This is a genomic window from Lysinibacillus sp. C5.1 (genome assembly GCF_016350185.1).
Taxonomy (GTDB): domain Bacteria; phylum Bacillota; class Bacilli; order Bacillales_A; family Planococcaceae; genus Lysinibacillus; species Lysinibacillus sphaericus.
This window is the reverse complement of record NZ_CP066226.1, coordinates 185,514-300,856: the sequence shown is the minus strand read 5'-3', so window position 1 is coordinate 300,856 and position 115,343 is coordinate 185,514. Positions and strand designations below refer to the sequence as shown.

Genomic DNA, 115,343 nt, shown 5'->3' with positions numbered 1-115,343 from the left:
TTCCACTAAAGTGCCTATTAACTTCGCTCCACGTTCCACTAGCTCTAAATGAACATTTGGATATTGCTGATGAAACTTACGAGCAATTTCTGGGAAAAACAACGTGCCTATCAGTGGTGGAATACCTAATTTTATAGTTCCTGTTTTAATATTTAACAAGTCATCTAGCAATATATGCAAATCATGGACTGAGCGCATAATTTTTTGTCCTTGCTTATATACAATATGTCCTGCATCCGTTAACTCTACATGTCGTGTGGACCGATTCAATAACTCGACGTGAAGATTATCCTCTAATTTTTTTATGCTCTTACTTAATGAGGGCTGGGATACAAAGGACTCACTTGCTGCTTTTGTAAAACTTCCATATTCCACCACATCCATAAATGCCTTTAAATCACGTAATTCCATTTAATGACCCCTTATTTATTCTTATTTGTTATAAAAAAAGTTCTAAAAGTGTTTATTAGTAATAAATTCTACTCCTTATCTTTTAATCCTTCTTGCAAAACGTAACGGGAATAAATTCAAGAATGATAAGGTTTTCTTATATGTTCGATAATATTTAAATAGCTAATTTCAGAAGAGCTGTTCCAATTCTTTATTTCTATTTTACGTTTCATTTACTGTCTTTCATACCATTTTTATCTTTATTTACAAGCCACCCTATGTAATATTAGGAATAAGGGATGGTAGAAATAAAAGGGGGTTTACTAGATTGAAAACGTTAACAAAACTATCGAATGCTATTATGGAAAAGTATTTGCCTGACCCATACATATTTGTCACTATACTCACAGTACTAGTGTTATTATTAGGGGTCACACTAACAGATTCCTCTCCATTAGATATGGTTACTTACTGGGGAGACGGCTTTTGGGAGTTATTATCCTTTACTATGCAAATGGTCATTGTTTTAGCTGCTGGACATATTTTAGCGAATAGCCCTGTCTTTAAAAAAGGCTTATCAGCAGTCGCTAGTAAAATTAAAACGCCAAGCATGGCAATTATAATTGTGACATTTATTTCATTAATTGCTTGCTGGATTAACTGGGGATTCGGACTAGTCATAGGGGCACTTTTTGCAAAAGAAATTGCACGTCATGTTAAAAAAGTGGACTATCGTTTATTAATTGCCAGTGCTTATTCAGGATTTGTTATTTGGCACGGAGGTTTAGCAGGTTCCGTTCCATTATCAATTGCAACGGAGGGGCATCCTTTTGCAAATATTATGGGTGTAATCCCAACAGACGTTACACTTTTCTCTACATACAACTTATTTATTGTCATTGTCATTGTTCTGACATTGCCATTATTTAACCGTTGGATGATGCCAAAGGAAGAGGATGTCGTAGAAATTGAACCTTCTTTATTAATTGAGGAAAAAATAGAGCTGCCAAAAGCTGAAAATCATTTTGCAAGCCGTTCAGAGCGCAGCTACATTCTAACAATATTAATTGGTCTTATCGGTGTTATTTATTTAATTCAGCATTTTATTACAAAAGGCTTTGTTTTAAATTTAAATGTTGTAAATACGATTTTTATTGTACTGGGAATTATTTTTCATGGTACACCGCAGCGTTTTCTTGCCGCTGCACAAGATGCAATTAAAACAACAACAGGTATAGTATTCCAATTCCCTTTTTACGCCGGTATTATGGGGATGATGACCGCTTCTGGCTTAGCGGCGGTATTTTCTGAATGGTTTGTCAACATTTCAAACGACCATACTTTCTATTTATTCACATTTTTCTCTGCGGGGCTTGTCAACTTTTTTGTACCTTCTGGCGGTGGCCAATGGACGGTTCAAGCACCCATTATGTTAGATGCTGCAACGACTCTAGGTGCGGATTATGCCAAAACGGCTATGGCTATCGCTTGGGGAGATGCTTGGACAAATATGATTCAGCCATTTTGGGCCCTCCCAGCACTCGCAATTGCAGGTTTAAAGGCAAAAGATATTATGGGATTCTGTTTATTTATCCTGATCTTTACAGGAATTATCATTAGTATCGGACTGTACTTCTTCTAGTTACTATTGAATTTTTTAAAACCTCACAAAGAGCGTTAATACCGTTCTTGTGGGGTTTTTTGGTTTAGTTTAAGACCTAAGTAACCATTTTATTTTTTATAATGTCGATATATTAGACTAGTTGAGAGTTTTTTGAGAGTTTCATTTCCTATAATCAAATAAGAAATTTGTCATAATTTATCAAAGATTGGAGATAGCACAGATGTTGAAGCAATTGCTTGAAAATCGTACCGTTAATTTGGATTATATGGGTTTCTCATTTCAGCACCACGTATATGAACTACAAAATTGTGTAGAAGTATTAGGAATTGAAGCGAAGTGGCTACAAGTTGAAAATAATCAAATTGCAGTGGCTTATATGGACGATAATAGTATTTTTATAAAAAGTATGCACTACGGGAAAACAATGATGAAGTTAACAGATGGTATTCATGAAGCAAATGTACATCTATCTGTTTTACCTTCAGGAGAGATAAATGTAGAAGTTAAGCCTTACATAGGAAATGCTAATATTGTATCTGTTTATTTCCGAGCAATTTTAGCAGATACTGCAATTGCCATTGATTTAAAAGGGGCACTCAAAAATTTCCTCATTGCTAATCGGTTTATGAACGATGGGGACAGTATTTTGGAAGTACACTATCAATCCATGCATCCCAATGTCTTAAAAGATTCTTATGCAGGTAATTTTGTATTAGGTTGTCATCCTATGGGAGGTTCCATTACAAATTGTAATGAATATGCTTTGGCTAATCGCATAGCCAATTTAAAATTTACAAAAATCGTTATTTTACAAGATGGCGCACACAAAATTATTGCCTTAAAAATGTTATTATCTTTCGTCATTAGCAATCGAATTTTCGTTAATAATGAGCTATCAATGGACTCTCATCTGCCGTTGTTTTAATTATGCTTTCGGATGGGCTTAATTGCTTCTGTTAGGATGTTCATTATTACTGTTAAAAAGACAAATAGTCTTCAGCGACGTGTAGCTGTCAATTGCAGCATGTACAGAAAATGATTTGCGTGCAGGCCCTCTCTTTATACAGAGGGAACGTCATTATAGCTACACCTATGTTCTATCAAATTATATAAAAAGGAATTTTTTTGATGCTGATTTTTTTAATACTGTTTTGTGTCGTAATCATAGGAAGCTATTTGATACGGAAAATGCTGCATATTAGAAAGTGCCGAAAGGAAAAGAAAAAGGTTATGGAGGAACGGCTTAAGCACCTTATTTTTACGAACACTAAGCAGCCACAAAAATAATTTTAACGTACTTTGTTATAAGCAAATATTTTTAAATACGAGCTATACTTTTTATTTCATTTCTCATTAGTTTAGTGTTAAACTATCTATTGTTATTTAAATGAAGTTATATTGAATATGATTTATTTTTATCTGTCAATATTCTGTTTATCACTCATTCTAGGAGGAGTTATGTATGAAACGTGTGGAAAATAAAGTAGCGCTTGTTACTGGCGGCGCGTCAGGCATCGGTTTATCCGCAGCAACTTTGTTAGCGAAAGAAGGAGCAAAAGTTGTTATTGCTGATTTTAATATTGAAGGAGCAAAAGAAGTTGCAGCTTCTTTAGTAAAAGAAGGTTATGAAGCATCCGCAGTGTTCTTAGATGCAGGCGATGCGCAATCTATTGAAGATGCAGTAGAGTTTACGGTTGCACAATACGGTACTATTACCGTTCTATTTAATAATGTTGGTTTAACAAACTTACAAAAAGATTTAGATGTTGTAAATATCGATTTAGATGAGTGGGATCGTCTAGTAAATGTAAACTTAAAATCAGTTTTACTAGGTAGCCGCTTCGCTATTCCTCATATGCAAAAAGCTGGTGGTGGTTCTATCATTAACACAGCTTCTATGGGCGCATTTGCAAGTGACCAAATACGTACAGCTTATGGTACGACAAAAGCTGGCGTCGTTCACTTAACTAAATACATTGCCACTCAATACGGTAAAGATAAAATCCGTTGTAATGCGATAGCACCAGGGTTAATTTTAACACCTGCAGCTAAAAACAACTTACCACAGGATTTACTAGATATTTTCACAAAATACAACGCCCTACCATACAATGGTGAAGCTGATGATATCGGCTACGCAGTAGTGTATTTAGCATCTGACGAATCGAAATTTATGACTGGTCAAACACTTCAAATCGAAGGTGGCCATTACATGGCAAATCCAACTATTGCAGATACAAATATTTGGGCTGCAAATCTACAAAAATAATTACCTTTTTAACTGATTGAACTAGCATAAAATTGCTATTCGTGTTCAAATTTATCGATATTTATATCCTTGTTGTCTCAGGCTGTAGATCCATTCCGAAATCCGGAATTGTCTACAGCCTGTTTTAATTGTTTGAGTGCCTGACACCTAACCCTTTTCTAAGGCTAATTTAATGCCGAAGCCAATTAAAACGGTTCCTGTTAGGCCTGCGATTACTGCCTTTGTCATAGGCTTCTTCATAAAAGCACTAATTTTATCTAATAAATAGACATAGAAAACAAACCATAAAGCGGTTAAAGCAGTATAAATAAGCCCCATTAGTAGAAATGGAAAAAATGTACTGTTAGAACCGTCTACAAATTGCGGTAAGAACGTTAAAAAAAAGACTGCTACTTTTGGATTTGTAACATTGGTTAAGAAGCCTTGTTTAAAGCAAGATTGATGCGCATATTTGTTGTCAATTTGCGTTTCTTCATCGACAACGGATGACTGCACGGGCATCTTTTTTAACGTCCATAACGTCTTGGCACCTAAGTAACATAAATACACTGCTCCGACGTATTTTAAAATCGCAAATAGATAGGCTGATTTTACAATTATCGCTGATAGACCAATAACCGCCGCTAATGTATGAATAAATAATCCACAGCAAGAGCCTATAATCGTTTGTAAGCCTCCTCTTTTATTGATTGTTAATGTATTTTTTGTCGCAATAGCTGTATCAGGTCCAGGCAAAATAATTAACAAAATACACATCAGTAAAAACATCGGTATATTTTCCATGCTAACTCCCCCCATTCGTCTGAAAATTATAAAAATAATTCTATCATACGTAATCTGCTTGAAAAAGGGGCGGACTTCAAAATCTGTTACATTCTAATTAATTGACATATAACCATTAGGTGTTATATATTCATAACACCTAATGGTTATATTTTTAAAATAGAGGAGACTATATGATGTCAGAGCAACTGCAAAATATTGTGAAAACTGTTACGTTCAACGCGCCAATCGAGAAGGTTTGGGACACTGTTACAGATGCTAAAAAACTAGGTTCTTGGTTTATGCCCAATGATTTTAAACCAATAGAAGGGCATGCATTTACACTCCAATCACCCTTTGGCCCATCGCCCTGTAAAGTTGAAAAAGTAGATGCACCACATTTTGTCCGTTTTGCATGGGATACTGATGGGTGGTTTGTTACATTTGAGTTAAAACAATCTGGAGAGCAAACAGTATTTACATTAACTCATGGTGGCTGGAAAGAAGCATCTCATCTAATTCCAAAAGCAAACATGCCTGCTGACGCTGTTCGTCAAAATATGGACAATGGTTGGTCGATGCTTGTTGGCAAAAAATTAAAAGAGACTGTGGAAACTGCATGACGCAGCTTGCAAACAAGGTTGATGTTTTTCAAGCAATTGCTGACCCGACAAGACGTCATGTACTACAACTATTAGCATCAAGCGATAAACCCATTACACTAATTGCTGACCACTTTACAATTAGTAGAACTGCTGTCGTCAAGCATCTGCACGTTTTAGAACAAGCCGAGCTAGTATCCGCCCAAAAGAAAGGGCGCGAAAAAATTTACACGTTACACACTGATCGGTTAAAAGAGATTGAAGACTGGTTACAATATTTTGACTTGTTTTGGAATAATAAATTGGCGCAGTTGCAACATATTATTGATAACGACGAATAGCGCAAAACTTAAGCCGCTGGGACAAAAGAGAAAAGGTGTTAGATTGATGGCAGTCAATCTAACACCTTTTTTGCTGCACCGTTGTTGTCCGCTTCGGCGGTGCTTTCCGCTCAGCACAGTAAGCCGTAACCCTCGCTAACGCGCAAAAATGCCAACGTCTTACGCTGTGTGCGTTCTGAGCAGGAGTCACCCCTTCGCTACCAACAACTAGTGAACCCTTCTAATTTTTTTATTGCAAAAGCAAGAATAGATAAGGTCTCCATATAGCAATACCTTTCCTCTGTTCCTTAAACTTTTTTAGTTAAGTCCCAGCCTCTTACATGTTTTTATCTCATATAAAATAATCCACCATTCACAATTTCAATTTTAATTTTTGCATCATATTGTTCTTCTAATGCTTTTTTCTCAACCTCATAACACTCCGGCTTTTCCTCTACATCTTCATAAAAGTAGTCTAAAACACGCTGGTCTCGTTGCCATCTCTTTTTTGCTTGTTCAGCCCATGTATGGTCATCCTGTTGAATAATTGCATCGATTGCTTTATCCAAGCGCTGAAGTGCACGTTCTGGCTTAATAATATGTTGTACATAAAATGCGTTTTCAGACTGTGTGCTGTCCCAATCGATGCTATCTATTGCTTCATGGAAATTATTATTTATCGTTCCTGTCAGTAAGTTAATACCAAAAGAGTACAGCATTTCTTTCGTTCGATCGCAACAATACGACACTTTATAATTTACGCCAAGCCATGGGGTAAGCAATACTTGCCCTATCTCTGCATCCACTTTTTGAAACATTTGAACAAAGGCTCCAAGCTCTCTTGTTGCTTGAAATATTTGATTGAGCCTGGGTGAGCCAAAATGGACAACTTCCCCGATTACCTTTCCTGACATTGCATTTTGCTCTGTAATAAAGGTAACTTGTGCAGGGTTAGGTTCGCCATTGGTTGCTTCTACATATTGCCAGTAAAAAGGGCGGTTCATAATTCTTTTATCCATAGCAATCGTTAATTGTACTGTTAAATAATGCTCATCCTCAAAGACCATATCACATTCATTTTCTAAGAAAAATTGTCGTAAATAATTATGAACTTGTTGTGGATACATGCCCTCTCCCCTTACAATAATTTCATTCACTTAGGCTTTCATTCCCGCCGAAAATGAAGTACATCTTGGACATTCAAACTTCATTAGCAACAATGCACTTCTACCAAAGCAAATTTAGACTGTTTTTTTGAAATTCGTTAAAATGGCATCTAGGTCGCCAACTACCTTTTCAAACACATCAATTTTTGTATGCAGCAATGCTAAAATATCTATTTCAATCGTATCTTCTACTGCAAGATTATAAATATGAACGTCATGTTCTTGACCTAGACGATGCACACGACCTATGCGTTGTTCCAGCTTCATTGGATTCCAAGGCAAATCATAATTAATTACGTGATGACAAAATTGAAGGTTAATCCCCTCTCCCCCTGCCTCAGTTGCAATCAGCACTTGCGCTTTTTCCTTAAATACGTGTTTCATGTAATCCCGCTTGTTTTTATTGAACTTACCATTAAATAAAACACTCGTAATACCGTGTGAGTGTAAATACCACTGCAAGTAAATTTGCGTTGCACGATACTCTGTAAAAATAATGACTTTATCTTTCGCTTGTTCAATAATCTCAAGCGTTTTTTGGGCCTTCGAGTTGATTTCTAACGCCATAACTTTTGCTAGAATTTCTTCTAACGCTTCACGTTCAGCACTGTTTTCAAGCATTTTAGATAATGTAAGTGCAGTCGCCTCTTTACTGCTGCACATTTCCTTTTGCAACGTAATTAATGAAAAGGAGGCTGTAGATGTTAGCGTACCAAGCAGGTGATACACTTCCATTTCTTCAGGGCTAAAGTGAATTGGCACAATTTGAACACGTCTATTGGTCCACTCAATGCCTGTATCCTCTCTTCGATTTCTTACCATCACTTGATTGACTAATTCTTCTAAATAGTCATCATGCTGTAAATCGTGCTTGCTTGCAGAAAATGCAGACTGGAACGTTTCATAATTACCAAGATGACCTGGTTTTAGTAGCGAAATAAGATAATAAAGTTCAAAAACATCATTTTGAATAGGAGTTGCCGTTAGTAATAAGCAAAACTTCTTCTTTAATCCTTGTACGAAATCGTATATTTGTGTTTTATGATTTTTTAATTTATGCGCCTCGTCAATAATAATCATGTCATAATCTTGCGCATAAATAAGTTCTTTATGTGGGCTTTTTTTGGCGGTATCCATGCTCATAATAACAATATCGTAACGCTCAATTGGGCAATTTTTTTTATACGCCATTGCGGGAATGTGGAATTTTTGATTCAATTCTTCTATCCATTGGTTAATCAGAGATGCTGGTGCTAAAATTAAAGCCTTTTTTACAAGCCCTCGTATCAAATATTCCTTTAAAATAAGACCTGCTTCAATCGTTTTACCAAGTCCCACCTCGTCTGCTAATATCGCTTTCCCATTCATACGTTCAATAACGGTTTGCGCTGCTTCTAATTGATGGGCAAGTGGTGTTAGTTTGGGCAAAAATTTAGGTGCTTGTAAACCAGTAAATTCCGGAATTAAATTCATTTTCACAATTTCATAGTTCATTTTGTACAAAGTCCAACTATGCCATTTTTCAGCATTATTTAGCCTATTTAAAAAGCCTTCTTGCCAATCGGACGACCTCTCCACTATCATGATCATCACCTCATGCTATTATTTCTAAATTAGGTTGTCCAAAAAAGAAAAAGCTATGACCATTATTTATAGGAATATCTCAGTAAGTAAGACAATCTTTTAATCGAATAAAACCAACCCTATTTTCTAGTCTTCGTAAAAAATACATATTTCCTTTGATTTTTAGTTCTATTTTCAAATTTTTCGAAATAAATTTACATTTATAGGATTAATTAATATTATTTAGTAGAAATAAGCACACAACTTTTCACTAGATTTTAGTAATTGCTTTAGAAGACGGAAATTTTTGCTAGAATAACAAAAATACAAATGTTGAGGAGAGGGTTCCATGTCAACTAATAGTCTTTATCAAAAAAATTATTTTAATCGTTTAGGTGAATTCGCTAACCTTTCACCTGAATCGTTTCATGCCTTTGTTAAATTCGATACACTCGCTTTAAAGGAAGGGAAATTATCAGCTAAATTAAAAGAGTTAATCGCCATTGCTGTGGCTCATACGACAGGTTGTCCCTATTGCATTGAATTGCATATTACACAGGCTAAACAAAAAAATGCTTCAAAAGAAGAGGCTAGTGAAGCTATTATGATTGCTACCGCACTCAAGGCGGGTTCTGCTCTAGCCCACGGGGTCAATGCCTTAAACGCCTATGATGGCAATACGGATGAGGAACTATATAAAGAACAGTATTTTTTACGAATTAAAGAATTTTCTACTCTACATTCTAGCGCCTTTAACGCTTTTATTGACTTTGATACAAAAACAATGAAGGACGGGCTATTAACAGGATATGAAAAAGAACTCATTGCTATTGCTGTTGCCCATACTACAGGCTGCCCTTATTGCATTTCTCTACATGTCCAAGCAGCAAAAAAATTAGGCGTTTCCAAAGAGGAAATTGCTGAGTCTATTGTGGTTGCTACTGCATTAAAGGCGGGTTCTGCTTTAGCCCATGGTGTCAATGCCTTAAACGCCTACGATCAAGTAGCCCTTCTTACGTAAAATATTTAGACTGTTTGTTAAAAGAGCAAGGGTGTTAGATTGACCGCAATCAATCTAACACTTTTTTTGCGGTAATCGTTATTATTCGCTAAGGTAACGCGCTTATAAATTCAATGTTTTTTATTAAATGTACGCTTTAAATACTTTTTGTTACACTATTGGAAAAAGAGGTTACTATGAAAAGAAAAAAAATCTTTATTCTACATGAAATTTACGGTGTAAATGATTTTATAAAAGATCAAGGACAAACATATAGTGATTCAAATACAAACGTAGAATGTATTTCTCTGTATTCCAACGGCAAAGTATTTTCATATAGTCAGGAAAAGGAAGCTTATCAATATTTCACGCAAGAAATCGGCTTTGATCGCCCACTTGAACGACTAACGCTTCTTCTATTGGAAGCAAAAGTACAATATGATGAAGTGGTTTTAATCGGATTTAGCGTCGGTGCAACATTGGCATGGAGGCTCTCTAACTTACCAATTCATCGTATTATTTGTATTTACGGCTCAAGAATACGTCAATACTTAGACGTCCATCCTACATGTCCAACATTGGTCATTTTACCTAGTCATGAAAAAAGCTTTGATGTGAATGAATTGAAAAAGGCAATAGAGCGATTGCCGTTTGTACAAACTGCTCAATTAAGTGGGAAGCATGGCTTTATGGACTACAACAATTCAAACTATTGCGACAATAGTTATTTACAGGCGCAATCTGTCATTCATTATTTTTTACATAAGGAACAGCTATAAGGAGTGCTTAGCATGAACCAAAATAAATATATTGAAATCGAACCTTATATTGAATCAGGAAATATTATTTATCCAAGCTTTCAATTTCCACTGCAACCAGACTGTATTATTGGCATTTATACTGACGTTGCTAAAATCAAGCCCTTAATGGAATGGTTTTTAAAACAACCTAATTGTTATACTTGTTTGCGAGAAAGTGCTTTATATGAGCGCCTGACAGTGATGGAGTATATTCAATTTTGTTTGAAGCTTTATACAATTCCCTTGCACAATAAAGACGAAATTTTAAAGCTTTTAACACTTACCGAACACAAAAACAAAAAAATCAATAAACTTCAAAACGGTGAAAAGCAACGTTTAAAACTGCTTCATACATATCTTAATTCAGCACAAATTCAAGTAATCGAGGAACCATTTCAAAATCTAGATGAATTTTCAAAGCATAGCGTACAACAATTACTTGCCGCTCTACAAAAAAAAGAAAAAACCATTATTTTACTTTCAAATAATTTGGAAGACTTGATTATTTCGAGTGGCGAAATATATAGATTAGATGCATTAGGTTTACATGCACTGGATGTAAAAGAGGATGAAATTGAAACAGTTTCCACACCAATCGACAATGCACCTATCCGCTTTGATAAAATCCCAACAAAGAAAAATGACAAAATCATTTTATTTAACCCACCAGAAATAGATTATATTGAAAGTGTGGAAGGCGTTGTAAGCGTATATGTTGCAAATGAAGCCTATCCTTGCACACTATCTCTTAATGACTTAGAACAGAAATTGACACCATTCGGCTTTTTTAGAAGTCATCGTTCTTATATCGTTAACCTCCAAAAGGTGCGTGAAATCATTACTTGGACCCGCAATAGCTACAGTCTTGCGTTAAATTGCAATGAAAAAACGGTTGTCCCTTTGTCGAAAAATAAACTTGCGGATTTAAAAGAAATACTCGGAATATAGTAGATTTCCCAGGAAATAAACGACTCCTGTCAGCTTAATATTTCTCCCTTGAAGGTCATTTTTCCGCCTTTCACCTGTAATTTAATGTCTACTTCTCCATCACACTGTAAAGTTAGGTTAACAACAACCACAGGAGGTTTACACATGGAGACAGTTATTGATGTACAACATTTAAATAAGGTGTTTAATAGGGAAACTGCCTTACAGGATGTTTCTTTCACGATTAAAAAGGGTGAAATATTCGGTTTTCTTGGCCCAAGTGGCTCGGGCAAAACGACGACTATTAAAATTTTAACTGCACAAACAGAAAAAACTGCAGGTGACGTTTCATTATTTAATCGCCCTGTTAGTGAAATGAAGAGCAGTCAAAATCGTCAACGCTTTGGCATTTTAACTGATAATAGTGGACTGTATACGAGACTTTCAATCGAGGAGAATTTATTACTCTATAGTAGTTTATATCAATTGCCAACTTCAGCAGTAAAAGATGCATTAGATTTTGTGAACCTTTATGCAGAACGTAAAAAGAAAATAAGTCAACTTTCTAAAGGGATGATACAGCGTGTGACATTAGCTCGTGCTATTATGCACAAGCCTGAATTATTATTTTTAGATGAGCCAACTTCAGCACTTGACCCTGTCAATACGCAACATATTTACAATGGTTTACGCAAGCTAAATGAGCTCGGGACAACAATCTTTTTAACAACACATGATATGAGTGAAGCAGAAATACTTTGTGATCGAGTTGCCTTTTTACATCAAGGTAAAATACGTGCGATTGGTTCACCAAAGCAATTAAAAAAAGAATTTGGAGATGAAACCATTACGGTCGAATTAACAAATGGTCACTACGAAACGATTCAAAATGGCGAACAGGATGCACAAAAACTATATGATTGGATGCAATCGAATGCAGTTGCACGTCTATACACAAACGAGCCAACTTTAGGAGATATTTTTATGCAAATAACAGGGAGTGATTTAATATGAACATGTCATTTACACGTATTCAAGCAATTTTTATGAAAGACTACAAGGAATTCTCACGAAATTATGCAGTATCTGTTATGGTTTTTTTACCCCTTATATTAGCGTTTGCTTACAACAAGATTGGCACGAGCAGTATTGATGCATACTTTTTACCAATCAACTTAGTATTCGCAGTTGTAACTGCCTATGTACAATGTTGTTTAATAGCTGAAGAAAAAGAAAAAAATACGCTTCGAAATTTAATGCTATCCCCTGCTTCACTGGCAGATATTTTAATAGGAAAAAGCTTGTTCGTCTTTATAGTTACCGTTGTTGTAGTTAGTTTGGCCATTTTCCTTGTTGGTTATGAGCCTGCCAATCTTTTAATCCTAGCAATTGCCCTATTGCTCTCTACCGTATTCTATATTGCTTTAGGAACATTATGTGGATTATTTGCCAAAACGATTATGGAAGCATCCATCATCGTGATGCCCGTGATGTTTATTTTCTCCTTCGGACCGTTTGCCCTATCACTGGCTTCTGCCTACCCAATTTTAGAATTGGCGAAATGGCTACCAAGCTCACAGCTAGTGCTATTAGCAGAAGCTTTAGAAGGTCCCTACACAATGATGGATTGTATTATTCCAATCGTTACGATTACCGTTTGGTCGTTGTTAACATGGGGAATCACAGGATTTATTTATAAAAAATTAAATTAGGTGTCAGGCACTCAAACAATTTAAGTGCCAGGCACCCAAACAATTTCACTTACTTAAAGTAATTGTTGTTCAAGTTGTTCGATTTCTTGTAATGTATCTGCATACCAAATACCAATAAATCGCGATGCTACTTTATTTTCAAAATAATCCCCATCATAAAAGGATAGTGGCACTAGAACACCTTGTTTAATACATTGCTCGATCGTTTGAAAAAATGATGCATTCTCCTCTACACCTTTTGATGCGTAGGAAGCAAATTTATTAACCGGTTTGCCTAACGCTTCATGAAACATAAGCATAGATGTCGAGCCGTTTTGACGGAAGTTTAAATCAATCGCTTGCACATCTCCTGCTTCTGTTACGATTAAATCAAATCCCGCAACACCCACAAAGCCTTCTGCTACTCCACGCTCCATTATATGGCGTCCTACTTCAATCACTTTTTCTGGTACTTTCTCTACAATAACATTTCCTTCATAAATGCCATTGTCATCTGTCATTTGTTTAGAAGCACCCAAATATTGTATACCAAGCGCTTCTGAATAGACGAACTGGCAACTATAATTATCCTTTGCTTGCAATAACTCTTCAATAATAATACTTTCTGTCCCATTCATTCGGAATTGACGTAAACCTTCTGTGAGCTCATCCTGATTCTGGCAAATAATAACACCGTATCCACCAGAAGTGGGCGAATCATCTCCAGGCTTAAGTACAACAGGTGGCTTCCAATTTTTCATTGCATCCGATAATTTATACAGCTCAATGTTTAATCGGCTTGGCACGTATTTACTGTCAATTAAATGATCAATGTAAGCTTTCGTATTAAGCTCATTAAATTTTGCTGCATCCATCCAATAACAATTTCGATTCATATCTTCTGCATCATGTAAATACTGACAAACAATCGTTTTTCCTTCCGCACACCATGCATCCAATTGTGCTAAATATTCTTCTTGCGTTTCATACGTATACGGTTGCTCTATCCAAGCTAAACCAGCTACTTCGTGTAGCTTTTTAGCTTTTGCTGTTTGTGTTGCACGGTGCACTAAAACAGGAATATCTGCAATAGCTACTTCCCTTGAGGTTAATGCATCTAGTTTATGACAATCATCCATCATCCATGGATTATCGCTATATGGTGTACGAGGTGTATAAACAGCATTGTCACCATATATTTGTCGCAATGTTAATTTTGGCTTCAACATACTAGTCCCCCACTTTTCAAAAATAGATTTTAAATAATCTACCCTTGAATAACTAAAACCACACTTTTTTTGACAAAAACTAGATTATTAGACTACTAATCATCCATTTTTTTACTGATTTTTAATAAGTAAGAGGAAGAGTTAATGTATTTTGAAGTTACTCCATTTCTAACAATATTTCTAAGTGTGCCTTTACTTTTGGCCATTCTTGTAATGTAATACTATACATCACTGTGTGCCGCGTTGAGCCATCTTTACGAATCATATGATTGCGTAGAACCCCCTCTTTTGTAGCTCCTATACGTTCGATTGCCTTTTGTGAACGTAAATTGTCATGATCTGTTTTAATTTGAACTCGTTGTAGACCAAGTACTTCAAAACAATAGGTAAGCAATAAATATTTACAATTCGTATTGACCGCAGTACGCCAAAATGAAGGAGTAAGCCAAGTAGCCCCTATTTCTAACCGTTGATGCTTGCTATCAATATCCATAAAACGAGTTGAGCCGATAATTTGTCCTGATAACTTATCCACAATGACAAATGGATACTCCTTCATGAGGCTTTTGTTAGACAATGCATTTTCCACAAAGTTATGCACATCACTTTCATCCTCAATCGTTGTGGACATATACGACCAAATCTCTGGATAACTGCCTGCAGCCAATAGCGCTGGACTATCCTCTCTCACTAAAGGTCTTAATAATACAACGTTATTTTCTACCATGTTAAATTTCATTGTCCTTCACTCCTTTTTTCATTATTAAACAGGATTTTTGATATGATGAATATAACCAATTTTCAAAATTCTAACCATACCAAGGAGCTGTGAAATGAAATGGAACTAGCTATCTCCTTTATCGGAAATAAGCCTAAATATGCACAGATTTATGAAAACATTAAACATGCTATTCTTTCGAAAAAGCTTCTAGCCCATGAACAATTGCCTTCCAAACGAAAGCTTGCAACAACATTACATGTTAGCGTTCATACAATAAAAGAAGCCTATGAGCAACTGCTTGCAGAAGGTTATATTTATAGTAAAGAACGCTCAGGCTACTACATTGCGCAATTGGAGTTTGAATGGCTCCAACCATTACAAACAGAAAAATCCGCTTCATTGCCTATGACCGAACAATCAGTAACCTATGATTTTAGTAATGGTCATGTGGATAAAGACACGTTCCCCTTCTCCATTTTCCATAAGTTAATGAAACAGCATTTTACTATTAACAGTTTATCAACAAGCCCATGGCAGGGAGAAGCAGCTTTACGACAGGAAATTGCCAAGTATGTTGGACGCTCCAGAGGTATTCAATGCGATCCATCACAAGTATTTGTCTATAGTGGTACACAAAGCCAACTGCAAGCATTATGTCATTACTTTGGTCCACAAACGCATGTTGGCTTAGAGGAACCTGGGTTTAAACGTGTGAGGGCTACGCTACAGCAATGTGGTTTACCCATCTATCCGATTACTGTGGATAACTTAGGCGTAACGGTACCCCAAAAGGCTATTCACATGTTATACACAACGCCAGCTCATCAGTTTCCACTGGGGATGGTTATGTCGGCTGAACGACGTGTAGCACTATTACAATGGGCGAACTTAAACGAGGCATTTATTATAGAGGATGATTATGATGGAGAATTTCGTTATAAAGGGCTTCCGATTCCCTCCCTAGCAAATATGGATCAACTACAGCGGATCATTTATTTTGGGACATTTTCAAAAACATTACTGCCGTCTCTCCGGATTAGTTATATGATTTTGCCTCAATCACTCATTGCATCATTTTCTAGTTTTTATCAGGAACAAAAGTCCGTTGTGTCAAAAGTAGACCAGCTTGTACTAGCTGATTTTCTTGGACAAGGGCTATTTGACAAACATTTAGCTAAAATGCGTACGATTTATCGAAAAAAACAGCAAACGCTACTAGCAGCTATTGCTAATCATTTCTCCAATGAATTTAAAGTTATAGGCGAACACGCTGGTCTACATATTATTGTGAAACTACCAAAAAGATTATCGGAACAAGATGCTCTTCATCTTGCTCATACAGTAGGCGTTAATGTTTATCCTTGTTCGACTTCATTTCAATCCCCTCCTGAACATGCGATGATAATTATTGGCTATGGAGGATTGTCACTAGAACAAATTGAAGAAGGTATTTCCTTACTTGCTTCTGTATGGCATGCCTCTTAATCATTATTCATTAATGTTTATGCATGTACTTGAAACTTTTTAAACTAAATAACGTATTCTAACTAAATGCATTCACAAGGGGAGTAGATAAATGGAGAATCGAGAGCAATTAATCAACTATTTACAAGAAATTGAAGCGTGGGAGAAAGACCAAAAAGGACTATGGTTTTGGGAGAGATTAGGGCGCATTCCATTTAAAATTTTAGATAAGATGACCCCTGCCTTTATTCAACAAAAACTAGCTTTACTTGTCGATGAGCTAGGAAGTTATATTCAATCTGGTGGAAAATATTTAATTAATGAACAAATGATGATTCAAAAAATCCGTAATCAGTCTTCGAATCCTAATATATTTGCAATCTCTGATATCGGGAATATTCCTTTAGAGGAGATGATTGCTCTTAGTGACAAGCTTCAAAAAGAACGCGTGAAATTAGCAACAGTACAAGGTGCTTCGACTGGTTTTGGTGGTATTTTCACATTGGCGATTGATATTCCTTTTATATTAGGAATGGCTTTAAAAACATTGCAAGAAATAGCCATTATTCATGGCTACGATCCGAATGATAAAATGGAACGTATTTTCATTGTGAAATGTCTACAATTTACGTCAGCGGATATTGTGGGTAAAGAAGCTATTTTAGAAGAGCTGTCCTCCATGCACGACAACAAAAACGCATCAGAAACGATGATTTCACAGCTACAAGGTTGGCAGGAAGTATTTTTCACGTACCGCGATCAAATGGGCTGGAAAAAGCTCTTCCAAATGGTACCGATTGCAGGCATGATTTTCGGAGCATACGCTAATAAAGGCATGATGCAGGATGTTGCGGAGACAGGCATCATGCTATATCGAAAAAGAAGAATATACGAAAAACTAAATTAGTGCCAGCTAAATGGGTGCCAGTCACCCAAACAATTCTTACACAATTTTAATTAGGATTTTTCCTTGATGTTGACGGCTTTCCATAAAGGTATGTGCCTTTTCCATATCCTCTAAAGCAAACTCTGCTGCTATAGGCACTTGGAAACTTTCATTCTGTATTAATGAAAATATTTCTGGAGCTACTTGTTGCAATAATTCCGGCTTTAAAGCACGCGTCGTTCCTAAGCTAAAGCCTTTTACATTGCGGCAACTACTATGTAAGTCAGCTGTTTTTATTTGACCCACCTGACCGCTACTGTTACCAAATTGCACAAGTGTACCATATGGAGCTAAGCAACGGAAACTTTCTTCGGTAATGGCTCCTGCAATCGAATCAAAGACAACATCGACACCAAGACCATCCGTATAGTCATTCACTTTGGCACTAAAGTTTTCATATGTCAGAACATGATGTGCACCTAGCTCATAGGCAATGGCAGCTTTTTCTTTAGTGCTAACAGTACCTATTATTTTCTTCACTCCACGCCTTTTTGCCATTTGAATAAGCATCGTTCCGACTCCACCTGATGCAGCATGAATTAAAATACTATCGTCTGTACCTAGTTGTGTAATTTGATGTGTTAACATATAAGATAAAAATAAAACAGTCGGTATAGCAGCTACCTTTTTAAGAGATACGTCATTTGGAATGCGAAACACTAGCTGTTCATTTGCGACGACACATTGCGCATATGCACCATTTTTTGGGAAAGCAATCACTTTGTCTCCCTTTTGAAAACCACTGCTATCATCAAAAACCTCTTCTATAACACCCGCAACATCTAATCCAAGGATCATTGGAAAATTCGCTTTCGCTTTATTGCCCGTTCTATTTTTGATATCCGCAAAATTAACACTTGTATAGGACGCCCGTATTAGCACTTCCCCTTTGGAAATCGCTGGTTTTGGACAATCCACAAAAGTTAATACGGAGGGTGGTCCAAAAGCATTTATTGTAACAGCCTTCATCATTATCCCCCTTCCTGTTATAGTAAAATTATAACTTACTTTACATAAAAGAGTTACCATTTTTCAAACCAATAGGAGGAATGATGATGAAGGCTAGAAAAGATATTTATAACGGCTCTGCTTACAATTTTTTTAATATGAATAGTGACAAAATTTGTTTTATGTTCTGTGGTACAGGCTACAACTATGACAAACCCTTACTACATTACGCTACTTCTTTGATGCTTGACTTCGGTTATGATATTGTCCAAGTATGTTATACATTTGAGCAACAGTTGTTCAACAAGCCGCCAAACGTTATTTCTGAAAAAGTTTTTAACACTGTGGATTCTATTGTGACCTATTATTTACAAACAAAAGCTTACAAAGAAGTTGTTTACATTGGAAAATCGCTAGGAACCATGCCAATTATTGATTTTTATATGCAACAGGAAACCGTTGTACCTTCTCGTTATATACTATTTACACCACTGCTAGCCTTGGAACATACTATGCAAAATTTAATCCATCGACATTCCTTTTTAGCTATAGGAACAGCTGACCCTCACTTCACAGCGGAAAGACTAAATCGACTAACTTCTCATCAGCTTACTATTGTAGAAGATGCAAACCATTCACTTGAAATAGCAAACAATACATTAGAGTCGATTAATACCTGTCACACTATACTAAACGATCTCAACATTTTTCTTCAAAACGGTAGTTCTTTCTAAAGAACGCCAGATGCGTAAAAGGCCTAAGAGGTCGTGAATAAATGCTGTTAAAGCATATTAAGACTGCAGTGTTAAAACACCGTCTTCCATGCGGTACACTCGGTCACAGTAAGTTAACATACGCTCATCATGCGTTACCATGATAGCCGCCTTTTTACGCTTTTTAACCTCATTAGAAATTAGCTGCACAACTTCGAAAGCACGCTTAGAATCTAAACTAGCTGTTGGTTCATCTGCTAAAATCACACTTGAATCATTCATAAAAGCTCGGGCTATTGCTACACGCTGACGCTCTCCCCCAGATAGCTCATTTGGGAATTTTTTAAGCTTTTTTTCTAGTCCTAAATCTGCCAACAATTGCTTTGCAAACTGCTGATCAGTACTTGATACTTTACCTGCCATTTTTTTTACTAGCAGTAGTTGATCTAGTACATTTAAATAAGGAATTAGGTTAGATGTTTGTAAAATAAACCCTATTTCATTTAGACGGAATTTAGCAAGTTCTTTCTCCTTTAGCGTCTCAATTTTTTTACCATTGACGATGACACTACCTGAAGAGGGCTGTAACAAGGCTCCAACTGCCGATAATAATGTACTTTTGCCTGAACCCGATGGACCAATAATGGCTACTATTTCACCTGCATCTACTTCCATTGACACATTGTTAAGAGCTGTAATTGTTGAACTGCCTTCGTCATAGGTTTTTGTCATATTTCTCACTTCTAAACGTTTCATCTACTCCACTCTCCCTAATGCTGTTAATGGATCTACTTTAGATACTTGGCGAACACATACAAATGAACTTAACACACTGATTAATAAAAGTGCGAAACCGTAAAGTACAACAAGGGTAGGGTCTAAATTAAATGGCATGTCTTCCGGGAAAACTAGTGCTGTTAAATATGTAAGCACTACGCCTACTAAAATACCTACTAAAGAAATGACAAACACTTGGGAAACAATTGCCTTTGTGATAAAACTATTTTTTGCACCAATGGCTTTCATTACACCAAATTGTTGTGTCTTTTGAATCGTTAAAACATAAAAGAAGACCGCGATGACAAACGCAGAAATAGCAACGAGAAACACTAACATCATGACAATCGTCCCGTTTTCTTCCATATATCCTGGCATTCCATTAATTGCCTGACTTTTCGTTGCGGTTTCGATGCCCCCGATTTTTTCACTAAAATTCTCTGCATCTAAGTTAGGTGCCTGTATCGCTATCGCATTTACTACATCTTCAATGCCGTTATTGGCACCTGGTGCAGCAAATTGATAGGCTCTCCATTGTTCTACTGTGCTGAATAGTACTGGTAAATGGTTATATGTTTCGTTTTCAACAAAGCCGACAATTTTTAATACAATTGTGGAACTGTCCACTTTGATTTGGTCACCAATTGCATAGCCTTTGTCTTGTAACGTTTTATTGGCTAAAACGCCATTTTGAATGTTTTTATCTAACTTCTTACCTTCTATTACTTTGGGTTCGATAAACGACCCAGGTTCAATCCCTAGAAGTGCAATATCTGTTTTTTCATCGATACCCTTCTTAGAAACAGCCGCCATTGCAGAACCAAATAGTGCACTATCTTCTACTTTACTTTGTGCATCAATCTTTTCTTTTAAAGATGCGGAAATTAAAGATTTACTAAATTTTGAACCTGAACCCTCCTCGTATACTACATAATGCGCATCTAGATTTTTGATAGAAGCTGCACTTAATGTCGAAAGTCCATTTCCAAGCCCTGACAAAATAAACGTTAACCATGCTATTAATACAATAATCATTGTAATCATTGAGTAGCGTAACTTTGCATGTTTAATTTCTTTTAAAGCTAAAAACATCGATCGTTTCCTCCTATTATCTTTATAAGTTACACATGTGTCACTTTTAAATAAAAAAGTACACATACGCAACTAGTATTATACTCATTAGTTACACATGTGTCACTTATTTTTACCTCTCACACCGTTTAAAATTAATAGTTTCGTAAAGTTAAAAAACTGTACTTCATCCATTTGACTATGATTTGGAATATTAATACTCTGAAAAATAAATCCAAGGACAAGATCATTAGGAATATCAGCATCCACAAACCCTTCTTTTTTTCCTTGTTGGACGATACGCATTAAAGGTCCATACATATTAAAATGCATCGCTGACAGCTTTTCTTTTTTTTCTTGCATGTGAGGTTTATTGGTTGTTGAAATAATTTCAGCAATACCTAATAGTAAATGTAAATCCTTTGAACGAAAAATACTATGCAATAACTCGTCTAATTGGTCAAGATAAGATAACTCCGCAGGAATTGATAATAAATCTTTTACACTTTTATCCATCTCATGTAACATAAAATCCATCAGTAGTTCATCTTTATTTGTATAGTATTTATAAATGGCAGCTCTTGAAACTTCTAATGATTCAGCTAGTCGAGCAATCGTAAATCCTTCATAGCCAACAGCTAATACCAATTTTTTCGATTCCAAGAATAAATCGAGCGTACTAAACTTACGATCGCGGCCCATATATTCCTCACTCCCTACACGAATTGTTGGATACTTTTAGCATACGCTACAATTAAATAGTTCACAATAATTACGGTACTTTCTATTAGTGAAATAAACACTAGAAAATAACTGCACAAAACTAAAACACCCCGTTAAATGTTAGTTTTCATATTAACATCCACGGGGCATTTTATTTAGTTATGATTAAAAATTAGTATGCTAAGCCGAATAATGCTTTAATGTGTGTCAGATAGCGAATGTTAGACGCTTCTTTCATAAGTGTTGCAGGTAGACCTTTAAGTTGTGTGTTGCTAGCACCAATAGTCGCAACTGCATCTTTACGTCCTAAGCTTGCAAGTGTACCAGAGTTAACTGCAGAGAATGTTTTCATCTCTTGGTTTTTGTATTGTGCAAATAAATTGTATCCTGCACATTCACCCATTTGCCAAGCAACTTGTGCAGTTGGCGCATAAAGTGGACGTCCGCCGTCAGCTGGTAATGCCACAGAAGCATCTCCGATTACAAATACATCTTCGTGTGATGTAGATTGTAGGAATTCGTTGATTGTTGCTTTGCCACGGTCAGCAGCAAGGCCTGATTCAGCAACGATTGGAAGTGCAGCTACACCACCAGTCCAGATGAATGTATTGGCAACGATTGACTCACGGTCTTTAAGTGAAATAACGTTACCATCAACACCCGTTACTGGAGTACCTGTGATAAATTCTACACCGCGTTTTGTTAAGCTTTCCGTTGCACGTTCAATTAGTACATCTGGAAGTACTGGTAAGATTTTAGGACCAGCTTCAACTAGCTTAATTTTAAGATCTGCAAAGTTTACACCGTGTTGTGCTGCGATTTTTGGGAAGTTGTCCACGATTTCACCAACAAGCTCAACACCTGTTAAACCGCCACCGCCAATAACGATTGTTGCATCTGCTTCATCTTTAGATTGTGCATATGCTTTAATACGATCTTCAATGTGACGGTTAATTTTGTTTGCATCGTTAACAGATTTAAGTACCATTGAATTTTCTTCTAATCCTGGGATACCGAAGAAACCAGTTTGACTACCTAAAGAAACAACTAATGTATCGTAAGATAAAGTGTAACCAGTATCTAGGTCAACCTTTTTAGTATCTACATTAAATTTCGTTACTTTAGCGATTTGTAAATCAATATCTAAACCTTTAAAGATTTTTTTAAGCGGTAGCGCTACTGCACCTTCTGCAATAGTACCACCAGCTAAACGGTGAAGTTCAGTGATGATTTGGTGCGTTGGGAATTGGTTTACTACTGTAATTTTAGCTTCATCAGCTGATAAATACTTACGCGCTGTTAATGCAGTTAATACACCTGCGTAACCAGCACCTAAGATGACGATTTCTTTTGACATGATTAATTAATCCTCCGTCCTTACGAATTGAATATATCTCGAACTTTATTTTGATTTACGTTCAGCGTTAACTTGTAAAAATGCATTAACAAAACGGAAAACATTTTGAACTTGTGGGTCTTTTAACATTTTCACAAGACCAAATAAACCGATGACTTCTTGGCTTTCAGAAGCGCGATCTTTTGCTTCAATAGCTGTAGCTGCAAGTTGTTTAGCCGATCCTACTACTGGTCCAGCCATTTCTGTTACAGCACCAACAGTATCACTTTTTAACACTTCGTCGGTTGCAACTGCTTGCGCAAACTCATATGATTTAGTTAATAACGTCATCATTTCAGTTAGCTTTGGTAATTGTTCAACTAAAGTTGTTAGAGATTCTTGCACCTCAGGCTTTAATAGTTGGTCTAGTACATCTAATTGTTCTTGACTCACAGTTAATTGTTCAGACTGTGCTTGGTTATTCGTTTCTGACATTTTGAACTCTCCTTTGCCGTCACTAATACTATTTTTTTATATTGCCTCCATGTAAAAAAGACCATTAAGCGATCTTCTTAACAGTCGTTACAGCGGATATCTTACATTCACCAGTCACAAGGGCTGGAAAGCGAATTTCATGATTTGTTACATATTTTCCATTTTGCACAAAGCGCATCACAATTCCATCCTTATCTTATCTTGGTGACATTACATCATCCATTATAAGACTGTTTGCGCATTATTTCAATCAACTATGGCACAATCTTTGAAAAATAGTTTAATGGTAAACTATTTTTAGCAGTCTGTACTCTTTTTCTGTTCTTTTTGGAAGAAAAATCAATGTTAACCATGCGATAAAACAACTCAAACGCCATAAATTATGTTATTAGCTACAATTTTTCTCACTTTTCGATGGATAACCAAAAGAAAGCAATAATTTCTTTTGACGCCAAAGATACTGTGTCAAAAAGCCTTTTTCCTTCACCATCTTTAAAGTAGCCCACTGACATTAGCGCCATAAACGTATGGGCAAAAAATTCTGCGTTCCCTTTGCGAATTGTCCCTTTTTCCATTTCACTTTGCATCGCTCGCTCAATCGTTTTATACATCTCATTTTCAGAAGCATGTACTTCTTTCAATTGCGTTTGTGATAGATTGATGGTCGCCTCTCGCATAAAGTTCTTCATATCAATATCAACAGTTGCTGATAAATGGACTTCAATCAGTTGCTCTAATCGATCTCTAAATGGAATCGGTTGCTCTAAAATTCGTTCAATATGATGTCTAATTCTATGCATCATTTCAACTAAGGCCGATGTATATAAATCCCCTTTAGTTGGGTAGTAGTAATAGATAGTGGCTTTTGTAACATTACAGGCTTTGGCAACATCATCCATGGACACGTTTTTGTAGCCATCCTTAATAAACAGCATGGTCGCTGTTTCTAAGACAATATCTTTTGTAGGTTTAGCCTTGTCATCATGGCGAGGTCTTCCTAGAACACGCGGTGATTGTTTCAACAAGATCGCCTCCTTATAATGTGTAGTACTAAACATATTATAACATATCAATACTTCTGTATTGATTAATTAACCTTCTAGTATATATAATTAGTGTACATTACATGAAACGGAGGTTTTCTAATGAAAAAACATCCACTTGAGCAATGGGGCTCAATGGTAGCCAGTAAAAAAGGGCGTTTTCTTGCACTTGGATGCTGGATATTACTTGTTCTCGTCCTTTCGTTTGCTTGGCCGCAAATTAATAGCATCGAAAGTGAAACGGGTAAAAACTTGCCTGACACCGAAATGTCCGAGCAAGCAGCAGCCATTATTGCTGAAGAATTTCCAAATGATGCAGGTACACCTTTATTACTCGTTTGGCATAGAGAAAGCGGCCTAACACCAGCTGATTTTGGAGCTATCCAAAAGGTTTATGCAGAGCTAAATAGCAACCCTTTAGAGCATCAAACATTAGTTCCACCATACGATAAAATGCCACCACAGGCTTTATCAGCATCTGCATCTGACAACGGTTCTACAATTGTCACACCTGTTTTCTTTGAAAAAGATGTTGCCACTGATGTTTTACAAGAAAGTCTAGATACATTATCAAAAACAATGGATTCAAACAATGTTCAACTGGATCAAGATTTATCAAGCGACGCACTACATGTTCGCTATTCTGGACCAGTCGGTATTGCAACGGATGCTGTTAGCTTATTTTCACAAGCTGATGTAAAACTAATGATTGCAACCGTACTGCTTGTATTAGTGTTATTAATTTTAATTTATCGTTCGCCATTACTTGCCATTATTCCTTTAATTGTTGTAGGGCTTGCCTATGGTGTTATTAGTCCAACACTCGGTTTCTTTGCAGAGCAAGGATGGATTGACAAAGATTCACAAGCTGTATCCATCATGACGGTTTTATTATTTGGTGCTGGTACGGACTATTGCTTATTTTTAATTTCAAAATACCGTGAAATTTTACTTGATGTTGAAGATAAAGCGACAGCGATGAAGCTCGCTGTAAAAGAGTCGGGTGGCGCTATTATGATGAGTGCGCTTACCGTTGTTATTGGTTTAGCTACACTTAGTCTTGCCCATTATGGCTCATTCCAACGCTTCGCAGTGCCATTTAGCTTTGGCGTATTGGTAATGGGCATTGCTGCGCTAGTTGTTTTACCAGCAATCCTTGTGATTATAGGGCGAGTAGCCTTTTTCCCATTCACGCCACGTACAGAAGAAATGGCAAAAGCAAAGGGCAAAAAACAGCACAAACCTTCTCATAAAGTGAGTCATAAAATTGGACATTTTGTAACGCATAAGCCATGGATTGTTATTGCAGTCACTGTCTTGCTCCTTGGTGGCTTAGCGGCCTTTGTACCACGCATTCAATATACTTTCGACTTATTATCTTCTTTCCCAGAAGATATGCCATCACGTGAAGGCTTTACTTTAATAGAAGAGAATTTTTCACCTGGCGAGTTGGCACCTGTTCAGCTAGTAATTGATACGCAAGGCTCGGATGTTAATTTACAACAACAGCTTACAAAAATTCCATATATCGATAACGTGTCTGATGTACAAATTGGTACGAAAAATAATTCGATACAATTGTATGAATTATCATTGAATGCCAATCCGTATGCACAAGAGTCTTTAGAGCATATTCCGGAATTGAAAGCTGAAGTTGTTAAACTTCTTAAAGATTCTGGTATAAAAGATGCTGACTCACACGTATGGCTTGGCGGGGAAACAGCAAGCCAATATGATACAAAGCAAATTACCGAGCGCGATGAATCTGTTATCATGCCGACAATGATTGCTTTAATCGCATTATTATTATTTGTTTATTTACGTTCAGTAACAGCAACTGTTTATCTGCTTGCTACAGTTATTATTTCTTACTTTGGTGCGCTTGGTGCGGGCTGGCTTATTTTGCACCATGTCATGGGTGCAGAGGCAATTTCAGGCTCTATTCCGCTATATGCCTTTGTATTTTTAGTTGCACTTGGCGAGGATTATAATATTTTCATGATTTCTGAGATTTGGAAGAAACGAAAAACGAAGGACCATTTAACAGCGGTAGAAGAAGGCGTTGTGCATACAGGTAGTGTTATAACATCCGCAGGACTCATTTTAGCAGGTACGTTCGCGGTGCTTGCTACATTACCAATTCAAGTCCTTGTACAGTTCGGTGTTGTAACAGCAATCGGTATATTACTGGATACGTTTATTGTACGACCTTTACTTGTACCTGCCATTACAACGGTGCTCGGCAAATATGCATTCTGGCCAGGAGCGCTCTTTAAAAAAGGTCATTAAATGGTGACAGGCACTCAAACAATTTAGCATTTAAAATCCCACCGACAGTTTGATCGGTGGGATTTCTTTGTCTATCTTAATTTGTTGGTTTTTTTAAATCCATCGTAGCTGCTGCACTTTCAACTTTTACACGTTTTAAGAAGAACGCTAGTATTAGTGCTAGTACCGTCACAAAAGCAGCGATTAAGAAAGAATGTGTAATGCCGTCTAGTAAAGCTGTTTGCATAATTTGCTCTTTCATTTGTTGCATTTGCTCCGCTGTTGGTGCAACACCAGATTGAGCTGCATGTGCTTTAGCCTCTGCAATTAAATCTTCTGCTGTTGATTTTGTACGGTTATTCATAAATGTAACTAATACCGCACTACCAATAGCTCCAGCTACTTGTTGCAAAGTATTATTAATAGCTGTACCATGTGGATTCATCATCTGTGGTAATTGGTTTAAACCATTTGTCATAATTGGCATCATAACCATCGACATACCAAACATCCGAATTGTATACATCGATACGATAAATGTATAACTAGAATCCATCGCTAATTTCGTTAAGCCGAAAGTAGCCATTGTTGTTATTGTTAGACCGATTATCGCTAATATACGCGGTCCAAATTTATCGAAAAGTTTACCAGTAATCGGAGACATAATCCCCATTGCAAGGGCACCAGGAAGCATCATTAAACCTGCTTCGAATGGTTCAATCCCACGAATTGATTGTACATACGCAGGGGTTAAAATCATCCCCGAGAACATCGCCATTGAAACGATTACGGAAATCGCAGAGCTTAATGCAAACATAGGATATTTGTAAATACGTAATTCTAATAAAGGCTGATCCATACGTAGTTGTTTAAAGATGAAGATAATTAAAGCAGCAAACCCCACTATAATCGTACCGTATACCCAAGGACTCGACCATCCTTTGTCACCTGCCGTACTGAAACCGTATAAAATTCCACCAAACGCTACTGTTGATAATAATACAGAAGGAACATCTAAGTGTACTTCACGTGTTTCCATTACATTGTCTAATTTCCAAATACCAAATAGTAGACTAATAATGGCAAATGGTATAATCATTTGGAACAACATACGCCAATCATGATGTTCAACGATATAACCAGATAATGTCGGACCTATTGCTGGTGCAGCGATCATAACTAAACCGAAAATACCCATTGCCGCTCCACGTTTTTCTTTTGGGAAGCTAGTTAGCATGACGTTCATTAATAATGGTGACATACTAGCAGCCCCTGCCGCTTGCACCATACGCCCTGCCAATAACATGCCAAAGTTTGGAGCAAAGCCAGCCATAATTGTACCTATCGTAAAGATAGACATTGCCGTAATAAATAAATGTCTATTTTTAAAGCGCGTCACAAAGAATGCTGATGCAGGTACTAAAATACCGCTGACCAGCATATATCCAGTTGCAAGCCATTGTACCTTTGCATACGTAATACCAAAATCTTTCATGATTGTTGGCAACGCAACATTTAACAATGTGTTGTTAAGAAAAGCAACAAAAGCACCCACGAACAAAATAGCAATCATGCCATAAGGGGGCTTTTTCATTGTTAAGTCATTATTCATTTATATCCCTCTATTCTCTCTTGTTGTTTACGATAAAACTTATTTTATACTCGCAGTCTACTTTTTTCAAGAATTAAGATTAATAAATTTCAAAACGTTGATATAACAGCGTTTACATTGTAGAATACTAGTATAATAACTTTAAAAAGGTGAGGTCATGAATAAAAGAAAAAGACAAATAATTACTGCAGCTCGGGAACTTTTTATAGAAAAAGGATTTTTAGATACGTCCATTAACGATATTATTAGTGCAGCCAAAGTTTCAAAGGGCACTTTTTATAATCATTTTGTTTCTAAAAATGAATGTTTAATTGCCATTTTAGATGAGGGGCGTGAGGAGGCTAGTAATCGTCGACACGAGCTTCTTTATGGAAAGGATCCCACTGATTTAGAAATATTAACACAGCAAGTGGCAGTGTTGATGCATGTCAATCGTGAGCATAATCTCGTACAAATTTTCGAATCGATTTTCCATTCACGGGATAGTGAACTTAAAAAAATCCTTTTGAATTATCACTTACAAGAATTAGAATGGCTTGCCAATCGACTTGTCCAAGTTTTTGGTGAAGAAATTAGACCGATGAGCTATGAATGTGCCGTACAAACATTGGGGATGGTGAACCTTTCCTTACGTGCAGTCCTAATAGCGGACTACAAATATATAAACCGCGAAGCCATTGTACGAGTAGCATTACGCAATATAAGTGTCATTATACCTACTATGCTTGAATCCAATGAAGTCCTTATAAGTGCTGAAATGTTTAATGCAATACAAAACGTAATTAATTATCAACAAGTAAGTAAAGATGTCGTCATTGACCAATTAGCAGGCTTTACTAAGGGGCTGTCAGAAGATGACACGCTTGAAGGTTTTGAATATGCAACATTTCTTTTAGAGGAATTGCAGCAACAAAAACCAAAACTCTTTATTATTGAATCCTTGCTCACCCCTTTCAGAAAAGCATTCGTTGGAACGGAACATGCTGCTGAAGCACGTGATATTGCCAATAGTCTATGGCGCTATGTAAAAATGCAACAACCATCAGAGCAATGTAAAAAGTAATCAAAAACCCCCGATTAGCAATGCTAATCGGGGGCTTTAGTGGTGCCAGTCACCCAAACAATTTTAACGATTTACTTTACGGTCTTTCGGGCCTACCCAGAAGCCAATTATAATACTTAAAGCAACCACTAGAAACGGTGCATAAAAAATAATAAATTGATTCACTGTAAAACCTCCTATACGTGATGATTCCGTTTACCACAAGCATAATCACGATCAAATACAAACCATTTCATCACTAAATAAAGTGAAGGTATGAGTAAAACAAGACCACCAATAAAGGCAATGACCAATGCTATGGCCATCGATTCATTTGTAAAACTATCATGAACCGATAAATATGGGTACAACAAGTAAGGATAATGAGAAATGCCATAGCCGAAAAAGGCGAAGCCAAACTGTACGACCAATAATATAACGGCTAGCCCATATTTTTTCTTAACGCCTAAAAGGATTAGAGTCATGATAAAAAGAACACCTGACATGGCGAATAGCCACCATAAATTCAGCATATTTTCATAGTGTGCAGGATTGTGCCCCTTTAATTCCACCATAATCCCGATAACACTTGCAACAAGTGGAATTGACCAGCCAAGTGCATATTTTCTCATTAAATCGGAAGCGTGTTCATCGTTCGCTCTTTTACCGTACCAAGTTAAAAATACTGCGGAAATATACAGAACCGCTACAACACTTAACAACACGATTGACCAAGTTAAAGGACTAGTAAAAAGTTTCGCAATTTCCAAATGAGGCTGATCCTTTACCATTGTTACGAATCCACCCTCGGAAATCGTCAATACAATGGAAAGGGAAGCTGGGATAAATAAACCAGTGACACCGTACATTAGCTTATAGCCAATGTGTCCACTTTTTGCACTATAAGATTCAAATGCATAATAACTGCCCCGAATTGCAATTAAAATTAGAGAAATACTTACGGGTACTAGCAAAATTGTGCCATAATAGTAAGCTGATTGCGGAAAGAAACCAACAATACCTACAAAGAAAAAAACTAAGAAAACATTTGTAATTTCCCACACTGGTGATAAATAGCGTTTTATCACTTGTGATAAAATATGATCTTTCCCAATCATGACACTATAGGCATTAAAAAAGCCTGCCCCAAAGTCAATAGATGCAACGATGACATAACCAAAGAGAAATAACCATAGTACAGAAATGCCCAAAACTTCTAAGCTCATGGTTCTTCACAACCTTCAACTAATTTATGTTCTGCAAGTTCACGTTCAATTGGATTGTCACGGAACATCCGAATAAGCGCTATGATACTACCAATTGCTAAAACGATATATAAGCCCGCAAATAGAATTAACATCGTATCTACTTGCCCACTAGTAGTCGCACCTTCCGATGTTTTCATGTACCCTCTTAAAATCCATGGTTGTCGCCCTACTTCTGCTAACCACCAGCCCGCTTCTATTGCAATAAGTGCAAGTGGACCACCTGCAACAATTACTCTTTTAAATAGTTTAGACGAAACAAATTGCCAATTTCGCCATTTACCCAGAACATAAACAGCTGCCACTACAATTAATAACGTGCCAATCATCACCATTACATCGAATAAATAGTGAATATAGAGTGGTGGTTGTTCATCTTTCGGAAATTGATCAAGCCCCGTCACTTCTGCAAACGGATTATTATGCGCTAATACACTTAAAGCATAAGGTATTTTAATAGCGTATTTTATGTCTTCTCCATCCAATACACCAAATAAAACAAGGGAAGCGTCTTCTTCCGTTTCAAAATGCCATTCTGCTGCTGCTAATTTTTCAGGTTGATATTCCGCTAAATATTTGCCTGAAAAGTCTCCTACTACAAGTGCTGCCAGTGAAAAGACTAACCCTAATTTCATTAGTAAATACAGCGCTTTTTTATGATATACGTGCGCAGACCCTCGTAGCATGCGATAGGCAGCAATGGAAGCTAATAAAAAAGCTGCCGTCATATAAGATGTTACTAAAACGTGCGCTACCTTTGTCGGCATTGCCGGATTAAACATGGCTAGTACGGGCTGAATATTGATTAGCTCCCCATCCACAATATCAAATCCTTGTGGTGCATTCATAAAGGCATTCACGATTGTAATAAATACTGCTGACATAGAGGCACCAATGGCTACTGGTACTAATAATAGTAAATGTCTCTTCGGATTTTTGAAGCGATCCCATGTATACAAATACAACCCTAAAAAAATGGCTTCAACGAAAAACGCGAACGTTTCCATAAATAGTGGTAGAGCAATAATTTGACCAGCTAATTCCATAAAGTTTGGCCATAATAAAGAAAGTTGCAAGCCAATTGCAGTTCCTGTCACAACGCCAATTGCTACTGTAATAACAAATCCACGTGCCCAACGTCGAGCGAGTAATAAATAATGCTCATCATTATTTTTAATCCCAACCCATTGAGCGATCATAATCATCAGCGGTATACCAACACCAATTGTTGCATAAATAATATGGAAAGATAATGTTAATTCGGTTAAGGCACGGCTCCAAAATACAGCTGAATCATTCATATTTATACATCTCCTAGCTACTAAATATTCTCCCGACAAATGACATCAACATTATCACAGCTATTACAAAACTAATAATGATTAACTTTTTTTCTTGGGATTTATATGCAATACGATTTTGTTGTTTATTTACCACACGAATCAACCCATTGATTCCTCATAAAATTGCATCTCCTTTTTCTTCTATGCCACCAGTATAAGCAACCCAACTTTTTAGAAATATAGGGGTTTTCCACTATAAAAAAACGACATTGACAACTTTGTGAATAGCATGACACTTTCTATTTACATAAAAAAAGATCACTCCAAAAACGAGTAATCTTCTTCATTCATATTTTGTTTGTGGCATTAACTAATGAACAGTCCCACCCCAAATAATTAAAAAACCGCTAAGAAGCATGAGCCTCTAGCGGTTTTTTAATGGTTAGCTTGTATGATTAAACATTGTTAGCATAAGGGCAATTTTTCAAGAAATTTTAATTCAAAGATAGTACCATTATTATCAGAATGAACGCATATTGTTCCATTATGCAAATCAATCAGTTGTTTCGTAATGGCTAAGCCAAGACCTGTGCCCGTTGCATCATCTGTTGTATTTGTACCACGATAATAGCGTTCAAAAAGATTGTCTAATTCATCTTGTGGAATACCTGGACCTTGGTCTGTAATCGTTAGCTTAATGCCTTTTTCTATATTTTGAGCCTCTACAAGAACCTTCGTACCTTCTGGTGTGTATTTTTTAGCATTGGTAATTAAATTATCTAAGATGCGCTTTAATAAAAGCTCATCTGCTTCAAGCATTACGTCCCCATATACTTTGATTGATACTTGCTCATCTGCAAATTGGAGTAACCATGTGGCAAGTGCTAATGATACTTTCTCGAGCTGGATTGCTTTATTCTTTAATTGATAAGAATACGTTAAATCTTGTATAAGTAAATCCATATAGTTGGCTTTTTCACGCATTGTATTCGCAAATATTCGCATCTCTTCTTTCGTCCATTCATACTCTTCGGAAGCAAGCATTGTAGAATACCCATAAATCGAGCTTAATGGTGTCTTTAAATCATGCGACAAACCCGTTATCCATTCCTCTCGTAGTTGCTCGGATTGCTGAATTTGTCTTTCGTTGGAAGCAAGACGTTCAGATAAATGATTAAGCGATTCATCAACAGGTTGGAATAACTTAAATTTCCTTTTCAATTTACCTGTCTTTTGATGATGGATTTTATTATCACTTACTTCCCTATAATCGAACTGCGTTAGTCGTTCAATACGAGAGATTACATATACAAGGGGCCGTACAAATTGACGTGAAATGCTCATGGATAACAAAATAATTCCTACCAACAAAATACTATGCCCGCCAAAAAATATAGACACAAATAAAATCATTGCTTTATTAAAAGGCTCTTCAAATGGCTTATAGGAGGGGTTTGGCATACGTACTATTAGCGTTGAACCATCTTCTAATGACGTACTTTGCCTAAGCTCGGCTTGCTCAAAAATATCATATTTTTCATCTAGCAACTGCGGCTTATGCAATTTCTTATAATGCTCCCCGATTACCTTTACACGATTCCAACGCTCATTATAAATTTCAATCGCAATCTGATTAGCTTGTAAGCGTTCGAGTAGCTCCGAAGGGAATTCTTTCTTTTCACGAATCACCTGCAAGACCTCATTGAACATAGGCTGCAAAGGCGATGTAGGTAAAAACAACAAATAGTATTTGGGTATTTCCCACGTATGCATGCCTGGACGTTTAAGCGCCATAATTTCACGGTCCGTCATGCTACACAGCTCACAACTATCCCCTGTATAATCGACAATTTCCATGGCATTGTTCAATAAATATAACTGCCCTACATTTTCCTCTGCGCGTTTTTCTAAGAAATCGGCTATTTTTACGGATTTACCATTTTTCACAATTGCATTATCTTCGATTTCAAAAGAACTCATCGTATGGATGTTATCACCGACTCGTTCATTTATAAAAAGTCCAAAAACCACTAAACTAATAATGAAGCCCAAAATGATAAGTAAATAAAATATGATAAAGTAGGATACAAAACGCAGTGATAATTTCCCTGCCGGCTTCATACTTGATCATCTCCAACTAATTTATAGCCAATCCCTCTCACCGTAATAATGCAAGTTGGTTTACCAGGATTCCTTTCTATTTTTTCACGTAACTTGCGAATATGAACCATTACTGTATTATCGTCAAATAAAAAATCGCCCCACACACGTTCATAAATTTGTTCTTTCGATAATACTTGCCCCTCGTTTTCACATAAATACTTCAATAAGTAAAATAAACGACCGCTAATCAATTCCTTTTTTCCGTCTACAGTTATTTCTGCTGCATCTATATCAAAAGTAAAACGGCTACATGTGTAAACGTGACTTCCAGATACATTCTTTTGCTTCATATATCGAGTAAATTGGACTTTTACCCTTGCTACTAGCTCAAGCGGATTAAACGGTTTCGTAATATAATCGTCTGCGCCATTCATAAACCCTCGAAGTTTATCTGCATCACTGCTCTTGGCTGTTAAAAAAAATAGCGGTGCATCACTTTGCTTTCGAATAACTTCCGCCAAATCAAGCCCACTACCGTCTGGTAGCATAATATCTAATAAGTAAAAATCAAAAACATTTTGCTCGATCGCTTTTTTCCCATCTTCTATCGTCGTGCATAACGTAATATTTACAAAACCTTCTTTTCTTAAAATAATTTCAATCATTTCCGCAATGGCACGTTCATCCTCTAACACAAATATCGCCGCTTCTTGCACCTTGTCACCTACTTTTAAGATTACTTTAAGGTAGTCGTTAATTCACGATAAGCTTTCCCAACTACACTATATATAAGTTAACCAATAAAGGAGTTAAAAGGCAATGACAGCACATCGTGTACGCTTCATCGATGCAATGCGTGGATTTAGTTTATTTGGTATTTTAATGGCCAACTTGCTCATTTTTCAGTATGGAATGTATGGCAAAGAAAAGTTAGGTGATCTTTCCTTTCTTGATACAGGAGCTTTATATTTTGTAAAAATATTTATCGAAGGCTCATTTATGCCGATTTTCACTATATTATTCGGCTATTCCCTTATTAAAATGATACAGTCCGTTCGCAATAAAAAAGGCAAAAGTCGCTGGTCTATTTTACGTAGAGCGATAGGATTAATCGTTTTAGGCGGACTTCATGCAACATTTTTATGGGAAGGTGACATTTTACTGTTTTATGGATTTATTACATTATTTTTAATTCCATTTATAAATCGCAAACCAAAAACATTAGTTATTTGGGCTAGCGTATTGTTTGTATTAACAACCGCTTTAACTTATGGTTCAGATGAAATATCAGCAAAAGATGACAAAGAAATGGCCGTATATATTGATAAAGCAAATACTACCTATGCAAATGGCAGCTATCAAGAAATTTTCGACTTTCGATTAAACGTCATGCCTCCTGACATAGATGACCCAGTTATGATTTATATAATGATTTTATTTGCACCGTTATTTTTTGCACCATTATTTCTTTTAGGTATGGGGCTAGCGAAAAATCATGCATTTGAAAATATGCAAGATGAAAAGAAATGGTATATCCTCGGCTCATTATTTGTTCCAATAGGCATCACTTGTAAAAGCATTAGTTTTATCGATAGCCCATTTTCTTCTATGTTGCTCGTAGGTGGCTCAATGGTGTTAGCAGTTGGTTATATTTGTTTGGCCGCTCTACTATTTCATTTCCGACCTATTCAACGTCTGTCTATCGCTTTTGAAAGTGTGGGGAAATTATCGCTTACCAATTATTTATTACAAACGGTGATTTGTACGACCGTGTTTTACGGTTATGGACTAGGTTTATTTGGCAAATTGGGCGTTTTTGGCGGCGTTATTTTGGGAATTGCAGTATATAGTTTGCAATGCATTTTAAGCATTGTTTATTTAAAGAAATTTAAACGAGGCCCATTTGAAGCGTTGTTACGTATGTGGACAAATTGGTCTTGGACTGGACGCATTAAACAGAAAGGGAGTATGTCCTATGAATAGTGAAACGAAAGAAGATTTCTCAGACACTTGGTGGTTTCTTGGCATTTGTGCAACAGCAACTGTAGTCTTAACAATTTTTGCATTTTAAGCGTCATTATTTTCTTGGGAACTACCGTAAAATAAATAAATAAATACATGGCATCACACCTGCTAGATTTGTCATTCGTGTTCATACGTCCCCTGCTGTATACTTGATACATACAAACAGCTTAGGGGGCGTTTTAGTGCTTCAGCGAATAATTATTACAGGCTATAAACCACATGAGCTTGGCATTTTCAATGATAAACATCCTGGTATCTCCATTATCAAAAAAGCTTTAGAAAATCGCTTGAGAAATCTTTTAGATGAAGGTTTAGAATGGGTCATTATCAGCGGACAACAAGGTGTTGAAACATGGAGCGTAGAGGTTGTCTTAACATTAAAAGAGGAATTTCCTGACTTAAAATATGCAGTTATCACACCATTTTTAGAGCAAGAAAAAAATTGGCAAGAAATGAAACAAGAAAAATATTTGTCACTAGTAGCACAGGCAGACTTTGTAACGAGTGTCACGAAAAAGCCGTATGAGGCTCCTTGGCAGTTTACAGAGAAGGACAAGTTTATTATTCAAAATTCGGACGGTTTGTTACTTGTTTATGATGAAGAAAACGAGGGCTCTCCGAAGTATATCAAGCACTTGGCAGAAAAATATATGGAAACCCACGACTATACGCTTCTAACCATTAATTCCTATGATCTTCAAGTAATCGCAGAGGAAATGCAACAGCAAGATTGGTAGATTACCCTATCCCTCCCCTACAAGTTACATTTCTTCATTCTTCACTATAGATAAATATTGATATAATTTTCTGACAATTTTATAATAGAGAGAATAGTTAGGAATCTTGAAAGGAGCTGTTGACATTTGAATAGAAAAATCGAAATGACCCTTGAGTCTTCACCAGTGAATGTCTCACACGATACGTATCGCCGAGAGTGCCAGTATACGCGAGGAATTCATATTGAGGAACAGGAGTTTAAAGCCATTTTAAACTCGATGTGCCACGATTCGCGCCTATATTTTGATTTTCACAATCCACGTAAAGAGGTGAAAAAGGGAACTTATTTAAATGGACACTCCGGTTTAGCACGAAATATTTATGATTACTATAAAATTCATTACAACATTGAAGTAACTGACATTATAAACGGCAAAGACTTTTATGTAAAAATTATTTAACTGGGTGCCAGTCACTCAAACAATTCTCAAACAATTATCCTGAAAAACAAAAACTACACCATTACTTGTCTAGCAAGTTAGGTGTAGTTTTTAGTTTGCCAATTAATATCTTATTTCCACAATCCGTTTTGCACCATTTTTTCTTTATTACGGAAAGCAACTAAGACAGAAACAATATTCATGATTAACATAATTACAATAATATATAATACAGCTGTGTAGCTTCCTGTGAAATCAAAAATATAGCCATACGCTGGAAGTGCAATAATTCCCGCTACTGCCAAACCGATTGAAACTGTCGAATAGATTTGACTGTAATTTTTATTACCAAATAAAGCAGAAGTAATAGCAGGCGCTAATGTTCCTATACAAGCTGTGACAAATCCGAAAAGACCAACAGCTACAACGATCGCAATTGTACTTTCAACAAAGAAGAGCAATAAAATCATAGACACTAAACCAATAGACATGGCGATAACAGTCGTATTTTTAGCACCAATTTTATCAATTAAATAACCGAAAATAATTGACCCTAACAGTACACCAACCATTAAAGCAGCCATCACATTACCAGTAAACTTCACACTAAATCCTTGATTTACAAGGTATGTTGGAATATGGATTGAAAAACTTGCTATTGATGTAATAATGAAGAAGAACAGAATTAACAATGAAAATGACAACGATTTTTTAGCATCCGCAAACGAAATTCCCGTATTGCTAGTATCCGTTTCTACTTTCTTCTCTACATTGTTATTGTCCACTGCACCATAAGGTAATAGCCCTTTTTCTTGTGGTGATTTTCTTAAAAATAGCATAATTGTTGGAACGATAATAATAATCGCTGCAACACCTACAATAATATATGCACTTCTCCAACCTTGAGTGGCAATTAAGTTACCAATTAAAGGTTGTGTAAACGCCCCGATTAAACCACCAGAAGCAGTAATAATACCTAATGCTAGTCCACTACGTTGTTTAAACCATTGATTGACTAAAACAGGTCCTGCCAATACTGTAATTAATACGCCACCAACAGCTAATGGCATTGCAAGGATATACCATCCCCATACAGAGCTCATCATACCGAATAAAGCAAATGCACCCGCTTGTAAAATAATTGCAATGCTAAGTAACATACGTGTATCATACTTCGCCATTAACTTCCCGCCAATCGGTAAAAATACCATTGTAACGATAGATGAAATACTTAGATATAACGTTAAATTACCCAGACCTACACCAATGTCTTCAGATACTGGTGATAGGAATAGTCCTGCCGAACTGTTTAATCCTGACTTTGCTAAACCAACTGAAATACATAAACCTAGTAATACTAGCCATGCAAAGTGAAGCCTTTTCTTATTAGCACTCATTTCTCTATTTCTCCTTTTATATAAACGACTTTATTTTACACAAAACGTCAAATTTCGCCATTTGGATACCAATTGGCACATATGCAATGATTGAAAAGATATTTTGTTATATATTTGCATTACTTAACTTGTCCATTAGCTTAAGCTATTGCACATGGTTCAAGTAAGAACTACTTCATAAAAAGAATGAACGGCTTCCTTGTTTAAAGAACAAATGCAGAGGAATCCTTGTACATAGATTGTCTCCAAAAAGCTACTACTTTCTTTTTATTAAGTCTGCGGTAGCTTACTTGTCATAATTCTGCAAGCGAATTCGCAGTTGACCATTTATCCTCTAAAACCGCGCTGTATTAGACTTTATCCTGCTTTCTTGCCACATAATCACCTCCAATAAATGTGAAACTTTTGTGACCTGCAATTTATTTTAACATTAAACTGTTTAATATTAAATTAATTAATTTCACAGAAAATTTATTTATTGAACGAGAAATACTTGCCATAACATTTTCTCTCTAATTGAAAATTTATTTTTGCAATTTCAATATTGATTACGTAGGTAGTTCTAACTAACATCGGTAAAAATTGAAAATAATTCTTTACTACTTCCAGTTAAAATAACTATAATCAATCTTAATAACTAGTTTAAAGGTAAACAATCCCCTTAATTAGTGATTAATTACTATTTAAAAATAATAAATTAAACAGGAGGTCTTCAGTGCAATATGATTGAGCAATTAAAATTAATGGACTTGAAAAATAAAAACAAGCTGATGCTTTTCACTTATTTAGCTTCGACAATTTTAGGTTTACTCGGTACATTATCTTTAAAACCGGATTTTTGGATTATCTTTTTCTATAGTGTTCAAATAATTTTTTATCCTTTGTTATACATAGTCATTAATCGATATAAAAAAGAGTATGTCTTCCCCTACTTGATAGTAATCATTATGAATATCTTTAATATTAGTTTAGTCATGATTTATGGTGGGGAATTATCCACTGCTCTTTCTATTTTTTTCTTTGCTATCTTCTCTGCTGTTCAATTTAATGCCAAAATATTTAGCATCGGCTATAGTTTAGGATTTATAACGCTTGGTTTAATTTATCTCTTCCCTAAACCTGAATTTGCTAGTGAAAAAATGACTTCTTTTGTTGTCATTTATTTGTTTATTGGATTTCTGTTAACAATCTTAATACGTATGAATCAAAATCAATTTAAAAAGTTACAAGCTTATAGTGAAATCGCAGAAGCTGATGCAAAAACAAAAGAAGAACATAAACTTCATTTAGAACGGGAAATCGCTATTATTGCTGAAAGCATTAGTAAAATTAACGAAAAAGTTCAATTTGGTTTAAGATCGCAAGAGGAAATTCAACTAGCCATGAATGAAGTTTCATCAGGGAGTATGTTACAAAGTGAGCAAATATCTAAAATAGCGGACAGTGCACAAAGTAACTTAGCAGCAATCCATTCTATGAATGACATAACAGTTCGTTTAATAGATGACTCTATTCAATCTAGCAACTTAGCGGTTGAAGGACAAAATAAAATAAATCATCTTACAACAGAGATGAATAGTCTGCAAAATGTGATAACCAACTTAAGTGAAAACTTTAAAACTTTAACGGAAAAAATTGAAGAAACAAATCAGTTTGCCAATGATATTCAACAAATAACAGAACAGACAAATTTATTGGCATTAAATGCTTCTATTGAGGCGGCTCGTGCTGGGGATGCTGGAAAAGGATTCTCTGTTGTGGCGCAAGAAATACGAAATTTAGCGGATTTAACGAATAATCTTACTGTCAAAATCAGTGAAAATTTAACGGATGTCAATACAACGAATAAATTAGCACAGGTGAACATGACAAAAAGTAGCGACACATTGCATCAAAGTGTCGAATCTACAAAGTTAGTTAATTCAAACTTTATTCAATTAAGCAATATTTTACATTCATTAAAAATAAAATTTAATGAATTTGAGCATTTATCAAATGAAGTAGCTGTGAACAGCAAAAATGTTGACTCGTCGACAAATGATTTTGCTGCCATTATTGAGGAAGCCACTGCCACCTTACAACAAATGAATGCATCAATTGAAAACATCACAGCTGACAACCATATTATTGCAAAGTACATTGATGACACAGCCAAAAGCACTGAAAACATAAAAAATACTTATTGACTGTACAAAAGAGAAAAAGTGCTAGATTGACTTCAATCAATCTAACACTTTTTTGCTATGTTTGTTATGTTCGAAACTTATTTTTACAAGCCTATAAGTCCGAAACTTGTGCACTAACCGCTTTATTATTATACATTTCTGTATCCAACTCTTTCGTTACACGTGCTGTGGTAACACCTGCTGTCATTGACCCACTTACATTTAGAGCCGTACGCCCCATGTCGATTAATGGCTCAATTGAAATCAAAATACCGGCAAGTGCAACCGGTAGGTGAAGCGCTGATAGCACAAGGATAGCTGCAAATGTTGCACCACCACCAACACCTGCTACACCGAACGAACTTATTGCTACCACTGCAATAACTGTAATGATAAATACAGGATCAAGTGGATTAATGCCGACAGTTGGTGCAATCATAATTGCAAGCATTGCAGGATATACACCAGCGCAACCGTTTTGACCAATTGATAAACCAAATGAACCTGCGAAGTTTGCTATCCCCTCTGGTACACCAAGTCTACCAGTTTGCGTTTTAATATTCATAGGTAAAGTCCCCGCACTTGAACGTGAAGTGAAGGCAAATAACAGTGTTTCAAGTGATTTTTTTAAATACGTAAACGGATTTAGACCGCTTAATGAAATAATTAGTAAATGAACAAGGAACATAATAATTAACGCAACGTAAGAAGCAATAACGAATTTACCTAAGTTGTAAATTGCCCCAAAATCAGATGTTGCGACCGTGCGTGCCATAATGGCTAAAATACCATATGGTGTTAAGCGTAAAACAATTGTTACAACACCCATTACTAATGCATGCACTGCATCAATGCCTTTTTTAATGGTTGCAGCCATCTCACTATCTTTACGTGCGACACGTAAATAAGCAAAACCTAAAAATGCTGCAAATATAACAACTGCAATTGTAGATGTTGAACGAGCACCTGTTAAATCAAGGAATGGATTCGCTGGGAATAATTCTATAATTTGCGTTGGTAAATCAGGTGCAGTCATGCCCGTTGTCTTTTCTTCTATATATGCCCCACGCTCTGTTTCAGCGTCGCCTTGCATAATTTGAGTAGCATCTAAATCAAATATTGTAGCCGAAAGAATCCCTACTGCGGCTGATACTGCTGTAGTACCGATTAAAATTGCTAAAATTAAAGCGGCCATTTTGCCAAAATTTTTGCCAATTGTCATTTTCGTAAAGGCAATCAAAATAGAAATAAATACTAGAGGCATTGCCACCATTTGTAACAGTTTCACATAACCCGTACCAATAATGTTGTACCAAGATGTTGTCTTGGTTAAAACTTCTGAGTCAATACCGTAAAACAATTGCAGCCCTAGACCTAGTGCGATACCTAAACCTAGACCAGCAAAAACACGATTTGAGAATTTCACGTGTTTTTTATTCATAATAACTAAAATTCCAACGCAGGCAAGTAACAGTGCTACGTTCAGAATGACTTGTAAAGTTGACAATAGAAAGCCTCCTAAGATGTTTTATTAGAATGTAAATCGAATTATATACCTATAATACCTATTATTCAAGTATGTTTTATTAAGATTAAGATTTTTAAACATGTAAGCGGTTCAATTTCTTTGATTTAACAATTGAAAAGGACTAAAATCAAATTAGTTTAATAGTAAACTTATATTGAAAGAGGGGAATAATTATGGGTAAATTGCAAAATAAAGTGGCTATTATTACAGGTAGTGGAGCAGGAATCGGTAAAGAAATTGCGCGTAAATATGCACAAGAAGGGGCAAAAGTTGTTATTGCTGACTTCAATGAGGACGCATTAAATGCTACTGTGAATGAGTTTAATGAAGTTGGTTTTGAGGCATTTGGTGTCAAAGTAAATGTTGCGGTAGAAGAAGATATTCAAAAAATGATGGCTACTACGGTGGCTCATTTTGGTCGTATAGATATTTTAGTCAATAATGCCGGAGTTGGTGACAATATGCAGGCGGCGGCAAATGTTGAAGATGCGGTTTGGCAACGTGTGATGGACATTAATGTAAGTGGTGTGATGCGAGCTATTCGACAAGTATTACCAATATTCATTGAAAATGGCGGTGGAACAATTGTCAACATGGCTTCCATTGCAGGATTAACAGGCGGCCGCGGTGGACTAGCTTATACTACAGCGAAACACGCAGTTGTAGGTATGACAAAAAATATTGCCTCCCACTACGGTTCACAAAATATCCGTTGCAACGCAATTGCACCTGCACATGTAGAAACTGGCTTTGCAGCAGCCATGACGAATGTAGATCCATTTGGTATGCAACAATCTGTACGCGGTGTGCAACTTATGCCAAAAGCTGGTCAAGTTTCAGATATTGCTAATATTGCCCTATTTTTAGCTTCTGAAGATTCCGGACTTATTAACGGTGTCGCTTTAGCGGCAGATGCTGGCTGGAGTGCTTACTAATAAAAAACCTACCTCGTTTATATAAGACGAGGTAGGTTTTTATGTTGTTCGCGGGTATATTACTTTATTTCGCGGGTATTTCCTTCTGTTCCGCGGGTAATCTACCCTATTTCGCGGGTATTCCTCTTTATTCCGCGGGTAATTCACCCTACATCTTAAAAATCTAATGTATAAGGTAGGTTGCTTTGTCATTAATTAAATAACAGCTTCCACATATCTTTTTGCATTCCTTTTTTAATCGTGCTACTGCATCGGATAGTTGGTCAACTGAAGTAAATTGCTGGTATTCATTTGTAATAACAGCAATAGATAACGAAGTACATGTAAAACGCTCTAATTTTCCAGTCCTATTAGGAACTTGTAATTTTACTAAATCCTCTAGCTCATAAAAATCAATAATTTGCGCATCAAACTCTTCTATAATCGTTTGACAGATGATTGCGACTTCATAGTGTGGGAGTATAGCAACAAAATCATCGCCACCTATATGCCCTAAAAAATCTTCTCCAGCTGCAATATTTCTTTTGAGAACATCTGTTAAATACAGTAAAATTTTGTCTCCTTTATTAAAACCATAGGTGTCATTATACGTTTTAAAGTGATCCAAATCAAAATAAATGAGACTATATTTTTCAAGATGTAATGCAGCTTGTAATTTTTCTTCTATTAATTTATTGCCAGGTAAGCTTGTTAGTGGGTTTAAAAAACTAGCAATCGCTACTTGCGTCTCTACAAGCTTTAACAACAGTTCTCTAATACTGACCACACCGAAATAGACACCTTTTTTAATGACAATGATATCATCGTACAGGTCCTCTGCTCGTCGGCCCATCGCTTCTGTACTGACTTCGATAATAGGTGTGTCATAATCTACAATTAGAGGATTATCTTTAATAATCAGCTGGTTTTGTCGACCCATAAATAAATTATAGCCATAGCGTGTACCAATTTTTTGATAGAAATGTGTGCGGGTAATATGTCCAATTGGACTGCCATCTCGTACAACAACAACACTTCGCAATGATGGATTGCTTGTAAAAAGTAAATCTACATCTTTGTTTTTCACAAATTCATCAATACTAGGAACGTTTTCTGTGACTTCTCCTATCTGCATGGTCATCCACCCTTAATTCCCCCAATTGAATGTCTTTTGATGGCCTCCCTAACGCATACCCTTGTGCATAATGGATGCCAATGTCTTGCAAATAATTGATCTCCTCTTGCCGTTCTATGCCTTCTGCTATAATTTTTGTTCCAGCTTGCTCCGCATATTTCATAAGCAATGTAACAAGCTGCTGCTGCTCACTGTTTTTATCGATATATTGAATTAACGAACGATCCAACTTAATAAATTCAGGTTTTAAATAAATCAATGTTTTTAAACTATTATAGCCGGACCCCATATCATCCACTGCAATTCGATAACCCTGCGAACGATAATGTGATAATACCCTTTCGAACTCTACAAAATCTAACACAGCGCTGCGTTCCGTTAACTCAAAGACTACCTGCTGTGGTTTAATACCGAGCTCTTTTAGCAGTTGTAATGTTTCTCCACTATTATATTTTTTATCCAGTAATACATTAGGGTGGATATTAAGAAATAGGATATAATCTTGGTTCAGTAACTCCCCGTGAAGGCGCTCTTTGAAGCGTTGCAATGATAGGTTACGACAAAAGCATTCAAATAAAAACACGCAATCCGTTTGCCCTACAAATTCATAAAATTGATCGACACTGTTAAATAAATCAGAGGGCGTTGGTCTATTTAATGCCTCAAATCCCATTGTTTTCTCTGTTTGTAAATCTACAATCGGTTGAAAAAAAGTATGTAAATCTTTTGTTTCGATAATTTTATTTAATGCTTTTAAACGTTTTATATATAAAGTATTACTTTGATGCTGTTCATATAGATGATTTAAATATAAGAATAAATTGCTTGTCTTTACGCTTTGTCTCACAACAGACTCCATTTTTTGCACCTCTTAAATTGGTTATTAGTATCCATTGTAAGCTTTAATTGTAAACGCTCTGTGAAGTAGTTGTAAAAAGAACGAAGTTGATTTCAGAATCATCAAGTGAAGGGATTGTACATGAACATAGTTATTTTTTGAACATAGGCTCTATGCAAACAATAAAATTTGCAATAAAAGACAATAACTATATTCATTTATCTTAAAATGATGGTACGATACTTAATAATAAATTACTGGAAAGGTAGCTAGATTCCATAATGAACGTAAAAAACTTTTTGCAATTGCCGATTACAAAGGATTTTACAGTCGTTGCAGGTAGCAATGGTTTACATAAACCTGTCCAAAATGTTGAAATTCTAGATTTTGAATTTTCGCCTGATATTCACACTGTTCGAGAAACGATATTTACACCAAATAGTGTAATCCTTAGTAGCTTATTATTTGCAAAACAACAGCCTGATTATTTAGTAAATGCTGTAAAAAATCTGATTCAGTTAGAAGCAAGCGCTTTAGCATATAAACCCGTTATTTATAACGAACTACCAGAGGAAGTACTCGCCTTAGCAAATGCACATCATTTCCCAATACTGCGATTTGGTGGGGATGAATTTTTTGAAAAAATTATTTTAGAAACAATGGCTTATGCAAAAACGCAAGACTATACATTCTTTTTAGAAACCATTATGAAACGTCTCATTAACGAAGATGTCTCTGCAGAACAAATCACATCTTTTTTACAACAATTGAACAAACCATTTGAAAAATATGTATTCGTAGCGAATTTTCAAATGCAAGCCGTATCGAATGCACAATGGATGCAACCTTTTTTGCAATTGGAACCACTATTAAAAACAGGCGTTATTTGTAAATATAAAAATAGCCTCTTTATCTTAATGACCAATCTATCACAGCATTTTCAATTTGAAAAATTTCTTAATGAATGGCTTACAATGTATGATATTTCGACAGACAAACTGACTGTTGGCTATAGCCAGGTGCATAGCACACAAATGGCACTTCACCTTGCAGTACGGGAAGCTTTCGCTGCCCGCTTAATGGCAGAAATTGATATGACCCCTACTTGTCATTACACACAGCTTGGTTCTGATAGTTTGCTTATTGAGTTACATCGCAAAGATCCTCAATTTGCCATGCATTATGTAAAAAACTATCTAGGGCCCTTACTTGATGAAAAGGTTGATACCGATTTCATCAATACCGCAATCACGTATATCGCAAAAAAGGGTAACATAAAAGAAGTAGCAGTTGCGCACTTCTGCCATCCAAATACTATCCGATATCGCATGACAAAAATCCGCCAATTGGTAGCACCGCAAGATAATGATTATGTTTTTTATGAACGCTTATCAGCAGCCGTTAAATTGTACTTATTACATAGCAAAATAGCAGAATAAATATTCGCTTTGGAATAAGTACAAAAAAACGCCTGAAAGTTTAGAAACAAAGTCAAAATATTTTCTTCCTTCTCATGCTATTCTTATTGGAGTTAGGAGGAAGAAAGATGAAACAATACATAGCTGATGGCATGTTGCTTACAACCGCTATCGTTTGGGGTAGTGGGTTTGTTGTTACAGCCATTGCACTAGAATATTTAACTGCTTATCAAGTGATGGCAGGAAGATTTATATTAGCTTCGATTATACTAACCGTCATTTTTGGATACAAATTAAAAAAAGCAACAAAATCAGTCGTTTGGAAAGGTGTTTTACTAGGCACGATATTGTATATTGCCTTTGCCCTTCAGACAGTTGGTTTACAATATACGACTCCCTCTAAAAATGCATTTTTAACCGCTGTTAATGTAATCGTTGTTCCACTTATTGCTTATGCCGTCTATAAACGCCGAATCGATGGTTACGAAATCATTGGCTCTATTATAGCGCTTGTTGGAATTGGCTGTTTATCATTACAAGGTTCCCTCACAATGAATATAGGAGATGCCCTTTCTCTAGCATGTGCTGTTGCCTTTGCTTTCGATATTTTTTGTACAAACCTTTTTGTACAAAAGGAAGATGCAATCGCTCTTACCATTGTGCAGTTTATAACAGCATCCGTTTTGGGTATCTTGGTCGTCGTCAGTCAAGGCGATATCCCTACTAATCTTGAAAAAGAAGCAATCTATTCAATCATTTATTTAGGGATTTTTTCAACTACTATTGCGTACCTTTTTCAAAATGTGGCCAATCAATATACAACTGCTACAAAGGCAGCCATTATCTTGTCAACAGAATCCTTTTTCGGTATGGTGCTTTCGGTAATATTTTTGCATGAAGTACTGACAGGCAGAATGGTGATAGGCGCAGTATTAATTTTACTAGCTATTTTAATTGCGGAAGTAAAACCCGCCTATCCAAAAAAGCGGATGATGAATAACTGACCTTAACGCTCACCTATAAATAGTTTCAGTGTTTACTGAAGCTATTTTTTATTTTGCATAACTGGTTATCATACTTGTCGTAATACCCACTACTAACACAGTAATTATGGAAAGGATTAATGTATTAGAAGATAATAGAAACCCACCTAAAACAATAACAATCGAATCAATAAAAAAAATAAGAATCCCCACATTAATGCCTGTTTTATCACTTAAAAACTGTGCAACTAGATCTGTTCCACCAGTGCTTGTCTGAAAGCGAAGCATTAAACCGATGCCAAAACCTACTAAAATCCCTCCAAAAATTGCACTATAAATCGCATCGATTTGAATTATATTTCTTATAGGCCTCAACAGGTCAATGATAAAAGACGAGCCAATTAACCCATGTACACTATTATAGAAATAAGCTCTGTATTTAAACCAAGCTATAACAAATATTGGAATGCTTAAAATAATAATCATAAGTCCGATTTTTAGCTGATACAAATAGTACAAAATAAGCGCTACCCCTACAACGCCTCCGTCTAGTATTTGGTACGGTGTTAGAAATAGATTAATGCCTAATGATATACAGATACTACCTATTATGATGACCAAGCCTTTCTTCAGAAAAAACATACAACCCCCCTCCGAGACTAAGCATGTCTTATAGTATGAAAAAATTGATTTGAACATGTTTGTGGACTTTAGCTAACTACCAAGAGCGTGGGGCAAAAGAGAAAAGGTGTTAGATTGATGGCAGTCAATCTAACACTTTTTTGCTGTGCCATTGTTGTTCCCTTCGGCGGTGCTTTCCGCAGGCATACACGTAAGCCGCAACCCTCGCTAACGCGCGGAATGCCAGCATCTTACGATGTGTGCGTTCCCACAGGAGTCACGCCTTCGCTACCAACAACTAGTGAACCCTTCTAAATTTTTAACACCTTTCCTCTGTTCCTTAAAGGGATATTTAGATTGAAGACAGAAGCTGAACTAGCCTCCTACCTTATTAATTGAGGAGAGATGTATTACTTGCCAAGGAGCTAAAAAATATAGATGCAGAAGAGATTATGTAACAACTAAATCATGCTATCCTAGAAAAAAGAAACACTATCCAAACTAAAGGATAGCGTCCCTTTTTATAAGTTGAAAACTTTAATTTGCACATGCTTTTACCAACAAAATAATAACGATGATCATGATAATGGAACCAATATTAACTAAACACCCTTTGCTAGGTGAACCAGTATGCGCTTGTGCCGATGCACTGTTCAAAGCACCTCCAGGGTTTTTTCGCTGTTCTTTCGCTTTTAAATTTTCTCGTTCTTGTTCTGACATGAAAGCCCCCCTTTTTTCAAATTGAACTTCCTCTTCCTTCTTCATAGTATCATTTCCAACAACCAATTCTGCATAAAATCAGAATATTCATTATTTAACTATATTGCAGATTAATGAAGAGAAAAGATAAAATGTTTAGACTTCGCAATTTTTAATTTAAAAAATATTCTATTGAAATATATATGTATTGGTTATATACTACAATCGATAGTGATAATCATTATCAATTATTTTGTTAATAGGAGTGTTATTCTAATATGAATTCAAAGCGTTACTTTTCATTATTTACAATGTTATTTATAGCTATTTTTTCTTTAGCTTTAGCTGGATGTGCAGAAAAAGAGTCCGGTGCTGCATCTAGTGATTCAAAACCAGAATCCGATGCTAGTGATACACAGTATCCAATTGTTATTAAGCACGCTTTTGGAGAAACTGTAATCGATAAAAAACCTGAACGCGTTGCAACGATTGCTTGGGCAAACCATGATGTCGCATTAGCACTTGGTGTTGTGCCAGTGGGCTTCTCTGCTGCAAACTACGGCGTACAGGATGATAGTGGTATGCTGCCATGGACAGCTGACAAGTTAAAAGAGTTAGGTGAAGAAAATCCTAATATTTATCAAGATACGGATGGTTTAGATTTTGAGGCAATTGCTGATTCAAATCCAGATGTAATCTTAGCTGCCTATTCAGGTATTACACAAGAAGACTACGATACATTAAGTCAAATTGCACCAGTTGTGGCGTACCCAGAAATTCCATGGGTTATTTCATGGCGCGACCAAATCCTATACAATGCAAAAGGTATGGGTATGGAAAAGGAAGGCAAACAATTGATTGCTGATACAGAAAAGTTAATTGCTGATAAGGCAAATGAATTACCAGAATTAAAAGGTAAAAAAGCTGTATTTGCTTCGTTCAATGCAACTGATTTATCTAAGTTTTATATTTATACGCCTGCAGATCCTCGTGGTGAATTTTTAGAGGAATTAGGTATGGAATATCCACCAAGTATTAAAGAGCAAGTAAAAGATGACTCTAGCTTCTATATTGAGTTAAGTGCTGAAAATGCAGATGCTTTAAAGGATGCAGAAATTTTTATTACATATGGGGATGATAAAACTTTAGCTGCACTTCAAGCTGACCCTATTTTAGGAAAAGTGCCAGCAATCCAAAATGGTTCAGTCATTGTCATTACTGATAATACGCCATTAGCTGCCGCAGGTAATCCAAACCCATTATCCATTCAATATACAATTGACGAGTACTTAGCATTAATCTCTGATGTTGCGAAAAAGCTGAAATAATATGATGAATACTTCCGTTTCAGAAAATAAGCATGTATGGATGCCACGTAACTTCGGCAAGCTGATTATTTTGCTCGCCATATTGCTTTGTCTAAGTGTGATGGCATCGCTTATATTTGGTTCTCGGATGATTACTTGGACGCAACTTCTGGATGGTCTATTCCATTCAGAAGTCGCTTCTCATGAGGCAAGTGTTGTTCGACAAAGAGTTGTTCGAACAATTTTTTGTTTTATGTGTGGTGCCGCTTTAGGTGTATCGGGTGCATTAATGCAGTCTGTAACGCGCAATCCAATTGCGGACCCAAGTATACTAGGTGTAAATACAGGGGCATCCTTATTTGTTGTTTGTGGGATTGCCTTTTTTAATATTAGTTCCGCGAATCAATATATTTGGCTGGCCATCGCAGGTGCAATGCTTACCGCTATTTTTGTCTTTACTGTTGGTTCAATCGGGAGTGGCGGCGCAACACCAATCAAACTCGTCTTAGCCGGCGCTGCTACAAGTGCCATACTGTCTTCACTCGTTGTGGCCGTTATGATTCCACGTACGAAAGTAATGGACCAATTTAGATTTTGGCAAGTTGGTAGTGTAGGTTCTGGTAGCTGGGATCATATCTCACTGTTTATCCCATTTTTAATAGTTGGACTTTGTATTGCTATCTTTTCTGCGCCAGCATTGAATGCGCTAGCATTAGGAGATGATGTAGCGACTGGCTTAGGTGTTAAAACGGGGACAATTCGCCTGCTCGCTTCATTTGGCGGTGTGTTATTGTGTGGTGTGGCAACAGCATTAGCTGGACCGATTGGGTTTATCGGTTTGTTAGCGACGCATTTAATTCGATTAATTATTGGCCCAGACGTGCGCTATGTTATTCCACTTTCAGCATTTGCTGGGGCAATTATTTTAACCATTGCTGATGTGTGTGGAAGACTATTAGGGAGTCCGAGCGAGCTTGAAGTAGGTATTGTAACTGCCTTCATTGGAGCTCCCCTATTAATTTTTATTACAATGAAAGCGAAAATGCGTGCATTATGATGAATGAAACAATGATGTCTATTTATAATTCAAGAATGAAACGAAAACGTCGTTTCCTACTTATGACATGTTTGCTAGCAATTATTTCAATTGTACTTATGGGTTTGATGCTCATGTTAGGCAATACCATTTATCCGGTAAAAGATGTTGTCAGCGTACTTTTAGGTGAGAATGTCAAAGGCGCTTCCTTTGCAATCGGCACAATCAGATTACCCCGAATGATCGTCGGACTATTTGCTGGCTTTGCATTTGGTGCTGGTGGCTACATTTTCCAAACAATGTTGCGCAATCCATTAGCCAATCCAAATGTAATTGGCATCACTGCTGGGTCAAGTGCTGCTGCTGTTTTTTGTATTATTGTCCTGCATGCGAGTAATGCACTTGTCTCGATTGCCTCAGTAGTTGGCGGTCTTTTAACTGCTATCGTTATTTTTATTTTATCTAAAGGTAGCTCTTTTTCAATTGGTCGATTAATTTTAATCGGTATCGGTATTCAAGCAATGTTAAATGCGTTTATTTCTTATTTAATGGTTATTGGTAATACGCATGACCTACCTTCTGCTATGCGTTGGTTAAGTGGCAGTTTGAATGGGGCGAAAATGGAAAACCTCTATCCATTAATCATAGCTGTTTTAATTTGCACACCCATTGTTCTTTGTTTGGCTAGTCGATTAGAAATATTAGAGCTTGGCGAACTAGCAGCGACATCACTCGGTGTTGCTCCAAACAAAACGAGGTTGGTGCTATTACTTAGCTCAGTTTTAATGATTGCGTTAGCTACAGCAGCTGCGGGACCAATTGCCTTTGTTGCATTTCTAGCAGGTCCTATTGCCAAAAAGATTGTTGGTGTAGGCTTTTCAAATATCGTGCCTGCAGGCTTAATTGGCGTTATTTTAGTATTGGCCGCAGATTTAATCGGTCAGTTTGCATTCGATACCAGATATCCTGTTGGCGTAATTACGGGGATTATTGGTGCACCGTATTTAATTTATTTATTAATTCGTATCAATCGAAAAGGAGATTTATAATATGAAGCCAACACATACATTTCGAGCGGAGCAAATTACTGCTGGTTACGACAATAAAACGATTTTACAAGACGTTAGTGTAACGATTCCTAGCAATAAAATAAGCATAATTATCGGAGCCAACGGTTGTGGAAAATCTACGCTACTAAAAACGATGGCACGACTCATTACGCCGACTTCAGGGCAAGTAACGTTAGATGGGCAAGCTATTCAAAAAATGCCACCGAAGCAACTTGCCAAAATACTAGGCTTGTTACCACAAAGCCCTATCGTTCCAGAAGGAATAACAGTTGCGGATTTAGTTGGTAGAGGGCGCTTCCCCCATCATAGCTTTTTAAAAGGTTGGTCTAAAAAAGATTATGAGGCTGTCGCAGAAGCGATGGAAATGATGAACATTACAGAATTTGCTGATCGCCATATTGATGAATTATCAGGTGGGCAAAGACAGCGCGTATGGATTGCCATGGCATTAGCGCAGCAAACAGATATTTTATTTTTAGATGAGCCAACAACGTACTTAGATATTACGTACCAAGTAGAAATTTTAGATTTACTGACAGATTTAAATCGTAAATATGGCACAACGATTGTCATGGTGTTACACGACATTAACTTATCAGCACGTTATGCAGATTATATATTTGCCCTACATGAAGGGAAGCTCGTGGCAGAAGGACCGCCATCTGACATTATTACTAATTCATTAATTAAAGATATATTCGCACTCGACTGTATGGTAATCGAAGACCCCGTTTCGAACTCACCATCCGTCGTGCCAATCGGACGACACCACAACCACATTGACAGCATAGCGCTGAAAGCAAAATCATGCTAACGAAATCGCAAGCCGTTTTATTGACAAGACAAGGTAAATTTAACAGAAGTTTGACGCTTGTTTCATTTCCCTTGTCTTGTTTCTTTTCTCATCAAACAATGCCTCCTTTTATCAGGAAGTGGCATTGTTTGATTTAAATTTCCCCATGCATTGGGTCATTTTTACGCTTTGGCCCAATCATGTTAAATAAAATGTTTAAGATAATCGCTGTAACCGAACCACAGACGATACCATTTGACGTAAGAACCGATACGTATGATGGCAGTTCCTTGAAAATATCTGGAACAACCGATACACCTACACCAAGGCCAACTGCAATCGCAGCAATCATGGCGTTTTCTGCTGACTCATTCATAACAGGTACTAGCATGCCCATACCTTGTGTAATTACCATACCGAACATCGCCAACATTGCCGCACCAAGTACTGGTGTTGGAATAATTGTTGTGAGTGCTGCAATTTTTGGTAGGAAACCAAGTGCTACTAGTAAACCACCTGTGATGTAGATGACTTTGCGATTTTTCACGCCAGACATACGCGTAAGCCCTACGTTTTGTGAGAATGTAGTATATGGGAAGGCATTGAAAATACCACCAATAACAGAAGCAAGACCTTCTGAACGATACCCACGTGCTAAATCTTTTGAATCTAGTTTTTTATTGCAAATATCGCTCAGTGCAAAATAGACACCGGAAGATTCTACTAATGAAACCATTGCTACAAGCGTCATTGTTAAAATCGCTGTGGCATCAAATGTTGGCATTCCGAAATAGAACGGCTGAACCATATGGAATACGCCTGCATCTGACACAGGACTGAAATCCACTTTGCCCATAAATGCGCCGAGCACTGTACCAACAACTAAGCCAATTAAAATTGAAATCGCACGCACAAAGCCTGTAGTAAAACGGTAAACGACTAAAATAATTACTAATGTAATAAATGCTAAAGCAACATTAGAACCCGATGCAAAGTCTTCTGCACCTTGTCCACCCGCCATATTGTTAAGTGCAACTGGTAATAAAGAGATACCAATAATGGACACAACAGAACCTGTTACAACTGGCGGGAAGAATTTTACAAGCTTACCGAAAAAGCCTGCAATGACCATAACGATTAAACCTGATGCAATAATGGAGCCATAAATGTCTGTAATACCTTGTTCAGGGTTTGTCCCAATTGCAATAATTGGACTTACTGCTGTAAAGGTACATCCTAGAACTACTGGTAAACCAATACCGATAAATTTACCTGAATACACTTGAAGTAATGTTGCGATCCCACACATCATAATGTCAATCGCTACTAAATAAGTCATTTGCTTTGAATCAAAACCTAAAGCGCCACCAATAATAAGCGGAACTAAAATCGCACCTGCATACATCGCAAGTAAATGTTGAATAGCTAGCGTCGTTGACTTAAAGGCATTCATTACGCGCGATCCTCCGTTGCAAATGTTACTTTGCCGTCTTCTAAAGAATCCACAATTGCTAATGATTCAACGCGAACACCTTGCTCACGTAATAATTTACCACCGTCTTGGAAGCCTTTTTCAATCACGATGCCGACACCGACAACATGAGCCCCTGCTTGCGCTGCAATATCTAGTAAGCCTTTTACCGCTTCACCATTTGCTAAGAAATCGTCAACAATTAAAACATTGTCATCTTCACTTAAAAAATTACAAGATACTGAAATATCATTCGTTTCGTTTTTTGTGAAAGAATGTACTTTTGACGAATAGAGATTGTCTGATAATGTTAAAGATTTACGTTTACGGGCAAATACTACCGGTGCACCGATTTCAAGACCTAACATTACAGAAGGTGCAATTCCTGAAGATTCAATTGTTAGCACTTTTGTAATAATTTCATCAGAGAAGCGATTTGCAAACTCGTGCCCAATTTCTTTCATAAGCTGTGGATCGATTTGATGATTTAAAAAAGAATCAACTTTTAATACAGACGAAGATAAAACTTTACCTTCCTGCATAATTTTGTCATGTAATAACTTCATTGCTGCTTTTCCTTCTTTCATAAAATAATAAAAACGCTGAATACTTTGATTCCATTCATCTACGAGTGGAGCAAGGCATTCAGCGCAAAAACGTCGAAACTAATAGAAAACATCATCGCTAGTATGAGTTTTTCTAAAGCAATGCTACCCATAGTCGATTCATTTACGGTAAATCGGTAGAAACTTACGAGCCATATTCTCGCTATTATATGAGTGAAACAGTATTAAGCTGGTTGAACTTTCTTATTATAAATATCCATTTTTATAATTTCAATATGAATATGCATAATAAGCAGATGCATATCTTCTTTCGGCAGATGCTTATATCTACCACTGAAAAAAGTTTAAATTTTCGGAATTTAATGGTATTTACACATTATTTCATGGTAAACGTTCGTGTTTTGCAATCAATGCTCTGATTATATCAGACTATTTTCGACCTTGCTAGTCATTATTTAGATAAATGGAAAGGTACTGTCATAATGACGACATTTTTGTGAAATAACAGCGATGTACGAATTAATAGACTCGATTGATTGTGTAGCATATGATGCCAACCTTTCTTCGGTAAAAACTGTGGAATGACCACAGTTACTTGATAGCCCGTTTTCGCATATTGGTGTTCTACCTTATCAATAAATTTTTTTAAAGGTTGCGTAATGCTTCGATATGGCGAATAGTACGTAACGAGACGTATATCGGGTTGCCATGCCTTCCACTTCTCTTCAAAAGCTTTGGCATCAGCCTGATCAAATGCTACATAAAAGGCTATAATTTTTTCTACATTCAATGATTGCACATAATGCAGTGAATTTTCTACCACTTTCGTAATCCCCGCTACCGGTACAATAAAAACATTTCCATCTACTATCGGCAATGCTTCTCCATTTAGTCGTAGTTGCTCTCCGACTGCATTGTAATGTTGCTTAATGCGATGGAACATCCAAATAATCATTGGTAAAAAGATAAATACTGGCCATACTTGAGGTAATTTTGTAACAAAGAACATCATCGCCACTACAAAGGAAATGGCTGCACCTATTGTATTTATAACGAATTTCATCACCCAACCATTTGGCTTTTCACGCCACCATTTTCGCATCATTCCAGTCTGCGCTAATGTAAATGGTATAAAGACACCTACTGCATAAAGAGGAATTAAATGCTCTGTAGCACCATCGAACAACACAATAAGGACAATCGCTGCTAATCCGAGCATCATAATCCCGTTAGAATAGCCAAGGCGATCTCCACGAATTTGAAAAATTCTTGGTATAAAGCCGTCTCTTGATAAATTGACTGCGAGTAAAGGGAAGGCTGAATAACCCGTATTGGCAGCAAGCACTAAAATCATAGCTGTCGTACCTTGCACGATATAATAAAATACATTGCGTCCAACACTCGCTTCGGCAATTTGTGAGACAACCGTTGCCTGAGCGTTCGGTACAACTCCGTAGAAATAGGCTAAGCCCACAATACCAATAAACAGCACGGCTAATATACTCCCCATTGCTAATAGCGTTTTCGCTGCATTATTTGGTGCAGGGCTTTTAAAATTCGGGATAGCATTGGATATCGCTTCTACGCCCGTCAATGCCGAGCTTCCTGAAGCAAAAGCCTTTAATAATAAAAACAAACTAATGCCCGCAACTGGCGTCCCGATTTTTGGATGCAACTCAGCAGGAACTTGCCCCGTTGCGACGTTATAGATACCTATTCCAATAAGCATTAACATCACAACAACGAACAAATATACGGGATACGCTAAAACGGATGCTGATTCTGTAACACCACGTAAATTTAATAGTGTTAGGCAAATAACAAAAAACACTGCAATCGGTACATTATAAGCATGTAAACTTGGGAATGCTGAGGTAATAGCATCTGTCCCCGCAGAAACACTTACTGCAACCGTTAAAATATAATCAACGAGTAATGACCCACCCGCTACAAGACCTGCATTAACGCCTAAGTTTTCGCGGGACACTACATATGCTCCACCACCATGTGGATAGGCGAAAATAACTTGTCGATAGGATAACGTGAGTGCCACAAGTAGCACCACTACACCTGCTGCAATCGGTAACGAATACCAAAAGGCAACCGTACTTACTGTCATGAGCACAAGTAAAATTTGCTCTGGTCCGTATGCTACTGATGACAATGCATCAGATGATAATATAGCCAATGCCTTTGTTTTACTAAGCTTTTGTTCCCCTAATGCATCGGATCTCAATGGTTTACCGATAACATAACGTTTGAATGAGGATTTCATTTTTAACACCTTCTAGATTTTTAGAGTGTGTTTCGCCTTTCTAAATCAATTACACCTTTGCATAATCGCTCTTTCTAGCTACTGGGGCTTTGGGTGCCAAATGACAACAAAAAACGTCTACAAGTCATCACTAAATACGACTTGTAGACGTTGTAACGTCTGACAAGCTCCAACTTTTCTGCTCTTAACGCTTACGAGGTTAGCTGTCGGATTCGGGCCTGAGTAGCCCTACTCTTGTAAAGAGATTCACCCCAAGAATTGTAGAGACAATCCATCAAAATTGGGTCCCCCGCGTTTAGTTGCTTCAGCGATTTAGAAATTTGAAACTTTTATAATGATGTCATATTACGCCTGTATTAATAAAAAGTAAAGAACAGATTATACGGTTTTCGTAAATTTTTTCCTTATATGTAGAAGCCCATTACTGGTATACGTTTCGGATTATTTTTGCTGATTTCCATGGTTTTATCCGCGATTTAACTCATTTCAGCAGTGATTTCCCTTTGTTTTTTGGCAATGCTAAAAAAATTGAGCAAACTTCTTCACATTTTTCAGTTCTAGCTATAGAATAGTAGTATCATTATTTTCCTATAGGAAACTTTATTTCACTTACGATACTTTTTGAAACGAGGGAACAACATGGCCTATAAACCGATTAATAAGTCGGCAGCCGAAGCTGTTTTAGATGGCGACATAAAAGGCTGGCAACGGATTTTACCCTTTCTAGGTCCGGCATTTATTGCAGCGGTTGCCTATATAGATCCCGGCAACTTTGCCACAAATATTACGGCTGGCTCACAGTACGGTTATTTACTTCTTTGGGTTATTGCCTTTTCCAACTTAATGGCTGTACTAATTCAATCTTTATCAGCAAAACTTGGCATTGCAACAGGAAAGAATTTGCCGGAAATAGCAAGAGAGAACTTTTCTAAAAAAACTTCAATATTTTTATGGATACAGGCTGAACTTGTAATTATCGCAACTGATCTTGCAGAGTTTATCGGTGCTGCCCTCGGTCTATATTTATTATTTAACATCCCAATGCTACCAGCGGCACTAATTACGGCAGTCGGCTCATTCGCCATTTTAGAGCTACAACGCAGAGGTTTTAGAGCCTTCGAAGCTGGTATTTCTGGTATGGTGCTAATTGTAGTGCTCGCATTTGCGTTCCAGACATTTTTAGCCCAACCAAATTGGGGTGAAGTGACACTCGGAATGCTGACACCACATTTCGATGGAGTCGATTCCCTATTACTTGCAACAGGTATTTTAGGAGCTACTGTTATGCCGCATGCAATCTATTTACATTCTTCTTTAACACAAAATCGCGTTATTGGTCGTAATGATAATGAAAAACGACGTATTTTCCGTTTCGAGTTTATTGATATTGTAATTGCAATGATTATTGCCGGCGCGATTAATATGAGCATGCTGATTATTGCAGCAGCGGTGTTCCATACGCAAGGATTAGTAGTTGAGGATTTAGACATTGCCTATAACGGATTACGAGATGCACTTGGCCCTATGGCAGCCGTTTCTTTCGGCCTTGGTCTTCTTATTGCAGGACTTGCAAGTTCTTCAGTCGGTACACTAGCAGGAGATGTTGTCATGCAAGGCTTTATCCAGCGTAGAATTCCTCTCTATTTGCGCAGAGCCATTACAATGATTCCACCATTGGTCATTATTGCATCTGGCGTCAATGCAACCTATGCGCTTGTATTAAGCCAAGTCATCCTGTCATTCGGTATTGCCTTTGCGCTTATCCCGCTTGTGATGTTCACAAGTAAAAAGGACATTATGGGTAGCCTCGTCAATCACCGTATCACAACAATTCTTGGCTGGTGTGTCGTTGTCATCGTCGTAGCGTTAAATATTTACCTATTATGGGAAACGCTATTTGCTTAATAAAATAAAGATGAAATAATAGAAAAAGTGTTAAAGCGACTGCGTCACTTTAACACTTTTTGCTATGACAATTAGCTGTTACTGCGAGGTTCATTGTCAAATAGATGTGTACAACAAAAATAAAAACTGCCCTAACATTTAGGACAGTTCTCATTATTATTTTTCCACTTTTAAATCGCATTTTTGTAGTGGAATCATTTTTGTTTTATGTTTTATTTTATAGCCTAGCCACAGTATAACAAAGAGTGGGATACCAATATATGAAACAAGCACGCCATACCAGTCAATTGAATCACCCGTGAATGCTGTATAGTTTTGGCCAATGACAACAATCATACATACGGTGAAAGCAAAGAGCGGACCAAATGGATATAGCTTTGCCTTGTATGGTAGTAATTTCGGATCCAGCCCTTGTGCTTCAAACGCTCGACGGAAGCGATAATGGCTAAAGGCAATACCAAGCCATGCAATGAAGCCTGACATCCCAGAAGCGTTTAGAAGCCACATATAGACAACGCCATCACCAAAAAATGATGCTAAAAATGCTAGACAGCCTACTGCCAATGTAAGCAGTAATGCATAAATTGGAATGCCACGACGGCTTAATTTTGTGAAAATTTTAGGTGCATGTCCATCTACCGCTAATTGCCATAACATGCGGGATGATGCATATAAACCAGAGTTACCTGCAGACAACATTGCAGTTAAAATAATTGCATTCATTAATGAGGCAGCAAAAGCAATGCCTAAGCGATCGAATACTAATGTAAATGGAGATACCGCAATATCTTCAGATAATAAACGCGAATCCGTAAATGGAATCAACATCCCAATCGCCGCAATAGCTAAAATATAAAATAAAATAATACGCCAGAAGACAGATTTTACAGCCTTTGGAATATTCTTTCCAGGGTCATCCGTTTCTCCAGCAGTGATACCTAATAATTCTGTTCCTTGGAACGAGAAACCAGCTGCTAAAAATATACCGAATGTTGCAAGGAAGCCACCATGGAATGGACCATCACTTATAAAGAAATTCGTGAAACCAACCGGTGCTTGCCCTCCTAAAATCCCAAAAATCATCAATAGGCTGACGATAATAAAAACAATAACAGTCGCCACTTTTATCATGGCAAACCAATATTCACTTTCACCATAGCTTCTAACAGATAGTAAATTGAATGTTAGTACAATCACAATAAATACTACTGTCCATAGTGCAGAGGAGCTATCAGGAAACCAATATTTCATAATTAGCGAAACAGCTGCAATTTCTGCTGCAATTGTGATCGCCCAGTTATACCAGTAGTTCCAACCAAGGGCAAAGCCAAGTGCAGGATCTACGAATTTTGTTGCATACGTACTAAATGAACCCGATGACGGCATATAGGCTGCCATTTCGCCCAAGCTAGTCATTAAAAAGTACACCATTATACCGATTAATGCGTAAGCAAGTAGTGCACCACCTGGTCCAGCCTGTGCAATAGCGCCACCGCTTGCTAAAAATAGCCCAGTCCCAATTGTACCGCCTAATGAAATCATCGTAATATGACGGCTTTTTAATTCTTTTTTCAGCTTCGGTGCTTTATGGCCGAGCTGATTAACTTTTATCTCACTCACGTTAAAGCTTCCTTCCTTTTATAAGAGGCAAAAAAATGCCATCACATGAACGTTGTGATGGCTAAGTAAATCCTCTGTTTCTTCAAAATGATAGCGCAACACGTTGTCCAACGTGACAGTTCTGTTCCTTTCGGAGACAGCCCCAGCATGAGGTTTTCAAGTCCCCTCACACTTCGGCGATATTTCCTTTCAGCTAACATCTTTAATGCTTGTCATTTCCATTAGCGTACTCATAAATACCGCGACCTCTACCTCAATACAAACATGAGGCATATAATTATTAAATTTATGATGTCTCTTAGTTTAACATACGACCTTAGACATTTCAATAAAACCATTAATGTTCCGTATTTTATGAATTTTCTACTATTTTTAATAGTGTGATAAAGTGTTATAGTGGTTCGAATTATAATTGTTCTATCAGGGAGGTACAAGTTTTGACAACGAACGAACAATCTACTTATCCTAGCAAAAAGATTAACTGGAAGGGAACAACCCTACTGTTGGTCATCGGTGTAATTTTTCTAGCATCTACATTACGTATGCCCTTAACAGTTGTAGGTCCAATTATATCCTTTATACGTGAAGATCTTGGTATATCCAATGTACTTGCAGGCTTCCTTACAACGATACCATTACTTGCATTCGCAATAGTATCCCCTTTTGCACCAGTAGTTGCAAGAAAACTCGGACTTGAACTAACACTATTTTTATCAACAATTTTATTAGCAGTAGGAATTGTCCTGCGTTCACTTGGGACAACGGGATTACTCGTACTTGGTACAATGATTATTGGTGTCGCCATTTCATTCGGTAACGTCCTTATTCCAGGTCTACTAAAATTAAAATTTCCATATCATGTTGGCTTACTAATGGCGTTTTTTACAATGTCTATGAATTTAACAGCGGGAATCGGTGCTGGTATTAGCTATCCTATAGCGAATGCAGTACTGGGCTGGCAAGGTGCACTTGCTATTGCTCTAGCGCTAGTCATATTAACAATTGTGATTTGGTTACCCCAATTAAAGTTTAATAAACCTGAGCCAACTGTAGTCTCTACAAAAGCGCGTATACCATTGTGGAAATCACCAGTTACTTGGGCAGTTACTGGGGCAATGGGGCTACAATCGTTATTATTTTATACTACCGCAGCTTGGATTCCTGAAATTTATATTGCACAAGGCGTAGCCGCTGATCGTGCGGGTTGGATGTTTTCCATCATGCAAATCTCACAAGTGCCTATGGCATTAGTTGTGCCTATCATTGCTAGCAAAATGACATCTCAGCGTCCACTCGTTTTAATGTTTACAGCATTTTATGTCATCGGTTTTACAGGCGTTGTGATGGAATGGACTAGTCTTGCTGTGTTATGGATGATATTGCTTGGTTTAGCAGGTGGAGCTTCATTTGCACTTGCCATGATGTTCTTTACATTACGTACACGTACGGCTTTTGAGGCGGCAGATTTATCTGGCTTTGCACAATCATTAGGTTATTTATTAGCCGCAGTTGGTCCAATTTTATTTGGCTATTTACATGATTTATTTGGCGGCTGGGATATCGCTGGGTGGCTATTTGTTGCCGTTACAGCTCTACTCTTCTTCTGTTCATTTAGAGCTTCTAAAAATGAATATATCAATTAATAAGAGGCAGTTCATTTTCTACAATGAGCTGCCTCTTCATCATTAGTATGGGGGTTTTTGGTAAAAATAATTAGGTGTATGATAGACATTTACATACGGTTTATGGAAAATATGTGTCGTTGCAGGCGACAATGGTGGAATCAACCAAGTCCAGTTGCCTGTTAAATCGCGCCCTGCCTTGTGCTCTGCTTCTTCAAATAGCTTAAATTGCTGTGCTGCGGTATGATGATCAACAATACTTACGCCATCTTCTTTAAAGGAATGAAGAACAGCAATATTTAATTCTACTAGCGCACGATCACGCCAAAGAGATGCTTGCTTTGTTGTATCAAGATTAAAAATTTCTGCTATCTTCGGTAACATATCATAACGGTCATGATCAGCTAAATTCCGCGCCCCAATTTCTGTCCCCATATACCAGCCATTAAAGGGGGCTGCCTGAAAGTCAATACCCGCCATTTGAAAGCGCATGCTCGATATAATTGGCACCGCATACCACTTCATTCCTAGTTCTTCTACCTTAGGATGTTCAGGGTGACGAATCGCAACTTCTAATACATCACCACTTGGGATTGGAAACCATTGCGGTTTACGGCCATCTACTTGGATCACAAGTGGTAGCACATCAAATGCTGTTCTTGCTCCCTGCCAGCCAAGTGACTCGCACACTTTTGTAAATGGCACCGAATGGGAATCACCAATAATCCCTGCTTCTGTTTCATAACCTGCATAACGTATAAGCTGGTGATTCCATATTTTTACTCTATCAGAGGCAAATACCGTTATAGTCGGACGAATCTTACCGCCATTTGTTGCATATCGAATATGGTGAAGTAATTTCTCAAAAATAGCATGCTCATCTAAAACCTCACGAGCATCCTCAACATGAAGTGATTGCCAAAATAATCTCCCAATACATTTATTACTATTACGCCATGCTACTCTTGCGCCAAAAGTAAGCTCTTCCGTTGTAGGAATATATGCTCCCTCTGTGGCAACTTGCTGTAATCTATTTGTAAGCCATTGTTCCGACTCATTTTGTTCCAATTGATAAAGTGCTAAAAAACGTTGTATCTCTTGTAAATTCATATCGTTTTCCTCCATCTATCCCCATATTAGATGAACAGCATACAATTCACCACGAAAAAATCCGTAAGAAAACATACATCTTTTATATATGAAATACTTTGTTCAAATTTAAAACGGCAAATTAAAAGTTAGATGATTTACACAATACTTAATGCCTTAATGACAATAATTAAATGCTTAAAAAACAAAAAAAAGCATGTAGCAAAATTTGCTACATGCTTGATGACCCCTACGGGATTCGAACCCGTGTTACCGCCGTGAAAGGGCGGTGTCTTAACCGCTTGACCAAGGGGCCGTGGCTCCGAAGGCAGGACTCGAACCTGCGACAACCTGATTAACAGTCAGGTGCTACTACCAACTGAGCTACTTCGGAATAATTTTAAAATGGGCCTAAATGGACTCGAACCATCGACCTCACGCTTATCAGGCGTGCGCTCTAACCAGCTGAGCTATAGGCCCCTCTTGGAGCGGGTGATGAGAATCGAACTCACGACATCAGCTTGGAAGGCTGAGGTTTTACCATTAAACTACACCCGCAAAAATGATGGGTCAGGACGGAATCGAACCGCCGACACTTAGAGCTTCAATCTAATGCTCTACCAACTGAGCTACTGACCCGGAAAATGGAGGAGGTAGAGGGATTCGAACCCCCGCGCGGTGTTACCCGCCTGTCGGTTTTCAAGACCGATCCCTTCAGCCAGACTTGGGTATACCTCCGGAATGAAACAATTATGGTGGAGCCTAGCGGGATCGAACCGCTGACCTCCTGCGTGCAAGGCAGGCGCTCTCCCAGCTGAGCTAAGGCCCCATTTGTTAAAAAGATGGTCGGAATGACAGGATTCGAACCTACGACCCCTTGGTCCCAAACCAAGTGCTCTACCAAGCTGAGCTACATTCCGTTCATTTATTGGCGCGCCCGGCAGGAGTCGAACCCACAACCTTCTGATCCGTAGTCAGACGCTCTATCCAATTGAGCTACGGGCGCTAAATATTAAAAATGGTGCCGAGGGCCGGAATCGAACCGGCACGGTAGTCACCTACCGCAGGATTTTAAGTCCTGTGCGTCTGCCAGTTCCGCCACCCCGGCACATTTGGAGCGGAAGACGAGGTTCGAACTCGCGACCCCCACCTTGGCAAGGTGGTGTTCTACCACTGAACTACTTCCGCATGTGCATAAGATTATTTATCCTGGCAATTATAAATTTGAAATATAGATGATGCGGGTGAAGGGAGTCGAACCCCCACGCCTTGCGGCGCTAGATCCTAAGTCTAGTGCGTCTGCCAATTCCGCCACACCCGCAAATATGATGAGCCATGAAGGACTCGAACCTTCGACCCTCTGATTAAAAGTCAGATGCTCTACCAACTGAGCTAATGGCTCATATTAAGAAATAAATGGCTGGGGTACTAGGATTCGAACCTAGGCATGACGGAATCAAAATCCGTTGCCTTACCGCTTGGCTATACCCCAATATTTTATTATGGGGCGACTGATGGGAATCGAACCCACGAATGTCGGAACCACAATCCGATGCGTTAACCACTTCGCCACAACCGCCATATGTAATATAACAGTAGTCTAACCTAAAAAATTTGGCAGGGGCAGTAGGAATCGAACCCACACCAAAGGTTTTGGAGACCTCTATTCTACCGTTGAACTATGCCCCTATTGAATAAAGAGCTGGTGGAGGGGGACGGATTCGAACCGCCGAACCCTAAGGAGCGGATTTACAGTCCGCCGCGTTTAGCCACTTCGCTACCCCTCCAAGGGATGGTGCCGGCGATAGGAGTCGAACCCACGACCTACTGATTACAAGTCAGTTGCTCTACCAACTGAGCTACACCGGCACAAATAAGGACGGTCCCGACCGGGATCGAACCGGCGATCTCCTGCGTGACAGGCAGGCATGTTAACCGCTACACCACGGGACCTTAATTTTATTTGGTTGCGGAGACAGGATTTGAACCTGTGACCTTCGGGTTATGAGCCCGACGAGCTACCACTGCTCCACCCCGCGATAATAGTACTTTCATAATAAATAAATGGTGGAGGATGACGGGCTCGAACCGCCGACCCTCTGCTTGTAAGGCAGATGCTCTCCCAGCTGAGCTAATCCTCCACATAAAAAATAAGCGAAGCGACGTCCTACTCTCACAGGGGGAAGCCCCCAACTACCATCGGCGCTAAAGAGCTTAACTTCCGTGTTCGGTATGGGAACGGGTGTGACCTCTTTGCCATCATCACTTCACTTATTCAGTTGAAAGAACTCGTTCTCTCAAAACTGGATAAACGTTCATTGAATGTTTCAAACTTTTTGGTTAAGTCCTCGATCGATTAGTATTCGTCAGCTCCATGTGTCACCACACTTCCACCTCGAACCTATCTACCTCATCGTCTTTGAGGGATCTTACTTACTTGCGTAATGGGAAATCTCATCTTGAGGGGGGCTTCATGCTTAGATGCTTTCAGCACTTATCCCGTCCACACATAGCTACCCAGCGATGCCTTTGGCAAGACAACTGGTACACCAGCGGTGTGTCCATCCCGGTCCTCTCGTACTAAGGACAGCTCCTCTCAAATTTCCTACGCCCACGACGGATAGGGACCGAACTGTCTCACGACGTTCTGAACCCAGCTCGCGTACCGCTTTAATGGGCGAACAGCCCAACCCTTGGGACCGACTACAGCCCCAGGATGCGATGAGCCGACATCGAGGTGCCAAACCTCCCCGTCGATGTGGACTCTTGGGGGAGATAAGCCTGTTATCCCCGGGGTAGCTTTTATCCGTTGAGCGATGGCCCTTCCATGCGGAACCACCGGATCACTAAGCCCGTCTTTCGACCCTGCTCGACTTGTAGGTCTCGCAGTCAAGCTCCCTTGTGCCTTTACACTCTACGAATGATTTCCAACCATTCTGAGGGAACCTTTGGGCGCCTCCGTTACCTTTTAGGAGGCGACCGCCCCAGTCAAACTGTCCGCCTGACACTGTCTCCTGCCCCGCTAAGGGGCATGGGTTAGAATTTCAATACAACCAGGGTAGTATCCCACCGACGCCTCCTTCGAAGCTGGCGCTCCGAGATCTCTGGCTCCTACCTATCCTGTACAAGTTGTACCAAAATTCAATATCAGGCTACAGTAAAGCTCCACGGGGTCTTTCCGTCCTGTCGCGGGTAACCTGCATCTTCACAGGTACTATAATTTCACCGAGTCTCTCGTTGAGACAGTGCCCAGATCGTTACGCCTTTCGTGCGGGTCGGAACTTACCCGACAAGGAATTTCGCTACCTTAGGACCGTTATAGTTACGGCCGCCGTTTACTGGGGCTTCAATTCGCAGCTTCGCTTGCGCTAACCACTCCTCTTAACCTTCCAGCACCGGGCAGGCGTCAGCCCCTATACGTCACCTTACGGTTTTGCAGAGACCTGTGTTTTTGCTAAACAGTCGCCTGGGCCTATTCACTGCGGCTCTCATGCGCTTGCACGCTCAAGAGCACCCCTTCTCCCGAAGTTACGGGGTCATTTTGCCGAGTTCCTTAACGAGAGTTCTCTCGCACACCTTAGGATTCTCTCCTCGACTACCTGTGTCGGTTTGCGGTACGGGCACCTCTCACCTCGATAGAGGCTTTTCTTGGCAGTGTGAAATCAGGAACTTCGTCCATACGGACTCGCCATCACAGCTCAACGTTACAGTGTGCGGATTTGCCTACACACACGCCTTACTGCTTGGACGCGCACAACCAACGGCGCGCTTACCCTATCCTACTGCGTCCCCCCATTTCTCAAACGGTGAGGAGGTGGTACAGGAATATCAACCTGTTGTCCATCGCCTACGCCTATCGGCCTCGGCTTAGGTCCCGACTAACCCTGAGCGGACGAGCCTTCCTCAGGAAACCTTAGTCATACGGTGGACGGGATTCTCACCCGTCTTTCGCTACTCATACCGGCATTCTCACTTCTAAGCGCTCCACCAGTCCTTCCGGTCTGACTTCAACGCACTTAGAACGCTCTCCTACCACTGACATCGTAGATGTCAATCCACAGCTTCGGTGAATCGTTTAGCCCCGATACATTTTCGGCGCAGCGTCACTCGACCAGTGAGCTATTACGCACTCTTTAAATGATGGCTGCTTCTAAGCCAACATCCTGGTTGTCTGTGCAACGCCACATCCTTTTCCACTTAACGATTACTTTGGGACCTTAGCTGGTGGTCTGGGCTGTTTCCCTTTTGACTACGGATCTTATCACTCGCAGTCTGACTCCCGTGTATAAATATCTGGCATTCGGAGTTTGTCTGAATTCGGTAAACCGGGATGGCCCCCTAGTCCAAACAGTGCTCTACCTCCAGTATTCTCATCACGAGGCTAGCCCTAAAGCTATTTCGGAGAGAACCAGCTATCTCCAAGTTCGATTGGAATTTCTCCGCTACCCACACCTCATCCCCGCACTTTTCAACGTGCGTGGGTTCGGGCCTCCAGTAAGTGTTACCTCACCTTCACCCTGGACATGGGTAGATCACCTGGTTTCGGGTCTACGACCACGTACTAATTCGCCCTATTCAGACTCGCTTTCGCTGCGGCTCCGCCTTCTAAAGCTTAACCTCGCACGTAATCGTAACTCGCCGGTTCATTCTACAAAAGGCACGCTATCACCCATTAACGGGCTCTAACTACTTGTAGGCACACGGTTTCAGGATCTCTTTCACTCCCCTTCCGGGGTGCTTTTCACCTTTCCCTCACGGTACTGGTTCACTATCGGTCACTAGGTAGTATTTAGCCTTGGGAGATGGTCCTCCCGGATTCCGACGGAATTTCACGTGTTCCGCCGTACTCAGGATCCACTCTGGAGGGAACGAACTTTCGACTACAGGGCTTTTACCTGCTCTGGCGGACCTTTCCAAGTCGCTTCATCTAACTCATTCCTTTGTAACTCCGTATAGAGTGTCCTACAACCCCAAGAGGCAAGCCTCTTGGTTTGGGCTCTTCCCGTTTCGCTCGCCGCTACTCAGGGAATCGATTTTTCTTTCTCTTCCTCCAGGTACTTAGATGTTTCAGTTCCCTGGGTCTGCCTTCAAGACGCTATGTATTCACGTCAAGATACTACGCGATTAAACGTAGTGGGTTCCCCCATTCGGAAATCTCCGGATCAAAGCTCACTTACAGCTCCCCGAAGCATATCGGTGTTAGTGCCGTCCTTCTTCGGCTCCTAGTGCCAAGGCATTCGCCGTGCGCCCTTAATAACTTAACCTATCGACTTCCAACCCACTGCGCATTTCGTTGTCAGCTTCTCTCGTTCAATCAGTCACGTACGTAAGTACGCTCCTTCATTCACTCGTTCGCTTCCTAGAACTGCTTGTGTCTTGAAACCCTATTTCGTTATTAAGCCTATAAAAAACTTAAAAAAATAAATGTGTTTGTTACAATTTCAATGTCGTTTTATCCAGTTTTCAAAGAACAAATTCACTACCTGTTTCTACTTCTTCGCAGATTTGCGACGAAAGCGTAGCGACAGGAGCACGGTTTTGAAGTATTTCATCGTAATGATGAACCTTCAAAACTGAACGCAAAACGTAATCTTACAAACCCAAGGTTTGTATTCCGAAAATATCCTTAGAAAGGAGGTGATCCAGCCGCACCTTCCGATACGGCTACCTTGTTACGACTTCACCCCAATCATCTATCCCACCTTCGGCGGCTGGCTCCAAAAGGTTACCTCACCGACTTCGGGTGTTACAAACTCTCGTGGTGTGACGGGCGGTGTGTACAAGGCCCGGGAACGTATTCACCGCGGCATGCTGATCCGCGATTACTAGCGATTCCGGCTTCATGTAGGCGAGTTGCAGCCTACAATCCGAACTGAGAACGACTTTATCGGATTAGCTCCCTCTCGCGAGTTGGCAACCGTTTGTATCGTCCATTGTAGCACGTGTGTAGCCCAGGTCATAAGGGGCATGATGATTTGACGTCATCCCCACCTTCCTCCGGTTTGTCACCGGCAGTCACCTTAGAGTGCCCAACTAAATGATGGCAACTAAGATCAAGGGTTGCGCTCGTTGCGGGACTTAACCCAACATCTCACGACACGAGCTGACGACAACCATGCACCACCTGTCACCGTTGTCCCCGAAGGGAAAACCATATCTCTACAGTGGTCAACGGGATGTCAAGACCTGGTAAGGTTCTTCGCGTTGCTTCGAATTAAACCACATGCTCCACCGCTTGTGCGGGCCCCCGTCAATTCCTTTGAGTTTCAGTCTTGCGACCGTACTCCCCAGGCGGAGTGCTTAATGCGTTAGCTGCAGCACTAAGGGGCGGAAACCCCCTAACACTTAGCACTCATCGTTTACGGCGTGGACTACCAGGGTATCTAATCCTGTTTGCTCCCCACGCTTTCGCGCCTCAGTGTCAGTTACAGACCAGATAGTCGCCTTCGCCACTGGTGTTCCTCCAAATCTCTACGCATTTCACCGCTACACTTGGAATTCCACTATCCTCTTCTGCACTCAAGTCTCCCAGTTTCCAATGACCCTCCACGGTTGAGCCGTGGGCTTTCACATCAGACTTAAGAAACCACCTGCGCGCGCTTTACGCCCAATAATTCCGGACAACGCTTGCCACCTACGTATTACCGCGGCTGCTGGCACGTAGTTAGCCGTGGCTTTCTAATAAGGTACCGTCAAGGTACAGCCAGTTACTACTGTACTTGTTCTTCCCTTACAACAGAGTTTTACGAACCGAAATCCTTCTTCACTCACGCGGCGTTGCTCCATCAGGCTTTCGCCCATTGTGGAAGATTCCCTACTGCTGCCTCCCGTAGGAGTCTGGGCCGTGTCTCAGTCCCAGTGTGGCCGATCACCCTCTCAGGTCGGCTACGCATCGTTGCCTTGGTGAGCCGTTACCTCACCAACTAGCTAATGCGCCGCGGGCCCATCCTATAGCGACAGCCGAAACCGTCTTTCAGTTTTGTCCCATGAGGGACAAAAGATTATTCGGTATTAGCCCCGGTTTCCCGGAGTTATCCCAAACTATAGGGTAGGTTGCCCACGTGTTACTCACCCGTCCGCCGCTAACGTCAAAGGAGCAAGCTCCTTCTCTGTTCGCTCGACTTGCATGTATTAGGCACGCCGCCAGCGTTCGTCCTGAGCCAGGATCAAACTCTCCATAAAAGAAATTTGATTAGCTCAAATTGTTTTGCTGGCATCAATTTTGATGTCCAAAATTTTGTTTTGTTCACTAACGAAGTTAGCTAGTAAAAACTATATTGATTACGTTTTGCTTGTTCAGTTTTCAAGGTTCATTTTGTCACCGTTTGTTTTTAGCGACTTTTACATAATAACATTTTCTTTTTTGGTTGTCAACAAGTTTTTTATAACTTTTTATCTTCTTTCAGAAGCGACAACTTTTATATCATACTATTTACAAACATTCTTGTCAACACTTTTTTGTAATGTTTTTAAGAAGTTTGTGTTATTAATGTTACGTCGTCTTAGCGACAAGTAATAATTTATCATGATTCTATAACCTTTGCAAGTGTTTTTTCTATAAAAATATCAAATTATATTAAATACCTTTATATAATTATACTTTATAAATTAGAAAATCGAAAACCTTCCTATATATACGCCCAATTTTTTTATTGTCCTATTAATTCTACTTTCTTTCTAAAACGCGCATCTTTCTTTACTCGAATGCCTAGCTTTACATAAAGGATTATTCCTAAAATAAATAAGTTCTTTTATAAAACAAACCTCATCCCTCTTTCTCGTTTTCATTATAGAAATTTCTATTTGCTTTAAATCTAATGCCATTGCTTTTCGCTTTCCACTGTAGCTTAACTAACACTACAGTGGAAAACAGCAAGAAACTAAACAAAAATACAAATTCTAAAATGGAAAGAAAAATGGCACTGCAAGCATCATCACAATAAACATAATAACTTGTAAAGGTACGCCAATCTTTACAAAATCCATAAATTTATAGCCACCAGCAGTCATAACTAACGCATTAGTAGGTGAGGCAATTGGCGTGGCAAACGCCATACTTGCTGCTACCGCTACACCAATCATAAAGGTTGTAGGATTTGCATCCATTGCAATCGCTGCGTTCATAGCAATGGGTGCAAACAAAACAGCGGTTGCGGTATTACTAATAAATTGACCAAAAATAACTGTCAGTACATAAATACCTATCAATACCCCGTAAGGACCGTATTTACCAAGAACATCAATGATGCCGTTGGATAAAATAACCATGCCCCCTGTTTTCTCTAATGCTGTAGCCATCGGAAGCATTGCCGCAACGAGTACAATACTTTCAAAATTCATATTGTTATACGCATCTTCCATATTCCGCAAACAGCCAGTTATAATCATCAATACTGCCCCAACCATAACGGAAATAACAACAGGGAATACTTCAAAAGCCATGAGCCCAATCATTAAAAGCATAATCGCACCAGCTATTCCTGCTTTACCAGTTGCCGCTGCAACACTCGCATGCTCTTTCGGTTGACCGACAACAACAACGTCCTGTGTCTCTCGAGCAAGCACTAATATTTCATCCCATGCGCCTTGTACTAAGATGGCATCTCCAAATTTCAACTTATGCGTCACCATATCTTGAAGCTTATAGCCACCTCTATGGTTAATGCCAATAATATTGAGATTATACTTTTCTCGGAATCCTAGTGAACTGACCGTCTCATTAATAAAACTTGAATTTGGCGTTAATAGCACTTCCGCAATACCAAGATGCTTTGTTACCAACTCATCCGCTTCATTCTCAGTCAATTCTTGCATCACTAAACCGTAATCTGCAGTTAAATTACCAATCGCCCCTTCCTCACCTTGTACATAGAGCTCATCTAAAGCATGGATTACACTCGTTGGGCCTGCCATTTCTTGATAGGTCATCGGGAGTAAATTGATTCCATCTTGTGATTTACGGTGAATTTTCATCATACAAAGTCCATATTTTGCGGGAAGCTTTAATTCTGCCAGTGATGTTCCTATAATTGTAGAATCCTCAGGTACAAACACCTTAAATAATCGATTGTTTAAATCATATTGCTTCATAATTTTCTTTGGCGAGAGCTTATAGCCAGTAGATGTTTGCGTTCTTTTTTTATCATTTGGTAACAGAATATTACGCACAAGCACCAAATATAAAATACCGACAATCATCCCAACTAGGCCAATAGGCGTCACCTCAAAAAACCCAAGCTTCGGATAGCCTTGATCGACTAAAAGCTGGCTGACAATTAAATTGGGCGGGGAAGCAATTAATGTCATTAAGCCCGATAAACTAGCGACATAAGATAGTGGTAATAAAAACTTTGAAGGACTTTCCTTCATACTAATCGCGATGCTGACAACAATCGGCATCATCAAAGCAACTGTACCCGTATTACTCATAAAAGCACCTACAGAGCCTACAATAATGAGCAATAGGATAAATAACTTGAGCTCGCTATTACCTGACCATTTCAATAATAGTTGTCCAGCCATTGCTGCAAGACCCGTACGCAAAATACCAGCACCAACTACAAAAAGGCCAGCAATCATTAGCACAACCGAATTTGAAAAGCCTGCCAAAGCCTCTGCTGGCGTTAAAATATTAGCGATAACAAATGCGAGAAGAGAGACAATAGCAACAAAATCTGCACGCACTCGATTCGTCATAAATACAATAATCGTCATTCCTAAAATAAGAAATGTTAATGTTAGCTGCACGCAAAGCATTCCTTTCTAACTATAGTAACAACTACATTCTATACGAAAAAAAGCATAAATATCGGAATTATCCCTATTTATGCTTTTTCTGTAATATTTAATTGGTAAATATATGCACAAATGAGATTAATCGTTCACCAAAACTCTTTATTTATTACAAAAGAATACCATGACGCATTACAACTTGCCCTTTTTTAATTACCGTATCGGTATGATTCATGCCGTAAAAGTATTGTAGCTGTTTGTAATTGGCAACATCCAATATAATAACATCCGCTTGTTTACCCGCTTCAAGCGTACCAATCTGGTGGCCTCTGTTCAATGCATGCGCAGCATTAATGGTCGTAGCAGTGATTACTTCCTCTAATGTCAACCCCATATGCATACAAGCTAAATTCATTATAAATGGCAAACTCATTGTCGGCGAAGAGCCCGGGTTAAAGTCTGTTGAGATGGCTACTGGCACTCCTTCATCAATCATTAACCTGCCTCTAGCAAACGGTGCGCGTAAGAAGAAGGCAGTGCCAGGTAGCAAGACGGCAATCGTTCCTGCTTCAGCCATATTTTGAATACCTTCATCCGAAGCAACTAACAAATGCTCTGCCGAGATAGCTCCCACATCAGCGGCTAATTCCGCACCGTTATACGGCTCTATTTCATCAGCATGAATTTTCGGTGTTAGTCCAAGCGCTTTACCCGCCTCTAAAATGCGTCTAGATTGCGCTGGTGTAAATACGCCTTTTTCACAAAACACATCATTGAATTCTGCAAGCTCTAATGCCGACACTTTTGGCAGCATATCATTAATAATAACGTCGACAAATTCATCTTCTCGTCCTTTAAAATCGCGTGGTACCGCATGTGCGCCCATAAAGGTACTGATGACATCTACCACATGTGTGTCCTGTAGCTTTTTAGCTACTTCCAGTTGTTTCTTTTCCGTTTCCCAATCCAGACCGTAACCTGACTTCGCTTCCACAGTAGTCACACCATGCTTTAAAAAAACATCTAAATGGTGCATCGTTTTTTCATATAACACTTCAAAACTTGTTTCTCGTGTGCGCTTTGTTGTAGCATGAATGCCTCCACCTGCATTCATAATGTCCATATAAGTGGAACCGTTAAGTCGCATATTAAATTCCTGCTCACGTGTACCGCCATGCACTAAATGTGTATGGCAATCCACAAGACCTGGCATGACAATCTTTCCAGATGCATCTATAACCTCTGCTTCCTCCACTAAATGAGGGAAATCTATAACTAACTGCTCGTAAGCCCCGACAGCGACAACCTGACTTCCCGCTACGAGCACACTTCCCTTTTCTACAACGGCAATCTCTCGCATTTGTTCTTTTATTCGAGGCCCTTGTAAAGCGCTTTTCAAAGTAATGACTTCATTTGCATTTTTAATTAAAAGGGTCATTTCACATCATCCTTTAACATTGGCATATGGACACCTTTATTCTTTGCTGTATTGATAGCAATGTCATAACCTGCATCTGCATGCCGAACAATGCCCATTCCAGGGTCTGAAATCAACACGCGCGCTATTTTCTCAGCCGCTAATGTTGATCCATCAGCAACTAACACTTGACCTGCATGCTGTGAGTAGCCCATTCCTACACCGCCACCATGGTGAACACTTACCCAGCTAGCTCCACTCGCTGTGTTAACAAGTGCGTTTAAAATCGGCCAATCGGATACTGCATCTGACCCATCCAACATTCCTTCTGTTTCACGGTTGGGAGAAGCCACCGAGCCAGAGTCTAAATGATCCCGTCCGAAAACAATTGGTGCAGACAACTCGCCATTTGCCACCATTTCATTTACCTTCAATGCAAAGCGATGGCGATCACCATACCCTAACCAGCAAATACGTGCAGGTAGTCCCTGCCATTTCACCATTTTTTGCGCCATATCAATCCAATTGACAAGACCTTCATCTTCAGCAAACATTTCTTTCGCTAAAGCATCTGTTTTATAAATATCTTCCGGATTACCAGAAAGTGCTGCCCAACGGAACGGCCCCTTACCTTCACAAAACAATGGACGAATATACGCTGGTACAAAGCCTGGGAAGTCAAAAGCATTTGTCACACCCATCTCTTTTGCGTAAGCACGAATATTATTACCGTAATCAAATACTTCAGCACCCGCCTGTTGAAATTCAAGCATTGTACGAACATGCTCTGCCATCGTTTCTTTCGCCTTATGCTCATACGTTTTGACATCATTTTTCCGTAACGCTAACGCTTCTTCAAACGTCATACCATTCGGTACATAGCCATTGATAGGGTCATGCGCAGATGTTTGGTCTGTCACAAAATCTGGAATGATACCTCGGTTTAACAATTCACGGTTAACATCTGCACAGTTGCCAACTAGCCCAATTGACGCTGGCTCCCGTTGAGCACGGAGTTGATTGACTAATGCCACCGCTTCATCTACTGTCTCAACAAGATAATCACAGTAGCCTTCTTTTATTTTTCGTTCAATACGAGCACGTTCCACTTCAACTACTAAAATGACTGCCCCTGCCATTTTCCCAGCTAAAGGCTGTGCACCACTCATACCACCCATACCACCAGTAAGAATGAATTTCCCGCGTAAGTCCGCACTACCAAACACTTTCTTTCCAGCCTCTACAAACGATAAATATGTGCCTTGTAAAATACCTTGAGCACCAATATATATCCAACTACCAGCAGTCATTTGACCGTACATCATTAAATCACGGTCCTCTAGCTCATAGAAATGCTCCCAATTGGACCATGCAGGCACTAAGTTTGAATTGGCGATTAAAACGCGTGGTGCATGTTCATGCGTGCGGAAGACAGCTACTGGCTTACCCGATTGAATAAGCAATGTTTCATCATTCTCTAATTCTTTTAAAGAAGCAATGATTTGTTCATAGCTTTGCCAATTTCGCGCCGCTTTTCCTATTCCTCCATACACAATAAGCTCATCAGGATTTTCTGCAACTTCAGGATCTAGATTATTCATCAGCATGCGCATCGCCGCTTCCTGTGTCCAACCTTTACATGTTATTTCATTCCCTCTTGGTGCACGAATATTAGTTTTATATACCATTAAAAACACGCTCCTTTAAAATAGTAAAAATGCTATTGGTGTTACAATAATTAAAGATAAGACGACACGCTCAAACCAAATCAGCAAGATTTCACGCAATGTCAATGGAATTTCTGATGATAAGATCAGTGGAATTACAGCAGAAAAGAATAATATTGAAGAAATAGATACGACAGACACAATAAATTTCGTTATCAATGTTGCTTGTGTGACAACAAGTGCTGGTAAAAACACTTCCGCCAACGATAAAGACAATGCTTTTGCTGTTAAAAATGGTTCTGGAACTTGTAATACATATGTAAAAGGAACAAAAATATACGCAAGCCAATCAAAAACAGGCGTATATGTTGCGAGTACAAGCCCTAGAAGACCAATTGATAAAATAGAAGGCATAACAGCCATTGCCATCACAAGGCCATCCTTTAAATTCATCCATAAAATTTTTGCTAACGGCGGATTTTGCTCAACCGCCACCATCGCTTGACGCCACGCTTCTTTAAAACGTTTTTGCATTACTATTTTTTCTGGCATCGGTGTCGAGCCTGCAAAGTATTCATCCTTCATTGAACGCAGTGGATACATACGTGCTGTTATTGCCGTAACTAGAAATGTCACAACGAGCGATACCCAAAAAAATGTATTCCAATGTGGCATAATATCGAGCGTGCTCGCAATGACAACCATAAATGTGGCAGATACAGTTGAAAAGCCTGTTGCAATAATTGCGGCATCCTTCGCTGTATAACGACCTTCCATATAGACACGGTTCGTTAAAAGTAACCCGACTGAATAACTCCCAACAAATGAGGCTACTGCATCTACTGCCGAACGGCCCGGCGTCTTAAAAATAGGTTGCATAAAACGCTGTGTTAAAACACCAATAAATTCAAGTAACCCAAAGCTAACAAGAATAGCTAAAAATAAAGAGCCTATCGGAATAAGTACCCCTACTGGCTTAATTAGTTTCTCCATTAAGTAAGGGCCGATATTTTCATTGGCAAGCCATGCAGGAGCAACATTAAAAATTAGCAAAACCCCAGCTACCATTCCACCCACTTTAAAAATTGACAACAGCATATCGAGTGACGACTTTTTCCACCTATAAGAAATAAATGGATAGATTGCTCCTCCAACAAGCATCATAACCACATAAACAGTGACAAGCGAGGGTGCTTCTGTACGAATATAATTCACAATATGATCGATTAGAATTGTGTTTTTTCCATGCCATTCAAACGAAATGAAAAAGCTGAATATTCCGACTAAGCTACAGATAACCATTTTTATAATTGAGGAAACTCTAAATGACGAGTCGTGCCTCAACGCCTGTTGCTTATAATCCATCCCCGTCCTCCTTGCTTATTTATAGCAAATCAGTCACCCAATAGTGCCCACCAAATTCATTTAAGTAAAAGAACTTGGCGGGAACATAAAGGATGTTATGCAAGAAGCTTAAATGCTCTCATCTAATAGAACATCACTTGCTAATAAGTACTTCGCTAATGCTTCAATTTCGTCACCAATAGGTTGATCTGCCAATAAAGGCGGACAGAATTCACGCACTTTTTCTAAATACTTTCTTGTTGTTGGCGATAACTGCTCTTCCGCCTTATCTAGATGGATAGCTTGCGACGCACAAATCATTTCTATTGCAATAACCCGAGCTGCATTGTGGACAATTTGTCGCACTTGACGAGCGGATGTTGTCCCCATACTGACATGATCTTCTTGATTGCCTGATGTAGGTATCGAATCCACACTTGAAGGATGTGCTAGCACTTTGTTTTCTGACACAATCGATGCAGCTGTATATTGTGCAATCATCAGTCCACATTCAATACCAGGATTTGTTGCTAAAAATGGTGGCAAACCATCATTAAGTTGCGGATTGACCATGCGCTCTGTACGTCTTTCGGAAATATTAGCCCATTCACTGACCCCAACCTTTAAAAAGTCCATAGCTAATGCTATAGGCTGACCGTGAAAATGACCTCCTGATAGAACTTCTCCATTTTCTAAAACGATAGGATTGTCTGTCGTAGCGTTCATCTCTATTTGCACACGCTGCTCCGCATAGAAAAATGATTGCCAAGATGCCCCGTGTACTTGGGGAATGCATCGCAGAGAATACGCATCCTGCATCCTTATTTCCCCCTGCTTGGTCACGCGTTTACTACCATCAAGCCATTTGCGAATACGCCCTCCTACCAACTCTAATTCTGGATGTGGTCTTACAGCTAATAGTGCCGGATCAAATGCAGACGTAATCCCTTTTAACGCCTCTAATGACAGACTCGCAGCCATATCCGCGGCAAGCCCAATACGCTCCGCCTCGTTTAATGTCAAAACGCCAATACCAGTCATTGCTTGCGTACCATTTACTAGCGCCAATCCTTCCTTTGCCTGTAATCGCACAGGTGTTAAGCCTGCTTTCTGTAATGCGATGTCACCTGACACAAGCTCGCCCTTAAATTCAGCTTTCCCTTCACCTACAAGCACTAATGCTAAATGCGATAATGGTGCTAAATCTCCACTTGCTCCAACTGATCCTTGGGATGGCACGATTGGATGTACCCCTTTATTGATGCAGTCTAGCAATAATTGCAATGTTTCTTGTCGAATACCAGAAAACCCACGTGCTAATGCATTTGCGCGTAAAATCATCATCGCACGCACGACATCCGTTGGAAATGGTTCGCCAACACCTGTAGCATCTGAACGAAGTAAATTTAATTGCAGTAACTCAATATCTGATTCTTCAATTCGTATATTACTTAACTTGCCAAACCCAGTATTGACACCGTAAATTACTTGCCCCTCTGCTAAGCGTTTTTCAATTCTTTCTCTACTTGCTCGAACGCGTTCCGTACTGTCAGCAGATAATACGACCGAAGCCTGCCCCCTCACGATTTTCTCAATTTGTTGCCTTGTTAACGTATTGCCATCAAGTTCGATGATTGTTTGCATACGATATCCCCCTATCCTTAACAGCTTATGTAAATGTATTTGTATAAAAAAAGAATTTCTCTATATCCATTGTACAAACTACTTTTTTCAGAAAATATAGAATTTTAAAAGAGAAAACAGGAATTATTTCAGATTTTTATGTTATTTTTAATAATATAATCGTATTTTTTTACGAAACAAGATTTTTTTAAGAAAGGCTGATTTAAATGAAATTATTATTAATTGATCGAGATCTTACGGAACTTTCGGGCATTCGTTGGTTTTTGCATACATACTTTCCAGGAGATTTATCAATTGAGATGTGCACGACTATTTCCGAGGCCGCAAAAAGCATTCAACAATTTGTACCAGAAGTTATTTTGTTAAATATCGACATGCTACCGAATAATCGTTTAACGGCTCTTTACGGGCTTTTACAAAAACACTCAGGCAAAATCCTAGCCATCACCACAGAGCCGTTATTTAAAAACGCATTAAAAGCAATAGATTTACAGGTGGCGCATCTTTTTGTAAAACCAATTGATTTAGAAGTTTTAAAGCAAAAGCTTAGTGCTATTTCGCTTCATACACCTCAAATCCCAAAAGTTAGTGCTGATGCTAAAGGTGAATCTTTTTACTATCAATTATTTTTAGAGAACACAACTAACTCATTAACAACCGATATGCAGTTCACAATGATTGAACCTGAGCATCCAGAAACATTAAATAAATTGTTCATTTGGCTTCAACAAACACCGATTTATTATCAAATGAGCATTTATCCGTTATCAGGTGCAATCATTTGCCTCTTTCAAACAAGCGATTTAAAAATTATTGAAAAAGATATAAGAACCTTGCTAAAGGAATGGCAAATGACGAATAACGGCGCTCTGAATATCGGCGTTTATGATGGTGCGCCGACAACTTTAAAAGAAATGTATGCATTAACAAAGCGAGCCCTACTGCAAAGCTTTTATGAAGGCTACGGCCATATTTTTTATGCAACGAAACAATACCAAACACACCCTCTCGACCCTTTACTGACACCAGAGGAGCAACAACTACTTATTAAAAGTTTAGAGGAAGGTAATATTGAAGCAGTAAAAACGTTCTTATATCGCTTATCAAATGGAGGTATCTATTACGAGCAAGATGATTTGCGCATCCACCTTACCAGTGTACTGGCGCAAATCCGCCGATTTATGCTGAAATACAAACTGCATGAAAAAGCTGCTATCGAGCAAAATTATCGCCAACTTTTTCATTTGATTATTGAACACCCTATATTCTATACAATTCTCAATGGCATTATTTTATTCACACAGCGACTTATTGAATTGGCACGTGAAGCTCGAATGGAGAAAAAAGCGGACTATATAGAATTAGCTTTGGAAATAATCGATCATCAATATCATAATCATGAACTATCCTTACCATTTATCGCGAATAAGTTAGGGATTAGCCCCAATTATTTAAGTACAATATTTTCACAAAAACAAGGCCAGCCATTCAAACGCTATTTACAGCAAGTTCGGATTCAAAATTCAACTAAAATGCTTATTGAAACCGATTTTGCCATTAGTGAAATTGCGCTGTTAAATGGCTTTGATGATCCGAATTATTTCAGCAAATTATTCAAACAGTTCATAGGGACTACACCTAACCGCTATCGAAAAGGATGGAAAAATCAAGGAGGCATTATCCAATCGTAATTTTCATTTAGACTACCTTATTTTCAATATCAATATTAAATAAGAAGGATTCCCAAATATACTTTGTCTTTAATCTTATATACTTGCAAATCACTTATTCCTTTAAAATAACCGTAAAAACTATAAAAACAGTGAAAATATTCTAAAAAAATATGTATATTGGTTGAAAGCTATGCATATATTTATAGTTTATACATTGCTATATAAATTCTTTAACAATAATTATTATAATGTACTAGCAATTCTATTTTATATTTGTTATAGTTATTTACGAGGAGTTTGACTCACAATATTTTTCAGGAGGTAAACTAATATGACAAACGCAAATGATCGTAGCCGTCGTTTCACAACAGCAGGTGGTGCTCCAGTAGTAAGCAACCACGACTCTATGTCTGCAGGTCCTCGTGGTCCACTTTTACTTCAAGATGTATGGTTAGTTGAAAAATTAGCAAACTTCAACCGTGAAGTTATTCCGGAGCGCCGTATGCATGCTAAAGGTTCAGGAGCATTCGGTACATTCACTGTGACACATGATATTTCTCAATATACGAAAGCTAAAATCTTCTCTGAAATCGGGAAGAAAACACCAATGTTCGCTCGTTTCTCAACTGTAGCGGGAGAACGCGGTGCTGCAGATGCAGAGCGCGATATTCGAGGCTTTGCATTGAAATTCTATACAGAAGAAGGTAACTGGGATTTAGTTGGTAATAACACACCTGTATTCTTCTTCCGTGATCCGTTACACTTTACAGATTTAAACCACGTAGTAAAACGCGATCCACGCACAAATATGAAAAACGCAAACTCTAACTGGGATTTCTGGACTTTATTACCAGAAGCGTTACACCAAATTACAATTGTTATGTCTGACCGTGGTATTCCAACAGGTTATCGTAATATGCATGGTTTCGGCTCACACACTTACAGCTTCATCAATGCACAAAATGAGCGTGTATGGGTGAAATTCCACTTCCGTACAGAGCAAGGCATTAAAAACTTAACAGGTGCTGAAGCAGCTGAAATTATCGGTAAAGACCGCGAATCTTCACAACGTGACTTGTACGAAGCTATCGAACGAGGCGATTTCCCAAAATGGAAAATGTACATTCAAGTCATGACAGAAGAACAAGCGCGTGAATTACCTTATAACCCATTCGACTTAACAAAAGTTTGGTACAAAAAAGACTTCCCACTAATTCCAGTTGGCGAATTCGAGTTAAATAAAAACCCTGATAACTACTTTGCAGAAGTAGAACAATCATCGTTTGCACCATCTAACATTGTGCCTGGTATCAGCTACTCTCCAGACAAAATGTTACAAGCTCGTATTTTTGCATACGCAGATGCAGCTCGCTATCGCTTAGGCGTAAACCACCACAGTCTGCCTGTAAACGCACCAAAATGCCCATTCCGTTCATTCCACCGCGATGGCGCTATGCGTTTTGATGGCAATCTCGGTTCTACATTAAGCTATGAACCAAACAGCTATGGTGAATGGGAGCACAATCTAGACTATAAAGAGCCACCATTACGTATTGATGGTCATGCTGATATCCACGACTTCCGAGAAGATGACAATAACTACTTCGAACAACCAGGTAAATTATTCCGTCTGTTATCTGCGGAAGAGCAACAACGCTTATTCGAAAATACAGCAAATGATATGGCTTCAGTTGAAGAATTCATCAAACGTCGCCACATCTTACACTGCTATTTAGCTGACCCTGCATATGGTGAGGGTGTAGCGAAAGCAATGGGTCTATCATTAGAAGGTATGGATCTTTCAAATCCGTATGTAAAAAAAGAAGTAAAACAAGTAGCAAACATCTAATATTCCCCTATATTGATATCCAATAATACTTGCAGTCATTGGCAAGTAGACAAAAGGTAGCGAGAATGCGCATTTCTCGATGCCTTTTGTCATTTTTACTTCGTTATTTTGCTAGTCCCAATAAGCTTTATAACAAGTAGCTACATTGGAAGACTATCGTACATATTTCAATCTTCCTTCGTTCTAAAGCTTTCGCATCTGTCACTTAGACTATCTTTACCGTTTACTATTCAGTAGATTGGCGTAAGCTGCCTCAACTGACTTAAAGGTAACTCCCCCACTCACTGAAAAAGTAATATGCAGTGGAATTCATTTTTTATTGTTTCCTTTTACTATGTATATCTGTCATCGTCATATAGGTGTTCTTGTATACCATTTATATGAAAATTCCACAACTTTGTACTGTTCTTATTCCTAATGTCGCTAAAATTTTTTAGGCATTGATACGTGACAACTATTACAAAACTGGAATGGAGGAAAAAAGATGTCGATTCGAATGAAACTATATATTGGATTTAGTACAATCATTCTTTTATTACTAACTATTTCCTCAATCGCTTACTACCAACTGAATCACATTAATAATTTAAATAAAGACTTATTTGAAAACCGTGTTTATAAGCTGATTCAAGTCGATAAAATTGTCATTGCTTCTTCAATGCAGAGCAACTATCTTCGTTCATATATTCTCGAACCCAATGAAGCAACCATTAAAAACCTCGAGGACCAAGAAAAGTTGATTCAAGACAAGGTGGAAGAGCTAGATAGCTTATTCACTTCAGAAACGACACAAAAGCAAATGGAAGTTATTAAAGCCAATCAGGCGATTTTTGAAAAAGCAGCACTGGAGATTATTAATACATACAGTCCCGATAATTTACAACCTGCCATTGACATTCTTCGAACAAAAGCACGCCCTGCTGCTGCTGCAATCCAACAAGCCGCACATGAAATTGCATTTTATGAGGAAAGACAAGTACAGTTAGCACGTGCTGAGTCGTCAAAAGTGGAAACTATAAGCTCATCGATTATCTTAATTCTCGCTGCCTTTTCCACAAGTTTAGCCTTTCTCATCGCCTTCATTATGACAAGGATTATTACAAAGCCTGTCAATCGCCTAGCTAAGGCAGCAAATAACATTGCTACCGGTGATTTACGTCAAGAGGATGTGAAAGTAAAGACAAAAGATGAGATTCGAAAGTTAGCCGATTCATTTAATGTAATGAAAGCAAATTTGCGCTCTCTCATTGACAATATAGCGATCAATGTAGAACATACTACTACAAGTGCAGGAGAATTAGCCGCAAGCACTGACGACGTTACTTCTTCTTCAAATGACGTTGCTAAACGCGTAGAATTAATGGCTCGAGGCGGTAGTCAGGCTGTCATGACAGGGCAAGAAACCGCTATGGCCATGGACGAAACTGCACGTGGAGTCCAGCGCATCGCTGAAGCCACACAGATGCTTCATTCGAAAGCGCTTGATACACAAAGCGTTGCGACTAATGGTGAAAAGATGTTGCAAAAGACCGAAAATCAAATGATGGTTATTCAACAATCTTCAGATAAGACAAATGCGCTTATTAAACAGTTAAGTACGCAATCGACTGAGATTGAAAATATAACGAAAGTCATTACTGAAATTACCGATCAGACCAACCTACTAGCTTTGAATGCTGCCATCGAAGCAGTGCGGGCTGGCGAACATGGGCAAGGATTTGCTGTCGTGGCAGATGAAGTACGTAAATTAGCGGAGGAATCCAAAATATCAGCCAACCAAATCATTAACTTAATTAATGATATTCAGCAAAATACATTGGAAGTCGAAAAAGCGGTGAGCGTTACAGTACAAAATATTGATGAAGGCGTTTCTTACATTCAACATGCGCAAAACGCATTTAATGGCATTATGGGCGCAATTGAAGATATGGCATCCGAAATAGAAGACGTTTCTGCTTCTACTCAACAAATTTCTGCAAGTACTGAAGAGGTTGCTGCATCTGTCAATGAAATGTCTGCGGTAGCAAAAAACGTGGCAGAACAATCCGAAACGATTTCAAGCGCAATTGAAGAACAAACATCCACCATCCAAGAAATGAATGCTGTTGCACAATCTTTAAACGACGGGGCTACCACCCTTCAAGCACATATAAATAAATTTAAAGTCTAAAAAGCTAAGACAAAAAAGTGTTAGATTGATTGCAGTCAATCTAACACTTTTTGCTACTATGGTGAATCGGATGTTGTCCGCGGTTTATCGGTGATTTCTTTTGTTACTGATACAATCGGCTACCAGCTTTTTTAAACTCTTGAGCCTTTTCCTTCATTCCTTGATGGATAGCTTCTGTCGTATTTAAATCTTTTTCTTTAGCATAGTTACGAATATCTTGAGAAATTCTCATACTGCAAAACTTAGGGCCACACATTGAGCAGAAATGGGCTGTTTTTGCTCCCTCTGCGGGTAATGTTTCATCGTGGTATTCTACTGCTCGTTCTGGGTCTAATGATAAGTTAAACTGATCGCGCCAGCGGAACTCAAATCGCGCTTTGGATAGCGCATCATCTCTTTGTTGTGCCCCAGGGTGCCCTTTCGCTAAGTCAGCCGCGTGTGCCGCAATTTTATAGGTAATGACCCCTACACGAACATCTTCTCGATTTGGTAAGCCTAAATGTTCCTTCGGTGTCACATAACATAGCATCGCTGTGCCAAACCAGCCAATCATCGCTGCGCCAATGGCAGATGTAATATGGTCATAACCTGGCGCGATATCCGTTGTAAGAGGCCCCAATGTGTAAAAAGGTGCTTCTTTGCAAACTTCCAATTGTTTGTCCATATTTTCTTTAATGAGATGCATCGGTACGTGCCCAGGTCCCTCTACCATTACTTGTACATCGTGCTTCCATGCAATTTGCGTTAACTCTCCTAACGTATCAAGCTCCGCAAACTGTGCCTCATCATTGGCATCAGCAATTGAACCTGGGCGTAAACCATCCCCTAATGAAAAAGCAACATCATACGTTTTCATAATTTCACAAATTTCTTCAAAATGAGTATATAAGAAGTTTTCTTGGTGATGGAATAGGCACCATTGCGCCATAATCGAACCACCACGCGACACAATGCCCGTTACGCGATTAGCTGTGAGTGGTACGTAACGAAGCAATACGCCTGCATGAATCGTAAAGTAATCCACCCCTTGTTCAGCTTGCTCGATCAACGTATCACGATACACTTCCCATGTTAAATCCTCGGCTACACCATTGACCTTTTCGAGTGCCTGATAAATTGGCACAGTTCCTACAGGTACAGCTGCATTACGAATAATCCATTCGCGGGTTGTATGAATATGCTTGCCAGTAGATAGGTCCATTATATTATCTGCGCCCCATCGTGTAGCCCATGTCATTTTTTCAACTTCCTCTGCTATAGAGGAAGAAACAGCCGAATTACCAATATTGGCATTAATTTTGACATGAAAGTTTCGGCCAATAATCATCGGCTCTGCCTCTGGATGATTAATATTGGATGGCATAATGGCACGTCCTGCAGCAATTTCTGCACGTACAAATTCTGGTTCAACATGTTCACGAATCGCTACAAATTCCATTTCCGGGGTAATAATCCCTTGTCTTGCATAATGCAGTTGTGTCACGTTGCGACCTTTTTTTGCACGTAATGGTTTTCGGGAAAGCTCCGGAAAAACGTTTTCCTTCATACGAGGGTCGTCTGCTTTGCGGAAGCCATTATCCTCTGGTTTAATCGTCCGCCCTTCGTACTCCTCTACATCTCCACGCTCTTTTATCCACGCACTACGCAATGCAGGTAAACCTTTTGTAATATCCACTTTGTAAGTTGGATCCGTATAAGGACCGCTCGTATCATAAACACGTACTGGTGCATTATCTTCTTCTCCAAAACTACCCGTTGTTGGGCTTAGCTGAATTTCACGCATCGGTACTAAAATATCTGGGCGTGTTCGGGACTGACCCCGATATATAAGACAATAATCAAAAAAGCATTACTCAACCAGTTGTCGGTATTGAACCGGCGACTGGTTGTTTAGTTTCGTTTGAATTCGGTTATTGTTATAATAGTTTATATAGTCTTTGACAGTTTGTTCTACGATGGCCGTCGTAGTACTGTTCAAATTGTCTAAGTAGAATGTTTCAGACTTTAACACAGAATGAAACGATTCGATTGGGGCATTATCAGCGGGCGTACCTTTACGGGACATGCTCATGGTAATGCCTTTTGCTTTTACGGCCTGTTGATAATCATACGATGTGTATACCGCCCCTTGGTCACTGTGCAACGTACACCCTTCGGGCAAATGATGAAGTTGAGCTAATGTATCCAGCACAAAATCAGTATCTTGGCAGTCTCCAATCGAATAGGCAATAATTTCACCATTATATAAATCTTGAATACTTGAAAGATACAACTGTTTTTGACCAAATGGCAAGTAAGTAATATCAGTTACGAGCTTCTGTAACGGTGCGGTGGCTTCAAAATCGCGATTTAATAAATTTGCTGCGATTGCATAAGGTTGTCCTGTTCGTTTCCGTTTTTTCACTTTCACGCGACATTGCCAACCATATTTTTGCATGATACGTTGAACCACTTTATGATTGACGCACATTTCTTGACGTAAAAGTGCTGTAATTTTTCTGTAGCCATAGCGAAATTTATTTGCTCGACAGAGTTCACCGATACGTCTCTCTATTGCTTGACGAGACCTTGCATCGGTTGATGCCTGTTTCCAACGATAGTAGGTAGATCGTGCAATCCCAAAGTGTTTACAAATGTCCTTTACAGACATCATGCTTCTTAGTGACGCAACTAACTGTACAGCTACTTCTCCAACCACTTCCTCTCCAACTCTGCGTACTTTTTTAGCACCTCAATTTGTTGCTTTAAATAACGGTTTTCCAATGCTAATTTCGTTTGTTCATTGTCCGGTTCAGGACCCTTATTAAAGATATATTGTTTGCCTACAGGTTGTTTCAAACGATTGACTTCACCATTTCTATACCAACGCACCCATGTTTCGACCTGTGTTTTATGGCGTATATTTAATTCCAATAGAATCTGTTTGACAGGTACACCTGCTAATCGCATCTTAATCGCTTTCATTTTTACTTCATAGGGATAACTCACTCTTGTTCCCATAGAAAAAACACCTCCACATTGAAATTTAAGTATCTATACCCGAATTTCAATCGAAGATGCTTTTTTTATTTGTCTATACCTATTGGGGTCAGTTCCTTCCTTCTACATATACTTTTTTACTTCCGTCAAAACTTGTCATAATGGTAATGTTCTTTTCGCTAACTGTTGTCATATACTATTCCGCTCCCTTTTCCATAAATTTTCAAAAAGGACCGAATCTAGCTCACGCCAATAGGTAGCATTACAAATAAAAAAGCCGAATCCAAAAATATTGGATCCGGCTGTACATGTAAGGTTTATTTATCGCAAAAAATTCTAGGAGTGCGATGTTCATTAACTTTCCCACGCTGGTATGAGCCAGATCAGGTCCAAAGGGTCAAGAAACCTCTATGCGTTTCCCTCTCAGCCCGACTCATCGGACTCCCCTAGTTATAGCTATTAAGTTTGATGATAGTGTAACAGATTTTTCTAATAGATGGAAGTTATAATTAGATTTATCTTGCTATTATCCTCGAGTAATTACGTAAATAGCAGTTCTGCTAGATAAATGACAATTGTTACTGTTAGACAGCTAACAATCGTGGAAAAAAGAACCGTTTGCGCAGCAGTTGCCGACTCAACATCATATTCTAATGCCAAGCTAGAGCTATTGCGTGAGGTCGGAAATGCACTTGCAATGAAGAGTGACTGAGCGACAACACCATCTAAACCGAGGACAAAAATAATAAGCAATGCAACGGCTGGGCCTACTACTAGACGTGTAATGCAGCTAACAAACACCGTTTTATTGAACATGGACTTGATTTCAAGCTGTGATAGTTGTGCACCCAGTGTAATAAGCGCTACGGCAATAAAGCCATCAGCTACATGGTCAATAGGAATACGGATAAATTGTGGAATGCCAATATTAAAGAAATTCATTGCCACCCCTATTATAAGGGCATGAATAATGGGCATTTTCAGGAAGTCCTTTATGATCGCCATCCCTGATTTAGTCGAAGAGATTAAATTATATAAACCATATGTATAGGTCGTCATATTTTGAAAAATAACGAGAATCACTTGGATTGCCACCCCAATGGGCTGCGTTGCGAAAATCATTTGTGCAACTGGAATACCATAGTTGCCGGAGTTAATAAGGACAACACTATTTTTAAACACTGCCGTCTCTGTTTTCGCTAGACCAAGCCCCTTCGCTAAAAAATGACTAAGCACCATTTGACTGCCGATAAAGAGCACAATAAATAATGCCACTTCCCCCAGCACTGATAACTCCACACTTGTTTCATATAAATTCACAAATACCGCAGCTGGCATAAAACAATACGTAATGAGCTGAGATAATGCTTTTAAATTAAAAGAAAATTTCTTTTGTAAAAATGCACCAAGTACAAGCAACACTAAAATAGGGGCAACTATTTTAAAGAAAATCATACCGAGATACATCATGGAGGTGACCCCCTTTCATCTCTTTCTATAGTAAAACTGTTCACGACATGGGTCAATGCTCCCCCGCTAGTATAAGTTTACATAAAAAAGAACTGCCCCTTGCTAGGACAGCTCCTTTTTATGTTAGTAGGTTTTTGCTTTGCTTCGCGGGTAAATCTCTTTGCTCCACGGGTATCACCTTGCTTCGCGGGTAAATCACCTTGCTCCGCGGATATCACCCTGTTTCGCGGGTAAATCTCCCTGTTCCGCGGATATTTCACTCTATTTCGCGGGTAAACCACTTTGCTCCGCGGATATCACCCTGCTCCGCGGGTATTTCATCTTGCTCCGCGGGTAAACCACTTTGCTCCGCGGATATCACCCTGCTCCGCGGGTATTTCACCTTGTTCCGCGAGTAAATCTCTCTGCTCCGCGGGTAAACCTCCCTGCTTCGCGGGTAAACCTCTTTGCTTCGCGGGTAAACCCCTTTGCTTCATGGGTATCACCCTGCTTCGCGGGTATTTCACCTTGTTTCGCGGATAAACCTCTCTGCTTCGCGGGTAAACCCCTTTGCTCCGCGGATATCACCCTGTTTCGCGGGTAAACCTCCCTATTTCGCGGATAAATCGCCCTGCTCCGCGGGTAAACCTCCTTGCTTCGCGGGTAAACCCCTTTGCTTCATGGGTATCACCCTGCTTCGCGGGGAAATCTCCCTGCTCCGCGGGTAAATCACTCTACTCCGCGGGTATTTCCATCTCGCTTTATTAAGCAAGTTTAAATCGATTCACGACCTCTTGGAGTTCTTTAGAAATTTGGTTCATGTTGTTGATAGATTCTGCGACCTTTTCCATTTCTGCCTGTTGGTCTGCGGCTGATGCACTCACCTGTTCTGCAGAAGCAGCAGTTTCCTCTGAAACGGCAGAAATACTTTGAATCGCCGTAATGGCTTGGTCCTTTTGCTCCAACATTTGTGAAAGCTCTGACAATAGTTCATTAATTGCTGTTGCAATTGATTGAGATAGCTCGTTATTATCCTTAAAAGCTAACTCTGTATTTTGTACCGATTCATTTTGCGCTTGCATTAAGCTTGCATTGGAAGCAATAACGGATACCGTTTGCTTTGAATCTGCTAGAATGCTAGAGACCGTTTGTTTAATGACTTCTGTTTCGTTTTTAGACTGCTCTGCCAGTTTACGCACTTCCTCTGCTACTACTGCAAAGCCTTTGCCGTGTTCTCCCGCTCGAGCAGCTTCTATACTTGCATTCAGTGCTAATAGATTCGTTTGCTCTGTTATTCCTTGAATAGATGCAATAATTTGATTGATATTGTTAATATTGCTAGACAAAGATTCCATTTGACGTTGGATACGTCCATTCATTTCATTCGTTTCCGCATTTCGGTCACGTAAACTTTCCACTTCTTTCATGCCCTGCTCTGTAGAAGTTTGTGTTTTGATTGACAGCTCGTCCATTTGCTTTGACAACCTTGTAATGGCGTCAATTTGGTCAGATAAGTCAATCATTCGATAATTCGTTTCTTCTGTATCCTCTGATTGTTTTGATGCACCTTGCGCTATTTCGTTAATTGCGACAGATACTTCCTGACTTGATGCTACAATTTCATTAAAGGCTTCATGAACATGGTCGGATGATTGATTGAGCAATGTTGAAGAATTTAATACCGTATGTATGGCATCATTCGTCTTATCCAGCATATTATTATAAGCTAATGCAACAGCACCAATTTCATCGGATTTTATAAATTTATCATCTATCTTTTTCGTTAAATCGCCTTCTGCTGCTGTTTCAATCGATGTACGTAAAACCTTTAAAGGCTTCAACTGCTTATATATAAACATTGCACTAGCAGCGGCCATTAAAATTACCATAATAATTGCTGATACAATCGTGAAGACAAGGATTTTATTATACGTTTCTAATATTTTAGAATTAGGTAAAACTAATTGCACTGACCATACTTCATCGATATTTTCTAACATCATGGGAGCAAAAGCATTAAATGATTTTTCCCCAAGCTGCTTCGAGTCTACATATAGACTGTCCGGTTTTCCTTCATCCATAGATTGTCTAATACTTGTCCAATCAACCGCATCCTGCATATTTGTCCCATCTAACTTTTCGTTAATACTATTGACCGTTAACATGCCTTGATCTGTAATAATGCCTGCATAACCACCATCAGGCTGTATAGAGTCAGCTAATTCCTTTAAAAAGTCGATAGATAAGTCGGCTGTTAATACGCCAAAATATGTACCTGATGCGTTATACAGTGGCACAGCAATAGTCGTCATCGAGATAGTTTTACCGTTCACATTATAATCATATGGCTCTGTTAATACAGCACGCCCTTCTCCTTTTGGAATCCGATACCAAGCATCTTCCGCTTTCGGATCGTCAATTCCTTCTATAGGGTCTGTGTTGATTTGGTTGCCATCTTTAGTTAGGTAAGGGATAAAGCGATTTTTTACATCAATTAATGCCGTATCAGTAGTTGGTCCAACTTTTACCGCACCATTTTCTATAACGGCCCCTACACCAAGTAAATCATCATTATTCGTTAAATTCGTATTCAGTATATCCATTACACTTTCTGTCGAAAGCGCATCATTTTTTTCCATTGCTTCAACAATACGTTTTGTTGTTTGTAATGTATCATTAGCTTTTTTAAACCGTTCGCTCATTTTTGCAGCAGATAACTCCGCATTTTGCAGCGTTGCCTTCTCTGAATCATCAACACTTTGAGTATGCAGAGTAGCGCTAGTTACCAATGTATAAGCAACAAATAATACTAAAAATACACCTAAAATTAAAGAAGTGAGCTTTAATGCAATACTTTTGGATTTTTTCATTACAAACACCTCCATTTTTATAAAATAATCATAATGTATCATTGGTAGTATAACAATAAAAGTTTCACTGAATTTACCAAGCAACGTAAAGTTTTCAATTAATAAAGTCTGTTTACAATCCTATTTGTCGTAAATAAGACGTATTGAGTTAAAGAAAACATCGGACCTTTTTACCTATTCAGCTAAAATATGCATATAAAATCCTTAAGCTATGATAAAATTAAGTATAAAATATAGGAGGTTTGCCCATATGAAACACAAAAGAAACCTAGCCTTGCTTGCACTAGTAGCAGTACCTTCACTTATCTATTCAACACCTATAACGTCTGCCTCAGCTGCTGATCATTCGGCACATGCCAAGACTGCTTACATATATAATAATTACTATAATGCTAACGTTAACAACGTTATCCAGTTGATTTCCAATATTAATGATACATCCTTCTCGTTTCAGCCATACTTAGAAGCTGCACTAAAGGCGTACAATGCGTTAACAGAAACTGAAAAGCAATATGTAACGAATTATGGGACACTATCCAATCATCAACAAACAAGAGTAAGTTATCGTCGACTAGCTGCACAAATAGAAGAAAAATTAGCTTCCGTTGACTCTACTTCTGTTAACTATTATCAAAATGTAATTGAAACGAGAGATTGGTACAATAGGTTAAATGCTGCGCAAAAAACCTTTGTAAGTGAAGCAACCCAAAAAATACTGACGTCAACAATTACACCGAATACTTCTGTTGATAAAGTTGTTAATAAAATTCAATTGTTAAACGCTTCTCGACTTAGCTTCCATAAAGATGTGGCAGAGGCGCGCGCTGAGTATAATGCATTGCGAAAATTCTCCAATGTTGTTTTACCTTCAGGGATTGAAAAACAATTATTAGATGCCGAACAGGTCGTTATATTGGATAAATCCGCAGCGAAGCAAGTAGAAAATACCATTGCTGCCTTATCGCCAAAAACGTCTACAACACAGGATGTCCAAGCAGCAAAAAACGCTTTTGAAGCATTAACACCCGTACAACAACAGCTTGTTCCAAACGTTTGGAAATTAGTAGACTTTGTAAAAGGGAAATATAAACTACCTGAAAATGGTCATACAATCGATACACCAACATTGTCAGACTCGGCAGCAGTACCTGGTAAAAACACACTAATGTCTAAGAGTAGAAGAAACACGTATAAAGCAAAAATTAATGTTGCTGATTCTGAAAATAAAAATGAACGTTTTGTTTTAACAACGAAAGCAAATATGGTCTTAATCATCCCACCGCTCAATACACTTGTTAATAAGGATTCGGGTGTAATGGATGTTCAGCTTACAAGAAACTTAAATCGCATTACTTTCCAAGCAGTATTAAATAATAAACCTGTTAAATTTGATGCGAATATTGAAATTATTTTAGAAAATTTACCTGACAATGCTTCCATTGTTCAGCTTAATGAATTCGGTGACCAAGAGCCTGTTTCCTATACAGTCAATGGCAATCAATACATTATAGAAACTCAAACTTCTGGTACGTTCCAAATTGTTAGAAATTAACTTATAAAAATCCCATACCCTGTCTTAAGTGGTGTGGGATTTGTCATTGCAAATAAACCACAATTAAACAGGAAGCCACTAGCATGAATATTAGCTAGTGGCTTTCTCTTTTTATATTTATTGTGTTCTAGGTTGAATTAATACATAATCTAAAGCTGCTGGATCTGTTGAAGCTTTTGCATAGACAATATTTCCATATTTATCTTTCGTGAATAGATAAATTCGTTGATCTTTTTGGAATACGTTTGTTGAATTTGGATCACTACCTGTTTGAATCGCTGTGAAAGTCTTCGCAGAACTTGCATCAGAAGGCGCTGTAATCTTACCTTTACCATATGAAACAATTGCTCCCCCAGGAATATACGTAAAGTTATTACTATCTGCTTTCGTAATAACATCCATAACATTATCAGGCGTTAGATTATATCCTGAGTTCAATACAGCGTAGTAATACTGCTGATCCCATGTAATATCGGCATTCAGATTCGCAACAACTTCAACTTTCTTAGAAATATTTAAATTACTTGGGAATTGCGTATCTGGTAATAATGTCGCAGAAGTAATTGTATTCTCTTTTGTAGGATATTTATACTCTGCTCGATCCTTACTAAATGTCCAGCCACCTTTATCTTTCGCTGCAGCATTGACACTAATATCAAAGCTTTCTTTTACTTCGGTATTAAACTTGATAATGAGCTTGCGAGATTCCCAATCATTTGTACCCGTAACATCTTTCCAGCTATGTGTGTAAGTTGGTGTAATAGGCGTTGTTGTACCTGGTTGAACTAATTTAAAATCAAATCCTGTATCGACAGCCTCTGAAAATGTTACTTCAAATGTTTTGCCATCAATTCGTTTATAGATTGGATCTTCTACCTTTGGTGGTGTTCCATCTGCAAAGAATGTATATTTCATAACACCCGTACCATTTAAACCAGGCGTTAGCGTTATAAGTTTATTTTGCTTCTCATCAAATGTGTAAACTTTTGATTCTGTCCCTTTTTGCACCATCGTGACATTATTATATCGGTCTTTTACTGCTACATACAGCTCATACTCTTGATGTGGCTCAAGCGTTAAAGAAATCTCATTGGTATCTTTACGCATACTGCTCGTAATTCCCTTAGCCATTACTTCTTCAGGCGTTGTTGGTCCAGGCGTTGGATCGCCAACCTTTCGAAGGACGTAGTAATACGAACCATCCTCATCTGACATAAATTTAAAGGTTGCTTTCCGATCACCTTCCAATATTTTAATTGACGTATTGTCAATAACAGGAGCTGTACGGTCATCAATTACATGTTTTGTTTGAATATCCGAGACATTTCCTGAACGGTCTCGCAACACCATATAGATGGAATAACTCTTAAAAGGATCTAACGGCGGGATTGTATTAGGGAGCGGAACTGTCACCTTTTGTTTCCCTAATTGTGCTGGCTTATTGCCACCACTACCGATAATCGGAATATTTTTGCCCCCTACATTAAATTCTTTTGAATTTAATTGTACAGCTTCGATTAATCGTAGACGGTCATCTCTTGTTAAATTTAAATCGGATTCCATAATTAAATAATGGTAGGTTCCGGCTTTTGTCGCATTAAATTCAACTAGTGTTTGGTCTTTAGCAGCGTTAATAGCAGGTTCTCCGATAATCGTTAAATATGGCCATTCACCATCTTTATGAATATACTCTGCAGTATTGCGCGGAACAGTATTCACTGGTGTATTGTTAATATTTTCGAATTCATTATCAGCAAGGTCTTTTACATTTGGAGATATCGTTACAACCAAGTTATCTCCATTAACGAAACCTGTTAAAGAAGGGATTGTGAACGTTAATCTTTTTTGAGCTTTATTATAAACAACCTTTTCTGGTCGAATTGGCTTTTGTAATCCTTGATTGACAATACCTGTTCCTGTCAGTTCATAGTTTTCAACTTTTTCAGCTGCAATCGGATCTAACTCCTCACTGACCGTTACATAAAATTCATTTTTAATTTCATCTTGTAAAAAGAGCTCTCCACCCACAATATATGGAGGTAGATTGTCTAAAGCACCTGTTTTGAATTCTTTGATTGCTTCTTTTGGAATTGGATCAATTGAATTATTCCCTGAATCATCCTTCATCACTACAAAAAGTTGATAATCTTGTTCAGGGTCTAAACCTGTCAGCAATCCGGAAATTCCTAATTTACCTGCAAGTGCCTTCCCTTTACCTGTTGGGTTAGCTATTACATCTGCAGTTGTCGGATCTGCGGCAGTTGTCTTTTTACGTACATAGTAGAAGTATTCCCCTGGTTCACTCGCTGTAAATGTAAACTCTGCCCGTGTTCCACCATGTAGAGGGGTCACCGTTAGCGATTTTACTGATGGTGGTGATGAATCTTTCATTTGGAACGATTGCGATTTAATATCTGAAGCATTTTTCGCTCCATCTACTACCATGACATAGACAACGTATTCTTTTTTCTCACCTAAATTAGAAATTTTGAACGTATTTTTACCGTTTACAGCTGATGCCGTGCCACTTGCTGCATTATCTGTAGAAATGCGATTCACCATTTCTCGTTTGGTTGGTACTTCTACGCCCTTTTCTCGCACAATATAGTAATACGTGCCTACTTTATCTGACGTAAACTCTACTTGAACATCGCTACCATTCAAGACCGTTAACTTGGTAATATCAATTAACGGTTTTGTTTTATCCGCTGGCTTTTGGTTATCAATATCATCTTTATCGATTGGTTTACCGTCAGGGTCAGTAATATTTCCCACATTATCTTTATCATTTAAGAAGTCATCAAAAATATTATTTGGTCCTTCGTCTTTTGGCAGAATTACTTTATCGATATATGTGTAATCACCAATATCAACCCAACCATATGCATTATCTACATAAAGCGTGCCTACGCGACCATCAATATACAGTTGTAAATCGGTATAGCTATTGTAATTTATCCAATCGATATTGCTATCTCCGTATATTGTAAGGGCTGTTTCTGTATCTAAATTTAACGTACCGATATTACCTTGGATTTCAAACTCACGTACGTTTCCGATAATATCAACACGTGGTAATTTTGTATTTGTTTCAATTTTTGTACCACTTTGCGACACAACAAGTCTTGATACGGTACTATTGTAAAACTCAATGTGCTTTTCGACATTTTTCATTGTCACTTTGTCTTTTGACCAGTTTTCAAAAGGCTTGTTTTTATCTGGATTTTGATTGGAGTCGGTCCAGTTTTGAAGATCGCCTGATGGGTTGCTATTAGAGCTTTCATCTTCTGGCTTATCTGGATTTGACCAGTTAATAAATGAAAAATTATTGCTTGCTACACGGCCAATTGCTAATGGCTTATAGTAGGATACATCTAAATGTAAAGGTGGACGAACTGTTTCATTTACTAACATTGTGCCGGTTAGCGTAACATTATCGAACGCAATATAGTTCCCATTGACAACGATTGTGCCACCAAACGATTTATAGTCACCGTCAAACTGTAACTTTCGAGAGCTCGTCCCGCTTGCATTCAACGTTAACTTTGCAACTGAATAGATAGATTTCCCTGAAATATCTCCCTCAATAAATGCACCCTTTAATACATCTGCATTGTATTCATTGAAAATATGTGAAAGGTTTTCAGGTACTGAATAAGGTTCAGAATTTATGTAAACAGTATCATCTTCAACACCAGTAATCTTATAAGTTGATACATTCCCCTTTTTCTCTTGTGAACGAACAATAAAAGAAGCAATTTGACCTCGAGTTACTGCATTGAACGGAGAAAATGTGACAGGTGTTGTTCCTTCTGTAATCTTTAAATCTACTAATGTTTGAATATAGTAAGCATTGCTTGATTGGCTATTAATATCTTGGAAGCTATGATTAAAATTCGATGCTACCTCGAATTTAAAGCCAAGCACTAAAATTTTGGCTAGTTGCCCGCGTGTAATTACTTCATTTGGCATAAATGAGCCATTTGCATAACCAGACATAATGCCTGCATTTTGCAACGCTGCTACATATTTATAATATTCATTGCTCTTTGGTACGTCTCTAAAATAGGGATCTTCTACATTCTTTAAATCTAACTTTAAAACTGTAGCGAGCATTTTTGCTGCTTGACCACGTGTTACATTTTGATTTGGTCGGAATGTTTTATCTGCAAATCCACTAATTGCACCTTGAGCGTATAATTTTAAAATATTGTCATAGTGACTTGAATATTGGTTAATATCTACAAATGGTGAAGTAGCTGCTGCTACTTTTTGTGGTGGTGGTACAACAACAGCAATCCCGCTAGTAGCAAAAACAGTTGCGATCAGTGCTTTGTTCACTTTTTGGATTTTTGTTTTATCCATCTCACTCTTCCTTTCACATCTAATTGATACGCACAAACTTCATTTTCATCATACCCTTTATATCGACAGGTAGATAGCGAACCTTCATAGTATTTCTAAAATAATGGAAGAAAGTCTTGCCCAAATTAAAAAGCCAAGAAGCATCGGTGCTCTCTTGGCTTTAACAAAATATAGGCATACATCATATCATACTTGTTTTGTCATAAGGGAAAGGGGGATAACCTTAAGTCCTGTCAAGTTTGATCAAGAGATGTGTCCCGAATTTACATATCAATTTCATAATAAGCGTGTGTCACACAAGGATGACTTATACTTAAGCTTACCCAACTATTCGTCACATTAATCAAGTACCCTAAAATAAAAAATGTAAACATCATTTTTATGAAAATTCTATCAGTGATTTACTCACCCGTATCAGCATTTCTACCAGCTTTCACTCCCTTCGCACGTCCTCCACCATCTAAATTCTAAATTTTTTTACTTTTATTGTTATTCTGACATATAATTTTCTGATAAATTAATTTATAATGAAAATTAACATAGTCAATCTAATCGTTCATCTGTTATAATACTGATTAAAATAAATAAAATCTGTATTAATACAGAGTGGTATAAAGCTTGCTTTTCACACTATGGGGATAATGAGAAAAGCGCTACCAATGCATGTTAAACGACTGCATTGTAGCCTACACAAAAAGGGGTTGGAAGATTTGGGTATTTTAAAGGGGTTAAAAATTCTCGATTTTTCTGCATTACTACCAGGGCCAATGGCGACAATGATTTTTGCTGACCTAGGTGCGGAGGTTATTCATGTAGAATCCTCCAAACGCGTTGACTTAACGCGTATTATGCCTCCCTATGATGAAGATCATGAGGCATATATTCATCAACACTTGAATCGTTCTAAAAAGTCTCTTACATTAAATTTGAAAGCGCCTGAGGCTATAGATATTGTAAAGACACTCGTACAAGAATATGACGTTATCATTGAAGGTTTTCGACCAGGGGTTATGCAAAGACTTGGTATCGGCTATGAAACGTTAAAAGAAGTGAATCCAAAATTGATTTATTGTGCGATTACAGGCTATGGTCAAACGGGTCCGTATAGCAACCGACCTGGGCATGATAATAATTATTTGGCATTAGCAGGGGTGCTCGATTACTCTCGTCATAAAGACAAAAAGCCCGTTTCTATGGGGATTCAGCTAGCAGATATTGCTGGCGGTACGATGCATGCTGCCATCGGGGTACTTGCTGCTGCACTGCACCGTGAAAAAACTGGAGAAGGTCAGTTTGTGGATATTAGTATGACCGATGCGGTATTTTCTCTTAATGCAATGTATGGCTCTGCCTATATCGGCGGCGGTCGTGTACCGCAACCCGAACAAGAAATTTTAAATGGAGGTAGCTACTATGATTTTTATAAAACAAAGGATGGTCGATTTTTCTCCGTGGGCAGTCTTGAGCCACAGTTTCGTAGGTTGCTCTGTGAAGCACTAGATATTCCTGAACTAATCGATAATACGTTTAATGATTCGTACTATACACAAATTCGCTTTAAAGAGGCTGTGCATGATGCCTTTTTATCGAAAACCTACAACGAATGGCTTGAAGTCTTTAATGAAGATTTTGAAGGTTGTGTCGAGCCAGTGTTAACTTTTCCAGAAGCATGCGAGCATCCACAGTTACAAGCTCGTGGCATGATTGTGGAGATTCCGAAAAACGATGGTACGACGCAAAAACAAATTGCATCTGCTTTTAAATTTGATGGCGTCAATCCAGCTTACAAGCATGTTGGCGCAAAGCTTGGTGAACATAACGAAGAAGTACTGACATCACTTGGCTATAGTGCTGAACAAATCAACGCACTTCAAGAAAAAGGAGTTTTAGAGTAAGTAGTGTCAGGCACGCAAACAATTTAAAAAATTAAAATGAGTGTCCAAGTAAGTCATTGTTTGACTTCAGTGGACACTCTTTTGTCTATTACACATACGCACTAATAAATATCCGTAATTGTTCGAAATGGTCTTCAACAAGTAAATATTTTTTATATACTTCGATTAATTTCTCAAATAGCTCAAATTGTTCCGTAACAAAAAGAATTTTGAGTATATTAATCATATGCAATGAAGCGCTTTGAGCGACTAAATAATACGAGCTATCAGGTTGACGATAATGTTGGCGCCATTCTTCCACAGATAGTCCAATATGTTGTAATGAGTTATTAACATGAAGGGCAATATCCTTTTGCACAGATGCCTCAAGAGCGATTAATTGCTCTTTACTGTAGTCTTGCTGTACCAATACGGCGTTTATTTTTTTATTGGATGCCAGTACATGTTCTTTTAAGAGCAGTAGCCCCTCTTCGTAACGTTCCATTCTGACATACGTATCTAGCAATACCGCATACAAATTTTCTAAATAATTAAGATGATAATTTTTAATAATGGCCGGCGGTGTTGGCTTTCGATTTGGCAGTAAATCCTTATATTCTAGCAAAATTTCGATTGCGTAGTTATTAAGCCGTTCATCTTCTAATAAATATTCACCATAATGAAGAACATTGTCATAATCTCGCTCTTGATGTGCTATATGCAATAAAATATAGGCAATTAAGACCTTTTCTTTCTCCGTTAATGCATACATAGAATAACGCCAATCAGCCTCAAATGAAGTAATTAAATCTTTAATATGTTGATATTGCCCCTCTGACAAACGATAGTGGGTCACAATTTGATAAAGACGTAACTGTTTTTTCGCTAAACAGGAAGAATTGCATTTATCCACATAAGTTATACACTTATCCAGATTTTTTCTGTAATTATGCACAAAGTTATTCACATGTGTATAAGTAATTGCTGAAGATTGTTCAAAATGTCCCATAATTTCATAAATAAATGTGAATTGTTCTAATGGTTTGTGGATAAGCAGTGAATAAACTTTTTTCATAAACAGCCAATGCCAAAATAAATGATCTTCTTTATAAATCATATGCACAAAATAATCATTTTCAAATTTATATAAATATATCGTTTGTAAGTCATCTTCTGGCAACTGTACCTGCCATCGCTTGCCAAACACAAGCCAGACTAAACGCTCCAAATCCATTGTATGCTGGGCAAAAAGTTGGTCAAAAAAGATTTCCTTCCCTTTTTGAGTGTAAAAAAAGGCATTCAGTCGGTCATTCACATATTTTGTATCCAGGCCCTGCTTAGTGAAAAAAAGTTGTAACGTCGAAGAAACACGTCCCCAATATTTTCGAGCTGTCGAAAATGCAATGTTCATCGCCGCTTCTTCATTCACTAAAAATAATTGTGGTGATAAAGCAGAACCTAATATTTTAGGATCAGCTTGTGCTGTGACCTCAGCCTCTGCCCATTTTGAAAGTAACTTTTCGGCTCCGTTTTCGCCACTTTGTCTATATGTTATGAATAATTGCTCATCACAATCCAACAGCATACAACCAGAGCCCCCCATCAATTTCACGCAACAAAGATCTTCCCCTATCATGGTATAATTCGTTTTTAAATTATTTTTATTCTTTCTTCAATATAACAAATCCTATCCAAGATATGCTAATAAGTTATGAATAAGCACAGACAAAAGAGCTAAAGTGTTCATCAAGACAAACACTTTAGCTCTAATTAGCTATATATACTTACAAAGCTCATTACTTTACATACTAAGGCAAATGAGCGCATCTGACAACTGCTCTTAAGTTGGTAGCCCAGTGCATTGTCTCAGACGGCTCATTGCTGACGCTATTTTATGGCAGCGTCCATTTATTAAATATTTAAAGTGTAAACTGTTTCCAAAATCAGTTCATACTTTACTTCCTAGACAGTAGACGGACAACGAAACAAAATAGTTACACACTTTAATAAAAATTTTTCAAAAAAATTTGTTTACCAAAATTGTGGGTACTTTCTCGTTTGTCGTAAATTATTAATTAGCAAGCCAAAAATGACAATAATCACTGCCCCTATGAATACTGGCATTATTAAATAGCTCCAGCCGTAGCCGCCTAAAATAATGATAATCGGGTTTGCTCCTGCCGGTGGATGTATTACCCCAGCAAGTGCCATACAGAAAATAGTCAAGCCGACTGCAAGGCTAATCGAAATAACGCTCGATCCTAACAATGAATACATCGCCACGCCGATAAAAGCTGAAATCATATGCCCACCTATAATATTTCGAGGTTGTGACAGCGGCGCATTCCATACGACAAATACCAGTACACAGCTCCCCCCAAGTGATGCCATTAACCACGGTGTCCCTGTATAGTTTGTTAAACAAAGTAATACAAAGATACATAGTAAACCACCAGCAGCACCTGTTAACGCATCAGCGAAATTAGTTCTAGAAGGAGCATGTCCACCTCCACTCATCTTAGCTAAATATGCTTTTAAACGATGATTTTTTACATCTTTTTCTTGTAAACGTACGAAATCGGCCATAGTCACCATCCTAGAAATCAACTTTATATGAATTGTCATCGTCTATACATGTAGAAGCTTTTTCTATTATATCAGCTAAAAATAAGATTTCAATTTCAGAACTTCATATTTTTGACAATGCTGAAAAGTTAAAATAGTAAAGCACGAGCCCAATGTATGCATACATTGGGCTCGTGCCGAGGTATTTAAAATATCGTTTTTATGGTAAGAGTTTTCATGTTTACTTGTTTTTAATCATATTGCTTTTTAATCGGTTTGTATATTCGTGCTTTTTTTAGCACCGTCTTCGGAACTTGGAATGTTGCCGTAACGACACCTGGATGGCGGCCGATTTCTATGGAACCCGTAATGGTTGCACGATTCATTACTTCTGGCTCAGTCATTTCAAATAGCTTTGCGGCTCTGCTAATTGCATTAGTTGTCGCATCATTTAATGTTGTACCTGTACCCACTATCGAAACAGGGAACACTTCTTCCACCTGTTTGACCCCAAATTCCTCCGCAAGTTCGCGGGCTCTACGTTTTTCTTCTTTTGAAAAAGGCTTTGCTGTGTATGGAAGATCTTCTTCATTTGGTAATAATATCGGGCCTTCAAGTGCTACTTTTTTCAATACACTTACCTGTAGTTGTACGATTCCTGCGACATCTGTTGTATGTCCAGCAATTTCACCGTCTCCTTGCATGGCATGCATATCACCAATGTACACGCCACCACCTGGTACTTTTACAGGGCAAATAATTGTAGCCCCCTCACGAACACGGCTAATATCCATGTGCCCATCTGTTCGGTGAGTATCCAATTCTGCTTGCGTAAATGCATATTCATGTGGAGCTCCTATTAAAAATGAACCAAAATCACCGGCATTATGAGAATCTGGCATCGCCTTTGAAGGCGTTGTCCCTAGCTGACCTAAAAATGGTCGCATTCTTGCCATAACGCCGATTAAGTCACTTGGTGCAAGAGCAACGACAGGGTTTTGCACAGAATTTTCAGGCGTGCGCATATAATTTTTTGCATCCAATGCAATACGTCGAGCACCCTCTCGCCCTACGGTTAAACCGATATTCCCCTTTTGGTCTAGTGCCATTGTATAACCATTTGTCATTTTAAATGGCGCAGTTTCAGTATCACAAGTTGAACAGCGTATTGCATGCGGTCCAATACCATCCACTACAGTAGCTGGATGAAGTTTACCACAGCCGGGACATTTTACTGATACGAACGGATCACCGATAAAACGGTCAATTATTGCCTCGTCATGCCCAGATGCAGTCGCAAGTGATGTTACCTGTATAGATTTTATTGTGATAACAATTGCATCGCCTACTTCGGCACCTTCTACAAAGACCGGCTTTGTTACTTCGTGTCCACCACGAATGGTTGGCGTTAACATCGGCCCCCAACACCCTGGTGTCGTATTGGCAATAATTGTGCCACCATTTTTGACAGGACCAAGCATTTTTTGCTGTGGATCTAAAATACCGTCTATGAAATCATTCACAAACAATGTTTCCACAGCTTTAGGCTGCTGAACACTTTCGTCATTTTCTGGTTGATTAGCTTTTTCATGCATTTGTAAATCAGAAATCATGTTTATTCACTCTCCCAATCCAAAAAATTATTTTATGTAGTCTACACAAGGGTAAAAGATAGCTCTCCACTTATACGAGCAGAGAGCCATTATTATTAGTTATTCAAGAACAAATCTACTATGTGAGAAGACTTCATTTAAATAAAGCTTATTGCGTTTACTTGATAGCTACGCATCACTGCGTATACCATTCATTTCGACAGCGAGTTCGATAGTTCCTGCAAATACGAGTAAAACTACACTAAATTTACAATTATTATGTCGAAGTATGAGCGGTGCTGGTTAACAGCGTAGTTGTTACTTGTTGCTCCATCCATCGTGCTTCGTCTTTGTCTCACTTTCATTTATAATAAGGCTGATAAAGAAGTAATATTTAACAACAAGACCTTTATTTAAACTAAAAATAGAAAGGGTGTAAGCATCCGATGGCAGAACCAACCATATTAATTGTAGAAGATGAAGCTGATTTAGCCAATCTTCTAAAGGTCAGTCTCCTAAAAGAAGGCTATAAACAAATTCATACAGCTGACTCCATTGAAAAAGCTTGGATAAGCTTTCAACAAACAACCCCCGACATTGTGCTCCTTGATGTCATGCTTCCAGACGGTGAAGGCTATGATTTGTGCCGTCGTATTCGTGAAGTTTCGCATATCCCAGTGCTGTTCTTATCAGCCAAAAATGAAGAAATCGATAAAATATTAGGGCTCGCTATTGGTGGTGACGATTATATTACAAAACCTTTTAGCCCTAAAGAAGTTGCTTATCGTGTAAAGGCTCAGCTACGTCGAGCCGGCTATCAAATACAGGAGACGCCATTACCTGTTGCAAAGGCGATTCAAGTTGGACCATTCGTGCTCAATAGTGATGAAACAGAAGTACATAAAGACGGTACTTTATTAGAGTTAACGGCTAAGGAGATTGGTTTAATGGCTTGTTTTATGCATAATCCTAACCGTATTTTAAGCAAGGAAACATTATTTGAACGTGTATGGAGCGAGGATTTCTTTGGATCAGACAATACAGTTATGGTGCACATACGTCGTCTTCGTGAAAAGATTGAAGTGGATCCATCTAAACCGGTTTTTATTACAACTGTTAAAGGGCTTGGCTATAAATTAGTTGTGCCAAAAGAGTTACAACGATGAAATGGCGCTTAACAGCACGCTTTTTACTTTCCATCTTATCGATTGTCATCATCGTTATTTTTGTTAATACTGCCATATTATTTGGACTAATTCTCTATCAGCAATTTAACAAATTTAATGATGCTACCGCAGATACCGAGGAAATTTTTGTACGCGAGTTCCAGCAGTATATTGATGTGAGCAATGGGCTTCCTTCTGTCAGTAAAGAAGGGCTTCAACAATTACACCAACGAAATGCTTGGATTCAATTGCTTGATGTAAATGGCCAAGTGACGGATGCTTATTTTGAACCTCAAGAGGCACTTTCTCATTATGCGCCTATTGATTTAATTCAAGTTTATAAATATAAAGAATTCGATGTTGATACAACAGTTTATGTAGGAAGTAAAGATAACATTAACTATTTAATCGGTATTAAAGGCAGTGGCGTTTCAAGATACGTGGTTCATCTTTCAGGCGCATCTACATTACAACTTATCGGAAAGTATGGCTTGCTTATCATTATTGCGGATTTACTAGTTGCAACGCTTGTTGGTTGGTTATTCGGTCGCACGCTCACTAAGCCCCTTTACGCCATGATTGAACGCATTCAGCATTTAAAAAATCACAAACATTTACCTATAAAAGTGCCAAAAGGTCTGTATCGTCCAGTATTTGAAAATTTAAGTGAAGTATCGAGCGAGTTGGCTGCCCATGAGCAAGAACGCAAGCGTTTAGAGATGATGCGTGAGGAGTGGATTAGTAACGTCTCGCACGATATGAAGACGCCACTTGCATCCATTCGGGGTTATGCAGAGTTACTAAATGATCGGAACTTATCGCCAAGCGATCGAACGGAATATGCCCAAATTATTGAAAAGCAGTCTTTGCATATGCAAGAATTACTAGATGATTTAAATTTAACAATGCGACTTAGACATCAGCAACTTCCGCTAACTTTAACGGAAGTGAATATGGTACAGTTTATGCGCGAAATTGTCATTGACACACTCAATACACCTCCCTATGAGCAAGCAAATATCGACTTTGATGCTACAGCAGAGGTTATTCTACATTCTATAGATGAACATTTTATGCGACGGGCTGTAGTGAATTTTTTATATAATGCATTGCTGCATAATCCTCCCGATGTAAACGTACATGTAACGGTTGATACGAACACCATTACTATAGCCGATAATGGTCGGGGCATAAGTGCCGAAGATTTAGCCCATATTTTTGAGCGCTATTACCGTGGAACCAATACTGAGCAAATACAAGGTACTGGACTGGGAACTGCAATTGCACGAGATATTATTGAAGCTCACGAAGGAACCGTAACCATCCTATCTGAAGAGCAAAAAGGAACTACAGTAACTATTCAATTATAAACAATCAAAATGTAAAAGGAGCAACCCCCATTCTTTATGGACTGCTCCTCTTTATTATTTCATTTGAGCCTGCACTTTTGCTGGCATATCATCAAATTGTATTTCATCATAAGATGTCACTTCATTTTCCTTTTTCACGTAAAGCTTTAAATAGGCGTCCAGACGCAGATTTTTTTGTGCAGAAAATTTCAATGTCATCTCTTCTCCGTTTTCTTTAAATGCCGGTAGCTCATACCAATACGTTTGGAGTATTTGTCCATCATCAGCCTTATATTCTTCCAATTCCCCATCTGAGGTAATATGCACATAGTAAGTATCTTTATTTAAACGATTAAAGTCTACGGTCATAAGTACAATTAGACCTGCCACAAACAGAATAAACAGTGCTCCTATACTAATAAACATCTTTTTCATATTAATTCCCCTGTCTCACAATTTTATAAAACGACCGTACAGTAAAGAGATAATACAAGCCGTAAATGATTGAATAAGCAATCATCCATAATAGTACAGGCTTCGTTATATCCATATTAAATAATTGTGAAAACGCTAGTAGCGCGAAAGCACTGTGTACGATACCGACCACAAGTGGTGCGCTAAATATAACAGCAACCTGTCCTGCGACTGTCTTCAATATTTGCTTACTATTCACACCGATTTTATTTAATACTGCATACTTCGCCTGATCTTCTTCTGCCTCTGTTAACACTTTAAAGTAAATAATACTGCCAGTAGCGGCTAAAAATACAAGCCCTAAAAAACTGCCTACAAATAATAATGAGCCGACTGTACCTAAACTATCCTCATAGCTTTGAGGAACACTTGAAAACCATTCTTGTTGCTCAGTTGATAGTTGTTCATAAATTTCTTTAGACACACTTTGCTGCTTTAAATCATCATCCATAGCAATAAGCTGCATGGTTACCGCTTCGGCATTGGTCGCAGCAAAAACTTGGTCGTTTACGACAAGCACCGTACCAGCTGACATAAAGTTTAGCACACTATCTGTGTACATTTTGTCGATATAAAAGGATTCCCCACTCTGCAATTTAAAGTTTTCACCCGTAAAGTTATGTGAAAAACGTTCATCAAAATTAACATCTAGTAAAATAGCTGAACCATCTGCTATATGCAGTTCACGATTTGTCCCCTGTAATGTCGCTAAACGATTGTAATCGGATTCCTTCAATAATGTATATTCAAAAAAAGCAAATTCATTATCGACACGTAAATTTTTGACATCAATCGTTTCATTGTATAAAACGTTTTGTTGGTCAAACTCTACTGCTTCACCTTTCCACATAAATGTGTTTGGTAACATATGACGCACCGTTGCTTCGGTATTGTAGTACATTCCAAAAACACCACCACCTGCGGTAATCGTTGTAGCACTTAGAATGGCGATGATAGACAACGATTTAGCATTTGCACGTATACGATACAATAGCTGTGAAACACCTATTAAATTTAACCCTCTCCACGACCAAGATGTAGCGTTTTTTAGCGCCGTCAACACGAACACGCTGACACTATGAAACAATAAGTATGTCCCTGCAATTGTCAAACCTATTACTAGAAGTGGCGTACCAAGAATCGAGAATAATTTCCAAATAGAGCTTGTGAAAATATCTGTAGAGGCTGTGTAATAACTAAATCCAATAAACACTGTGCCCAGTATTGCTGCCAAAAGGGATGCACGGGGAATTTTCTCCCCTTGCTTCTCTGCATGAAACAAGTCGATTAATTTAAATTGGTAGATAACTCTGTAGCCCTGTAAGGACGTAAATAAGAATAGCACCGCAAAAATCCCTGCTGTTTGAAGCACTGCTTCCGGTGTAAATGTTAAATTTGCTACGACTTGATAGCCCATCAGTCGCACTAAAATTGTTACTAGCACCTTTGACATAAAAAAGCCTAGTACAATGCCTAAAATCAATGATAAAAGCCCAATAACTAAATTCTCAAAAAAGAGCATTAATCCTATTTTTTGCTTACGTACACCTAATAGTGAATAGAGTGCCACTTCTTTTTTCCGCTTCTTCATAAAAAACGAATTGGAATACGCGATAAAAATCACAATGAAAAATAACAGTACAATCGACGATGCACTCATTAGTCCTTTAATTTGTTGCGACATATTTGTTGAAGCCGCAAGCTCATCATTGTATTTTAACGTGACAAATGTAAAGTAAATGACGATACTAAACACCATCGAAGCGATGTATAAAAAATAATTCGACAAATTGCGCTGAATATTTTTGCGCGCCAAGCTAAATAACGTCATTTACTCCACCTCCGATGCCTGCAAGCACCTGTAATATCTCCTGGAAAAACTGCTTTCTCGTTTGTATCCCACGATGAATTTCCTTGGAAAGCTGCCCATCTTGGATAAAGAGAATGCGCTGACAGAAGCTTGCTGCAAACGCATCGTGTGTAACCATCATGATGGTTGCCGCATGGGATTGATTTAAATCACTTAAACTTTCGAGTAAATCTGTCGCTGATTTTGAATCGAGTGCTCCTGTTGGTTCATCAGCGAAAATAAGCTTCGGTGCTGTTACTAATGCACGAGATGATGCTGTTCTTTGCTTTTGACCACCTGAAATTTGGTAAGGATATTTTTCAAGTAGCTCACTAATGCCAAATAACTGTGCAATACGCTCTACCCGTATAGCAATTTCCTTCTGTGGCACCTTTGCAATGGCAAGTGGTAGTACAATATTTTCGCGCACGGTTAATGAATCGAGCAAATTATAATCTTGGAAGATAAACCCTAAATTATCACGACGAAAATCTGCTAATTGCGTATCTTTCATATGCGCTAAATTTGTATTACCTATTACAATATCGCCCGTTGTTGGCGTATCAATGGTTGCTAAAACATTTAAAAGCGTCGATTTCCCTGCACCAGAAGGTCCCATTACACCGACGAACTCACCTTGCGCTACTTCAAATGTTATATTTGCTAGCGCTGTAAATGTATTCGCGCCTTTGCCATACGTTTTACCTACATTTTCTACTTTTAATAATGGCGTCATATACGCTCACCTCTTTCTGATTACAGTATACGACCCCAAACTTACAGCAAAATTGTCGCAAGCTTACAGCAACCTTAACTTTATCCATTACAAACAAAGGATTCATACACAAAATGTGCATGAATCCTTTGTTTTGTTTACGTTGTATTCATCTGTTCGCGGATATTTCTCTCTACTTCGCGGGTATTCATACTTTTTCCGCGGGTATCACTCTGTATTTCGCGGGTATTCATACCTTTTCCGCGGGTATCACCCTCTATTTCGCGGGTATTCATACCTTTTCCGCGGGTATCACCCTCTATTTCGCGGGTATTCATACCTTTTCCGCGGGTATCACCCTCTATTTCGCGGGTATTCATACCTTTTCCGCGGGTATCACCCTCTATTTCGCGGGTATTCATACCTTTTCCGCGGGTATCACCCTCTATTTCGCGGGTATTCATACCTTTTCCGCGGGTATCACCCTCTATTTCGCGGGTATTCATACCTTTTCCGCGGGTATCACCCTCTATTTCGCGGGCATTCACACCTTCATTGCTAACTAACTATTCACTAGATCCGTCCATTCATTCTTGCAGCTTGTTGTAAAGGATCCCATACCCCATTGAAAGGTGGGGCATATGCTAAATCTAAATCGAGTAAGTCCGGTAATGTCATTTTATTGTATAAAGCGGTAGCAAAGACATCAATACGTTTATCTACACCAGCAGGTCCAACGATTTGTGCCCCTAATAGTTGCTGATCTCTCTTTTGCACAACAATTTTAATATACATCCGTTGTGCGCCTGGGTAGTAGCCTGCAATATGACGTGCTGAGAGTTTATATGCCTCGTAATCGAACCCAAGCTTTTTGGCAGTGTTTTCATTGATGCCTGTAGTAGCGATTGTCAAATCAAAGAATTTCATTATAGAGGTGCCAACAATGCCCCGAAACGGTGCAAACTTTCCAGACATATTCAGTCCAGCTAAGCGCCCCTGCTTATTTGCTGTCGTTCCAAGAGGTACATAATCTAAGCGTTCCTTTACAATATGAAAATGGGTTGCACAATCTCCAGCCGCATAGATATTCTCAACCGACGTCTCTAAATGGCGGTTAACAACGATGGCTCCATTTTTAGCTAGTGCAATGTTTGTCCCATCTAAAAATTGTGTGTTCGGTTTTATGCCAGCAGCGACAATTACTAAATCCGTCTCTAACACGCCATTATTTGTAATGATTCGTTCAACTCGTGAAGAGCCTTCAAAGCCTTCAACATTCGTATTTAATAGAAGCTCTATTCCTTGCTTTTTCGCCTCATCATGAACATGCTTTGCTAGTTCTTCATCTAAAATATTGGCAACTTGACTACCTCGTTGTATCAGTCGAACTTTTTTATTACATGCATGAATCGTTTCGGCCATTTCAAGTCCGATATAGCCTCCACCAAGAATGGTCACCTGTTCGATATTTGACGATAAATCGGCCAGTAATTCTTCTAATCCAGGTATTGTTTTAATTTTATGAATACCAGCTAATTCTGCACCTTTCTTTACTGGCATTATCGGATCCGCTCCAGTAGCGATAAGAAGCTTATCATAAGCAATTTCGAATGGTTCGCCTGAAAATTGCGTACCCATAACAAGCTGGTTTTCAACATCGATGCGTTCGACCTCATGTCCAACGCGTGCATCAATACCATATTTATCACGGAATGTCTCCACATCTCGCGCGATTAGGCGCTTTGTCGATGAAATCCGACCATCTACTACATAAGGCAATCCACATTGTCCATATGAATAAATAAATCCACGCTCTAAAGAGGTAATTTCTGCCCCTGGTACATTTCTATAAATCTCCATAGCGGCTGACATTCCCGCCGCATCTCCCCCAATAATTACGAACTTCATCCTACAAACCCCCTTATTCATATCCTAATTCTATATACTGGTTCATATATAGAGGACACATTCCGCCTCACACAGCGACTTTAAATCAATGTTAACAAAAAGCGAAATACAAATGCACGTTTCCAGTACTACCATTTTCTAATTTATCGTGACAAAAAACAGGTAAAGAAAAACAATTGTTTTTCTCTACCCGTTTTACGTACTTAAGCTTTTGTGATCTCTTCTTTGCAGAACGTTAAAATTTCTTCTAATTCATCATCTTCCAGTGCAAAGTCTAAATACTCTCCCTCTGCCTTCTCCATAATGAAATAATTTAAAATAAATGGAGCTCCTTCTTTTTCACCAATTAAAACACGAATTTCAATACCTGCTTCATGGTATAGCTCATCCTCTTCGTCAATGTCCACATCTAAAATAAATTCAAAACGTTTACCTTCAATAATATTCGTCGGATCTAAAATTTCTTCCATCGAGAATTGTGTAATATCCATTTATACTAGCTCCTTTATCTTTACCTATTCTTTTCTATAATAAATCAATTTCAGCATGGGTCAACTAGAAAACCTGTATACACCTTCATGCAATTATGACACAATAAAATAAAACTTTTAGCCGTATGCTATTTTTCAGCAATCAAAATGAGCTAACAGTTAACGCTTGGCAAGCTACATACCTATTACATAAAGGAGGCTTTTTAATGAAAGAGCTACTATATTATCAAGACGCTATGCAACAAGAGTTTACAGCAACGGTTGTACGTACCGGTAGTGAGCCGGATGGACGCCAGTACGTTGTGCTTTCTAATACCGCCTTTTACCCTACCGGCGGTGGTCAACCACATGATACAGGTACTTTAAACAATACTAACGTAATCGATGTCGAAAAGATTGACGATGAAATACGCCACTATATCGAGGGTGAAGCTTCCACTCTTTCTGGCGAAGTACATGGCAAATTGAACTGGAAGCGCAGATTTGATCATATGCAACAGCACGCTGGACAGCATATTTTAACAGCAGCATTTGTCGAACTTTTTGATGCACCAACCGTAAGCTTTCACCTCGGTAGTGAGCAAGTTACAATAGATATTGCTGTAGACTCATTATCAAATGAACAGCTTGCGGCAGCTGAAGCTCGGGCAAATGCTATTATTTTAGAAAACCGTCCAATAGAAACAAAATGGATTACCGAACAGCAACTTGCTGACTATAACTTGCGTAAAGAGGTAGCTGTCACAGGAGCTATTCGTTTAGTCATCATCCCTGATTTCGACTACAATGGCTGCGGTGGAACACACCCGACATCTACAGGGCAAGTTAGCGCAATTAAAATTCTAGGAACAGAAAAAATGAAAGGCAATGTACGGGTCTCCTTTGTATGCGGAGGGAGAGTTTTAGCAGAGCTAGCGATGCGCAAGACCGTACTGGCGGACGTGGCTAGACAGTTAAGTGTGCCAGAAACCGAAGCAGCAACTGCCCTTACAAAGCTTTTAGCAAGCCAAAAAGCGACAGAAAAAGCGCTTGTAGCGGCAAGAGAGGAATTGCTTACCTATGAGGCAAAAGCATTAGCTGCTAGTGATACACATATTATCGCTATTGCTTTTCATAATCGCACGATACAAGAGCTCCAAAAATTAGCCCGTTTTATTGTCGCTGAACGTGCTGATGTGATTGCCCTACTTGTTTCAGAAAATGAAGATAAATTACAATTTGTAGCTGCTCGCGGTACACAAGTAGACACCAGCATGAAAGAGCTTGCTACAAACGTTTTACCATGTATTAATGGTAAAGGCGGTGGTAGCGATCAAATGGGGCAAGGCGGTGGTGAGCGTATTATTGCTTGCGAACAACTGCTCACTGCTATGCAAGAAGCGCTACAATAAATCTATATACAGTAACAAGCCTCGCACAGCAAAACTGCTATGCGAGGCTTGTTGTATAATGGCTTAATTTTTTTAATCAATTAACTTTGAAGTTTTTAGGAAGCGCTCGATTATTACCGCAACCTCTGCACGTGTAATATTATCTGCTGGGGCTATCATTTGATTGCTTCTTCCTGTAACAAGACCTGTTTTCACCGATAGGGCAATGTAACGTTTTGCATCATCAGCTATTTGTTGATTGTCACTAAATGGGGCTAAAATTGAATTAATTTCATCCTCTGTGATACTTGTATTGATATTCGTTAGGGACAACGCTCTGGCTAAAATAGTCATCGCTTGCTGACGTGTTATTTTATCATTTGGTCCAAATTTGCCGTTACCATAACCTTGAATAAGATTATATTCTGTAGCTGTATTTAAATAGTGTGCGTACCATGCATCTTGTGCAACGTCGCTATATTTTATTGTACCTTCACTTGGCTTCAACCCTAAACCGCGCACCATTATTGCGACAAATTGCGAACGTGTAATATCTTTATTTGGTTCAAATACACCCTGACTCGTTCCATCAATAATGAAGCGAGAGCCAAGATTATTAATGCTATCCTTTGCCCAATGGGTTGTTACATCATTAAATGCAACAGGATGCCATACGACCGTATATAAACTATTTGTTAAACTATTGATTACTGCATAGTGCTTTCCTTCTTTTTGAACAACTTTCGTTGGCACGTGGTAAGTTGTGCCATCTGGTCTCACCACAACAGCTGTTGTGATTTTGCTTAAATCCGTATCGTTTGGAAGTGCAATTGTACGTTCTATATAGGTGTTAAATTTACTAATTTCACCTGTAGTGTTTCCAAATGAATAAGTCACTTTAAAGTCAATTGGCTTTGTCACTAAAGAGAAATTCTGTTCATTTGCGGCAGTATCTACTATTTGTGCTGCTTCTGCCGTTACTTTAGAAAACTCTATACGAATTTTAATATCTTTTAGTGCAACTGTTGCGCCTAATTGTTGCGAGATAGCATCAATATTAATTTGTTGGGCAGGTAATTTATAAGAGGCTGTCGGTGTTTGGACGACAATTGTTGCCTGCTTATTCTCCATAGTTTTCACGATTTCACCATTTAGCTCACCGATCATCATGTCTGCATTGGTGTCACTAATAGGAATCGTTATGATAGCGTTATTACCTGTAGTTTGTAGCTTTTCTTGAAGTTTGGCTGAATCCGCCAGTAGTGTAATTACCTTCTGATTATTAACTGTCGATTTTATAGCCTTACCAAGTGACATCTCTTCACCATTGACGATAATAATTGCTGCATCTGACGGTGCCGGATCTGGTGTCGGCGTTGTGCTTGGTGTGTCAGAGCTATTGTTACTATCACTTGTAGCAGGAGGCGCTTCCTTTGATATTAAAATTGTGTAGAGCTGATACGCTCCATCAACCGCCGTTACTATCACAGAA

85 protein-coding genes, 21 tRNA genes, 3 rRNA genes, 1 pseudogene and 4 riboswitches (2 of these 114 cut by a window edge) are annotated in these 115,343 nt (G+C 38.5%); of the genes and pseudogenes, 36 read left to right on the top strand and 74 right to left on the bottom strand.

Going from position 1 to position 115,343, the window contains the following annotated elements:
- On the bottom strand, window positions 1-411 hold the 5' end (the start) of the coding sequence (locus I5435_RS01435; RefSeq protein WP_025218418.1) for a LysR family transcriptional regulator. 471 nt of this gene lie to the left of the window's left edge; only the first 411 of its 882 coding nucleotides appear in the window; it begins with the start codon at window positions 409-411; the stop codon falls past the left edge of the window.
- Window positions 412-718: 307 nt separating this feature from the next.
- On the opposite strand from I5435_RS01435, the gene I5435_RS01430 reads away from it, so the two are divergent.
- From I5435_RS01430 to I5435_RS01420, 3 genes are all read left to right on the top strand, one after another.
- Window positions 719-2,032: a short-chain fatty acid transporter gene (locus I5435_RS01430; protein ID WP_024360883.1), complete on the top strand. Its 1,314-nt coding sequence runs from the start codon at window positions 719-721 to the stop codon at window positions 2,030-2,032.
- 202 nt (window positions 2,033-2,234) lie between these two features.
- Window positions 2,235-2,939 carry a hypothetical protein gene (locus tag I5435_RS01425; RefSeq protein ID WP_024360882.1) on the top strand — a complete coding sequence of 235 codons (705 nt, stop codon included), beginning with the start codon at window positions 2,235-2,237 and terminating at the stop codon, window positions 2,937-2,939.
- A gap of 537 nt (window positions 2,940-3,476) precedes the next feature.
- Window positions 3,477-4,283, top strand: a complete 807-nt coding sequence (locus I5435_RS01420; RefSeq protein WP_024360881.1) for an SDR family NAD(P)-dependent oxidoreductase — start codon at window positions 3,477-3,479, stop codon at window positions 4,281-4,283.
- A gap of 147 nt (window positions 4,284-4,430) precedes the next feature.
- Here the strand turns inward: I5435_RS01420 and I5435_RS01415 are convergent, their stop codons facing one another.
- Window positions 4,431-5,066 carry a LysE family translocator gene (locus I5435_RS01415; RefSeq protein WP_337983107.1) on the bottom strand — a complete coding sequence of 212 codons (636 nt, stop codon included), beginning with the start codon at window positions 5,064-5,066 and terminating at the stop codon, window positions 4,431-4,433.
- Window positions 5,067-5,242: 176 nt separating this feature from the next.
- Between I5435_RS01415 and I5435_RS01410 the strand changes: the two genes are divergently transcribed.
- Together I5435_RS01410 and I5435_RS01405 are read left to right on the top strand one after the other, a co-directional pair.
- Window positions 5,243-5,668: an SRPBCC family protein gene (locus I5435_RS01410; RefSeq protein WP_024360879.1), complete on the top strand. Its 426-nt coding sequence runs from the start codon at window positions 5,243-5,245 to the stop codon at window positions 5,666-5,668.
- Window positions 5,665-5,988, top strand: a complete 324-nt coding sequence (locus tag I5435_RS01405) for an ArsR/SmtB family transcription factor (RefSeq protein WP_337983106.1) — start codon at window positions 5,665-5,667, stop codon at window positions 5,986-5,988. Before I5435_RS01410 ends, I5435_RS01405 begins: the two co-directional genes overlap by 4 nt.
- 326 nt (window positions 5,989-6,314) lie before the next feature.
- On the opposite strand, the gene I5435_RS01400 is transcribed toward I5435_RS01405, so the two are convergent.
- On the bottom strand, window positions 6,315-7,094 hold the full coding sequence (locus I5435_RS01400; protein WP_025218417.1) for a YqhG family protein: 780 nt from the start codon (window positions 7,092-7,094) through the stop codon (window positions 6,315-6,317).
- A 114-nt stretch (window positions 7,095-7,208) separates the two neighbouring features.
- A complete protein-coding gene (locus tag I5435_RS01395) occupies window positions 7,209-8,723 on the bottom strand; it encodes a DEAD/DEAH box helicase (RefSeq protein WP_443136933.1) in 1,515 nt (504 codons plus the stop codon).
- Window positions 8,724-9,045: 322 nt separating this feature from the next.
- Between I5435_RS01395 and I5435_RS01390 the strand changes: the two genes are divergently transcribed.
- The 5 genes from I5435_RS01390 (at window position 9,046) to I5435_RS01370 (ending at window position 13,135) form a co-directional block, all read left to right on the top strand.
- Window positions 9,046-9,717 carry a carboxymuconolactone decarboxylase family protein gene (locus tag I5435_RS01390; RefSeq protein ID WP_337983104.1) on the top strand — a complete coding sequence of 224 codons (672 nt, stop codon included), beginning with the start codon at window positions 9,046-9,048 and terminating at the stop codon, window positions 9,715-9,717.
- A gap of 176 nt (window positions 9,718-9,893) precedes the next feature.
- Window positions 9,894-10,475: a dienelactone hydrolase family protein gene (locus tag I5435_RS01385; protein WP_024360874.1), complete on the top strand. Its 582-nt coding sequence runs from the start codon at window positions 9,894-9,896 to the stop codon at window positions 10,473-10,475.
- A 12-nt stretch (window positions 10,476-10,487) separates the two neighbouring features.
- Window positions 10,488-11,444, top strand: coding sequence for a LytTR family transcriptional regulator DNA-binding domain-containing protein (locus I5435_RS01380; RefSeq protein WP_337983103.1), 957 nt, complete (start codon window positions 10,488-10,490; stop codon window positions 11,442-11,444).
- Between the two features lie 144 nt (window positions 11,445-11,588).
- Window positions 11,589-12,437 (top strand): ABC transporter ATP-binding protein, encoded by an 849-nt coding sequence (locus I5435_RS01375; RefSeq protein WP_024360872.1) that lies wholly within the window; start codon window positions 11,589-11,591, stop codon window positions 12,435-12,437.
- Entirely contained in the window at window positions 12,434-13,135 is a 702-nt protein-coding gene (locus I5435_RS01370; protein ID WP_108030699.1) for an ABC transporter permease, read from the top strand. Before I5435_RS01375 ends, I5435_RS01370 begins: the two co-directional genes overlap by 4 nt.
- A 53-nt stretch (window positions 13,136-13,188) precedes the next feature.
- On the opposite strand, the gene ldmS is transcribed toward I5435_RS01370, so the two are convergent.
- Window positions 13,189-14,343: an L-aspartate--L-methionine ligase LdmS gene (ldmS, locus tag I5435_RS01365; RefSeq protein ID WP_038509352.1), complete on the bottom strand. Its 1,155-nt coding sequence runs from the start codon at window positions 14,341-14,343 to the stop codon at window positions 13,189-13,191.
- Between the two features lie 157 nt (window positions 14,344-14,500).
- Window positions 14,501-15,082: a GNAT family N-acetyltransferase gene (locus I5435_RS01360; RefSeq protein WP_337983102.1), complete on the bottom strand. Its 582-nt coding sequence runs from the start codon at window positions 15,080-15,082 to the stop codon at window positions 14,501-14,503.
- A gap of 99 nt (window positions 15,083-15,181) precedes the next feature.
- Between I5435_RS01360 and pdxR the strand changes: the two genes are divergently transcribed.
- On the top strand, window positions 15,182-16,549 hold the full coding sequence (gene pdxR / locus I5435_RS01355) for a MocR-like pyridoxine biosynthesis transcription factor PdxR (protein WP_337983101.1): 1,368 nt from the start codon (window positions 15,182-15,184) through the stop codon (window positions 16,547-16,549).
- A 91-nt stretch (window positions 16,550-16,640) separates the two neighbouring features.
- Window positions 16,641-17,435, top strand: coding sequence for an EcsC family protein (locus tag I5435_RS01350; RefSeq protein WP_029747048.1), 795 nt, complete (start codon window positions 16,641-16,643; stop codon window positions 17,433-17,435).
- Window positions 17,436-17,471: 36 nt separating this feature from the next.
- Here I5435_RS01350 and I5435_RS01345 read toward each other — a convergent pair whose 3' ends face one another.
- A complete protein-coding gene (locus I5435_RS01345; protein ID WP_337983100.1) occupies window positions 17,472-18,446 on the bottom strand; it encodes a quinone oxidoreductase family protein in 975 nt (324 codons plus the stop codon).
- 83 nt (window positions 18,447-18,529) lie between these two features.
- On the opposite strand from I5435_RS01345, the gene I5435_RS01340 reads away from it, so the two are divergent.
- Window positions 18,530-19,156: a hypothetical protein gene (locus I5435_RS01340; protein ID WP_337983099.1), complete on the top strand. Its 627-nt coding sequence runs from the start codon at window positions 18,530-18,532 to the stop codon at window positions 19,154-19,156.
- Window positions 19,157-19,213: 57 nt separating this feature from the next.
- On the opposite strand, the gene I5435_RS01335 is transcribed toward I5435_RS01340, so the two are convergent.
- From I5435_RS01335 to I5435_RS01310, 6 genes are all read right to left on the bottom strand, one after another.
- Entirely contained in the window at window positions 19,214-19,891 is a 678-nt protein-coding gene (locus I5435_RS01335; RefSeq protein ID WP_025218408.1) for an ABC transporter ATP-binding protein, read from the bottom strand.
- Window positions 19,892-21,004, bottom strand: coding sequence for an ABC transporter permease (locus I5435_RS01330; protein ID WP_337983098.1), 1,113 nt, complete (start codon window positions 21,002-21,004; stop codon window positions 19,892-19,894). It abuts the gene before it with no gap.
- Between the two features lie 102 nt (window positions 21,005-21,106).
- Complete coding sequence (locus I5435_RS01325) at window positions 21,107-21,685, bottom strand: TetR/AcrR family transcriptional regulator (RefSeq protein WP_108030707.1); 579 nt, start codon at window positions 21,683-21,685, stop codon at window positions 21,107-21,109.
- A 193-nt stretch (window positions 21,686-21,878) separates the two neighbouring features.
- Window positions 21,879-23,063: an NAD(P)/FAD-dependent oxidoreductase gene (locus I5435_RS01320; RefSeq protein ID WP_024360862.1), complete on the bottom strand. Its 1,185-nt coding sequence runs from the start codon at window positions 23,061-23,063 to the stop codon at window positions 21,879-21,881.
- Between the two features lie 45 nt (window positions 23,064-23,108).
- Window positions 23,109-23,537, bottom strand: coding sequence for a helical membrane plugin domain-containing protein (locus I5435_RS01315; protein WP_024360861.1), 429 nt, complete (start codon window positions 23,535-23,537; stop codon window positions 23,109-23,111).
- A gap of 404 nt (window positions 23,538-23,941) precedes the next feature.
- A complete protein-coding gene (locus I5435_RS01310) occupies window positions 23,942-24,559 on the bottom strand; it encodes a TetR/AcrR family transcriptional regulator (protein ID WP_036204619.1) in 618 nt (205 codons plus the stop codon).
- Between the two features lie 123 nt (window positions 24,560-24,682).
- Here I5435_RS01310 and I5435_RS01305 point away from each other — a divergent pair, with 123 nt between their 5' ends.
- Window positions 24,683-26,869, top strand: coding sequence for an MMPL family transporter (locus I5435_RS01305; protein WP_337983097.1), 2,187 nt, complete (start codon window positions 24,683-24,685; stop codon window positions 26,867-26,869).
- A gap of 76 nt (window positions 26,870-26,945) precedes the next feature.
- Here the strand turns inward: I5435_RS01305 and I5435_RS01300 are convergent, their stop codons facing one another.
- Window positions 26,946-28,460: a DHA2 family efflux MFS transporter permease subunit gene (locus I5435_RS01300; protein WP_025218403.1), complete on the bottom strand. Its 1,515-nt coding sequence runs from the start codon at window positions 28,458-28,460 to the stop codon at window positions 26,946-26,948.
- A 157-nt stretch (window positions 28,461-28,617) separates the two neighbouring features.
- Between I5435_RS01300 and I5435_RS01295 the strand changes: the two genes are divergently transcribed.
- On the top strand, window positions 28,618-29,523 hold the full coding sequence (locus I5435_RS01295) for a TetR/AcrR family transcriptional regulator (RefSeq protein WP_024360857.1): 906 nt from the start codon (window positions 28,618-28,620) through the stop codon (window positions 29,521-29,523).
- 63 nt (window positions 29,524-29,586) lie between these two features.
- Here I5435_RS01295 and cydS read toward each other — a convergent pair whose 3' ends face one another.
- From cydS to I5435_RS01275, 5 genes are all read right to left on the bottom strand, one after another.
- A complete protein-coding gene (cydS, locus tag I5435_RS23130) occupies window positions 29,587-29,688 on the bottom strand; it encodes a cytochrome bd oxidase small subunit CydS family protein (RefSeq protein ID WP_371830855.1) in 102 nt (33 codons plus the stop codon).
- Window positions 29,689-29,699: 11 nt separating this feature from the next.
- Window positions 29,700-30,728 carry a cytochrome d ubiquinol oxidase subunit II gene (locus tag I5435_RS01290; RefSeq protein ID WP_024360856.1) on the bottom strand — a complete coding sequence of 343 codons (1,029 nt, stop codon included), beginning with the start codon at window positions 30,726-30,728 and terminating at the stop codon, window positions 29,700-29,702.
- On the bottom strand, window positions 30,725-32,068 hold the full coding sequence (locus tag I5435_RS01285; RefSeq protein WP_024360855.1) for a cytochrome ubiquinol oxidase subunit I: 1,344 nt from the start codon (window positions 32,066-32,068) through the stop codon (window positions 30,725-30,727). The genes I5435_RS01290 and I5435_RS01285 overlap by 4 nt, the downstream gene beginning before the upstream one ends.
- Window positions 32,069-32,515: 447 nt before the next feature.
- A complete protein-coding gene (locus I5435_RS01280; RefSeq protein ID WP_337983096.1) occupies window positions 32,516-34,171 on the bottom strand; it encodes a sensor histidine kinase in 1,656 nt (551 codons plus the stop codon).
- Window positions 34,168-34,869, bottom strand: coding sequence for a response regulator transcription factor (locus I5435_RS01275; protein WP_024360853.1), 702 nt, complete (start codon window positions 34,867-34,869; stop codon window positions 34,168-34,170). Before I5435_RS01275 ends, I5435_RS01280 begins: the two co-directional genes overlap by 4 nt.
- Window positions 34,870-34,972: 103 nt before the next feature.
- On the opposite strand from I5435_RS01275, the gene I5435_RS01270 reads away from it, so the two are divergent.
- The 3 genes from I5435_RS01270 to I5435_RS01260 all read left to right on the top strand — a co-directional run bounded on the left by I5435_RS01270 (window position 34,973) and on the right by I5435_RS01260 (window position 37,356).
- A complete protein-coding gene (locus tag I5435_RS01270; protein WP_025218401.1) occupies window positions 34,973-36,136 on the top strand; it encodes a DUF418 domain-containing protein in 1,164 nt (387 codons plus the stop codon).
- Between the two features lie 224 nt (window positions 36,137-36,360).
- Window positions 36,361-36,915 (top strand): SLOG family protein, encoded by a 555-nt coding sequence (locus tag I5435_RS01265; RefSeq protein WP_024360851.1) that lies wholly within the window; start codon window positions 36,361-36,363, stop codon window positions 36,913-36,915.
- A gap of 126 nt (window positions 36,916-37,041) precedes the next feature.
- Window positions 37,042-37,356 (top strand): hypothetical protein, encoded by a 315-nt coding sequence (locus I5435_RS01260; protein WP_024360850.1) that lies wholly within the window; start codon window positions 37,042-37,044, stop codon window positions 37,354-37,356.
- A gap of 110 nt (window positions 37,357-37,466) precedes the next feature.
- Here I5435_RS01260 and I5435_RS01255 read toward each other — a convergent pair whose 3' ends face one another.
- Entirely contained in the window at window positions 37,467-38,732 is a 1,266-nt protein-coding gene (locus I5435_RS01255) for an MFS transporter (RefSeq protein WP_024360849.1), read from the bottom strand.
- A gap of 722 nt (window positions 38,733-39,454) precedes the next feature.
- On the opposite strand from I5435_RS01255, the gene I5435_RS01250 reads away from it, so the two are divergent.
- On the top strand, window positions 39,455-40,918 hold the full coding sequence (locus I5435_RS01250; RefSeq protein ID WP_337983095.1) for a methyl-accepting chemotaxis protein: 1,464 nt from the start codon (window positions 39,455-39,457) through the stop codon (window positions 40,916-40,918).
- Between the two features lie 91 nt (window positions 40,919-41,009).
- On the opposite strand, the gene I5435_RS01245 is transcribed toward I5435_RS01250, so the two are convergent.
- Window positions 41,010-42,404, bottom strand: a complete 1,395-nt coding sequence (locus I5435_RS01245) for an L-cystine transporter (protein WP_024360847.1) — start codon at window positions 42,402-42,404, stop codon at window positions 41,010-41,012.
- A 194-nt stretch (window positions 42,405-42,598) separates the two neighbouring features.
- On the opposite strand from I5435_RS01245, the gene I5435_RS01240 reads away from it, so the two are divergent.
- A complete protein-coding gene (locus I5435_RS01240) occupies window positions 42,599-43,360 on the top strand; it encodes a glucose 1-dehydrogenase (protein WP_025218399.1) in 762 nt (253 codons plus the stop codon).
- A gap of 163 nt (window positions 43,361-43,523) precedes the next feature.
- Here I5435_RS01240 and I5435_RS01235 read toward each other — a convergent pair whose 3' ends face one another.
- The gene (locus I5435_RS01235; protein ID WP_337983094.1) at window positions 43,524-44,474 is read right to left on the bottom strand and encodes a GGDEF domain-containing protein; all 951 of its coding nucleotides are present in this window, start codon (window positions 44,472-44,474) and stop codon (window positions 43,524-43,526) included.
- Window positions 44,440-45,333, bottom strand: coding sequence for an EAL domain-containing protein (locus tag I5435_RS01230; RefSeq protein WP_337983093.1), 894 nt, complete (start codon window positions 45,331-45,333; stop codon window positions 44,440-44,442). Before I5435_RS01230 ends, I5435_RS01235 begins: the two co-directional genes overlap by 35 nt.
- Window positions 45,334-45,593: 260 nt before the next feature.
- On the opposite strand from I5435_RS01230, the gene I5435_RS01225 reads away from it, so the two are divergent.
- Window positions 45,594-46,751, top strand: coding sequence for a PucR family transcriptional regulator (locus tag I5435_RS01225; RefSeq protein ID WP_024360843.1), 1,158 nt, complete (start codon window positions 45,594-45,596; stop codon window positions 46,749-46,751).
- 107 nt (window positions 46,752-46,858) lie between these two features.
- Window positions 46,859-47,734 (top strand): DMT family transporter, encoded by an 876-nt coding sequence (locus tag I5435_RS01220; RefSeq protein WP_024360842.1) that lies wholly within the window; start codon window positions 46,859-46,861, stop codon window positions 47,732-47,734.
- A 48-nt stretch (window positions 47,735-47,782) separates the two neighbouring features.
- On the opposite strand, the gene I5435_RS01215 is transcribed toward I5435_RS01220, so the two are convergent.
- Both I5435_RS01215 and I5435_RS01210 read right to left on the bottom strand, forming a co-directional pair.
- The gene (locus tag I5435_RS01215; protein WP_024360841.1) at window positions 47,783-48,355 is read right to left on the bottom strand and encodes a YitT family protein; all 573 of its coding nucleotides are present in this window, start codon (window positions 48,353-48,355) and stop codon (window positions 47,783-47,785) included.
- 516 nt (window positions 48,356-48,871) lie between these two features.
- The gene (locus tag I5435_RS01210; protein ID WP_024360840.1) at window positions 48,872-49,054 is read right to left on the bottom strand and encodes a DUF6366 family protein; all 183 of its coding nucleotides are present in this window, start codon (window positions 49,052-49,054) and stop codon (window positions 48,872-48,874) included.
- A gap of 257 nt (window positions 49,055-49,311) precedes the next feature.
- Here I5435_RS01210 and I5435_RS01205 point away from each other — a divergent pair, with 257 nt between their 5' ends.
- Genes I5435_RS01205 through I5435_RS01190 form a run of 4 tightly spaced genes read left to right on the top strand, consistent with a single transcriptional unit; the run spans window position 49,312 to window position 53,260 of the window.
- The gene (locus I5435_RS01205; protein ID WP_024360839.1) at window positions 49,312-50,361 is read left to right on the top strand and encodes an iron-siderophore ABC transporter substrate-binding protein; all 1,050 of its coding nucleotides are present in this window, start codon (window positions 49,312-49,314) and stop codon (window positions 50,359-50,361) included.
- A 1-nt stretch (window position 50,362) separates the two neighbouring features.
- A complete protein-coding gene (locus I5435_RS01200) occupies window positions 50,363-51,397 on the top strand; it encodes a FecCD family ABC transporter permease (RefSeq protein ID WP_024360838.1) in 1,035 nt (344 codons plus the stop codon).
- Window positions 51,394-52,425, top strand: a complete 1,032-nt coding sequence (locus I5435_RS01195) for a FecCD family ABC transporter permease (protein ID WP_024360837.1) — start codon at window positions 51,394-51,396, stop codon at window positions 52,423-52,425. The genes I5435_RS01200 and I5435_RS01195 overlap by 4 nt, the downstream gene beginning before the upstream one ends.
- A gap of 1 nt (window position 52,426) precedes the next feature.
- Complete coding sequence (locus I5435_RS01190; protein WP_024360836.1) at window positions 52,427-53,260, top strand: ABC transporter ATP-binding protein; 834 nt, start codon at window positions 52,427-52,429, stop codon at window positions 53,258-53,260.
- Window positions 53,261-53,393: 133 nt separating this feature from the next.
- Here I5435_RS01190 and I5435_RS01185 read toward each other — a convergent pair whose 3' ends face one another.
- The 3 genes from I5435_RS01185 to I5435_RS01175 all read right to left on the bottom strand — a co-directional run bounded on the left by I5435_RS01185 (window position 53,394) and on the right by I5435_RS01175 (window position 57,551).
- Window positions 53,394-54,692, bottom strand: coding sequence for a nucleobase:cation symporter-2 family protein (locus I5435_RS01185; protein WP_108030719.1), 1,299 nt, complete (start codon window positions 54,690-54,692; stop codon window positions 53,394-53,396).
- Entirely contained in the window at window positions 54,692-55,276 is a 585-nt protein-coding gene (locus tag I5435_RS01180; RefSeq protein WP_024360834.1) for a xanthine phosphoribosyltransferase, read from the bottom strand. The genes I5435_RS01185 and I5435_RS01180 overlap by 1 nt, the downstream gene beginning before the upstream one ends.
- A 131-nt stretch (window positions 55,277-55,407) precedes the next feature.
- Window positions 55,408-55,509, bottom strand: a riboswitch (purine riboswitch).
- 218 nt (window positions 55,510-55,727) lie between these two features.
- Window positions 55,728-57,551: an APC family permease gene (locus tag I5435_RS01175; RefSeq protein WP_024360833.1), complete on the bottom strand. Its 1,824-nt coding sequence runs from the start codon at window positions 57,549-57,551 to the stop codon at window positions 55,728-55,730.
- A gap of 174 nt (window positions 57,552-57,725) precedes the next feature.
- A riboswitch (cyclic di-AMP (ydaO/yuaA leader) is annotated at window positions 57,726-57,871 on the bottom strand.
- Window positions 57,872-58,190: 319 nt separating this feature from the next.
- Between I5435_RS01175 and I5435_RS01170 the strand changes: the two genes are divergently transcribed.
- The gene (locus tag I5435_RS01170; protein WP_025218391.1) at window positions 58,191-59,456 is read left to right on the top strand and encodes an Nramp family divalent metal transporter; all 1,266 of its coding nucleotides are present in this window, start codon (window positions 58,191-58,193) and stop codon (window positions 59,454-59,456) included.
- A gap of 156 nt (window positions 59,457-59,612) precedes the next feature.
- On the opposite strand, the gene I5435_RS01165 is transcribed toward I5435_RS01170, so the two are convergent.
- Window positions 59,613-61,076: an amino acid permease gene (locus tag I5435_RS01165; protein WP_337983092.1), complete on the bottom strand. Its 1,464-nt coding sequence runs from the start codon at window positions 61,074-61,076 to the stop codon at window positions 59,613-59,615.
- Window positions 61,077-61,159: 83 nt separating this feature from the next.
- Window positions 61,160-61,335: riboswitch (Lysine riboswitch) on the bottom strand.
- Window positions 61,336-61,513: 178 nt separating this feature from the next.
- Between I5435_RS01165 and I5435_RS01160 the strand changes: the two genes are divergently transcribed.
- Entirely contained in the window at window positions 61,514-62,719 is a 1,206-nt protein-coding gene (locus I5435_RS01160; protein WP_337983091.1) for a CynX/NimT family MFS transporter, read from the top strand.
- A gap of 42 nt (window positions 62,720-62,761) precedes the next feature.
- On the opposite strand, the gene I5435_RS01155 is transcribed toward I5435_RS01160, so the two are convergent.
- The 30 genes from I5435_RS01155 to hutH form a co-directional block, all read right to left on the bottom strand.
- Entirely contained in the window at window positions 62,762-63,808 is a 1,047-nt protein-coding gene (locus I5435_RS01155) for a nitric oxide synthase oxygenase (RefSeq protein WP_337983090.1), read from the bottom strand.
- 223 nt (window positions 63,809-64,031) lie between these two features.
- Window positions 64,032-64,103 (bottom strand) — tRNA-Glu (locus I5435_RS01150).
- Between the two features lies 1 nt (window position 64,104).
- A tRNA-Asn gene (locus I5435_RS01145) sits at window positions 64,105-64,181 on the bottom strand.
- 12 nt (window positions 64,182-64,193) lie between these two features.
- Window positions 64,194-64,267 (bottom strand) — tRNA-Ile (locus I5435_RS01140).
- Between the two features lie 4 nt (window positions 64,268-64,271).
- Window positions 64,272-64,345 (bottom strand) — tRNA-Gly (locus tag I5435_RS01135).
- An 8-nt stretch (window positions 64,346-64,353) separates the two neighbouring features.
- Window positions 64,354-64,426 (bottom strand) — tRNA-Phe (locus I5435_RS01130).
- A gap of 6 nt (window positions 64,427-64,432) precedes the next feature.
- A tRNA-Ser gene (locus tag I5435_RS01125) sits at window positions 64,433-64,525 on the bottom strand.
- A gap of 15 nt (window positions 64,526-64,540) precedes the next feature.
- Window positions 64,541-64,616, bottom strand: a tRNA-Ala gene (locus I5435_RS01120).
- 14 nt (window positions 64,617-64,630) lie between these two features.
- Window positions 64,631-64,707 (bottom strand) — tRNA-Pro (locus tag I5435_RS01115).
- Between the two features lie 9 nt (window positions 64,708-64,716).
- Window positions 64,717-64,793 (bottom strand) — tRNA-Arg (locus I5435_RS01110).
- Between the two features lie 13 nt (window positions 64,794-64,806).
- Window positions 64,807-64,895: transfer RNA gene (locus tag I5435_RS01105), tRNA-Leu, on the bottom strand.
- Window positions 64,896-64,900: 5 nt separating this feature from the next.
- Window positions 64,901-64,975, bottom strand: a tRNA-Gly gene (locus I5435_RS01100).
- 51 nt (window positions 64,976-65,026) lie between these two features.
- Window positions 65,027-65,108: transfer RNA gene (locus I5435_RS01095), tRNA-Leu, on the bottom strand.
- An 8-nt stretch (window positions 65,109-65,116) separates the two neighbouring features.
- Window positions 65,117-65,189: transfer RNA gene (locus tag I5435_RS01090), tRNA-Lys, on the bottom strand.
- Between the two features lie 15 nt (window positions 65,190-65,204).
- Window positions 65,205-65,279, bottom strand: a tRNA-Gln gene (locus I5435_RS01085).
- Between the two features lie 11 nt (window positions 65,280-65,290).
- Window positions 65,291-65,366, bottom strand: a tRNA-His gene (locus tag I5435_RS01080).
- 36 nt (window positions 65,367-65,402) lie between these two features.
- Window positions 65,403-65,476, bottom strand: a tRNA-Trp gene (locus I5435_RS01075).
- A gap of 14 nt (window positions 65,477-65,490) precedes the next feature.
- Window positions 65,491-65,574 (bottom strand) — tRNA-Tyr (locus I5435_RS01070).
- A gap of 6 nt (window positions 65,575-65,580) precedes the next feature.
- Window positions 65,581-65,656, bottom strand: a tRNA-Thr gene (locus tag I5435_RS01065).
- Window positions 65,657-65,667: 11 nt separating this feature from the next.
- Window positions 65,668-65,740: transfer RNA gene (locus tag I5435_RS01060), tRNA-Asp, on the bottom strand.
- Between the two features lie 11 nt (window positions 65,741-65,751).
- Window positions 65,752-65,826 (bottom strand) — tRNA-Met (locus tag I5435_RS01055).
- 26 nt (window positions 65,827-65,852) lie between these two features.
- Window positions 65,853-65,928, bottom strand: a tRNA-Val gene (locus tag I5435_RS01050).
- A 13-nt stretch (window positions 65,929-65,941) separates the two neighbouring features.
- Window positions 65,942-66,057 (bottom strand): 5S ribosomal RNA (rrf, locus tag I5435_RS01045).
- 66 nt (window positions 66,058-66,123) lie between these two features.
- Window positions 66,124-69,051, bottom strand: a 23S ribosomal RNA gene (locus tag I5435_RS01040).
- Window positions 69,052-69,417: 366 nt separating this feature from the next.
- Window positions 69,418-70,969 (bottom strand): 16S ribosomal RNA (locus tag I5435_RS01035).
- Together the 16S, 23S and 5S rRNA genes with 21 tRNA genes alongside form the textbook arrangement of a ribosomal RNA operon.
- Window positions 70,970-71,686: 717 nt before the next feature.
- Window positions 71,687-73,543, bottom strand: a complete 1,857-nt coding sequence (locus tag I5435_RS01030; protein WP_337983089.1) for an SLC13 family permease — start codon at window positions 73,541-73,543, stop codon at window positions 71,687-71,689.
- A 145-nt stretch (window positions 73,544-73,688) separates the two neighbouring features.
- Window positions 73,689-74,957 carry an imidazolonepropionase gene (gene hutI / locus I5435_RS01025; protein ID WP_337983088.1) on the bottom strand — a complete coding sequence of 423 codons (1,269 nt, stop codon included), beginning with the start codon at window positions 74,955-74,957 and terminating at the stop codon, window positions 73,689-73,691.
- On the bottom strand, window positions 74,954-76,624 hold the full coding sequence (gene hutU, locus I5435_RS01020) for a urocanate hydratase (RefSeq protein ID WP_229388246.1): 1,671 nt from the start codon (window positions 76,622-76,624) through the stop codon (window positions 74,954-74,956). Before hutU ends, hutI begins: the two co-directional genes overlap by 4 nt.
- 15 nt (window positions 76,625-76,639) lie before the next feature.
- Window positions 76,640-77,968, bottom strand: coding sequence for a YjiH family protein (locus tag I5435_RS01015; RefSeq protein ID WP_337983087.1), 1,329 nt, complete (start codon window positions 77,966-77,968; stop codon window positions 76,640-76,642).
- Between the two features lie 108 nt (window positions 77,969-78,076).
- Window positions 78,077-79,591 carry a histidine ammonia-lyase gene (gene hutH / locus I5435_RS01010; RefSeq protein ID WP_024360744.1) on the bottom strand — a complete coding sequence of 505 codons (1,515 nt, stop codon included), beginning with the start codon at window positions 79,589-79,591 and terminating at the stop codon, window positions 78,077-78,079.
- Between the two features lie 206 nt (window positions 79,592-79,797).
- On the opposite strand from hutH, the gene I5435_RS01005 reads away from it, so the two are divergent.
- From I5435_RS01005 to I5435_RS00995, 3 genes are all read left to right on the top strand, one after another.
- The gene (locus I5435_RS01005) at window positions 79,798-81,282 is read left to right on the top strand and encodes a helix-turn-helix domain-containing protein (protein ID WP_025218385.1); all 1,485 of its coding nucleotides are present in this window, start codon (window positions 79,798-79,800) and stop codon (window positions 81,280-81,282) included.
- Window positions 81,283-81,595: 313 nt separating this feature from the next.
- Window positions 81,596-83,113, top strand: coding sequence for a catalase (locus tag I5435_RS01000; RefSeq protein WP_024360746.1), 1,518 nt, complete (start codon window positions 81,596-81,598; stop codon window positions 83,111-83,113).
- Window positions 83,114-83,597: 484 nt separating this feature from the next.
- Window positions 83,598-85,283: a methyl-accepting chemotaxis protein gene (locus I5435_RS00995; protein WP_337983086.1), complete on the top strand. Its 1,686-nt coding sequence runs from the start codon at window positions 83,598-83,600 to the stop codon at window positions 85,281-85,283.
- Between the two features lie 103 nt (window positions 85,284-85,386).
- Here I5435_RS00995 and thiC read toward each other — a convergent pair.
- The 4 genes and pseudogenes from thiC to I5435_RS00975 all read right to left on the bottom strand — a co-directional run.
- A pseudogene (thiC, locus tag I5435_RS00990) lies at window positions 85,387-87,081 on the bottom strand (phosphomethylpyrimidine synthase ThiC); the annotation flags it as partial.
- A 51-nt stretch (window positions 87,082-87,132) separates the two neighbouring features.
- Window positions 87,133-88,283 (bottom strand): IS3 family transposase gene (locus tag I5435_RS00985; RefSeq protein ID WP_337982902.1). Its coding sequence is split into 2 segments (ribosomal slippage): window positions 87,133-88,010 and window positions 88,010-88,283, totalling 1,152 coding nucleotides; the frame shifts between segments, so codons are not numbered across the junction.
- Between the two features lie 322 nt (window positions 88,284-88,605).
- A riboswitch (TPP riboswitch) is annotated at window positions 88,606-88,720 on the bottom strand.
- An 82-nt stretch (window positions 88,721-88,802) separates the two neighbouring features.
- Entirely contained in the window at window positions 88,803-89,732 is a 930-nt protein-coding gene (locus tag I5435_RS00980) for an AEC family transporter (protein ID WP_024360749.1), read from the bottom strand.
- 743 nt (window positions 89,733-90,475) lie between these two features.
- Window positions 90,476-92,581, bottom strand: a complete 2,106-nt coding sequence (locus tag I5435_RS00975) for a methyl-accepting chemotaxis protein (RefSeq protein WP_337983085.1) — start codon at window positions 92,579-92,581, stop codon at window positions 90,476-90,478.
- A 250-nt stretch (window positions 92,582-92,831) separates the two neighbouring features.
- On the opposite strand from I5435_RS00975, the gene I5435_RS00970 reads away from it, so the two are divergent.
- On the top strand, window positions 92,832-94,133 hold the full coding sequence (locus I5435_RS00970; RefSeq protein WP_025218380.1) for a hypothetical protein: 1,302 nt from the start codon (window positions 92,832-92,834) through the stop codon (window positions 94,131-94,133).
- Window positions 94,134-94,250: 117 nt separating this feature from the next.
- Here I5435_RS00970 and I5435_RS00965 read toward each other — a convergent pair whose 3' ends face one another.
- Entirely contained in the window at window positions 94,251-98,498 is a 4,248-nt protein-coding gene (locus tag I5435_RS00965; protein WP_025218379.1) for an S-layer homology domain-containing protein, read from the bottom strand.
- A gap of 710 nt (window positions 98,499-99,208) precedes the next feature.
- Here I5435_RS00965 and I5435_RS00960 point away from each other — a divergent pair.
- On the top strand, window positions 99,209-100,393 hold the full coding sequence (locus I5435_RS00960) for a CaiB/BaiF CoA transferase family protein (RefSeq protein WP_024360755.1): 1,185 nt from the start codon (window positions 99,209-99,211) through the stop codon (window positions 100,391-100,393).
- Window positions 100,394-100,481: 88 nt separating this feature from the next.
- On the opposite strand, the gene I5435_RS00955 is transcribed toward I5435_RS00960, so the two are convergent.
- From I5435_RS00955 to I5435_RS00945, 3 genes are all read right to left on the bottom strand, one after another.
- A complete protein-coding gene (locus I5435_RS00955) occupies window positions 100,482-101,957 on the bottom strand; it encodes a hypothetical protein (RefSeq protein WP_337983084.1) in 1,476 nt (491 codons plus the stop codon).
- A gap of 446 nt (window positions 101,958-102,403) precedes the next feature.
- Entirely contained in the window at window positions 102,404-102,958 is a 555-nt protein-coding gene (locus I5435_RS00950; protein ID WP_024360757.1) for an HPP family protein, read from the bottom strand.
- 230 nt (window positions 102,959-103,188) lie between these two features.
- Window positions 103,189-104,532, bottom strand: a complete 1,344-nt coding sequence (locus I5435_RS00945) for an acetamidase/formamidase family protein (protein ID WP_402834685.1) — start codon at window positions 104,530-104,532, stop codon at window positions 103,189-103,191.
- Window positions 104,533-104,975: 443 nt separating this feature from the next.
- Between I5435_RS00945 and I5435_RS00940 the strand changes: the two genes are divergently transcribed.
- Together I5435_RS00940 and I5435_RS00935 are read left to right on the top strand one after the other, a co-directional pair.
- Entirely contained in the window at window positions 104,976-105,695 is a 720-nt protein-coding gene (locus tag I5435_RS00940) for a response regulator transcription factor (protein WP_024360759.1), read from the top strand.
- A complete protein-coding gene (locus I5435_RS00935) occupies window positions 105,692-107,065 on the top strand; it encodes a sensor histidine kinase (RefSeq protein ID WP_337983083.1) in 1,374 nt (457 codons plus the stop codon). Before I5435_RS00940 ends, I5435_RS00935 begins: the two co-directional genes overlap by 4 nt.
- Before the next feature lie 54 nt (window positions 107,066-107,119).
- On the opposite strand, the gene I5435_RS00930 is transcribed toward I5435_RS00935, so the two are convergent.
- From I5435_RS00930 to I5435_RS00905, 6 genes are all read right to left on the bottom strand, one after another.
- Window positions 107,120-107,479 (bottom strand): YxeA family protein, encoded by a 360-nt coding sequence (locus tag I5435_RS00930; RefSeq protein WP_024360761.1) that lies wholly within the window; start codon window positions 107,477-107,479, stop codon window positions 107,120-107,122.
- A 1-nt stretch (window position 107,480) separates the two neighbouring features.
- Window positions 107,481-109,349 carry an FtsX-like permease family protein gene (locus I5435_RS00925; RefSeq protein ID WP_337983082.1) on the bottom strand — a complete coding sequence of 623 codons (1,869 nt, stop codon included), beginning with the start codon at window positions 109,347-109,349 and terminating at the stop codon, window positions 107,481-107,483.
- Window positions 109,336-110,103: an ABC transporter ATP-binding protein gene (locus I5435_RS00920; RefSeq protein ID WP_024360763.1), complete on the bottom strand. Its 768-nt coding sequence runs from the start codon at window positions 110,101-110,103 to the stop codon at window positions 109,336-109,338. Before I5435_RS00920 ends, I5435_RS00925 begins: the two co-directional genes overlap by 14 nt.
- Window positions 110,104-110,240: 137 nt before the next feature.
- Entirely contained in the window at window positions 110,241-110,630 is a 390-nt protein-coding gene (locus I5435_RS00915; protein ID WP_337983081.1) for a hypothetical protein, read from the bottom strand.
- A 25-nt stretch (window positions 110,631-110,655) separates the two neighbouring features.
- Window positions 110,656-111,990 carry an FAD-dependent oxidoreductase gene (locus tag I5435_RS00910; protein ID WP_337983080.1) on the bottom strand — a complete coding sequence of 445 codons (1,335 nt, stop codon included), beginning with the start codon at window positions 111,988-111,990 and terminating at the stop codon, window positions 110,656-110,658.
- A gap of 203 nt (window positions 111,991-112,193) precedes the next feature.
- Window positions 112,194-112,481, bottom strand: a complete 288-nt coding sequence (locus I5435_RS00905; RefSeq protein WP_024360765.1) for a DUF6509 family protein — start codon at window positions 112,479-112,481, stop codon at window positions 112,194-112,196.
- 206 nt (window positions 112,482-112,687) lie between these two features.
- Here I5435_RS00905 and I5435_RS00900 point away from each other — a divergent pair, with 206 nt between their 5' ends.
- Window positions 112,688-113,872, top strand: a complete 1,185-nt coding sequence (locus I5435_RS00900; protein WP_337983079.1) for an alanyl-tRNA editing protein — start codon at window positions 112,688-112,690, stop codon at window positions 113,870-113,872.
- 72 nt (window positions 113,873-113,944) lie between these two features.
- Here the strand turns inward: I5435_RS00900 and I5435_RS00895 are convergent, their stop codons facing one another.
- A protein-coding gene (locus tag I5435_RS00895) for an immunoglobulin-like domain-containing protein (RefSeq protein WP_337983078.1) crosses the window boundary here: on the bottom strand, window positions 113,945-115,343 show its 3' portion. The gene runs 1,004 nt beyond the window's last position; the window shows 1,399 of its 2,403 coding nt (coding positions 1,005-2,403); the start codon falls outside the window, past its right edge; its stop codon occupies window positions 113,945-113,947.

Coding starts and splice junctions, on each gene's coding strand:
- I5435_RS01315 (WP_024360861.1), bottom strand. CDS start 23,537: ATGTCAGAAACGAATAACCAAGCACAGTCTGAACAATTAACTGTGAGT.
- I5435_RS01415 (WP_337983107.1), bottom strand. CDS start 5,066: ATGGAAAATATACCGATGTTTTTACTGATGTGTATTTTGTTAATTATT.
- I5435_RS01420 (WP_024360881.1), top strand. CDS start 3,477: ATGAAACGTGTGGAAAATAAAGTAGCGCTTGTTACTGGCGGCGCGTCA.
- I5435_RS01255 (WP_024360849.1), bottom strand. CDS start 38,732: ATGAGTGCTAATAAGAAAAGGCTTCACTTTGCATGGCTAGTATTACTA.
- I5435_RS01175 (WP_024360833.1), bottom strand. CDS start 57,551: ATGAAATCCTCATTCAAACGTTATGTTATCGGTAAACCATTGAGATCC.
- I5435_RS01340 (WP_337983099.1), top strand. CDS start 18,530: ATGAAGGCTAGAAAAGATATTTATAACGGCTCTGCTTACAATTTTTTT.
- I5435_RS00980 (WP_024360749.1), bottom strand. CDS start 89,732: ATGATGTATCTCGGTATGATTTTCTTTAAAATAGTTGCCCCTATTTTA.
- I5435_RS01195 (WP_024360837.1), top strand. CDS start 51,394: ATGATGAATGAAACAATGATGTCTATTTATAATTCAAGAATGAAACGA.
- I5435_RS00935 (WP_337983083.1), top strand. CDS start 105,692: ATGAAATGGCGCTTAACAGCACGCTTTTTACTTTCCATCTTATCGATT.
- I5435_RS00930 (WP_024360761.1), bottom strand. CDS start 107,479: ATGAAAAAGATGTTTATTAGTATAGGAGCACTGTTTATTCTGTTTGTG.
- pdxR (WP_337983101.1), top strand. CDS start 15,182: ATGGAACTAGCTATCTCCTTTATCGGAAATAAGCCTAAATATGCACAG.
- I5435_RS01210 (WP_024360840.1), bottom strand. CDS start 49,054: ATGTCAGAACAAGAACGAGAAAATTTAAAAGCGAAAGAACAGCGAAAA.
- I5435_RS01345 (WP_337983100.1), bottom strand. CDS start 18,446: ATGATGAAGGCTGTTACAATAAATGCTTTTGGACCACCCTCCGTATTA.
- I5435_RS00955 (WP_337983084.1), bottom strand. CDS start 101,957: ATGCTGTTGGATTGTGATGAGCAATTATTCATAACATATAGACAAAGT.
- I5435_RS01305 (WP_337983097.1), top strand. CDS start 24,683: ATGAAAAAACATCCACTTGAGCAATGGGGCTCAATGGTAGCCAGTAAA.
- I5435_RS01280 (WP_337983096.1), bottom strand. CDS start 34,171: ATGAAGCCGGCAGGGAAATTATCACTGCGTTTTGTATCCTACTTTATC.
- I5435_RS01300 (WP_025218403.1), bottom strand. CDS start 28,460: ATGAATAATGACTTAACAATGAAAAAGCCCCCTTATGGCATGATTGCT.
- I5435_RS01155 (WP_337983090.1), bottom strand. CDS start 63,808: ATGAATTTACAAGAGATACAACGTTTTTTAGCACTTTATCAATTGGAA.
- I5435_RS01220 (WP_024360842.1), top strand. CDS start 46,859: ATGAAACAATACATAGCTGATGGCATGTTGCTTACAACCGCTATCGTT.
- I5435_RS00925 (WP_337983082.1), bottom strand. CDS start 109,349: ATGACGTTATTTAGCTTGGCGCGCAAAAATATTCAGCGCAATTTGTCG.
- I5435_RS01230 (WP_337983093.1), bottom strand. CDS start 45,333: ATGGAGTCTGTTGTGAGACAAAGCGTAAAGACAAGCAATTTATTCTTA.
- I5435_RS01425 (WP_024360882.1), top strand. CDS start 2,235: ATGTTGAAGCAATTGCTTGAAAATCGTACCGTTAATTTGGATTATATG.
- I5435_RS00905 (WP_024360765.1), bottom strand. CDS start 112,481: ATGGATATTACACAATTCTCGATGGAAGAAATTTTAGATCCGACGAAT.
- I5435_RS01400 (WP_025218417.1), bottom strand. CDS start 7,094: ATGTATCCACAACAAGTTCATAATTATTTACGACAATTTTTCTTAGAA.
- hutH (WP_024360744.1), bottom strand. CDS start 79,591: ATGCAAACAATCATCGAACTTGATGGCAATACGTTAACAAGGCAACAA.
- I5435_RS00995 (WP_337983086.1), top strand. CDS start 83,598: ATGTCGATTCGAATGAAACTATATATTGGATTTAGTACAATCATTCTT.
- I5435_RS01290 (WP_024360856.1), bottom strand. CDS start 30,728: ATGAGCTTAGAAGTTTTGGGCATTTCTGTACTATGGTTATTTCTCTTT.
- I5435_RS01320 (WP_024360862.1), bottom strand. CDS start 23,063: ATGTCAAAAGAAATCGTCATCTTAGGTGCTGGTTACGCAGGTGTATTA.
- I5435_RS01285 (WP_024360855.1), bottom strand. CDS start 32,068: ATGAATGATTCAGCTGTATTTTGGAGCCGTGCCTTAACCGAATTAACA.
- I5435_RS01240 (WP_025218399.1), top strand. CDS start 42,599: ATGGGTAAATTGCAAAATAAAGTGGCTATTATTACAGGTAGTGGAGCA.
- I5435_RS01295 (WP_024360857.1), top strand. CDS start 28,618: ATGAATAAAAGAAAAAGACAAATAATTACTGCAGCTCGGGAACTTTTT.
- I5435_RS01325 (WP_108030707.1), bottom strand. CDS start 21,685: ATGGGCCGCGATCGTAAGTTTAGTACGCTCGATTTATTCTTGGAATCG.
- I5435_RS01235 (WP_337983094.1), bottom strand. CDS start 44,474: ATGCAGATAGGAGAAGTCACAGAAAACGTTCCTAGTATTGATGAATTT.
- I5435_RS00920 (WP_024360763.1), bottom strand. CDS start 110,103: ATGACGCCATTATTAAAAGTAGAAAATGTAGGTAAAACGTATGGCAAA.
- I5435_RS01185 (WP_108030719.1), bottom strand. CDS start 54,692: ATGAATGCCTTTAAGTCAACGACGCTAGCTATTCAACATTTACTTGCG.
- I5435_RS00975 (WP_337983085.1), bottom strand. CDS start 92,581: ATGAAAAAATCCAAAAGTATTGCATTAAAGCTCACTTCTTTAATTTTA.
- I5435_RS01385 (WP_024360874.1), top strand. CDS start 9,894: ATGAAAAGAAAAAAAATCTTTATTCTACATGAAATTTACGGTGTAAAT.
- I5435_RS01225 (WP_024360843.1), top strand. CDS start 45,594: ATGAACGTAAAAAACTTTTTGCAATTGCCGATTACAAAGGATTTTACA.
- I5435_RS01270 (WP_025218401.1), top strand. CDS start 34,973: ATGACAGCACATCGTGTACGCTTCATCGATGCAATGCGTGGATTTAGT.
- I5435_RS00970 (WP_025218380.1), top strand. CDS start 92,832: ATGAAACACAAAAGAAACCTAGCCTTGCTTGCACTAGTAGCAGTACCT.
- I5435_RS00900 (WP_337983079.1), top strand. CDS start 112,688: ATGAAAGAGCTACTATATTATCAAGACGCTATGCAACAAGAGTTTACA.
- I5435_RS01005 (WP_025218385.1), top strand. CDS start 79,798: ATGAAATTATTATTAATTGATCGAGATCTTACGGAACTTTCGGGCATT.
- I5435_RS00910 (WP_337983080.1), bottom strand. CDS start 111,990: ATGAAGTTCGTAATTATTGGGGGAGATGCGGCGGGAATGTCAGCCGCT.
- hutI (WP_337983088.1), bottom strand. CDS start 74,957: ATGACCCTTTTAATTAAAAATGCAAATGAAGTCATTACTTTGAAAAGC.
- I5435_RS01015 (WP_337983087.1), bottom strand. CDS start 77,968: ATGGATTATAAGCAACAGGCGTTGAGGCACGACTCGTCATTTAGAGTT.
- I5435_RS00940 (WP_024360759.1), top strand. CDS start 104,976: ATGGCAGAACCAACCATATTAATTGTAGAAGATGAAGCTGATTTAGCC.
- hutU (WP_229388246.1), bottom strand. CDS start 76,624: ATGGTATATAAAACTAATATTCGTGCACCAAGAGGGAATGAAATAACA.
- I5435_RS01330 (WP_337983098.1), bottom strand. CDS start 21,004: ATGTTTTTAGCTTTAAAAGAAATTAAACATGCAAAGTTACGCTACTCA.
- I5435_RS01180 (WP_024360834.1), bottom strand. CDS start 55,276: ATGAAGTTATTACATGACAAAATTATGCAGGAAGGTAAAGTTTTATCT.
- I5435_RS01410 (WP_024360879.1), top strand. CDS start 5,243: ATGTCAGAGCAACTGCAAAATATTGTGAAAACTGTTACGTTCAACGCG.
- I5435_RS01405 (WP_337983106.1), top strand. CDS start 5,665: ATGACGCAGCTTGCAAACAAGGTTGATGTTTTTCAAGCAATTGCTGAC.
- I5435_RS00950 (WP_024360757.1), bottom strand. CDS start 102,958: ATGGCCGATTTCGTACGTTTACAAGAAAAAGATGTAAAAAATCATCGT.
- I5435_RS01350 (WP_029747048.1), top strand. CDS start 16,641: ATGGAGAATCGAGAGCAATTAATCAACTATTTACAAGAAATTGAAGCG.
- I5435_RS01370 (WP_108030699.1), top strand. CDS start 12,434: ATGAACATGTCATTTACACGTATTCAAGCAATTTTTATGAAAGACTAC.
- I5435_RS01250 (WP_337983095.1), top strand. CDS start 39,455: ATGATTGAGCAATTAAAATTAATGGACTTGAAAAATAAAAACAAGCTG.
- I5435_RS01200 (WP_024360838.1), top strand. CDS start 50,363: ATGATGAATACTTCCGTTTCAGAAAATAAGCATGTATGGATGCCACGT.
- I5435_RS01205 (WP_024360839.1), top strand. CDS start 49,312: ATGAATTCAAAGCGTTACTTTTCATTATTTACAATGTTATTTATAGCT.
- I5435_RS00965 (WP_025218379.1), bottom strand. CDS start 98,498: ATGGATAAAACAAAAATCCAAAAAGTGAACAAAGCACTGATCGCAACT.
- I5435_RS01215 (WP_024360841.1), bottom strand. CDS start 48,355: ATGTTTTTTCTGAAGAAAGGCTTGGTCATCATAATAGGTAGTATCTGT.
- I5435_RS01380 (WP_337983103.1), top strand. CDS start 10,488: ATGAACCAAAATAAATATATTGAAATCGAACCTTATATTGAATCAGGA.
- I5435_RS01170 (WP_025218391.1), top strand. CDS start 58,191: ATGGCCTATAAACCGATTAATAAGTCGGCAGCCGAAGCTGTTTTAGAT.
- I5435_RS01395 (WP_443136933.1), bottom strand. CDS start 8,723: ATGATCATGATAGTGGAGAGGTCGTCCGATTGGCAAGAAGGCTTTTTA.
- I5435_RS01190 (WP_024360836.1), top strand. CDS start 52,427: ATGAAGCCAACACATACATTTCGAGCGGAGCAAATTACTGCTGGTTAC.
- ldmS (WP_038509352.1), bottom strand. CDS start 14,343: ATGTTGAAGCCAAAATTAACATTGCGACAAATATATGGTGACAATGCT.
- I5435_RS01030 (WP_337983089.1), bottom strand. CDS start 73,543: ATGCTTTGCGTGCAGCTAACATTAACATTTCTTATTTTAGGAATGACG.
- I5435_RS00945 (WP_402834685.1), bottom strand. CDS start 104,532: ATGCATGAAAAAGCTAATCAACCAGAAAATGACGAAAGTGTTCAGCAG.
- I5435_RS01360 (WP_337983102.1), bottom strand. CDS start 15,082: ATGAAATTTAACATGGTAGAAAATAACGTTGTATTATTAAGACCTTTA.
- I5435_RS01375 (WP_024360872.1), top strand. CDS start 11,589: ATGGAGACAGTTATTGATGTACAACATTTAAATAAGGTGTTTAATAGG.
- I5435_RS01000 (WP_024360746.1), top strand. CDS start 81,596: ATGACAAACGCAAATGATCGTAGCCGTCGTTTCACAACAGCAGGTGGT.
- I5435_RS01335 (WP_025218408.1), bottom strand. CDS start 19,891: ATGAAACGTTTAGAAGTGAGAAATATGACAAAAACCTATGACGAAGGC.
- I5435_RS01390 (WP_337983104.1), top strand. CDS start 9,046: ATGTCAACTAATAGTCTTTATCAAAAAAATTATTTTAATCGTTTAGGT.